A 109270-nucleotide genomic window follows, 5' to 3' on the forward strand; every position below is an offset into this window, starting at 1 on the left:
GCGGGGCTTTGGTGAACATCAAATTTGGGTATGACAGAAATTCAAAACTGTAGGAGCAAGCTTGCTCGCGATGACGGTGTGTCAGTCAGTATCCACATCGACTGTTCTACCGCTATCGCGAGCAGGCTCGCTCCTACAGTGGGGTTACATCCGCGCCAATGCCTGAGCCAGATCAGCCCGCAGATCGTCCACATCCTCAACCCCCACTGACAACCGCACCAACCCGTCGCCAATCCCCAGTTCGGCGCGGGTGGCGGGTGGAATGGTGGCGTGGGTCATGATCGCCGGGTGTTCGATCAGGCTTTCGACGCCGCCCAGGCTTTCGGCCAAAGCGAAGATCTGCACGCTCTCGAGGAAGCGCTTGGCCCCGGCCAGGTCGCTGTTGAGGTCGAGGGAGATCATCCCGCCGAAACCGCGCATTTGCCGTTGCGCCAGTTCGTGTTGCGGGTGCGAGGGCAGGCCGGGGTAGTAGACCCGTGAGACTTGCGGCTGACGCTCCAGCCATTGCGCCAGCTCCTGCGCGTTGCTGCAGTGACGCTCCATGCGCAAGGCCAGGGTTTTCACCCCGCGCAGGGTGAGGAACGCGTCGAACGGCCCGGCAATGGCGCCGACCGCGTTTTGCAGGAAACCCAGTCGCTCGGCCAGTGCGGCGTTTTGCCCGACCACCGCAATGCCGCCGATCACGTCGGAGTGGCCGTTGAGGTATTTGGTGGTCGAGTGCAGCACGATGTCAAAGCCCAGCTCCAGCGGGCGCTGGATCCACGGGCTGGCGAAGGTGTTATCGGCCACGCAGATGATGCCGCGGTCGCGGCAGGTGCGGGCGATGGCGGCGAGATCGGTGAGGCGCAGCAGCGGATTGCTCGGGGTCTCGACCATGACCATCCGCGTATCGTCCTGCAACGCTGCTTCAAACGCGCCGAGGTCAGTCAGGTCGACGAAGCTGAAGCGATGCCCCGCACTGCGCTGGCGCACCTTGTCGAACAGGCGGAAAGTCCCGCCATACAGGTCGTTGCCGGACACGACATGTGAGCCGGCATCGAGCAGTTCAAGCACCGTGGAAATGGTCGCCAGCCCCGAAGCAAAGGCAAACGCCTGCGTGCCGCCTTCAAGGTCCGCCACACAACGCTCCAGTGCCCAACGCGTCGGGTTGTGCGAGCGTCCATAGTCGAGGCCCTTGTGCACGCCAGGGCTCTGCTGCAAATACGTGGAGTTGGCATAGATCGGCGGCATCAGCGCCCCGGTCGACGGGTCCGGCGCTTGCCCGGCATGGATCACCCGGGTGGCGAAGCCCTGTGCCGGGGCGTTTTTATCCTGTTGACTCATGGCAGGGATCTCCGCAAATGGTTGAGCATGTCGGTTCGGGTGATCAGGCCGTGGAAGCCCGAAGCGTCCTTGATGATCGCCACCAGCCCGCGGCCGAGTTCGGCCTCCAGTTCCGCCAATGTGGCGTCGGGCGCCAGGGTTTGCAGTTTGTCGGTCATGGCGCTGGAGACGGTTTTGCGGAAATGCGCGGCGTCTTCGTGAACGCCCAACAGAATGTCGGACTCGTCGATCACGCCAACCAGTTGCTGCCCGTTCACCAGCACCGGCAATTGCGACACATCGGCCAGGCGCATGCGCTGGAACGCGGTCAACAGCGTGTCATCGGGGCCGACGCTGATCACCCGGCCGTCCTCGAAGCGCCTCGCGACCACGTCGCGCAAGTCGCCGTAGTGCTTGCGTTGCAACAGGCCCTGATCGTTCATCCACTGGTCGTTGTAGACCTTCGACAGGTAACGCGTACCGGTGTCGCACACGAAACTGACCACCCGTTTCGGTTCGGTCTGTTCGCGGCAATAACGCAGCGCCGCCGCCAGCAAGGTACCGGTCGACGAGCCGCCGAGAATCCCTTCGGCACGCAGCAGTTGGCGGGCGTGATCGAAGCTTTCTTCGTCGCTGATCGAATAGGCGTGACGCACGCTGGACAGGTCGGCAATCGACGGGATGAAGTCTTCGCCAATGCCCTCAACCGCCCACGAACCGGGGGTGCCAAGGGTGCCGCTGCGGCTGTATTCGGCCATCACCGAACCGATCGGGTCGGCCAGCACCATTTCCAGGTCCGGTTGCACGCGTTTGAAGAAACGGGTCAGCCCCGTGAGGGTACCTGCCGAGCCAACGCCGACGACGATGGCGTCCACATCATGCTGGGTTTGCGCCCAGATCTCCGGCGCGGTGCTGCATTCGTGGGCCAGCGGGTTGGCGGGGTTGTTGAACTGATCGGCGAAGAACGCATCGGGAATTTCCGCCGCCAGCCGCGCGGCGACGTCCTGGTAGTACTCGGGATGGCCCTTGCCGACATCGGAACGGGTGATGTGCACCTCGGCCCCCATGGCTTTGAGGTGCAAGACCTTCTCGGTGGACATTTTGTCCGGCACCACCAACACCACGCGGTAGCCCTTGGCGCGACCGACCAACGCCAGGCCCAGCCCGGTGTTGCCGGCAGTGGCTTCAACAATGGTGCCGCCGGGCTTGAGGCGGCCATCGAGTTCGGCGGCATCGATCATGGCCAGGCCGATACGGTCCTTGATCGAACCGCCGGGGTTCTGGGATTCGAGTTTGAGAAACAGCGTGCAGGGACCGGTATCGAAGCGGCTGACACGCACCAAAGGCGTGTTGCCGATCAGTTCAAGCACGGCGGGGCGAGAGTTGTCAGGCATGTCGTCACTTCCTTGCGCAAATTCGCACTGGGTGGACATCGGCCGGCGCTGTGCCATCAGGCGTCAATTGCCGGCATTGCGTCGCTAGGACCATAGGCCGGGATCAGCCCACCCGCAACCTTGCACAGCCGACCGGTCGCCTCGACGCTTTTTCCTCGCCAGCGACCACAAAAAACATAATTTCGCTAATCCCCGGCTCCGAACAGAATGCGACCAACACCCTCACACCGATAGCCGCAGCAGAAGAACAACAGTGATCAGAATCGAGGCGGCAGCCATGACCGACCTGAATCAAACCACCTTTCAGAAGTGCACAGCCATGACAGTAGACAAGACCGAAATTGATACGCTTGTAGTGGGTGCCGGCCAGGCCGGCGTGGCCGTGAGTGAACACCTGAGCAAACTCGGTGTGCCACACCTCGTTCTGGAGCGCAATCGTATTGCCGAAGCCTGGCGCACCGGTCGCTGGGATTCGCTGGTGGCCAACGGTCCGGCCTGGCACGACCGCTTCCCGGGGCTGGAATTCGAGGGTCTGGACCCGGATGCCTTCGCCGGGAAAGAGCAGGTGGCTGAGTACTTCGAAGCCTATGCCCGCCAGTTCAACGCGCCGATCCGCACCGGCGTGGACGTGAAGAAAGTCGAGCGCAACGCCGATCGTCCAGGCTTCACCGTTGAAACGTCCGATGGCGTGATCGAAGCCCGACATGTGGTGGTCGCCACCGGTCCGTTCCAGCGTCCTGCCATTCCGCCGATTGCTCCCGAAATCGCCGGCATCACCCAGATTCACTCCGCTCAGTACTACAATCCGCAGCAACTCGCCGAGGGCGCAGTGCTGGTGGTCGGCGCCGGTTCTTCAGGCGTGCAGATTGCCGATGAATTGCAACGATCCGGCAAGCAGGTCTACCTGTCGGTGGGCGCCCATGATCGTCCGCCGCGTGCCTACCGCAACCGCGATTTCTGCTGGTGGCTGGGCGTGCTGGGGGAGTGGGATGCCGAAGCCATGCAGCCCGGCAAAGAACACGTGACCATTGCCGTAAGCGGTGCCCGTGGCGGTCACACCGTGGACTTCCGCCGCCTGGCGCATCAGGGCATGACGCTGGTCGGCCTGACCCAGTCGTTCGACGGCGCTGTGGTGAGTTTCGAAGACAACCTCGCCGACAACATCCGTCGTGGCGATGAAAATTACCTCGCACTGCTCGACAAGGCTGACGCTTATATCCAGCGCAACGGTCTGGACCTGCCACTGGAACCCGAAGCCCGCGCCATGCTGGCGGATCCGGACTGCGTCACCAACCCGATCCTTGAACTGGATCTGCTCAAGGCCGGCGTCACCACGATCATCTGGGCCACCGGTTTTTCCACCGATTACAGCTGGCTGAAGGTCGATGCCTTCAAGGACAACGGCAAACCGCAGCACCAGCGTGGCGTGTCGGCCGAGCCGGGGGTGTATTTCGTCGGGTTGCCTTGGCAGTCCCGCCGCGGCTCCGCGTTCATCTGGGGCGTCTGGCACGACGCCAAGCACATCGCCGACCACATCGTTAAACAGCACACCTATCTCAACTATCGAGATGCGACCCAGCGAGAAGCCGAAGCCACCCGTGCACCTCTTCAGAAAGCCAGCCTCATGGGAGTCCGTTGATGCCTACTCATACCCGCATCCGCATGTTCAACACCAAAGACACCTACCCGAACCAGTCGCTGGACAACGATTTTTGCCAGGCCGTGCGCGCCGGCAACACGGTGTATGTGCGTGGTCAGGTTGGCACCGATTTCAACGGTCAGTTGGTCGGCCTCGGCGATCCGCGCGCCCAGGCCGAGCAGGCCATGCGCAACGTCAAGCAATTGCTGGAAGAGGCGGGCAGCGACCTGAGCCACATCGTCAAGACCACCACTTACCTGATCGACCCGCGCTACCGCGAACCGGTGTACCAGGAAGTCGGCAAGTGGCTCAAAGGCGTGTTCCCGATTTCCACCGGGCTGGTGGTCAGCGCCCTTGGCCAGCCGCAGTGGCTGATGGAAATCGACGTGATCGCTGTCATCCCTGAATAAGGAATTCGCCATGACTTTTTCCATCGTGGGTCGCTGCCCCGAGACCGGGCAGCTGGGCATTGCCATCAGTTCGTCGAGTATCGCCGTCGGTGCGCGTTGCCCGTGGTTGCGGGCCGGTGTCGGCGCGGTGTCGAGCCAGAACATCACGCTGCCGGCCCTCGGCCCGCAGATCCTCGATGAACTGGCCAACGGTTCGGCGCCGCATCAGGCGCTGGACCACTCGTTGACGCGTAACGGCTACAGCCAGTATCGGCAGGTGGCGGTGGTCGATGCCCAGGGTCGCACGGCGGTGTTCAGTGGCAACCATGCACTGGGCATCAACAACGCCGTGGCCGGTGATCAATGCGTGGCAGCCGGAAACTTGCTGGCCAACAGTGGGGTGATCGAAGCCATGGTCGCGGCGTTCGAAAGCAGCGAAGGGTGCCTCGCAACTCGCTTGATGAACGCCTTGCAGGCCGGGCAAGACGCTGGCGGTGAAGCGGGCGAGGTGCACTCGGCGGCCATGTCGGTGGTCGGTGACCTGACCTGGCCGATCGTCGATCTGCGGGTGGACTGGGCCGATGAAAACCCGATTGGCGAGCTGGGTAAACTGTGGACAGCCTACGAGCCACAACTTCAGGATTATCTGACCCGCGCCCTCAATCCGACCCTGGCCCCCTCCTATGGAGTGCCCGGCGATGAGTGAGTTGCGCAGCCGCGCCCTGCTCGAAACGTTGATCGGGTTTGCCACGGTCAGCCGTGATTCGAACCTGGCGCTGATCGAATTCGTGCGCGACTACCTGCACGAACTGGGCGTGGAGTGCGAACTGATCTACAACGACGAGCGGACCAAGGCCAATCTGTTGGCCACGGTTGGCCCGCGTGTGGCGGGCGGCATCGTGCTGTCGGGGCACACCGACGTGGTGCCGGTGGACGGTCAGGCGTGGACGGTCGAACCGTTCTGCCTGAGCGAGGCGGACGGCAAGCTGTACGGGCGTGGCACGGCGGACATGAAAGGTTATCTGGCCTGTGTTTTGGCGGCGGTGCCGGTGTTTCTTTCCAGCCCTTTGAAGCGCCCGGTACATCTGGCGTTTTCCTATGACGAAGAGGTCGGTTGCCTCGGCGTTCGCGGCTTGCTGGAGGTTTTACCCCGACGTATTCCGGCACCCGCGCTGTGCCTGATCGGCGAACCCACCGAGCTCAAACCGGTGCTAGGTCATAAAGGCAAACTGGCAATGCGTTGCCACGTCCACGGTGCGCCGTGCCATTCGGCCTACGCGCCTTATGGAGTGAACGCCATCGAGCAGGCTGCACGGCTGATCGGTCGGTTGGGTGAAATCGGCGCGACCCTGGCCCGGCCACAAATGCATGACCATCGCTACGATCCGGCGTTCTCGACCGTGCAGGTCGGGGTCATTCAGGGCGGCACGGCGCTGAACATCGTTCCCGCCGATTGCCGTTTCGATTTCGAGATCCGCGCCTTGCCGGACTTCGCCCCGCAAGTGGTCGTCGATGAACTGAAGGACTACGCCGAGCAGGCATTGCTTCCGGCCATGCAGGCTGTGGACTCCAATACCGGTATTCGCTTTGAAAAAATCTGCGCCTATCCCGGCCTGGCGACACCCGCCGACAGCGCGGCTGCCCGGCTGATTACCGAGCTGTGCGGCAGTGACGAATTCAGTACCGTGGCCTTTGGGACGGAAGGCGGGCTGTTCGATCAGGCCGGCATTCCTTCGGTGGTCTGCGGTCCCGGCAGCATGGACCAGGGGCACAAGCCTGATGAATTTGTCAGCGTCGAACAGATGGCGGCCTGTGACCGCCTGATGGATCGCCTGGCGGCGTATTTGAGTGAGCAAAACGACTGATAACAACTCTTCAACGCCTGGGCTGCGCCGCATAACCCCTGTAGGAGCGAGCCTGCTCGCGATGAGGCCATCAGCTCCAGCATCTTCGTGGGCAGGTCCACCGCCATCGCTAGCAGGCTAGCTCCCACAGTTGATCTCCGCATGCCATAAATCCCCTGTAGGAGCGGGCTTGCCCGCGATGAGGCCATCAGCTCCAGCATCTTCGCGGGCTGGTCCACCGCCATCGCTAGCAGGCTAGCTCCCACAGTTGATCTCCGCATGCCATAAATCCCCTGTAGGAGCGGGCTTGCCCGCGATGAGGCCATCAGCTCCAAGATCCTCGTGGACTGATACACCGCCATCGCGAGCAAGCTCGCTCCTACAGTTGATCGTCGGATGCCGTAAATCCCCTGTAGGAGCGGGCTTGCCCGCGATGAGGCCATCAGATCCAACATCTTCGCGGGCAGGTCCACCGCCATCGCTAGCAGGCTAGCCCCACAGTTGATCTCCGCATGCCGTAGATCCCCTGTAGGAGCGGGCTTGCCCGCGATGAGGCCATCAGCTCCAACATCTTCGTGGACTGATACACCGCCATCGCGAGCAAGCTCGCTCCTACAGTTGATCGTCGGATGCCATAAATCCCCTGTAGGAGCGGGCTTGCCCGCGATGAGTCCATCAGCTCCAGCATCTTCGTGGGCAGGTCCACCGCCATCGCTAGCAGGCTAGCTCCCACAGTTGATCTCCGCATGCCGTAGATCCCCTGTAGGAGCGGGCTTGCCCGCGATGAGGCCGTCAGCTCCAGCATCTTCGCGGGCTGATACGCCGCCATCGCGGGCAGGCCCATTCCCACCCAGCGGTTTCGGTGCCGGATCCATCAATCGGATTGAATTGTGGCAAGTCAGGATGGCCGTTTGTCGGGCGTATGGTTATGCTCAACGCGTTTTCCATTTGCCAATGATTAACAACCACAGTGAAACCATGAGCCAATCCGAGACGCGTGCGACTGTTCTAGCGCTGTATCCAGAAGACTCCCGCGAGGCGGCGGCATTGCTCAAGCAGGCAGTGCCGCTGATGGTTCGTCACAATATTCCGCCCAACCCGGTGCATTACGCGCTTTGGTACACCTACAGCAAAGGCCAGGAGCCGGAGCTCAATCGCCATCTGGACCGGGTGGTCAACGATTTCGACTATTTCCCGCCGGAGTCTGCCACCAAGCTGTTTCGTGAATACATCATCCGCGACGAACTGGCGGACGCCCGCTCCGGGCAACAGGAAGCGATCAATCTGGTCGACGACATGGAGCGTGATGTATCCCGAAGCGTAAAGGGCAGCCGTCACTTTCAGGCCAGCCTTGACCAATACCTGCAAATGCTTGAAGAGCCAGCCAGCGAGCGCTTGCCGAGCATCCTGATCCAGTTGCAACAGAGCACTCGACTCATGCAGGGCCAGCAAGAGCACTTCCTCACGCAATTGCAGTCTGCGCAGCATGAAATCAAAACCCTGCGCGACAAGCTCGAACGTGCGCAACTGGCGGCGACGCTGGATGGCCTGACCGAACTGTTCAACCGCACCACGTTCAACCGCAAGCTGGAGCAGGCATTCAGCAACGCGCCGAAGGGCGTTGCGCTGGTCATACTGGATATCGACCACTTCAAGCAGTTCAACGATCAGTACGGCCATCCGCTGGGCGACCGTGTTCTGCAGCATGTCGCCCAGGTGCTGCGCGATTCACTGCCAGCCGAGGCGATTGCGGCGCGGTACGGTGGCGAGGAGTTCTGCGTGGTGCTCAAGGACTGTCCGGATCAGGACAGCGCGGCGGCTTTCGCCGAGCGGTTGCGCTTGAAGATCCAGTCGCTGCGGGTCAAGGCCCGAGGCACCGACACCGTGCTGGACACCATCACCGCGTCATTCGGCGTGGCCCACGCTCAACCCGGCGACACCCCGGAAAGCCTGCTGACCCGCGCCGATGATGCGCTGTACCAGGCCAAGCGCAACGGGCGCAATCAAGTACGCCACTAGCCTGACTGACCCGTTACCCGAGAATGAAATACACCTTGCGCACAGGCGTGAGGTTTTCCCACATGCCATTGAAACCACTGGCAACCACAAACGAATCGCCTGCTGTGAAGGTGCGGCTGACACCCTCGGTGTCGGTCAGGCGCACCGTGCCTTCGAGAATATGGCAGAGCTCGTCGTAATCGCACTGACAACGCTCCAGATGCGGCCCGGCCTCCCAGATACCGGCGACCGCGTTTTTATCAGGTCGAACAAAATGCCGCCAACTGCTGCTGCGATAAGGCGCATCGACCACGGCCGGGTCGTTGATCTCGGTTTCACGGGGCGCAAGGTCAGGGTTGGCGAAGTCGATGACGTGCCGGGGCAGGGCTGTGGACATGGTGGTCTCCGGATCAGGAATCGAAGCCGATGCCAAAGGCATCGAAAGTCTTGAGCAGCAAGTTGCGATGACCGTCACGGTCCTCCCGCGCCAGTGAGCGCTGGGCCAGCTTCACACCGACATAACGCAACGGTTCGGGCGGAAAGCGGAACGGCGCCTTGGACGTCATCAGCAGTTCGGTTCGTTCGGTGCGCTCTCCAGCCAACAGGTCGAGCATGTTCAGCGCGGCGAAGCGGCTGGCTGACACGCCTTGCCCGGTGAAGCCCAAGGCATAGGCGACGCGACCCTGGTGCTCGCAACCGGTGAACATCGTGGTGCGCGCCGAGGTGTCGATGATTCCGCCCCAGGCATGGCTGAAACGTACATCGCGCAGCGCCGCAAAGGTCTGCTGAAACTGTTCGGCCAGGCGCTGGAAACTTTGCGGGCGTTGGGTCAGCGCTTCGTTGCGGCGCCCGCCGAAATGGTAGATGGCGTCGTAGCCGGCCCAGAGAATGCGGTTGTCGGCGGTCTTGCGCAGGTAGTGAAACTGATTGCCGGAGTCGGCGATGCCGTAGCGTCCGGTCCAGCCGATGGTTTGTAACTGCGCATCGCTCAGCGGTTCGCTGACCAGGCTGTAGTCGTAGACCGGGATGACGGTCGAGGCCAAATGACCAAGCAGCGGCGGGGCGATGTTGGTGGCGAGGGCGATCTGCCCGGCCATCACGTCTCCATGGACGGTACGCAGACGCAGGCTGTCGTTGTTGGCGTCCAGTTGCAGCACCGGGCTGTTTTCGAACAATTGAATGCCTTGCTCAAGGCAAACGCGGCGCAATTCGGTAGCCATTTTTGCCGGGTTGAGCAGGGCGTAGTTGGGTTCGAACAGGCCGGCCGCATAGGCCGGGGAGTCGAGCTTCTGCGCCAGATCGCGGCCCTCAAGCCACTGGCAGTCAATGCCGAAACGGGCGTAGTTGCGTTGCATCGAGCGCAGCCCGTCGACCTGCCACGGCTGGGTGGCGACGTTGAGTTTGCCTTCGCGTTCGAACTCGACATTCATGCCGAAGCGTTGCAGGTCGGCAGCCAGTTCGTCGAGGTTCTGCCGGCCCAGGCGGATCAACTGCTGTGCTTCATCCGGCCAACGCTTGAGCGCGTTGGACACGCCATGGGAAATGCTCGGCGCGCAAAAACCACCGTTGCGCCCGCTGGCCTCACCGCCGCAGCGTCGTGCTTCGATGATCGCAATGCTCAGCCCGGGGTTGCGTTGACGCGCCAGCAGGGCGGTCCACAATCCAGTGAATCCACCGCCGACCACCACCAGATCGAAGGACACGGACCCACTGACGGAGGGCGCTAGGGGCGGTGGCGTGACGGTGTCCTGCCAAAAGGGATGGGGCAAGACGTGGTCGAGGGAATCGAGACGCGGTGGGGCATTCATGCTGAAACTCCGGCGAAGTGTCGGGCAGCGACGATTGCGTTCGGTTGCCCGACGGATTTTTTGTTGTTTTGGCTAGAGGTCAAGAATGGCGCGCGCGGCAATGTCTGTGCCGCGGGTCGCCTGCATGCGCTCGCTGAACGATGCGAGGCGTTGTTTCATCGCTTGATCGGCCAGCAGCTGTTCGAGGGCGGCGGGCAGGGCGGCCAGGGGATCGGCAAAGCGTGGCAGGTAGCGACCAACGCCGACCTCTTCAGCGCGGGCGGCGTTGTCGTGGCCGTCCCAGCAATACGGAATGATCAGCGACGGCAAACCGAAGTACAGCGCTTCGCAGAAACTGTTGTTGCCGCCGTGATGGATGAACACATCGCATTCCTTGAGCACCGCCGGCTGGGCAAACCAACTGTCGAGGTACACGTTGTCCGGGACGATGGTGTACATGTCGCGGTAGGCGCCGACGTTGACCAGAAAGCGGTACGGCAAGGTTGAGACGGTGCTGATCAGGCGCTTCATCATCTCGGTATCGGCGGCGCCCAGGCTGCCGAAGCTGAGGTAGATCAGCGGCGCGTCGTTGTGCCGTGGAAAATCCGGGACGATGTAAGGCGCTTCCCGTCGCACGCAACCATCGAGATACACGTATCGCTGCGGATCGAGCGGCTGCTGGCGGTCATGGCGAACCGGTGTCGGTGACAGCAGCAGGTTCAGCCATGGTGAGTCGGTGAGGAACTGCCCCGCAGGACAGGGCGCCGTATTGTTGCTCAGGAGAAATTGCGAAAAGCGTTCGTGGGCCGGCGCGACAGCCTTCAGGTATTGCTCGGTGTAGCGCTCACAAGCCGCGGTTTCACGGGTCAGGCAGCCGGACAGGTACGGCGGAACGTTGGCATCCGGCAGCTCGGTTTCGGCGCAGGACACCACGCGCACCCACGGGCAACCCGCGTTGGCGATGGCCGGGAACATCACCACGTTGTCGAGCACGATGACGTCCGGCTTGAGTCGGCTGAGCAACTGCTGCAAGGGCTTTTCCGCTTCGATGGCGGTGTCGATGATCGCTTCCCAGGCCGGCGCGACATAGCTGTCGATCTGCGCCAATGGGGTCTGGTCGAAGTAGGGAATGCTGCGCTCGATGAAGCGCTCCCAATAGTGCTGGTGTTCCGCCGCCGACAACGGGCTCACTTGCGGAATCGGGTATTCGTCGAAACCGTATTCAGCGAACAGTCCCTGAAAATGCTCATGGCAGATGAACACCGGTTTGGCGCCCAACTCTCGCAGCGACTGAGCGATACCAATGCAGTTCAGGGCCGCGCCGAAACTGGCTTCCGGAAACAGGGCGATCAGTTTTTGTTTATGCATGAGGCACTGTCCATGGCGGGTCAGACCCGCCGCTCCTGAAGATGTTTTTGATGCTGTCTTATTTTCAAAAAAAAATCATCATGTTTTTAAGTGGCGCTTAACGGCGCCCCAACAGATGACTTTGCGGGATGCCACGGTTGGCGGTTTGCGGGCGTTGCGCGGCACTCAAGCGAAGGTGCAGGCGCAACAGGTCGGCGGCGATCTCCATCTGCCCGCGCTCGATCTGCGCGATGATTTGCAGGTGTTCGCGCAGGGCTTCTTGCAGGCGGTGCACGCTGACCGACGGCAGCAGATTCGGCAGGCGCCGCAGGCTTTGATGCTGGAGCAGGGCGTCGCTGATGAAGCGGTTGCCGCAGCTCTGGGCCAGCAGTTCATGGAAGCTGATGTCCAGCTCGCGAAACTGCTGGATGTCGAAGTTTTCCACGGGGCTGGCGAGCAGGCTTTGCGTGGCGTTGCGCAACAGGCTCAGGCGTTGCGGGTCGGCGTTGAAGCTCGGGCTGAGCAGCGCTTCGGGCTCGAGAATCAGGCGGAATTTCAGGCTTTCTTCGAGGGCGGCCAGGCTGTTCAGCGACGGGCGAAACAGCCAGGACTGACCGGGGCCGCGCTCGATGGCCTGGCTTTCGCTGAGTTGCTGCAGGGTTTTCTGCGCCGCTGGCCGGCCGATGTCATAGCGGCGCATCAGTTCGCTGATGCTGATGCTGTCACCCAGGCGCCCGGCCATGCGGTCGCGCAGTACCGACGCCGCCAGCTCTTCTTCCGCGGCTTGCGGCAGGGCTGCGTTGAATGCCTGACCGGTCGGGGATGCCAGTAATCGGTAGCCCTTGCCGGCTTCATGGCTGAGCAGATTTTCTTCCAGCAGCACTTTCAGGGCGCCGCGGATCAGCGTGCGTGAAACCTGAAACGTGCGGGCCAGCGCCTGTTCGGCCACCGGGTCGCCGGCCACCAGGCCGCTTTCCTGGGTGTGATCGAGGATGCGGCGAGCCAGTTCCAGATGATTGGTGCGCGGTTTTTTTTCGGCTGTTGTGCTCAAGCGTCTTTTCTCGTTGTGATCCGCTGTCGGGCTCAGGTGCTCATCTTATGCCATGCGCCGGACAATCGTCAGTCCGGAAAAAAGCGTTGACAAGTTTCTATGCTGGTCCTAATTTCGTAAAAAAAACACAAGCAATCGTTTTCCGTTTTGCCGTACTGCCTTCGAACACAACAAAATAAACAATCGTCGGGTGAGTATTTATGAGCAAGCTGAATGATCTTCTGTGCGCCGGATTGGCCGTTTCCCTGGCGATCGCTTCACAGGCTGCAAGTGCGAAAGACATGGTGATTTCCATCTGGGACGGCTACATGGCCCCGGATGCGCTGGAGAAGTTCAAGGCGGCCAGTGGTGTTGACGTCGACAAGGCGTTGCACGCCACCAACGAAGAAATCATGGGCAAGCTCATGGCGTCCGGTGGTGAAGGTTACGACGTGGTGTTCGTGTCCTCGCCCTTCGCTGAAGTCCTGCACAAACAAGGGCTGCTGGCGGACATCGATCCGGTCAAAGTGCCCAATCTGAAAAACCTCTATCCCGAAGCGACCCAGCTGGAATACGACGCCGGTAATCATTTCTCCGTGCCTTACACCTGGGGCACGACCGGTATTTGCTATCGCTCCGACAAGGTGACGCCGGCGCCGCAAAGCTGGAACGAGCTGCTCAACCCCAGCGATGCGCTCAAGGGCAAGGTCACGATGCTGGCCACCGACCGCTGGATGCTTGGCGCCGGTTTCCTCGCCAAGGGCTGGTCGGTCAACGACAGTGACCCCGCGCAGATCGCCGCTGTGCGTGATCAACTGATCGCCACCAAGAAACGCATCCTCGCGTTCGACGACACCACGTTCTACTCCAAACTCGCGTCCGGCGAATCGCTGATGGCCCACGCCTGGGACGGCTGGTGCAACTACGGCACCCAGGCCAACGCGGCGATCAAGTTCGTGGTGCCCAAGGAAGGTTCCGACCTGTGGGTGGACACCATGGTGGTGCTCAAAAGCTCGAGGCACCAGGAAGAAGCCTTCAAGTTCGTCAACTTCATGCTCGCCAAGGAAAACCACGCCTGGGTCGCTGAAAACATCCTCTACAAAGTTCCCAACCAGGCTGCAATGGCCGGGTTGTCCGCTGACTTGCTCAAGCAATATCCCAATCTGACCATGACGCCGAGCGAGCTGGTGAAGATGGAGCAATTGCGCGATCTGGGCGGCGCTACGCAAAAAGCCTACACCCGCGCCGTGACCGAAATCATGGCGGCACAGAACTAACGCCGCATCGATCCGAGGCCTGCCCGCCAGGCCTCGCCACGTTCGCAAGCCGCCTCTGTCCTGAGGCGGGAGGATAGGGTTAATGAGTGCTTTGCATGCTGACAGGCGTCTGTCGGCCTGGCTTCTTGCGCCCGGCTTCGGCTGGCTGCTGATGTTTCTGGTGGTGCCGTGTTTGCTGGTGCTGGTCTACAGCTTCGTGGAACGCGGCGCGTATGGCGGCATTGACTGGTTGTTTACCTGGGAAAACTACCAGCGCGCATTCGACCCTCTGTACCTGGGCATTCTGCTCAAATCGGCCAAGATCGCCGGGCTGGCGACGCTGTTTGCGGTGCTCATCGGCTATCCGGCGGCCTATGCGATTGCCCGTGCGCCACGGCGGCGTCAGGCGGTGTATCTGTTTCTGGTGATGCTGCCGTTCTGGAGTAACTACCTGATCCGCACTTACGCCTGGATCGTGTTGCTCAACCGCGAAGGCCTGATCAATCGCCTGCTGCAACTGTTCGGCTACAGCGGCGAACCCATCAGCCTGCTGTACACCGAATCGGCGGTGGTACTCGGGTTGGTCTACAACTACATCCCCTTTGTGATCCTGGCGATTTTCTCCTCGTTGTCGCGCATCAACAACGAACTCTGGGACGCCTCCAGAGACCTCGGCGCCTCGGGCTGGATGACGTTCCGGCGGATCATCCTGCCGCTGAGCGTGCCCGGCATCGCCGCGGGCTCAGTGTTTGTCTTTGTGCTGAGCATCGGCAACTTCATCACCGCCGACCTGTTGGGTGGCAAGCAGGTGCAGATGGTCGGCAACCTGATCTATTCGCAGTTCCTCACGGCGCGGGACTGGCCGTTCGGTGCGGCGCTGAGCTTCTTCCTGATCGCGATCATGCTGGTCCTGTTGTTCATCCAGGCCCTGGTGGCACGCCGCGCAGAAGGGGCACGCTCATGAGTCAGCCACGTTCGGTCAGCGGCGCCGTATTGAGTTCGCACCTGGGGCTGGTCTATGCCTTCCTTTATGTACCGATCCTGGTGCTGATCCTGTTGTCGTTCAACAAGTCCGGATTGCCGACCGCCTGGGGCGGCGTGTCATTTAAGTGGTACGCGGCACTGGCGCATAACACGGCGATTCTGTCGGCGGCGCTCAATACCTTGATCGTCGCACTGTCGGCGACGTTCATTGCCTGCGTGCTCGGCACGTTCCTGGCGCTGGGTATCGAGTTGCGCCGCAAGGACAACCACAAGGGGCAAGTGGTCGACACCTTGCTGATGGCGCCGATGATCATTCCCGACATCGTGCTGGCGATTGCGCTGCTGAGCTTCTTCAACCTGCTCAAGGTTGGGTTGGGCTTGCACTCGATCATCATCAGCCACGCGGTGTTCAATATTGCCTTCGTCTGCGCCGTGGTGCGCACGCGGCTCAAGCACTTCGACTATTCGATCCTCGAAGCCTCGATTGACCTCGGCGCGAGCTGGTTCACCACGTTCCGTCGGGTGCTGTTGCCGGTGATTTTCCCCGGCGTGCTGGCCGGTGGATTGCTCTCGTTCACCCTGTCGGTGGACGAATTCATCATCGCCTTTTTCAACTCCGGCTCCGGCCAGGCGTCGACGACTTTGCCGATGCAGATCTACGCCATGATCCGCTTCGGCGTCACCCCGGAAATCAACGCTCTGGCGACGCTGGTGATGCTGGTCAGCATCACCGCGCTGCTGGCTTCGCAGCGTCTCAACAAGGCTCCTCGCACCCATGAATAATTCTTCCGCGGTACTGATCCTGGACAAGGTCAGCAAGTCTTATGGCAACGGTCTGGCGGTCGACGAGGTGTCGCTGAGCATCCGCGAGAACGAGTTCTTCGCGCTGCTTGGCCCGTCTGGCTGCGGCAAGACCACGCTGTTGCGCATGCTCGCCGGTTTCGAGACCCCCAGCGGTGGCTGCATTTATCTGGATGGCAACGACATCTCGCCGCTGCCGCCGAACAAGCGTCCGCTGAACCTGATGTTCCAGTCCTATGCGCTGTTTCCCAACATGACCGTGCGCAAGAACATCGCCTACGGTCTGGAAATGGAACGTCTGCCCGAGCTGGAAATCCGTCGCCGGGTCGATGAAGTGCTGAGCACCGCGCAACTGGGCGAGTTGGCCGAGCGCAAGCCCGATCAGCTTTCCGGTGGTCAACGCCAGCGAGTGGCGCTGGCACGGGCACTGGTCAAACGTCCGCGTGTGTTGTTGCTCGACGAGCCCTTGGGCGCACTCGACAAAAAGCTGCGGGAAAAGATGCAGCTGGAACTCAAGCGCCTGCAACACGAGAGCGGCATCACCTTCATCATCGTCACCCACGACCAGGAAGAAGCGCTGGTGATGTCCGACCGCATGGCCGTGCTCGACGGCGGCAAGGTGTGCCAGTGCGGCAGCCCGACCGAGCTTTACGAAAACCCCAACAGCCGTTTCGTGGCCAACTTCATCGGCGTCAGCAACCTGCTCGAAGGTGTGCGCTCGGGCCCGCATTCGGTGCGGGTGAACGGCCAGGAACTGAGTGTTGAAACCGACGCACCGATGGTCAACGGCCAGGCCGTCGCCGTGGTGGTACGGTCGGAACGCTTGCAAGTGCTGATGGAGCAGGGCGGTGACTGCGCCAATCAGGTCAGCGGCAAGATCGTCGAAGTCGCCTACCACGGCCTCGATACCAACCTGCACGTGCAGACGCCGCTCAGCGACAAACCGCTGATCGTGCGCGTGCCGTCCTCTCAGTTTGAGTTCGCCCATTTTGCAATCGACACCACCATCCGGCTGGGCTGGCAGGCCCGGCATGCCCGCGTATTGACGCGCTGAACAACAAAAAGACCCGGCAGGAGCAGCACTCGATGAAACAGAAAGTGATCGCATTCTTTCCCGAAGCCGCCTACGGCCCGGCGCTCAATTCAGTCGGTATCGCCCAGGCGTGTGAAGCGCTGGGGCACAAAGCGGTGTTTCTCACCGACCCGGGCATGAGTGGCGTGTACGCCGGTTATGGTTTTGAAGAACACATGGTCAACATGTCGGCACCGATGCCGGCCGAAGAAATGGCCCGCTATTGGGTGGACTTCATCAACGGCCACATTCCGAACTTCCGCAAGTCGCCGTTGGATCAGATCGACAACTACGTCAAGGAATGCTGGGCCGCCATTGTCGAAACGGCGAAGTGGGCGCAAAAGGATCTGCCGGCGGTGCTGGACAAGGTCAAGCCCGACCTGATCTGCGTCGACAACGTGATCCTGTTCCCGGCGATCAAGCAATACGGCAAGCCGTGGGTGCGGATCATTTCCTGCTCGGAAAACGAAATCGAAGACCCGGATATCCCGCCGCACCTGTCGGGCATGAGCATCGACGACAAGGCGGGCCACGCGCAATTTCGCCAGCGCTTTGAACAGGTGATCGGTCCGATTCACGAGGACTTCAACCAGTTCCTGCAAGCCCATGGAGAGGCGCCGTATCCGCTGGGTACATTCTTCGAAGCTTCGCCGTTCATGAACCTGTTGTTGTACCCGGATGCGGTGAAGTTCGACCGTCGCCATCCATTGCCGGCCGAACGTTTCCACTACCTGCAAGGTTGCGTGCGTCACGACACGCCGTATGAGATTCCGCCGTTCCGTGCGCATAACGACAAGCCGTTGCTGTATGCGAGTTTCGGCAGCCTCGGCTCCGGCGATGTCGAGTTGCTCAAACGCCTGATCGAGGCGGTGGGCAAGCTGCCTTATCGGGCGCTGTTCAACGTCGGCGAACACCTCGACGAATACCCGGACCTGCCGGACAACGTGCAGATTTCCAACTGGTTCCCGCAACCGTCGGTGATTGCCCAGGTCGATGCGGTGATCCACCACGGCGGCAACAACAGCTTCACCGAGTGCCTGTTCTTCGGCAAACCGGCGATTGTCATGTCCTACGTGTGGGACGGTCACGACAACGCCATGCGCGCCGAAGAAAGCGGTCACGGCTTCAAGCTCGACCGCTATGAGTGGAGCGAAGAACAGCTCGCACAAAAACTCCACGCCTGCCTCAACGATGAGGCCATGCGCCAACGTTTGCAGCGCACCAGCGCGCAGATGCAATCCCGCAAAGGGCCGCAAGACGCGGCCGCGATTCTCGACAAGGTGCTCAACGATGCCTGATTCATCCACCACGGCGGGTATCACGCCGTACCTCGAAGCCGTCAGCAGCCGCACCGATCTGGTGGACTGGGGCGTGCAGAGCGACGCCGTCGAAGGTGTCTCGCATTCCAGCGGCCGATTGCTGTTCAAAGGCCCGAACAACAGCCCGGAAACCGGGTTGTGGGTGTGCACGCCGGGGCGCTGGCGGTTGTCGATTCCCCGGGATGAGCTGTGCCATTTCCTCGCGGGGCACGCCATTTACCGCAACGACAACGGCGAAGTGATCGAAGTGCGCCCCAACACCCTGGTGCTGTTCCCGGCGGGTTGGACCGGCGAGTGCGAAGTCCGGGAAACCCTGCGCAATGTGTACATGCTTGCCTGAACTTTGTAGGAGCCGGCTTGCTGGCGATAGCGGTACGCCGGGCGACATCGGTGTCGACTGTCCCGACGCAATCGCCAGCAAGCCGGCTCCTACACAGAATGTGGCCATCACAAAAATCACGCTCTTAGTAGGAGCTGGCTTGCCAGCGAAGAGGCCCACAGGATTGATGAAAAACTCAAGGCCGCCTTCGCCAGCAAGCCGGCTCCTACAGGTTAGATACTGACTATTTACTGGAGAAAATGAATGACTACCCCGTTTCTGTACGACCCGCTGAGCATCACCGACGTCAAGGATTGGGGCGTGATCCCGACCATGCTCGAAGGCGAATCCCGTGTTTCCGGCGTGGTGCTGCACAAAGGCCCGGAAGGCCAGTCCGAGTGCGGCATCTGGATCTGCACCCCGGGCAAGTGGTTTTGCCATGTCACCAGCGACGAGTTCTGCCACTTCCTCGAGGGTCGCTGCACGTACGTTCACGAGTCCGGCGAAGTGATCGAGATCAAACCGGACACCGCCGCGTTCTTTCGCAAGGACTGGAAAGGTGTGTGCACCGTCCACGAGACCATCAAAAAGGTCTACATGATCCGGTGACCGCCATGACAGATGCACTGGCGTCATTGCCAACCCGTGAAGACCAGCGCGCGGCCTTCCTGACACGCGCCGGTTACGCCGGGACAGCGCTGATCGCGCTGCCGGCGGATGCTTCGACCCGGCGCTACTTTCGCCTGGACGGCGCCGGGCTGTTGTTGATGGATTCGCCGCCCCACAGCGAACCCATCGGCCCGTTTGTACGGGTCGCCCGGCAGTTGCAGGGGCTGGGCCTGTCCGCGCCGGCCTTGCTGGAAGTGGACGAAGCGGCGGGGCTGGCCCTGATCGAGGATTTCGGTCACGACACCTACACCCGGCTGCTGGCGGCCGGCTACTCGGAGTCGGGGTTGTATCACCTTGCAGTCGATACGTTGGTGACGCTGCATCGCGCGCCATCAGCCGCTGAACTGGCCCCTTACGACGAACAGCGACTGGCAGACGAATACGCACTGTTTATCGATTGGTACGTGCCGCTGTTGATCGGCAAAGAAGCGGCGCACAAGCTGCGCGATGAGTATCTGGCGCTGTTCGCGGACGCCTGTCGCGACGTCGCAAAACGCCGCGAAGCTTTGGTGCTGCGGGACTTCCATGTCGACAACCTGATGCTGTTGCAAGGCCGTGAAGGTGTCGCGGCCTGCGGCTTGCTGGATTTTCAGGACGCGTTGGTCGGGGCGGCGGCCTATGACCTGATGTCGCTGCTCGAAGACGCCCGGCGCGATGTGCCTGAAGCGTTGCGAGAGAAACTGATCACTCTTTACCTGTTGCGGCGCCCGGAGCTGGATGCGTTGCGTTTTCTCGCCGATTACCGGTGCCTGGCGGCCCAGCGTCACGCCAAGGTGCTGGGGATATTCGTGCGCCTGGCGGGCCGCGACGGCAAGCACGGATACCTGGCGCACCTGCCGCGCACTCTGGGCCTGTTTGTCCGCGCCCTTGAAGCCCAAGCCTTTGCGCCGCTGCGCCAGTGGCTCGACCGGCATGTTTCGGGCTGGCGCGATGAACTGCCCGCCGAGACGCTGGCGATGTTGCGCCAAACCCCTTATCGATTGGTTCAAGGATCCTCCCATGGCCACGTTCAACACTGACACCGCTTTGCGTTTCATCAACTCCGAATTCCTGCCGCTCACGGCTGGCCGCGTACGTGAAGTGCTCGACCCCGCGACCTTGCAGCCGGTGGGGCAGGTCGGTCTGTGTGGCGAAACGGACGTACAAGCCGCCATCGATGCCGCCACCGCTGCGCAAAAACAGTGGCGCGTGGTCGATGCCAAAAGCCGCGCCGCACGCCTGCATCAACTGGCCAACGCCATCGAACAGAGCGTGGCCTGCAACCGCGAAGTCGCACGCCTGATGACCCTCGAAATGGGCAAGCCGTTTCCCGAGGCCATGGGCGAGCTGGCGAACTGCGCGCCGATCTTTCGCTACTACGCGGAAATGGCCCGGGACGATGCCGGTAAGGTGGCCGGCACTACGCAAATCGGTTCTTTCCAGCATGTGCGTTACGAGCCGTATGGCGTCAGCGTGCACATCATGCCGTTCAACTTTCCGATCCTGCTGATGTGCTGGACGGTCGCCGCGTCGCTGGCGGCGGGCAACGCCTGCATCATCAAACCGGCGGAAGCCACGACCCTGTGCACCCTCAAATTCATGGAGCATTTCACGGCGCTGTTGCCGGGGCTGGTGTCCTGCGTGCCGGGCGATGCTGCAACCGCGCAGCTGCTGGTGCAGTCGGAACAGACCCATGCGGTAGCGTTCACCGGCAGCGTGGCGGCGGGCAAGGCCGTTGCCGTGGCGTGTGCCGAACGGATGAAACCCTGTGTGATCGAGGCCGGTGGCAGTGATCCGCTGATCATTTCCAAGCATGCGCCCCTGGAAGTTGCAGCGGCCGGCGCGGTGACCGCAGCGTTTCATCTCAGTGGGCAGATTTGCACCTCGGCCGAACGTTTTTATGTGGTCGACGAGATTCATGACGAGTTTGTCGCCAGGTTCGCCGAGCGCACCCGTGCCTTGCGCATCGGCCACGGCCTGGAGCGTTCGGAAATCGGGCCGATGGTCAGCGAGGCGGCGCGCAACAAAGTCATGCGCCTGGTCGATGACGCCGTGGCCAAGGGCGCAACCGTGGTCTGCGGCGGGCGAATTCCGCCACAGCACACGGTGGGCTGGTTCTACGAGCCGACCATCCTCACCGGCGTGACCGGCGACATGGCGATCCTGCAGGAAGAGTGCTTCGGCCCGGTGGCGGCGATCTGCCGTGTGAGCGACTTCGACGAAGCCGTGCGGCTGGCCAATGATTCGCCGTTCGGCCTTGGCGCGTCGCTGTTCTCCACCGACCTGGCCGAAGCCATGGAGGCCGCCGAGCGGCTGGAGGCGGGCATGGTCTGGGTCAACAACCCGCTGATCGACAACGATGCGCTGCCGTTCGGTGGCTGGAAAATGTCGGGCCTTGGGCGTGAACTGGGGCGTCAGGGGCTTGAGGCATTCCGCCGTTCGAAGATGGTCATCATCGATCACCAGCCCAAGATTCAGGACTGGTGGTACCCGTACGCCGACGACGTGTTCTATCGCGATCCGGTCTGAAACCGGCGCCTTCAAGAAGGCCGCTTCCCCAGTTTGTAGGAAGCGGCCTCGTCAAGCGTCGCCGGGAGGCCTTCAGTAAACATCCCGCAAGTAACGTTTCTGCTCGCTCAACCGGCGCCAGTAATCACTGGCGTTTTCGGCGCTGAGACCACCATGGTTTTGTGCAACCTCGCGCAAGGCCCGATCGACATCTTTGGCCATCTGGCTGGCGTCGCCACAGACGTACAGTTGCGCACCCTCCTGCAACCAGCGCCACAGGTCTGCACCTTGTTCGCGAATCCGGTCCTGCACGTAGATCTTCTGTGACTGGTCGCGGGAAAACGCCAGGCTCAGTTGCGTCAGCGTGCCGTCGCGCTGCATGCCTTGCAGTTCGTCGCGGTAGTAGAAGTCGGTGGCGGCATGCTGTTCGCCGAAGAACAGCCAGTTCTTGCCCTGGTCGCCCCGGGCGCGGCGCTCCTGCAGGAAGGCGCGAAACGGCGCCACACCGGTGCCCGGGCCAATCATGATCATCGGCACGTCGCCATCGACCGGTGCGCGGAAGTGCTTCGACGGCTGGACGAACACCGGCACGTTGCCGCTCTGGGCGCGGTCGGCGAGAAAGGTCGAAGACACGCCTTTGCGTTTGCCATAGCGCACGGCCGCCACCGTGAGGTGGATTTCCCGAGGGTGCGCCTTGGGGCTTGAAGCGATGGAGTACAGGCGCGGTTGTAGGCGTTTCAACGTCCCCAGCAACTCGCTCGCCGAGCAATTCACCGGAAACTCCTGCAACACGTCCGCCAGTTGCCGACCCCACAGCCAGTCCTTTAATTCGGCTTTGCGCTCACTGCCCAGCAGTTGTTTCAATCTGGGGTTGGTGCTGCGCTCGGCGATGAACGCCAGGGTTTCGCTGTTCGGGCGTGCGATTTCGAAATGCTCGGTCAGGGCTTGATGCAGCGGCACTTCGCCGCGTTGATCGATGCTCACGGCGGTTTCGCCGCGCAACCGGGTCAGATCGAGCAGTTCGCTGACCAGCTCAGGGCAGTTGCGCGGGTGAACGCCCAAGGCGTCTCCGGCCTCGTAACGCAGGTCCGAATCCGCCAGGTCGAGGGCGAACATGCGGGTTTCCTTGTTCGGGCTCTGGCTGTTGAGGTGCAGGTTGGTCAGCAGGCGTGAAGCGTAAGGCCTGGACTTTGCCGATGTTTCGACGGGATCGCTGCCGGTACTTGGCGACGGTTCTACTGTGGCTCTCGGCTTCAGGGTTTTGCGCAGGTCGGCGAGCCAGGCGTCTGCTTGCTCCTCGAATTCGGTATCGCAATCCACCCGCTCCAGCAGACGCGTAGCCCCCAGTTCTTGCAAGCGTTGATCAAGTTTTTTGCCGTGCTGGCAGAACTGATCGTAGTTGGGGTCGCCCAAGGCGAGCACGGCAAAGCGCAGTGACTCCAGGCGCGTCTCGGCGGTGTTGAGGGTGTGCCAGAAGCCTTCGCCGTTGTCTGGCGGATCGCCGTCGCCGAAGGTGCTGCTGATCAGTGCCAGCGTCTGGGTATTGGCGAGTTTGCTGGCGGGAAAGTCCGCCATCGCGCTCAGCTCCACGCTGACACCGTCGTCCCGCAGACGCGCGGCAAAACGCTCGGCCAGCGCTTCGGCATTGCCGGTTTGCGAGGCCCATAACAGGGTCACGGCCGGCTGATCGGTGACTGTCGCCGGGGCATGGCTGTCAGGCTCAACTCGACTGAACAGCCCGCCGAGAACGCCGTCCAGCCAGAGTCGCGTATCCGCAGCCAAAGGCGCGTTGGACGGCATGACCGGCACGCCGCTCACTTGACGACCGGCCGGGGATTGCAGGCCGCTGATAAAACCGGCGAGGTAGGTGCGTTCACGATCATTGAGTTGAGGAGACGGCAGGCTGCTGATGCCCACGAGGTCAGCGAAGGCCGAGAGGCTCGACATGGCAATTTCCTCTGTCAAAGCGGGGAGTGGGGTGACCGTGACCGTGGCCGGCGCCGGGGTATCGAGGAACCGGTGCTCGATCAGTTCGACCCGTTGCAGGGCGACGGCGCAGAACTTGAGTTCAGGCTGCTGCGAAAGGGCGTCGACGGCGTCGTTGGTGACGGCGTTGATTGCCAAGTGCTCGCCGAACACATCGCTCCAGTGAAACGGCGCAAAGCAATTGCCCTGGCGCACCCGGTCGGTCACCACGGCGGGCAACACGGCGCGGCCGCGCACTGAACGCACTTCGACCGGGTCCTTGTCCTTGAGGCCCAACTGACGCGCATCCTCAGGGTGAATTTCAATGAATGGCCCCGGATTGAGTTTGTTCAGCGTCTCGACTTTGCCGGTCTTGGTCAGGGTGTGCCATTGGTGCTGCAAGCGGCCGGTGTTGAGCACGAAAGGAAAGGACTCATCGGGCATTTCGGCGGGCGCCAGGTGCGGACGCGGCAGGAAAATGCCCTTGCCGTGGCGGGTCGGAAATGTGATGGCGGGCGCGCTGAGATCTGCATCCTTGTCGATGTAGCGAATCGGATTGCGATCGGCGTCGGACTCGGACGCGCAAGGCCATTGCAGCGGTTTCTCGCGCAGACGCGGGTAGCTGGCGCCGCGAATGTCATAGCCGGTGGCCGGGTTCCAGGCACGTTTGATTTCTTCAAACACTTCGCTGGCGTCGGCATAAGTGAAGGCTTCGGCGAAGCCCATCGCGCACGCCACTCGGGCGATGATTTGCCAGTCGGGCAGCGTTTCGCCGGGTGGTTCCACGGCTTTTTGCATCAGTGTCAGGTTGCGCTCGGAGTTGATCATCACGCCTTCGGCTTCGGCCCAGAGTGCGCCCGGCAGCAGGATGTCGGCGTAGCGGTTGGTCTCGGTATCGAGAAAGGCATCCTGCGTGATGACCAGTTCAGCCGCCTGTAATCCTTCAATGACGCTCTGGCGATTGGGCGCAGACGCCACCGGGTTGGTGCAGATGATCCAGCAAGCCTTGATCTGGCCGGCGCGCATTTGCTCGAACATCGCCACGGTGCCTGCGCCGGTAGTCGTTGGGAGGCTGCCGTGCGGGATGCGCCACAGGTCTTCGATGAATACGCGGTCAGCCTCGACCAGCGTCGAACGCTGTCCCGGCAGGCCCGGCCCCATGTAGCCCATTTCGCGTCCGCCCATGGCGTTCGGTTGCCCGGTCAGGGAAAACGGTCCGCTGCCTGGTCGGCAGATGGCGCCAGTGGCCAGGTGCAGGTTGCACAGCGCGTTGGTGTTCCAGGTGCCGTGGGTGCTTTGGTTCAGGCCCATGGTCCAGCAACTCATCCATTCAGCGGCCTCGCCAATCCACTGCGCGGCCTGGCGAATGTCCGCCTCAGGAAGGCCGGTGATCTCGGCAACCTTGTCTGCTGGGTAGTCCTCCAGAAACCCGGGCATGGCCTCCCAACCTTGGGTGAAGGAGGCGATGAAGGCCGGGTCGGTGTGGCCGTTTTTCACCAGCAGGTGCAGCAAACCGTTGAGCAACGCGAGGTCGGTGCCGGGTTTGATCGGCAGGAACAGGTCGGCCTTGAGCGCGGTGGCGCTGCGCCGTGGATCGACCACGATCAGCTTCGCCCCGGCCTTGACCCGGTCCATCATGCGCAGGAACAGAATCGGGTGACAGTCGGCCATGTTCGCGCCGATCACGAAGAACAGGTCCGCGTGATCGAAGTCGTCATAAGAGCCGGGCGGCCCGTCGGCGCCGAGGGACAGTTTGTAGCCGCTGCTGGCGCTGGCCATGCACAGGCGGGAATTGGATTCGATGTGAGGGGTGCGGACAAAACCCTTGGCCAGTTTGTTGACCAGGTACTGGGCCTCCAGCGACATCTGCCCGGAGACATAGAAGGATAGGGCATCGGGACCGTGGGTATCCAGAATGTGGCGCAGTCTGGCGGCTGTCTCGTTGATGGCGTTGTCCATCGTCACGCGCACCGGGTCGCGATCGCGCTCCTGGCGCAGGTAGGCATTCTCCATGCGCCCCGACTCGGCAATTGCCTGCCCGCTGGTGGTGCCTTTGGTGCACAGACGGCCGGCATTGGCCGGATGGGTCTTGTCGCCAGTCACCTTGATCACGCGGTTGTCTTCGACCTGCATGACGATGCCGCAGCCCACACCGCAATAGGGACACACGCTGCGTACGGATTTACTTGCCATCTTCGCCCCTTGGATCTTTTGCCAGCACTTGCCGAACCCGGAAACAAAAAAGGCGCCATGTGACCCTCCGTTAAAACGGGGGTTACACGGCGCCTTTGTCGTATGTGGGCAATCAGCGTTGACTGCCTATTGGTGAGGTTCTAGCAAGTCACGCGCCAGAATGCTCGATTGCTGCGTTATCTCTGCGGAACAGCGCATTCGGGGCTGCGGATGAAGGGGCGGGAGCCTGCGAATCTGCACTTTTTTAAAGCGCCGGCTGCTCGCGTCGCACCAGTCGGAAGCGAAGCCGTGAGTGTTGATCCGGGCGGGTTTGTGCGGCTGGATGAACGCAAACCGTTGGTGCCAATGGGGTTACAGGGCTTTTGCTGTCGACTGGCACAGTTGCTGCAAACGTCATCATCAAGTCCATGGGTTATTCCGTGGAAAGCTCTCTCGGTCAACGACGATCGACTGGCCGCACAGGTCGAGGGCAACATCGGTGGATCAGGCACAGCCGTCTGATTTCAACACCATAAAAGAACAGGCAAAGACGCCTGGAACCGCAAGGTTTCAGGCGTTTTTTTTTGCTTTTTGAACCGTGATGGATTGGCCGGGTGCTTCTTATGAATTCCAATGTTGCCACTTTGAACAAACTGCAAACGCTGGTCGTGATCGGCAATGGCATGGTCGGACATCATTGCGTCGAGCAACTGATCGAGCGCGGTGCCCTTGACCATTATCGGCTGCACGTTTTCAGCGAAGAGCCGATGCGCGCCTATGACCGTGTGCACCTTTCCGAGTACTTCACCGGTCGCGATGCCGAGTCGTTGGCACTGGGCGAGGCTTCGTTGTACCAGATGCCGGGCGTCACGCTGCACCTGGGTGTGCCGGTGCTGGAGATCGACCGCGAACGTCACGAAGTCATCACCGCCCAAGGCAGTGTCGCTTACGACAAACTGGTGCTGGCCACCGGGTCCTATCCGTTTGTACCGCCGATTGAAGGCGCCGAGGGCGACTCGCGGCTGGTGTATCGCACCCTCGAAGACCTCGACGGGATTCGTGCGGCGGCGGCCAATGCCCGGCGCGGCGTGGTGGTCGGCGGCGGGTTGCTTGGCCTGGAAGCGGCCAACGCGCTGAAAAGCCTGGGGTTGGAAGCTCACGTGGTGGAATTCGCCCCGCGTTTGATGCCGGTGCAACTGGACGAATACGGCGGTCGTGCGCTCAAGGCGCAAATCGAACGACTCGGCGTTGGCGTGCATCTGGCACGCGGCACGCAGTCGATCAGCGCGGGTGAGCAATATCGCTACCGGATGAATTTCGGCAATGACGAATTTCTTGAAGCCGACCTGATCGTGTTCTCCGCCGGGATCCGTGCGCAGGATGCGCTGGGCCGTCAATGTGCACTGGAAATCGGCCCGCGTGGCGGTGTGGTGATCGACGATAACTGCGTGAGCAGCGACCCCGACATCTACGCCATCGGCGAATGCGCTTCGTGGAACGGCAGCCTGTTCGGTCTGGTCGCGCCGGGTTATCAAATGGCCCGCAGCGTTGCGACCCGTTTGTGCCAGCAGGACGCCGAGCCGTTCACCGGCGCCGACATGTCGACCAAGCTGAAACTGCTCGGTGTTGATGTCGGTTCCATCGGCGACGCCCACGGCAATACACCGGGCGCCCGCAGCTATCAGTTCATCGATGAAGCCACGGCGAGCTACCGGCGCCTGGTGGTCGACGAGTCGGGCAAACGCGTGCTCGGCGCCGTGTTGGTCGGCGACAACAGTTACTACGACACCTTGCTGCAATACATGCAGAACGGCATCGCCTTGCCGGCGGAACCGGCCAGCCTGATCCTGCCGTCGTCGACCGGTGCCCCGACCCTGGGCCCGGGCGCACTGCCGGAATCGGCCACCGTATGCTCGTGCCACAACGTCACCAAGGGCGCGATCTGCTCGGCCATCGACGGTGGTTGCAGCGACCTTGGCTTGCTCAAGACGCAGACCAAGGCCTGTACCGGTTGCGGTGGTTGTGCCGGATTGCTCAAGCAAGTGTTCGAACACGAGCTGATTGCCCGTGGTGTCAGCGTCGATAAAAGCCTGTGCGAACACTTCGCCTACACCCGTCAGGAACTCTATGCGCTGGTGCGTGTGGAAGGGGTGATCACCTTCGAAGAACTGCTGGCCAAACACGGTCGCGGCCACACCGGTTGTGATGTGTGCAAACCGGCAGTGGGCTCGATTCTCGCCTCGTGCTGGAACCAGCCGATCATGGACACCTCGCTGGTGCCGTTGCAGGACACCAACGATACGTTCATGGCCAACATGCAGAAAAACGGCACCTACTCGGTCGTGCCGCGGATTCCGGGGGGCGAGATCACTGCCGACAAACTGATCGCCATCGGTGTGGTGGCGAAAAAGTACGACCTCTACACCAAGATCACCGGCGGCCAGCGCATCGACCTGTTCGGCGCGCAACTGCATCAGTTGCCGGAGATCTGGGGCGAGTTGATTGAGGCGGGTTTCGAAACCGGCCACGCCTACGGCAAATCGACCCGCACCGTGAAGTCTTGCGTGGGCAGCACCTGGTGCCGTTACGGCGTGCAGGACAGTGTGCAAATGGCCCTGACCATTGAGGACCGCTACAAGGGTTTGCGCTCGCCGCACAAGCTCAAGTTCGCCGTGTCCGGTTGCACCCGCGAGTGCGCCGAGGCGCAGAGCAAGGACGTGGGCGTGATAGCCACCGAGAAGGGCTGGAACCTCTACATCGCCGGTAACGGCGGCATGCGCCCGCGTCATGCCGAGCTGTTCGCCACCGACCTTGATGATGAAACCCTGATCCGCTACATCGACCGCTTCCTGATGTTCTACATCCGCACCGCCGACAAATTGCAGCGCACCTCGGTCTGGCGCGAAAGCCTGGAAGGGGGCCTGGACTACCTCAAGGACGTGATCATTCACGACAGCCTCGGGCTCGGTGCCGAACTCGAATCGCAGATGCAGCTGGTGGTCGATCGCTATGAATGCGAGTGGGCCAACGCCCTCAAGGACCCGGAAAAACTCAAGCGCTTCCGCACCTTCGTCAACGACAAGCGCCCGGACCCGGACATCCACTTTGTCCAGGAGCGCGGTCAGCGTCGTCCGATCATGGCCGCTGAACTCAACCTTATCCCTGTCACCGAGGAGATTGCCTGATGAGCCCATTCAATACCCAGCGCGCCGAGTCCCTGCAGTCCGGGGCCTGGCAATCCGTCTGCAATGAGCAAGACCTGGTGAACAACTCCGGCGTCGTGGTGTGGCATGACGGCGCGCAAGTGGCGCTGTTCTATCTGCCCACGGTCGAAGGCCAGACGCTCTACGCCATCGACAATCACGACCCGAAATCGGGGGCGAATGTGATTGGTCGTGGCCTGGTCGGCAGTATCAAGGGGGATTTGGTGGTTGCCGCGCCGATCTACAAACAGCACTTTCGCCTGGAAGACGGTTGCTGCCTGGAAGACCCGCAACAGCAGCTGCGCGTCTGGCCCGTGCGTTTGAATGAGGGTGTCGTGGAGATTGGCGTAGCCTGACGACCGGGTCGTCAAGCTACGCCATGTCCCCTTGAATCAATGGAACGGGAAGATGTAGTTCATCCACGCTGCCATGCGCAACAGGATCTTGCGCATCATGGCGATATGGTGAAAATGCTGGCTGTAGACGGCGGCCTGTCCGTAAGCGCCACCTGGCATCTGTTGAGCGTACTGGGCGTAATCGGGGTCGGTGATTTCAATGATCACCGGCACGCGGCCCGCGGGTGGTGAACCGGTGAAGCCGATGAGCGTGCCCGAAGGCTGGACCTGGCCTTCAGCGATCACGGAAATGACACTTTTGACCCTGCCTTCGAACACCTTGCCGGGAATGCCGTCGAACGCGACTTCGGCTTCGTCGCCTTCGGTCAGGCGCAGCAGGCTGTTCTGGCGCATCCACGCCGAGAAGTAATGCCCCTCGTCAGGAATGAACACCATGGAAGGGCGCAGCGGCAATCGGGTCGCCATCATGCCCGGACGCAGCGAAACGTGAGTGACAAAACCTTTGCTCGGTGCACGGACCGTGGTGTTCTCGAGTTCGTACTGCGCGTTGTCCAGCTGTGCCTTCAGGTCATCGCTTCGAGCGACGACGGTATCCAGTTCGCGTTGAGTGGCGAAGTTACGCTTGATCAGTTCGCTGATCCGGGCACGGTCGGCCTGCGCGGCAATCAGTTGCGCCTTGAGGGATTTCACCCGGTATTCAAACGGCGCAGGGTCCAGGCGAAACAGAATATCGCCTTTTTCCAGCGACTCGTTGGTCTTGACCGGCACGTCGATCACCTGGCCACTGACCACGGGAATCACTGGGACCGACACGAAATATGAACGGGCCACCTCGGAGTAGGGGTGGTTGTAGTTCATCGTGAAAATCAGCGCGCCGATAATCACGATCCCGCCCAGTACCGCCGTGGGGACCGTCCACTTGTTCAAGGGAATGCGGAAGATTTTGAAGATTGCAACGCAGAGGGCTGCATACGTCAGGATAAGTAAGAGATCCATGGCTTAGATGCCCTCGCCTTTATTGTCCGTCGGCAATGCGGAGTGCGTCGTGCCCGTCGCCGCTTCGAGGCGCTGGACGCGACCTTGCAGTTCCGCGACTTGTTGTTCGAGGTGAATCACATGACTTTTCGGTGTTCCGCCGTCGCCGAAGCCCCAGCCCCGATCTTCCCTGTAAGCCATCGCCCATATCCATAAAAATGGCCACAATGCGTGCAGGGTGAACAAGCTGACCCAGCCAGTGGCATGGATCGCGTCTTGATGGGGGTGGTTGCGGTGTACGGAAATTTCATAAGGAATGTCGTGAAGGACGATGATTCCGTAGAACAGAACAAGCCCGACAAAAATCAACAGACCCAGTGCAAAGTAATCAAGCATGAATTGGCCCCCTTTGAATCAGCAGATGTGCTCGGCTGAGTGTAGCCGCTCAAACTACACTTGAGCGGGCCGGGACGATACACGCCACTCATGGGCCCTGCAACGGCTAAAAACTGCGAGTAAATGGTTGGAAACAAACCTTCAAGGCGAAGACGCATGCAAAGTCAATCAGAACAAAAAAGGGCACGGGTACTCGATCCCGTGGAGCGCATTACCGAAGTGATTTTCGGCCTGTTGATGGCCATGACTTTTACGGGAACCATCAGCGTGGCAACCGCAGATCAATCGGCAGAACGCACGATGATGATCGCCGCGCTCGGTTGCAATCTGGCCTGGGGGTTGGCGGATGCGGTGATGTATCTGCTGCGGACATTGGTCGAGCGCACGCGCAGGATCAATTTGTACGTCAGCTTGCGTAACGGTGCGGATTCGGCGGACGGTCAGGCACTGGTTGCACAAGTGCTGCCGCTTCATCTCGCGGCGGCGGCCGGCACGGAAGGCCTGGAATTGTTGCGCAGCCGCCTGCTTGAACAGCCTTCGCTGCCCGAGCAGGCGAGCCTCGGCTGGGATGATTTCAAAGGCGCACTTGGGGTTTTTCTGTTGGTCGCCGGCTCGACGTTTCCGCTGGTGGTGCCGTTCATCCTGCTTGACCAGACAGCCCTTGCCATACGCCTGTCCAACCTGATCGGGCTGTTGGTGCTGTTCATCGCCGGCTGGATGCTCGCCAAGTATGCCGGTGCAAAACCATGGCAGGGCGGTGCGGTGATGGCGGTGACGGGCGGGGTGCTGATCGTCGCGATCATTGCGCTTGGCGGGTGAAGACTGAGATCAGGATATACACTGAAGACTCATTCTCATTTACAATGCGCCACCATTTTCGCTGGGCAGCCGGGTATGGATGTTCTCGCCGCGTTACATCACTACCTGGTTGAGCCGGTCACCGAGCAGTTTTTTGGGCTCTTTGATGTGAACGGTCGCCTGTGCCTGGCGTTTCTACTGTCGTCTTACAGTGTCGCCTGGTGTCTGTTCCGCTTCAGGAGCGCACGCGGGCTGACCGACGCGCGCTCATTCTGGCAGTTCATCGGCGGCGGCCGGGTCTATCTGCACCGGTCGGCCCTGCTGGACTATCGCTACTACTTCGTCCTCGCCGTCCTCAAGGTTGCCCTGGTGCTGCCCATCGTCGGCCTGGTCGATCCGTACGTCCTGCGTTCTGCGGACTACAGCGCATTTTTCACCCGGTTGTGGGGGGCGCGTACGCAAGTGGGGGACAATCTCACGTTGTCCCTGCTGTTTGGGCTTGGCGTGTTTCTGGTGAAGGATTTCAGCCATTACTGGGGCCATCGTGCCTTTCATTCCCGCTATCTGTGGGCGTTCCATAAAGTCCATCATTCGGCGCCTGTGCTGGTGCCGGCCACCGCCAGCCGAACGCATTTTCTCGAAGAAGTGGTAGAAAAACTCAGCGATACGATTTGCATTGGCGCCTACGCCGGACTGTTCTGGTACGCCTGTGGTGGGGAGATCAGCCGCTATACGCTGTTTGGCGTGACCTACATGGTTTTCATCTTTAATGGACTGGGGGCTAACCTGCGCCACAGCCACGTCTGGTTTTCGTTTGGTCCGTTGATCGAGCGCGTGGTGAGCAGCCCTGCGCAACATCAGATCCACCACAGCAATGCGCTCCGGCACTTCAACAAGAACTTCGGCATCAACCTGTCACTCTGGGACTGGATGTTCGGCACGCTCTATGTCACGCAATCGAAGCCGGAGACGCTTCAATTCGGTACGGGTGACCAGGATGTCGAGCGTTACCTGACGCTTCGCGGCTTGATCCTCACGCCGTTTATCGATATCGCCCACCAAATCCTTTCGCGCAAAAGGTCTGCCGTCGCAATAATCGACATCGAGCGCAGCCAGCGCTGATCCGTATTTTTCCGCGCAATCTGCATCTGTAACGGGTGCAGTCATCGGCCCACAATAAATCCCATTCACGGTATGGGAGGTTGTATGGCGAAGATGACGATTTTTCTGGGCGGTTTTCTGATATTGACCATTTTGATTGGTGCGCTGGCGACGATTCCTCCGGCGTGAGAAACGGATTGGCTGCCAGTTGCCGTGGTAAAACCGCTCAGGTCTCCCTTCATCTTGTACGCACCTGGTGGATAGTCGTGATTTAGACTAAACCGGAGTATCCAGGTGCGGGAGTGACAAGCGTGGCGGGATTACGATGGACTCGATGATCACGGCAGCAGCGCTGGCGTTGGCGGCGGGTGACCCGCTCGGCGCGCTGGACCGCGTTGCTTTGCGCAATGACGCTCCGGCGCTGGCCTTGCGCGGTATTGCCATGGCGCAACTGGGTGATCTGGAGCGGGCCAGGGCACTGGTGAAAAGTGCGCACCGGGCCTTCGCCCCGAAGGAGGTGTTGTCCCGCGCGCGGTGCGTGGTGGCAGAGGCCGAAATCGCCTTGGCTTCGCGGGAACTCGGCTGGCCGGTCAAGGCGCTTGAGGCAGCGCGGGTGACGCTGGAGGCCCACGGTGACCGGGTCAACGCGGCGCATGCGCGGTATCTGCAAATCCGTCGTTTGTTGCTGATCGGCCGGCTCGACGAAGCAAAGCAAACACTCAATGAACTCGACCCCGGCCCATTACCGCCGGCCTTGCGTGCGATCCATGAACTGGTCGTCGCGGGGATCGCCATTCGGCGGCTGCAATCGAACGCGGCAAAGGAAGCGCTGACCCGGGCCCGACACGCGGCCGAACAGGCGAATATCCCGGCGCTGATGGCCGAGATCGAACACGCGGCACGCCTGCTCGACACCCCGGCGGCGCGCCTGATTGTTCGAGGCGAAGCGCGGCCGGTGTTGCTGGAGGAGGTCGAGGTCGTGCTCGGTTCGACGGCATTGGTGGTGGATGCGTGCCGATATAGCGTGCGCGGCTGTGGCATGTCGGTCTCCCTCGCCACGCGTCCGGTGCTGTTCATCCTTGCCCGGACATTGGCTGAAGCGTGGCCCGGCGATGTTTCAAGAGAGACACTTATCGCGCGGGCGTTCCGTTTGAAACTCTCCGACGAATCCCATCGCGCACGGCTACGGGTGGAAATCGGCAGGCTGCGCAAAGCGCTCAAGCCGCTGGCAGAAGTGACCGCCACCCCACGAGGATTTGTCCTGCAATCACAGGCATGCCCGGAGGTGATGGTGCTGGCCCAACCCGTCGAGGAAAAGTTTGCGGCGGTGCTTGCCAGCCTTGCCAGCGGTGAGCCGTGGTCGAGTTCCGCGCTGGCGTTGGCCCTGGATGCCAGCCAGCGCACAGTGCAACGGGCACTGGAAGCATTGGCGCAACAAGGCAAGGTGCAATCGCTGGGGCGTGGTCGAGCGCGGCGCTGGATGACGCCGCCTGTGCCCGGTTTCGCGACGACCTTGTTACTCCCGGTTTCGCTGCCAGGTGGCTAGGATCGACGCCACAACCCCTTGTTGAGGAATGCCAGGATGAAACACGCAACTGCTGAAATCATTCGTGAATACGGCCCGTTTGCCGAAGTCGACCATGTGTGCGGCGTCACGTGGGATGGCGAGAAGGTCTGGTTTGCCTGCAATAGCAAAATCAATGCGCTGGACCCGGACAGTGGCAAGGTGCTGCGCTCGATTGACGTTGCCGCCCATGCCGGCACTGCCTTTGATGGCGAGCACCTGTTCCAGATCGACGAAGATCGCATCCACAAAATCGATCCCCGGACCGGACATATCCTTTCGACCATTCCCGCCCCCGGTGGTGGCAGCGATTCGGGACTGACCTGGGCCGAAGGCTCGCTGTGGGTGGGGCAGTATCAGGAACGCAAGATTCACCAGATCGACCCCGGAAACGGCAAGATCCTGCGCACCATTGAATCCAACCGCTTTGTCACCGGTGTCACCTTCGTCGAGGGGGCTCTGTGGCACGGCACATGGGAAGGCGACGAGAGCGAACTGCGCCGCGTCGACGCGAAAACCGGCGAGGTCCTGGAAAGCCTCAAGATGCCGGAAGGAGTCGGGGTTTCCGGGTTGGAATTCGATGGTGGCGAGCGGTTTTTCTGCGGTGGCGGCGGCAGCGGAAAGGTGAGGGTGGTACGCCGGCCTGCGTGAATCACAGGCACCAAACTTTTTGTAGGAGCAAGCTTGCTCGCGATTGCAATGCCACGGCCAACATCAATGTTGGCTGAACTGACGCTATCCCGAGCAGGCTCGCTCCCACAGGGGGGGGCGCATAGTATTTTTCCGTCCTGCCACGTTTTCTCTAGAACATAATCGGTCTAAAACCGGCCTTGGCAATCCGGCTGATTTTGCTAATCTGAATCCTGTAGGTGAAGACGCAGACTGATGCGCAAAAGGATAGCAAGGAAACGTGGGGCGCGTTCCGAAGGGTACACGGTTAGAAAGATCTCCGCGCTGGGATCCAGCCCTTATGCCGTGTGAAGCAGAAGAGCATCTTTACAGTTTCATCACTCTTTTGTAGGAGTCCTGATAAACCTTGTAAGCCGGAGACCAGCACCGGCCACCTACTTTCTTTCATTATCAAAGCCCGCGACATGCGGGCTTTTTCATGCGTGCGATTCAGTCGGATCAGGGCGCGCCGAACAGCATGGTCCAGTAGACGCCTTTGTCGCTGCGCGAGTCTGCGGCGTAAGCGGCACCGACCTGAGTGAACATCGGGTTCATCAGGTTGGCGCAGTGCCCTGGGCTGGCGAGCCAACCGGCCATCGCCTTGCTCGGTGAACCCTGGCCGGCAGCGATGTTTTCACCGATCTGCCGGCCACGGTAACCGGCAGCCCTGGCCCGGTCTGCGGGCATGTCACCATCGGGGTCCTGATGCGCGAAATAGTTATCGTAGGCCATGGCCTTGCTGTGACCTTGGGCGGCGGCACCCAGAGCGGGGTTCCAGCTCAAGGGCCGGGCAGCGGCGAAGCGCTGACGACCGCAAAGGCGCGGTTTTGCACGCGCCGCATTGACCTGCGCGAGCAACGCCTTGCCGGCGCTTCGCGCATCGCCGGTTTGTCCCTCGAGCACGGGCTTGGCAAGCACCACTTGCCATTCACGCCCGGAACGGGTGACGCCGATGTCGGCGTATTGGCTGTCGAGCAGCGCTGCGCAGTGCTCGTCTTGAAGCAGGTCGAATGCGTCCTCGGCATCCTGTGCACCCACCACGCGAATGGAACGCACCGTCACCGCTTGATAGCCGGAAGCCTTCAATCGGTCGCGCAATCCGCCGCCATAACCGATGGGCAATGCCAGGTTTGGCTTGAGTGACAGGGGCGACAAGCGTTGCGCCGGGCGTCGGTCGCAGCGCTGGGGGTGAGCGCGATAGTCGTTGATGGCGTCCACCAGCTGCCTTTGCCCATTGGCATGGGCGGGGCTGGCAAGAACGGGGAGCAAGGCAGACAGGCACAGTGAAGTAAAGCGCAAGGCAACGACAGTTTGGCGCATGGTGCGGACAACTCGAAAGAGATGACAACGATGGGAGTGGGGGAAAACGCTGATATGACTGGCGTCTTGGGACAAGGTTCACGGCGGGCGTGAGCCTGTTTGGTGCCGGAACCCAATGTCCGACGAAGGGTAGGCGTGCGCTCCAACCGTCCAGCGGGGGCAAGCCCCCTCGCCACAAACACTAATGCGCCGTTTCCAACCCTTCACCCAACGCCTTGAAATATTCGGGACTGTCGCTGATCGAGTTGTGCCCCGCGCCTGGAATCGCCTGCAGCGACGCCACACCGGGGAGGAAATGGCGATAGAGCCGCTGGGTGCTGGCGCCGGGAATCACTTCGTCATGTTCGGCGGCAATCAGCTTCGTCGGCACGGCGATGTGCGCGGCATAGCGCCAGGATTCGAATCTGTCCTTCAACAGCCAATGCACCGGCAACCAGCGGAACTGGCGGACTGCGAGTTCTTCCAGGCTGTTGTACGGCGTGACCAGTACCAGTTTCGTCGCCGGGCGGGCGCTGGCCAGGCGCACGGCGACCCCCGAACCCAGGCTGCGCCCAACCACCGTGATCTGCGGGTGGTCGGCGTAAACCTTGTCGAACAAGGCCATGGCATCGCGGGCGATGGCTTCTTCGGAGGGAGAACCGCTGCTGCCGCCAAAGCCTCGGTAATGCATGAAATACAAGGCATGGTCCGGGAAGGCTTCGGCGTACCCCGGCAGGCTGCGTGAGACGTCCTCGGCATTGCCACCGAAATAGATCAGCGCTTTCGGGCCATGATGCGCACGCACCGACACAAGCACCTGCGCGTCGTCGACCGGTAGCGTCAGCAGCGTTGCTGACGATTCAGCGGCCCGGGGTTGCGGGTAGTAGATCAGCGAGCGCTGAAAGACAAACAACAGAAGGCAGAGCGCCAGATACAGCGCGGCAAGGATGACGAGGAGCAACACCAGTTTTCGAGACATTCGGCTAACGTTAGTGGGTGGCATTGACGGCTCCGGGGTGCTGTCAAAGTGTAGCTGGCGGTAAAGGAGGGCACCGATGCCCGCGTGGCTCAATGCGTTGGCGGCCCTGAAGTATGACGAACAGGGAAGAATCGTCGGCGGCAGCTACGCTGATGTGGCAAGCATTACGGAATGTCAGGCGCAACAAGTCGAAACCTGGTCGACTGGTGAAGGGCATTTTATGAGCCATTCTGAGGGTTACACCCGTAGAAGACTTCTCACGCTGGCTGCCGGTGCTTCGGCGGTCTTCACGTTCGGTCCGGTCGGTGCACAATCGGCGCCGCCGACGGGAACAGGAGGCAAGACCATGCAGACCCGCGTCATTCCTTCCAGCAATGAGTCATTGCCGATCGTCGGCCTGGGCACCTATCGCGGTTTTGATGTGGCGCCCTCGGACCCCGCCTACAAAAACCTGGCCGTCGTGCTCAATGCGTTGTTCGAGAAGGGCGGCAAGGTCATCGACAGCTCACCGATGTACGGTCGCGCCGAACAGACCACCGGTGAGCTGTTGTCGATCCATGAGCCACGCTCGCCGGCGTTTCTGGCGACCAAGGTGTGGACCCGTGGTCGCGAGGAAGGCATTGCGCAGATGGAGCAGTCCTTCAGCCTGTTGCAGACCGACCGTATCGACCTCATGCAGATCCATAACCTGCTGGACTGGCAAATCCATCTGCCGACGTTGCGCCACTGGAAGGAAGCGGGGCGCATCCGTTATATCGGTATCACGCATTACACCGCTTCGGCCTATGAAGAAGTGGAAGCGGTGCTCAAGGCCGAGCCGCTGGACTTCTTGCAGATCAACTATGCGCTGGATGACCGTGGCGTCGAAAAACGCATCCTGCCGCTGTGTCGCGACCGAGGCGTGGCGGTGATTTGCAATCGCCCGTTTGGGGGTGGCGGCTTGATTGATCGGCTTCAGGGCAAACCACTGCCAGGTTGGGCCGCGCAGGTCGGGGTCAAGAGTTGGCCGCAACTGGCGCTCAAATTCCTGTTGTCCCATTCTGCGGTGACTTGTGTCATTCCCGGTACCGGCAACCCGCGCTACATGGCGGAAAACGCTGGCGCCGGCTTCGGCCCGATGCTCACCGACGCCCAGCGTCAGCAGCTGATTGCGTTGGTGAGCTAGTCGCCAACGGGCCGTGAAAGCTCTCCTATACTGTTCCGCGTCCACGTCTTTGCATCGCAAATGCGGTGCCGATGGCGTCCCTGTCCATCACTGCAAGGAGATCGAACATGGCAATTCGAATTGGCGACGAAGCACCGGATTTCACCGCTGACACCACCGAGGGCAGCATCAACTTTCATCAATGGATCGGCGACGGCTGGGCGATTCTGTTTTCCCATCCCAAGGATTTCACCCCGGTTTGTACGACTGAGCTGGGTTACCTGGCCAAACTCAAACCGGAGTTCGACAAGCGCAACACCAAGGTTGTCGGGCTGAGCATCGACCCGGTCAGCGACCATAACCGCTGGGTAGGTGATATCGCCGAGACCCAGGGCACGGCAGTCAACTATCCACTCATCGGCGACGAAAACCTGGTGGTGGCCAAGCTCTACGACATGATCCATCCCAACGCCAGCGGCGGCTCGCGCACGGCGGTGGACAACGCCACGGTGCGTTCGGTGTTCATTGTCGGCCCGGACAAGAAGGTCAAGGCGATGCTGATCTACCCCATGAGTGCCGGGCGCAATTTCGATGAAGTGCTGCGGTTGCTCGACTCCCTGCAACTGAATGCCAAGCACACTGTGGCGACGCCGGTGAACTGGCGGCCGGGTGAAGATGTGATCATTCCGACGTCAGTGTCTGACGAGGATGCGAAGAAGAAGTATCCGGACGGGTTCAAGACCCTGAAACCGTATTTGCGGACTGTGGCTCAGCCTAAATAGTTTTCGGCAATGTAACCGCCATCGCCAGCAAGCCGGCTCCTACAGGTTTTGTGAACACCTGTAGGAGCCGGCTTGCTGGCGATGAGGCCGGCCGGTCCTGCCGACCTGAAACTTCGATTCAAACCAGATACTTTTTAAACCATCCTACCGTCCGCTCCCACGCCAGTTTCGCCGCCGCCTCGTCATAACGCGGTGTGGAATCATTGTGAAACCCATGATTGCAGCCAGGGTAGATGAACGCCTCATACGTCTTGCCCCCGGCCTTCAACGCCTTCTCATAGGCCGGCCAACCTTCGTTGATGCGTGTATCCAGCTCGCCGTAGTGCAGCATCACCGGGGCCTTGATCCGGGGCACTTCTTCGGCGGTCGGCTGGCGACCGTAGAACGATACGGCAGCGCCCAGTTCCGGGTAGGCCACCGCAGCTGCGTTGGCAACGCCACCGCCGTAGCAGAACCCGGTGATGCCGACTTTCCCTGTGGTGGCCGGGTGTTTCATCATCCACTCGACGGCGGCGAAAAAGTCGTTCATGAGTTTTTCCGGGTCGACCGTCGCTTGAAGTTCACGACCTTTATCGTCGTTGCCGGGATAGCCGCCGACCGAACTCAGGCCATCCGGGGCGAGGGCGATGAACCCCGCCTTGGCCACACGCCGGGCGACGTCTTCGATGTACGGGTTGAGCCCGCGGTTTTCATGCACGACCACCACCGCCGGAACCTTGCCGGTGGCCTTGGCCGGGCGCACCAGATAAGCCCGCACCTCGCCATGACCCTTGGGCGAAGGGTAGGTGACGTATTCGGCAATGATGTCCGGGTCGGTGAACGCGATTTGCTCGGCCAGTGCATAGTTGGGGCTCAACGCCGCGAGCAGGGCGCTGGCGGTCAATCCGCCGAGGGTGAACAACGCCGCACGATCGAGAAACTCCCGGCGATTGATCTTGCCGTGGGCGTAGTAGTCGTACAGCTCCAGCAGTTCGGGGGCGAAGTCTTTGGCGGTGAGGCGGGTCATGGTTGGCGTTCCTCTCGGCTGGGTGAACACAAACCCTGTAGGAGCGAGCTTGCTCGCGATAGCGGTGTGTCAGACAAAGTATTATTGCCTGTGCCGCCGCCATCGCGGGCAAGCCCGCTCCTACAGGGATCAACGGTGGTGTCAGAGCTTCATTTCAGGCACTGCGCCCCGGCCGTCGCCACCTGCGCATCCTGCTCGGCCTTGACGCCGGACACGCCGACCGCGCCAATCACCTGGCCGTCGAAAACGATCGGCACGCCGCCCTCCAGCGAAGTCAGCAACGGGGCTGACAGGAATGCGTGGCGTCCACCATTGACCATGTCCTCATAAAACTTGGATTCGCGTCGGCCCAACGCCGAGGTGCGCGCCTTTTCGGTGGCGATGTAGGCGCTGCCCGGGGCGCAGCCGTCGAGGCGTTCGAGGGCGAGCGGGTGACCGCCGTCATCGACGACCACGATGGTCACCGCCCATTGATTGCTTTGCGCTTCGGTACGGGCGGCGGCGAGGATCTGGCTGACTTCGGTCTGGCTGAGGACGGCTTTACGGTTCATGGACATCTCCAGGATTCGGTTAAGGCAGGGCGGCTTCGACCAGTTCGATCCAGTGCCGGACCGGGGTTCGGCCAGCGCCGTCGAGGTGCGACTGGCAGCCGATATTGGCCGTGACGATGACCTCGGGGTGGCCGCTTTCCAGGGCGTTGAGCTTGTTGTCGCGCAGTTGCCGGGACAGCGCCGGCTGGGTCAGCGAATAGGTGCCCGCCGAGCCGCAGCACAGGTGGCCGTCGGGAACGCTGGTCAGGTTGAAACCCAGTTGCATCAGCAAGGCCTCCACCGCGCCACCGAGTTTCTGCCCGTGCTGCAAGGTGCAAGGGCAGTGGAACGCCAAACGCTGCGAAGCGTGGATGCCGAGCTGCTCCAGCGGCTCGTTGCGCAGCACTTCCACCAGGTCCAGGGCCAGTGCGCTGACCTTTTTCGCCTTGTCGGCATAGGCCGGGTCGCTGGCGAGCAGATGCCCGTAATCCTTGATGAACGCGCCACAACCGCTGGCGGTTTGCACAATCGCCTCGGCGCCTTTTTCGATACTCGGCCACCAGGCGTCGATGTTGCGCCGGGCACGGTCGAGACCGGCGGCCTGGGCGTCGAGGTGATAATCCACAGCGCCACAACAACCGGCCTCGCGGCTGCTGATGACGCTGATCCCCAATCGATCCAGCACCCGCGCCGCCGCCGCATTGGTATTGGGCGACAGACTGGGCTGTACGCAACCTTCGAGCATCAGCACCTGACGATCGCGATGGGTGCGGGGACGCGGCTTGGCAGGCGTTGCATGGCGCGGCAATTTGCTTTGCAGGGCATCGGGCAGCAGCGCCCGGAATACCTGACCACTGTTGACCAGGCCCTTGAACAACTCCGGATGAGGAACGGTCCGGCGCAAACCCTCACGCAACAGGCGTTGACCGAGCGGGCGCGGCACTGCCGCATCGACCACCGCCCGGCCGATGTCCAGCAGGTTGTGGTAATCCACGCCCGAAGGGCAGGTGGTTTCGCAGTTGCGGCACGACAGGCAGCGGTCAAGATGCTGCTGAGTCTTTTGCGTGACCTCGTTGCCTTCCAGCACTTGCTTGATCAGGTAAATCCGCCCCCGTGGCCCGTCCAGTTCATCGCCGAGCAATTGATAGGTCGGACACGTGGCATTGCAGAATCCGCAGTGCACGCAGGTGCGCAGAATGCTTTCGGCTTCTGCGGCACGGGGCAGCTCGCGGGCGCGTTCACTCAATGTCGTCTGCATGGTTCAAAGCTCCGCGTACAGGCGTCCGGGGTTGAATATGCCCTGGGGGTCGAGTTGTTGCTTCAGGCTGCGGTGGTAGCGCATCAGCGCCCGGGGCAGCGGCTGGAACGGCGTGTCGGTCAGGCCATGGCTGAAGCAGGTGACATGGCCGCCGACTTCCTCGACGACTTTGCGAATGAACGTCGCTTCGGCATCGGATTTCAACCAGCGCTGGGCGCCGCCCCAGTCGATCAACTGGCGGCCGGGCAACGACAAACGCGGTGTGTTGTTTGGCACGGACAGACGCCAAAGCGGCTGATCCTCATCGAAGAAACTCAGGCGATGTTCGTTGAGATCGTCCCAATACATGCCGTCCAGCCGCTCACCGCCCAAACGCTCATGGGCTGCCGCCACCGACCCTTCGCCACCTTCAAGGCGCAAGTGCAAGCGTTCGCCATCATGGCAGGCCGCGCTGATCGGCAACGGTTGCTGGCCCCATTCAGCCAACTGGCGCAGGGCGTGTTCGCTGTCCATGTCCAGGCTGATACTCAAGGTCTGCCGAGGTTTTGGCAGCACCTTCAAAGAGACTTCGGTGATCACCCCCAGGCAGCCGAAACTGCCGGCCATGAGGCGGGACAGGTCGTAGCCGGCGACGTTTTTCATCACCTCGCCGCCAAAGCGCAACAGCTTGCCCTGACCGGTGATGACCCGCGTGCCGAGGACGAAGTCGCGCACTGAGCCGGACCACGGCCGCCGTGGTCCCGACAGTCCGCAGGCAATCATGCCGCCGACGGTCGCGCGTTCACCGAAGGACGGTGGTTCGCAGGGCAGCATCTGTTGGGCGGCGTCCAGCACCTCAGCCAGTTCCGACAACAGCGTGCCGCAGCGGGCGGTGATCACCAGTTCGGTCGGGTCGTAGCTGACAATGCCCCGGTGCGAACGCGTGTCGAGGATTTCTCCCGCCAGGGTGCGCCCCAGGAAAGCCTTGCTGTCGGAACCCTGGATGCGTAAGGGCGTGGCGTTGTCCAACGCCTGATTGACCTGCTTGAGCAACAGGGCGCTGTCATCGAAATCGTCCGGGCTGCGCATCAGAAACGCTCCAGCTCAGGGAAGGGCAATTGACCGCCGTGCACGTGCAGGGCACCAAACTCGGCGCATCGGTGCAGGGTCGGAATGTTCTTGCCGGGGTTGAGCAGGCCGCCCGGATCAAACGCGGCTTTGACCGCATGGAACACCGTCAACTCGTCGCTGTTGAACTGCGCGCACATCTGATTGATCTTCTCGCGCCCCACGCCATGCTCACCGGTGATGCTACCGCCGACCTTCACGCACAACTCCAGAATTTTGCCGCCGAGGGTTTCGGCACGCTCCAGTTCGCCCGGTTGGTTGGCGTCGAACAGAATCAAGGGGTGCATGTTGCCGTCGCCGGCATGGAACACGTTGGCCACGCGCAGGCCATATTCGTTCGACAGTTCGGCGATGGCATGCAGAACGCCTGGCAGTTCGCGGCGGGGGATGGTGCCGTCCATGCAGTAATAGTCCGGCGAGAGACGGCCGACGGCCGGGAAGGCATTTTTGCGCCCGGCCCAGAACCGCACGCGTTCGGCTTCATCTTTGGCCTGGCGCAACTCGGTCGCGCCGGCCTGAAGCAGCACCTCGCGCACTCGGTCGCAGTCATCCGCGACGTCGGCCTCAACACCGTCGAGTTCACACAGCAAAATGGCTTCGGCGTCGACCGGATAACCGGCGTGGATGAAATCTTCGGCGGCACGAATGGCCAGGTTGTCCATCATTTCCAGGCCACCGGGAATGATCCCGGCAGCAATGATATCGCCGACGGCGCGCCCGGCCTTTTCCACGGAGTCGAACGCCGCCAGCAGCACTTTGGCGGTCTGCGGTTTGGGCAAAAGTTTGACCGTGACTTCGGTGATCACCCCGAGCATGCCCTCGGAGCCAGTGAACAATGCAAGCAGGTCAAACCCCGGCGAATCCAGGGCATTGGAGCCCAGGCTCAGGTGTTCGCCCTCGACGGTAAGAATGTCGACTTTCAATACGTTGTGCACGGTCAGGCCGTACTTCAGGCAATGCACGCCACCGGCGTTTTCCGCGACGTTGCCGCCGATGGAACAAGCGATCTGCGAAGAAGGGTCCGGCGCGTAATACAAGCCGAACGGCGCCGCGGCCTGGGAAATCGCCAGGTTGCGTACACCCGGCTGAACCCGCGCCGTGCGGGCGGCGGGATCGATGCGCAGGATGTTGTTGAAGCGCGCCATCACCAGCAACACGCCTTTTTCCAGTGGCAATGCGCCGCCCGACAGACCTGTGCCGGCGCCCCGAGCAACCACCGGCACACGCATTTCATGACAGATACGCAGCACGCCCTGAACCTGGGCAATGTCCTGTGGCAGCACCACCAGCATGGGCGTGGTGCGGTAAGCGGACAGTCCGTCGCATTCGTACGGCTTGAGCTCTTCCTTCTGATGCAGGACTTCAAGGTCGGGCCACTGCGTGCGCAGGGCCTGTAACAGCAGGTTTTTGTCGACGTTCGGCAGTGCGCCGTCAACGCGTTCATCGTAGAGAATGTTCATCGGTTCACGACACTCGCAGGATGCCACTGACGTTAATGATTGGCCCGGAACGGTCCACTGTCCATGGGTTGTTTGTCCGCAGGATCGGTCTGTCTGCTCAATCTGTTTTGCAACAGAACTCCAACGCCCGGGCGGTAAGCCCGAGCGTGGAAAGAGGTGTGCACGGGAACCGCTTAATGACCGCCCACCACCATGTGGCTGAACGGCGCGACGTAGGCCTGCAATGTCACCAGCCCACCGACCAGAATCGCCAGCACGATGGAATGGAAGAACACGTAGCGCAGGATTTCCCCTTCATGGCCGTACCAGCGGGTGGCGGTGGAGGCGACCACGATCGACTGGGCGTCGACCATTTTGCCCATGACCCCGCCGGAACTGTTGGCGGCGGCCATCAACACCGGGCTGATCCCCAGTTGCTCCGAGGTCACCCGCTGCAAGCCGCCGAACAGCACGTTTGAAGCGGTGTCCGAACCGGTCAGGGCCACGCCGAGCCAGCCGAGCAGGGTGCCGAACATGGGGTAGAAAATGCCCGTCGCGGCGAACGCCAGGCCCATCGTCGCATCAAGCCCCGAATAGCGGGTGAGGAACCCGAGGGCCAGCATCGCCACAATGGTGATCAGCGAAAAACGCACCACCCAGAGCGTTCGCAGGTATTGGTGAATCAGTTGCGGGATGGAGTAGCCCATCAGCAACCCGCCAACAATCGCCGCCAGCAGGATGCCGCTGCCGGTCGCGGTGAACCAGGTGAACTTGTAGATCGCTTCCTCGGTTTTCGCTGTCGGCACCACGGGTGGGACTTTTTCGATTTGCTGGTGAATGGTGGTGAACGTCAGGATCGGCGCAAAGACCGGATTGGCCTCGCGCATCGGCTTGCCCTGCGGGTCGAGCTTGGCGGCGCTGGTTTGCGGATCAATGGCCGGACGGGTGTCGAAGGTGTTCTTGAAGCCTTGGGTGCCCCAGATGAACACGAAAATCGTGAGGATGATCCACGGCATCCAGGCACGCATCACCGCCGGTTTTACATCACTGGCGAAGGCTGCACTGGGTACAGGCTTTTCATCGTGCTCCACATCGATTTTCGAGTCGTCGTGTCGCCCGGTCAGCGCGGCGGAAGTGTGTACCGTGGCGGGTTTCCAGACTTTCAGGAAACCCGTCAGACAGGCCATGGAAATCAGCGCGGCAATCACGTCCACCAGCATCGGCCCGTGATAGTTGGACACGAGGAACTGCGGAATCGCAAAGCTGACGCCCGCCACCAGGATCGCGGGCCAGATCTCCAGCATCTTGCGCCAACCGGCAAAGGCCCAGATCAGCCAGAACGGCACCAGCACCGAGAAGAACGGCAACTGCCGACCAACCATCATCGACAGCTCCATTTCATCCAGCCCGGTGACCTTGGCCAACGTGATGATCGGTGTACCCAGGGCGCCGAATGCCACTGGCGCGGTGTTGGCGATCAGCGCCAGGCCGGAGGCAGCCAACGGCGAGAAGCCCAGGCCGATCAATATCGCGCCGGTCACTGCCACTGGCGTGCCGAAACCCGCCGCTCCTTCAAAAAAGGCGCCGAAGCAGAAGGCGATCAGCAGCAATTGCAGGCGGCGGTCGTCAGTGATGCGTGCCAGGGAATCCTGCAGCACCTTGAACGAACCGTTCTCGGTGGTCAGCCGGTGCAGGAAAATGATGTTCAACACAATCCAGCCAATCGGCAGCAAGCCATTGGCCGCACCGTACAGTGCCGCCGACCCGGCCATGTTGGCCGGCATGCCGAAGGCGAAAATCGCAATCAGCAAGGCTGACCCCAGGGCAAGCAACGCCGCCAGGTGAGCCTTGACGTGGAAAAACGCCAGCGATGCCAGCATCACCACCACCGGGACGGCGGCCATGAGGGTTGAAAGCACCGGGCTGTTGAACGGATCGTAGATTTGCTGCCAAACCATGTTCCACCTCTGCTTTTTATTGTTGGACGTGCAGACCCCCCAGGGGGCGGTGGCTTGAAGTATAGGTGGCATTGCGCGGCTGTCAGGCAAGGCCTCTGGTCTCGCCAATCGGCGCTTTGCAACAGGCTGAACTAGCATGGCCAGAAGGGTTCTGAATTCAGCCTGAGGAGGAATGCAGCCATGACCGAGCGCCATCTGGAACACAAGGAAACGCTGTCGAACGGATGCAGCATCAAAGTCAAAGCCGAGATACTGAAAGACGGTTCGCTGGGAATGTTCATCGGCGTTTATCGGCCGGATGGCACCGCCATCGACGAGAACCACGATCCCAAGCCGCACATGCTGGACATGGAGGCGGCAATGGATTGGGGCATCGATATCGCGAAGGGCATCGGCAATAGCCAGCGAACGCTGTAAGCGCAGTCACACGTGTTTTTCTGCCGTGCAGCCTGAAGAATGAATCGTTCTCGAGTTGTGCGGCGATGCCGAATACAGTTTGGGCCTCGAACAGTTGCTCAAAAGTATTGATCGGCAAGGATAGGCAGCCTCCAGAGCGACGACTTTGCTGAATGGGTGAGGCGCGGCACCTATACTCAGATGAAGGCCTTTTGAGCGTCGGGCATGTCGTTCGGCGCAGACTTTAGAGAACCGCGATCTTGAACCTGCGTTCGCTGATCGTTGTCGTGCTACTGGTGTTGGCGGGATGCGCCACGCCGGAGCGCGCGCAGGTGCAAGTGGCGCCGGTCTTCGTCTCCCCCAGCACCTGGCAACAGGTGGACCGAGAGATCGTCGAGGGCTCGAAGTCAGCGACCGAGCAGACCAAGATCTACGCCCACGGCGCCATGGATTACTGGCGCACGCGGGTCTATCAACTGACTGAAGAGAACTTCATTCCCTGGTTCAGCAGTTACTGGACCCAGGAATGGATCTCGATGAAAGTCAGTTGGTACACCCTCAGCGCCCAGGGCGAGCAGGATGCGTCGGCCAAGCGGTTGGCGGCCTATCTGCTGGAGGCGTATCAGGAAAAAGTCCTGGCCCCGGTGGCGGTCGAGATTGATCCCGATGCGATTCTTGGCAATGCAGCGGCGTTCTACGTGGACATTCTCAAGGAAGAATTGCAGAAGATTTCCAAGCGCCACGGCGTGCCGATGGCCCAATTGAATGGCCGAATCCAGAAAATCCCCGCCATTGCCCTCGGGCCGCCACCGGCGCGCAACGCCTCGCTGTACCAGGTGATGCGCGCCGAACCCTTGAACACGCTGCCGGCTTATGCGGCGCTGATCGATAAGATCCACAAGGCCGGAGGGAACAAGGGTGTCGATTCGACCGATACCGCCATGGCCCCCGTCGCCAAGCGCGCCAGCCAGCAGATAGAGGCGGAAATGGCCCCGCGGGGAGCCGCCAGTGCGGTGGCCGCCGCGGCCGGGAAACTTGCCGGTGGCTTGATCACCGTCGGCGTGGCGGGCATTCGCGCAATCATACGGGCCAACGACCGGCCCGACAGCGAGGCGCTGATCCGTAGCAGCCTGGGCAACACCTTCGACAAGGCCTGGAGAAAGCTGCTGCAGAACCCGACCAGCGGCGTGATGGCCGGGACACTGTACCTGGCGGCGCAAATCGAAGGCAGCCTGGGGGATAGCGTGCAACCGTCGGTCGGGTTGAGTGCCGGCACTGTCGATTGGAGCCCGACGCCAGCGACTACCCAACAGAACACCCCATGACCGAAGGAGAACACTCATGTCTTACGTTGATGGATTTATCGCTGCAGTACCCACCGCCCAGCGCGAGCAATACCTGAAACACGCCGAAATCGCCGCTGCCATCTTCAAGGAAAACGGCGCCCTGAGCGTGGTCGAATGCTGGGGCGACGATGTGCCACAAGGCAAAGTGACGTCGTACCCGATGGCGGTCAAACTCAAGGAAGACGAAACCGTCGCCATGGGCTGGATCATCTGGCCGGACAAGGCGACCCGCAATGCCGGCATGGACAAAATGATGCAGGATTCGCGCATGCAGCCGGACGTCAATCCCATGCCGTTTGATGGTCAACGCATGGTGTACGGCGGGTTTGAAATACTCCTAAAAGCCTGACGCGAGCCACAGGGTCACTCCGCTGCCGGGGTGATCCTGCAACTTTTGCGCTGACGGATTTCGTCGTCCGTCGGCCGTTCGCGAATGAACTCGAAACGTGGCTCGCCTTCGCTGTAATGCACCAGCCAGCCCCATTCCAGCTTGAGCTCATCCTGGCCGGGCGCGGGCGGCGAGGCCCACCATGGCTCTGTGCTGATGATCTGTCGCATGGCCCCCTCCGCGTGATTCGCTTGCTAGAACTATAACGCGCATGCGGCGAGGTGCCAGAAACCCGCTGGCCGGTTGTAAACTCAAGCCATTCCCGCAAGAGATGCCCGGCATGAATGACGAATCCCGCGAGCCGTTCAAGCGGCTGTTCTTTGCCCTCGATTGCCCACCGACGCAGCGCAAGGCCATTGCTCGATGGCGCAGCGCCCTGCAACTGAGGAGCGGGCGGCCGGTGCCGGCGGAAAACTTTCACCTGACGTTGAAGTTTCTCGGTTCGATCGTCGCGGCGCAGGTGGCCGATATTTGCGAGGCGGCGGCGTCGGTGCGCACGTCGGCCGAGTGCTTGACCGTGACGCTTGATCGACTGGATGCCTGGCGCAGGGCAGGGGTGCTGGTATTGGCGCCGGAGCAAGCGCCCCCGGCGTTGTTGCGTCTGGTGTATGACCTGGAACAGGCCTTGTTGCCGTTTGCCCTGGAGGATGCGCCTCGTGAGTTTCGCCCGCACCTGACCTTGGCCCGTGACTTTCGCGCGCCGGTACCCGAGTCCGCCACGGCACCGGAATTTTTCCTGCGTGCCGATCGGTTCACACTGTTCGAATCGCACAAGGGCCGCTATCGGGCGCTGGCCGAATGGCCGCTGGGGACGGCGTAATCCAACACAAAAAAAGGCGCCCGAGGGCGCCGAAATTCACCTAAACCGAGGGAGCCAGGTGAGTGATGCAGCGGTGGTAAGGCGCTGCATGAAAGTCCTCTGGCAGGAAGCGGTGGTTATTTACCCAGCTTCACCTTGGTCCAACCCCGGGTCATGACCCGCTGCACGCCAATCGGCATGTCCGGAATCGCATACAAGGTCGCCATCACTTCCTGGGACGGATACGAACCCGGCTCGTTGCGAATCGCTTCATCCACCAACGGCGTCGCCGCCAGGTTGGCGTTGCTGTAGCCGATGTTGTTGGTGATCTCGGCGATGATGTCCGGGCGCATCAGGAAGTCCATGAACAGGTAAGCCTCCTCGACATTCGCTGCATCACGCGGGATGGCGACCATGTCGTAGAAACTGCCGGCCCCTTCTTTCGGGATGCTGTACTCGATCTTCACCTTGTCGCCGGCTTCCTGGGCGCGGGCCTTGGCCTGCAACACGTCGCCGGAGTAACCGACGGCCACGCAGATGTTGCCGTTGGCCAGGTCAGAGATGTACTTCGACGAATGGAAGTAGGCCACCGACGGGCGGATCTTCATGAACAGCGCTTCGGCTTCGGCGATGTGCGCCTTGTTCTGATCGTTCGCCGGGTAACCCAGGTAGTGCAGGGCGGCCGGGATCATTTCGGTGGGCGAATCGAGGAAGCTGATGCCGCAGGCTTTCAGTTTTTCCGCGTTTTCCGGTTTGAACAGCAAGTCCCAGGAGTTGGTCGGGGCGTTGGCACCGAGCACTTCCTTGACCTTTTCCGGGTTGAACCCGATGCCGATCGAGCCCCACATGTACGGAAAGGCGTGGGCGTTATCCGGGTCGCTGGCAGAGGCGTTTTTCAGCAGGACCGGATTGAGGTTCTTCCAGTTCGGCAGCTTTGATTTGTCCAGTTCCTGATAAACACCGGCCTTGACCTGCTTGGCCAGGAAACTGTTGGACGGCACGACGATGTCGTAGCCGGATTTGCCCGCCAGCAGGCGTGCTTCAAGGGTTTCGTTACTGTCGAACACATCGTAGGTCACGCGGATACCGGTCTCGTCTTCGAACTTCTTGACGGTGTCCGGGGCAATGTAATCCGACCAGTTGTAGACGCGCAGAACCTTGTCATTGGCCTGGGCGCCGGTGGCAATCACGCCCAATAAGGACAGTGTCAGCAGAGTCCTGCCAAACATTTTCATCGGTACAACTCCATTTCTTTTTATACAAAACACAATGCAGTATCACAGCGAATCTGTGGCGAGGGAGCTTGCTCCCGCTGGACTGCGCAGCAGTCCCATCTAATGGGGTCGCTTCGCGACCCAGCGGGAGCAAGCTCCCTCGCCACAAAGAGCAAATCACGGAGCTTTAGGCGATAGCTTCCAGCATTTTCTTTTCAGGTTGCTGCCACGATTCGCTGGCCGTCTGGTCCATCGCTTCCTGGATCGCGCGTTTACGGCTGGCTTCGGCACGGCGGCTGAAGTACCAGACCATGAAGGTCACGATCGAAACCGCCAACAGGATCAGGCTGGCCACGGCGTTGATCTCGGGTTTCACACCCAGCCGCACCGCCGAGAACACTTCCATCGGCAGGGTCGTGGAACCCGGACCCGACACGAAGCTCGCCAGCACCAGGTCATCCAGCGACAGGGCGAAGGACATCATGCCGCCGGCCGCCAGTGACGGCGCGATCATCGGAATGGTGATCAGGAAAAACACCTTGAACGGCTTCGCACCGAGGTCCATGGCCGCTTCTTCGATGGACAGGTCCAGCTCGCGAAGGCGGGCGGAGACGACCACCGCCACATAGGCGGCACAAAACGTGGTGTGGGCGATCCAGATCGTGACGATGCCACGCTCCATCGGCCAGCCGATCAACTGCGCCATGGCCACGAACAGCAGCAACAGCGACAGACCGGTGATCACTTCAGGCATCACCAACGGCGCGGTGACCAGACCACCGAACAGCGTGCGCCCCTTGAAACGCGTTACGCGTGTCAGCACAAACGCGGCCAAAGTACCCAGCGCGACCGCTGCAATCGCTGTGTAGCAGGCGATTTCCAGCGAGCGCAAAACCGAGCCCATCAACTGGCTGTTGTCGAGCAAGCCGGCGTACCACTTGATCGACCAGCCGCCCCACACCGTCACCAGCTTGGAGGCGTTGAACGAGTAGATCACCAGAATCAGCATCGGCAGGTAGATAAACGACAGGCCGAAAATCAGCATGAACTTTGAAAATCCGAAGCGTTTCATCCCCGTGCCTCCATCTCTTTGGCCTGGCTGCGGTTAAACAGCAGAATCGGCACAATCAGGATCAACAGCATCACCACCGCCAGGGCAGACGCCACCGGCCAGTCGCGGTTATTGAAGAACTCTTGCCACAGCACTCGGCCGATCATCAGGGTTTCCGGGCCACCCAGCAGTTCCGGAATCACGAACTCGCCGACCACCGGAATGAACACCAGCATGCAACCGGCGATGATGCCGTTCTTGGCCAGCGGCACGGTGATTTTCCAGAAGCTGTTGAAGGTGCTCGAACCCAGGTCCGACGCGGCTTCCAGCAGGCTCTGGTCGTGTTTGACCAGGTTGGCGTAGAGCGGCAGGATCATGAACGGCAGATACGCATACACCACGCCGATATACACGGCGGTATTGGTGTTGAGGATCTCGATCGGGTGCGAGGTCAGCCCGGTCCACATCAGGAAACCGTTGAGCAAACCGTTGTTGCTGAGGATGCCCATCCACGCGTAAACGCGGATCAGGATCGCGGTCCAGGTCGGCATCATGATCAGCAGCATCAAGACGTTTTGCGCTTCCTTGCTCGCCTTGGTAATGGCGTAGGCCATCGGGAAGCCGATCACCAGGCACATCAGCGTGCTGTAGAGCGCGACCTTCAACGAACCGAGATAAGCGGAGAGGTACAGCTCATCTTCGCCCAGCAAGGTGTAGTTGCCGATGTTCAGCAGCAGGTTGAATTTCTGCTCGGCGTAGGTGTAGATCTCAGAGTAGGGCGGAATGGCCAGCGCGGCTTCCGAGAAGCTGATCTTCATTACCAGGAAGAACGGCAGCAGGAAGAACAGGCACAGCCACAGGAACGGAATGCCGATGACCAGTTTTCGCCCACTGGGCACCAGGCGCAGGAATTGCTGATTGAAGGTTCTCATGCGCGCAGTACCACGCCGCTGTCGTCTTCCCACCACACGTAGACCTGATCGTCCCAGGTCGGACGGGCGCCACGGCGTTCGGCGTTGGCCATGAACGACTGCACGACTTTGCCGCCCGGCAGCTCGACGTAGAACACCGAATGTCCGCCGAGGTAGGCGATGTCATGCACTTTGCCGCTGGACCAGTTGTAACGGGTATCAGGCTTGGTGGTGCTGACCAGCAGTTTTTCCGGGCGGATCGCGTAGGTGATCGACTTGTCCTGCACCGAGGTACTGACGCCGTGACCGACGTAGATCTTCTGCTCCAGGTCGGGGCTGTGGATGATCGCGTGACCTTCCAGGTCTTCGATCACGGTGCCGTCGAAGGCGTTCACGTTGCCGATGAATTCGCAGACCATGCGGCTGACCGGCGCCTCATAAATGTCCACCGGGCTGCCGATCTGGGCGATCCAGCCCAGGTGCATGATCGCAATGCGCTCGGCCATGGTCATGGCCTCTTCCTGGTCGTGGGTCACCATCACGCAGGTCACGCCGACGCGTTCGATGATTTCCACCAGTTCCAGCTGCATTTGTGAACGCAGCTTTTTATCCAGTGCACCCATCGGTTCGTCGAGCAACAGCAGCTTCGGGCGCTTGGCCAGGGAACGGGCCAGGGCCACGCGCTGACGCTGACCGCCAGACAGTTGATGGGGTTTGCGTTTGGCGTATTGGGTCATGTGCACCAGGCGCAGCATCTCTTCAACGCGGGCGTCGATTTCACTGGCGGGCAAACGGTCCTGCTTGAGGCCGAAGGCGATGTTCTGTGCCACCGTCATGTGCGGGAACAGGGCGTAGGACTGGAACATCATGTTGATCGGCCGCTCGTACGGCGGCATGTCGGTGATGTCGACACCGTCGAGCAGAATCCGGCCTTCAGTCGGGCGCTCGAAACCGGCGAGCATGCGCAGCAGAGTCGATTTACCCGAACCGGAGCCGCCGAGCAGGGCGAAGATTTCGCCCTGATGGATCTCCAGGGACACATCGTCCACTGCGATGGTCTCGTCGAATTTCTTGGTGACGCGATCGACTTTCACCAACACCTTTTTCGGTGCCTGGTGACCTTCAAGAGCCTTCCTGTAGATGCTGGAGGCGTTTGCCATGTGAAACTCCCAACAGGTTTCAGTCGCCGGGCCAACGCGGCCCTGCTTAATAGTGGATTGCAAACCCTGCCGGTCGCGGTCCCTTGTAGGAGCTGGCTTGCCAGCGATGGCGGCCTGACAGTCAACACTGATGTCGACTGTCCGGGCCTCATCGCTGGCAAGCCAGCTCCTACAGGGTGACGCACCCACCGGGTTAATTCGGCGCCGCCATCCTGGCTGCCTGGTAGTACTTGTTGTTATCGCAGTGTGTTGCTGACGCGAGCGAGGCACGCAAAAGCGCCTGCCCGCTCGCGCTGGGCAGTTAATCGTTTAGTTTGGGTTTAGGCCGTCAGCTCGAGTGGCGCAGCGCCGCCCGTTGTCGGCACGCATCACCGAACGCCTGGAAAATCCTCAAATAAGGAGGGTTGTCCAGCACCTGCCATTCCGGGTGCCATTGCACGCCGAGGGCAAACGCTTTGCTGTGTTCGGCGGAGATCGCCTCGATCAAGCCATCGGGGGCGACGGCTTCGGCGCGCAGGCCGGGAGCGAGTCGGTCGATGCCCTGACTGTGAATCGAATTGACCTGGAACACCGTCGGCAGATCCAGCGCTTCGAACACGCCACCGGGCTGCACGTTCACCGCATGGGCGGGAGCGTATTGCACGGCCAGGTCCGGATGGTTGGCTTCGCGATGATCGAGCATGCCAGGAAGCTCATGGACCTTCTGATGCAGGCTGCCACCAAACGCCACGTTCATTTCCTGGAAACCACGGCAGATGCCGAGGACCGGAATGCCGGCAGCGATGGCTGCGCGGATCAGGGGCAGGGTGGTGCGGTCCCGTTGTGGATCATGTTCCGTGCCGGGGGCGCTGGCCGGGCCTTGATAGTGGAAAGGTTCCACGTTCGATGGCGAGCCGGTCAGCAACAGACCGTCGAGCTGCGGCAGCAGGTCCTCGATGTCGATCAGGTCGCCCAAGGAAGGAATAACGACAGGCAGCCCCAGCGCCGCAACGCTGACAGCGCGCACGTACTTGTCGCCGCTGATGTGGTAGGGGTGCAGGCCAATCTGTTTGACGCAGGCTGTAACGCCGATCAATGGCTTGAATGCCATTTTTATCACCTCGAAGTTTCACACTTGAACGAGCTTTTCCGGAGCTTAGCCTTGTTGATTTTAATTAACAACTCTCATGTAAAAAATTCTAAACGTCTCCCGTCCGATATTCAGGATCTACGGGCGTTTGGTAGATGATTTGGCACTTGCGCGCCTCTGAATGGCCAGAAAATAAACGCTTTAAGGCCAAGTGTTCGCTATTGACTTCACTTTGCCTTTCGGATTGACTGGACTCGTGAAAGGGCGGTGAACATAATAATTAACAGTAAAAAATAGGTGCATCATGTCGGTCCCTCTGCGTACCGTTCAACTCAACGAAGCAAACGCATTCCTTAAGAAATATCCTGAGGTTTTGTACGTCGACCTTCTGATTGCGGATATGAACGGTGTGGTGCGCGGTAAGCGCATCGAACGCACCAGTCTTCATAAGGTTTACGAGAAAGGCATCAACCTGCCGGCGTCTCTGTTTGCTCTGGACATCAATGGTTCCACGGTGGAAAGCACCGGCCTGGGTCTGGACATCGGCGATGCCGACCGGATCTGCTACCCGATCCCCGGCACCTTGAGCATCGAGCCATGGCAAAAGCGCCCAACCGCGCAACTGCTGATGACCATGCACGAAATCGAAGGTCAGCCATTCTTCGCCGACCCGCGGGAAGTACTGGCCAATATCGTGCGCAAGTTCGACGACCTTGGCCTGACCATCTGCGCCGCGTTCGAGCTGGAGTTCTACCTGATCGACCAGGACAACGTGAACGGTCGTCCGCAATCGCCGCGTTCGCCGGTTTCCGGCAAGCGTCCGATGTCGACCCAGGTGTACCTGATCGACGACCTCGACGAATACGTCGACTGCCTGCAAGACATCCTCGAAGGCGCGAAAGAGCAGGGCATTCCTGCTGACGCCATCGTCAAGGAAAGCGCCCCGGCGCAATTCGAAGTCAACCTGCACCACGTGGCCGACCCGATCAAGGCCTGCGACTACGCCGTCCTGCTCAAGCGTCTGGTGAAGAACATCGCCTACGACCACGAGATGGACACCACCTTCATGGCCAAGCCGTATCCGGGCCAGGCAGGTAACGGTCTGCACGTGCACATTTCGATTCTCGACAAAGAAGGCAACAACATCTTTGCCAGCGAGGATCCCGAGCAGAACGCCGCGCTGCGACACGCGATCGGCGGTGTGCTCGAGACCCTGCCGGCGCAGATGGCGTTCCTCTGCCCGAACGTCAACTCGTACCGTCGTTTCGGCGCACAGTTCTACGTGCCGAACTCGCCGAGCTGGGGCATCGACAACCGCACCGTGGCCGTGCGTGTACCGACCGGTTCACCGGACTCGGTGCGCATCGAACACCGAGTGGCCGGCGCCGATGCCAACCCGTACCTGTTGATGGCATCGGTTTTGGCCGGTGTGCACCACGGCCTGACCAACAAGATCGAGCCGGGCGCTCCGGTCGAAGGCAACAGCTACGAGCAGAACGAACAGAGCCTGCCGAACAACCTGCGCGATGCACTGCGCGAGCTGGACGACAGCGAAGTCATGGCCAAATACATCGACCCGATGTACATCGACGTGTTCGTGGCGTGCAAGGAAAGCGAGTTGGCCGAGTTCGAGAACTCCATCTCGGACCTTGAGTACAACTGGTACTTGCACACCGTCTGACGGCGTTGGCGGTGTACACAAATCTCGTGTGCGCCGCCAACCCTGTAGGAGCTGGCTTGCCAGCGATGGCGTCGTCACAGTCAACATTGATGACGTCTGATCCACCGCAATCGCTGGCAAGCCAGCTCCTACAGGGATCGCATTTCATTTTTTGATTGGGCGGGCGTCCGTCCGACGATCACCTATTCCCCTGCGTCGAGTCACAACCATGACAAACACTCGCAGCGATTGGGAGCAACGCTTCCAGTCCCTCAATATTGAAGGTCGCGCATTCATCGACGGCCAGTACTGCGCAGCCGCCGATGGCGCGACGTTCGAATGCATCAGCCCGGTGGACGGTCGTTTCCTGGCGAATGTCGCCAGCACCGACGAAGCCGACGCCAATGCCGCTGTCGCTGTCGCGCGCCGCACCTTCGAGTCCGGCGTGTGGGCCAACCTGGCCCCGGCCGAGCGCAAGCGCATCCTGATCCGTTTCGCCGACCTGATCCTGGCGAACCGGGAAGAACTGGCCCTGCTCGAAACCCTCGACATGGGCAAGCCGATCAGCGACTCCATGAGCATCGACATTCCGGCGACTGCCAACGCGATCCGCTGGACCGCCGAAGCCATCGACAAGATCTACGACGAAGTCGCCGCGACACCTCAGGACCAATTGGGCCTGGTGACCCGCGAAGCGGTCGGCGTGGTTGCGGCCATCGTGCCGTGGAACTTCCCGTTGATCATGGCCAGCTGGAAATTCGCCCCGGCCCTGGCAATGGGCAACTCGTTCATCCTCAAGCCTTCTGAAAAATCCCCGTTGACCGCGATCCGCATCGCGCAGCTGGCATTGGATGCCGGTATCCCGAAAGGCGTGTTCAACGTTTTGCCGGGCTACGGTCACACCGTCGGCAAGGCGCTGGCGTTGCACATGGACGTCGACGTGCTGGCCTTCACCGGCTCCACGGCGATTGCCAAACAACTGATGATCTACGCCGGCCAGAGCAACATGAAACGCGTCTGGGCGGAAGCGGGGGGCAAGAGCCCGAACGTGGTGTTCGCCGACGCACCGGATCTGCGCGCAGCCGCGCAGGCAGCGGCCAGCGGCATCGCCTTCAACCAGGGCGAAGTCTGCACCGCCGGTTCACGCCTGCTGATTGAACGTTCGATCCGCGAGCAGTTCATTCCGTTGTTGGTCGAAGCGCTGCAAGCGTGGAAACCGGGGCACGCGCTCGATCCTGCAACCACCGTCGGCGCGGTCGTCGACCAGCGTCAACTGGACAACGTGCTGCGCTACATCGGCATCGGCAAAGCGCAAGGCGCCGAACTGATAGCGGGCGGCAGTCGTACCCTCGAAGACACCGGTGGCCAGTACGTGGAGCCGACGATTTTCGACGGCGTGACCAACGCCATGACCATCGCCCAGGAAGAAATCTTCGGTCCGGTTTTGTCGGTGATCACCTTCGACACGGCGGAAGAAGCCCTGGCGATTGCCAACGACAGCATCTTCGGCCTGGCCGCCGGTGTGTGGACCAGCAACCTGAGCAAGGCCCACACCTTCGCCCGTGGCCTGCGTGCCGGCAGCGTCTGGGTCAACCAGTACGACGGCGGCGACATGACCGCGCCGTTCGGCGGGTTCAAGCAGTCGGGTAACGGTCGGGACAAATCGCTGCACGCGTTCGACAAATACACCGAACTCAAAGCGACCTGGATCAAGCTCTGATAACAATAAAGCGACGGTCACCGGCTCTGTCGGCGACCCTCGGAGAAATGTATGAAACAAACGCATGTAAACAGCTACTACGCCGCCACCCGCAACTTCACCGGTGATTTCCCTGTGCTGGAAGGGGTGGTGGATTGCGATGTCTGTGTGATCGGCGCCGGCTACACCGGCCTGTCTTCAGCCCTGTTCCTCGCTGAAGCGGGCTACAGCGTGACCGTGCTCGAAGCCGCCAAGGTCGGTTTCGGCGCCAGCGGTCGCAACGGCGGTCAACTGGTCAACTCCTATAGCCGCGACGTCGACGTGATCGAAGAGCGCTACGGCGACAAGACCGCCGAAATCCTCGGCAGCATGATTTTCGAAGGCGCCGACATCATCCGTCAGCGCATACAGCACTACGACATCCAGTGCGATTACCGTCCCGGCGGCATCTTCGCGGCGATGAACAAGAAACAACTCAATGGCCTGGCCGAGCAGAAGAAGAGTTGGGAGCGCTACGGCAACAAGAGCCTGCAGATGCTCGACGCGGCCGACATCAAGCGCGAAGTCGGTTCCGAAGCCTACGTCGGCGGCCTGCTGGACATGCAGGGCGGCCACATTCACCCGCTGAACCTGGCTTTGGGTGAGGCTTCGGCGATCATCGGCCTGGGCGGCAAGATCTACGAGCAATCGGCAGCGGTGGAAATCACCTACGGCGAGCCGATCACCGTGCGCACCGCCAAAGGCGTGGTGAAGGCCAAGTACCTGCTGATCGCCGGTAACGCCTACCTGCCGCAGGGCCTGGACAACCGCGTGACCAGCAAGAGCATGCCGTGCGGTTCGCAGATCGTCGTCACCGAGCCGTTGTCGGAGCAGCAAGCGCGCAGCCTGATCAAGAACAACTACTGCGTCGAAGACTGCAACTACCTGCTCGATTACTACCGCCTGACAGCGGACAACCGTCTGCTGTACGGCGGTGGCGTGGTCTACGGCGCCCGTGAACCGGACGACATCGAACAACTGATCCGCCCGAAAATCCTCAAGACCTTCCCGCAATTGAAGGACGTGAAGATTGACTACCGCTGGACCGGCAACTTCCTGCTGACCATGTCGCGTATGCCGCAATTCGGCCGTATCGAGAAAAACGCCTACTACATGCAGGGCTACAGCGGCCACGGCGTCACCTGTTCGCACCTGGCCGGCAAACTGATCTCGGAAATGATCCGTGGCGACGCCGAACGTTTCGACGCGTTCGCTTCGCTGCCGCACATGCCGATGATCGGCGGGCGTACCTTCTCGGCACCGCTGACCGCTCTGGGCGCTGTGTACTACTCGCTGCGCGACCGTTTCGGCATCTAAGCTTTGCCTCGCCGGCGGCTTCTGTGCAACAGGAACCGCTGGTTTTTTATGCTTTCCCTGTGGGAGCCAGCCTGCTGGCGATGAGGTCATATCTGCCAAAAAAGATGTCGCCTGACACACCGCTTTCGCCAGCGGGCTGGCTCCCACAGGTTGTGCGACTTCATGGCAAATGGCTATTTTTTCGGCCATTTATCGAACCTGCTGAGCATTACTAGCAAACGTGATTTAATAGCCGCCTTTCACGTTTCCGGGACCGGAAAACGGCGTAATCCGCGCCTGCTCTCCACCCCTCCTACCGGTTGGCGCATAAGGCTGTCATGGATACGGGCTCACGACTCAAATTAGTACGCGAAAGCTACAAACTGTCCCAGCGCGAGCTGGCACGGCGTAGCGGCGTCACCAATGCCACCATCTCCCTGATCGAACAGAATCGGGTCAGTCCTTCCGTCAGCTCCCTGAAGAAATTGCTGGAGGGCATCCCCATGTCCCTGGCCGACTTCTTCACCTTCGATCAGCCGCCCCGCGAACACCAATACATCTTCCGCGCCAGCGAACAACCGGACCTCGGCCGCCATGGCCTGCGCCTGCTGCTGATCGGCGCGTCCGTCCCCAGCCGCCAAATGCGTCTGCTGCGTGAGCAATACGCCCCGGGCGCCAGCTCCGGGGAAGAACCGATCGTGCATGCCGAAGGCGAGGAGTGCGGCCTCGTTACGCGCGGCACCGTGGAATTGACCGTCGATGGCCAGGTCAGCGTGCTCAACGCCGGCGACGGCTATTACTTCCCGACGACCTTGCCGCACCGGTTTCGCAACATCGGCCAGGATGAGGCGGAAATCATCAGCGCGAACACGCCGGCGAACTTCTGATCAATGTAGATCAGTCTTGTACCCCATGATTTTTGTGTAGGAGCGAGCATGCTCGCGATGGACCGCGCAGCCGTCCCATTGGGGCCGCCTCGCAATTCAGCGGGAGCAAGCCCCTCGCCACAGATTCGGTGTTGCGCTTCCTGGATGGTCACGCGCCACCGGCGAAGCCCATGTCGCGAAGGTCGCAATCATGCGGGTCATGGCGGGGTCTCCAGACGGGGTCGTGTGAGCGCAGACGTTCACTTTATGGAACCTACATCATCAGCAGCGTCTAAATTTTAGGGAACTCTCCCTCGATGAAGGAACGACTCATGTCTAAATCTCGCTCATTGATTGCAGCGGTTACCTGCCTGGCGCTGGTCTGCGGGTCAGCCACTGCGTTGGCCGAGCCCGGCAAGGGGCAGGGCAATGGCAACCAGAGCAGTCATGGAAACAAACACAAGAACTCCGGTGGAGACGACTGGAGCCACGGCCCGAGCGTCAATCGCGACAGCGTGTTCGGGATCATTAGCGTGAATCGCGACTACTGGAGCCCAGGCCCTGCCTTGCCACCGGGCATCCAGAAAAACCTCGCCCGCGGCAAGCCGTTGCCGCCCGGTATTGCCAAGAAACTGGACGGTCGGTTGATCGGCAGCCTGCCTCACTATGATGGTTATGAATGGCAGCAAGTCGGCACGGACCTGATTCTGGTCGCGCTGGCCACCGGGCTGATTTATGAAATTCTCGATGGTGCGTTTCATTAGCGTTTGAGCGGCGGATTTGCTTTGCCGTAGTACGGTGCCCGTCCGTCGAAACACTTGAACTGCAAGGGTGATATCGCGTCATACATCAGGCGATATCAAGCCATTAAGGAAGCGATCATGCTTTTAAAAAACAAGAGTCTCGTTGCAGTTATGTCGTGCGCCCTGATGTTGGCAGCTGCCCCGTTGCTGCCTGATGGCGTGTCCTTCATGGGTTCTGCCTACGCCAAAGACGGAGGTGGCGGTGGCGGTGGCGGTGGTAATGGCGGTGGCGGTGGAAACGGCGGCGGTAATGGCGGCGGTAATGGTGCCGGAAACGGTGGCGGCCATGGCGGCGGCAACGGTGGTGGTGCAGGTCACTCCGGCGGCTCTGCCAGCAACGGCCACGGTAAAGGTTTGGCCAGCGACCACGCCGGCAAGGCTGTCCGCGACCATGGCGAAAGCGGAAATCACTACGGCAGTGAGCGCAACGGCGATCGCGGCCATGGCTCGACGACCTCGGCTGTCGCCCATTCCAAAGATACGCGCGGCTTGAGCAAAGCCACGGCTATTTCGGCCACGACCCCGGGTGATCACAACACCAAAGGGTTGACCAAGGCTGGCTCGCTGGACCATTGAGTCAACGCCTGAACTGACCGGACTCCACAAAAAAACCGCATTCGTGCGGTTTTTTTTTGCGCTCCAGAAAATACGCCGTTCATCGCCTCGCAAACCGGCTACATTAGTAATTTGCTGAGCCCTGTAGCTCGCACGTTTGCCGACCTGTTCAACCTCGGTTGTCACTCCCCGCTGCTTGAGTTTCCTGAGACCGAGTTGATTGCCTGCTGGCACACACGATTCGCCGATGAAGCCTTGCAATGGTTACGTGTGCAGTTAAGGGATAGTGCGGCCAACCAAGTTCACTCATTATCCGCATCACGATTTACGACGGAGTTACTCATGGATCAGCAAGGCAGCCATCCGCACGAACGAATTCCTGCGATTCAACGCCGGAGTACCGTGCGCGACCTGCTGATTCCCGAGTGGCTCAGCAACTATCGGTCCGACTGGTTCAGGGGTGACATCATCGCCGGGCTCACCGCCGCGGCGGTGGTGATTCCCAAGGCACTGGCGTACGCCACCATCGCCGGCCTTCCGGTGCAGGTCGGCCTGTACACCGCGCTGGTGCCGATGGTGATTTATGCGCTGCTCGGCAGCTCGCGCCCACTCAGCGTCAGCACCACCACGACGTTGGCCATCCTGGCCGGCTCGGCACTCGGCCAGATCAGCCCCGACGGCGATGCCGCGACGTTGCTCGCGGCGTCCGCTACGCTGGCGCTGATGGTGGGGGCAATCCTGATTGTGGCAGGGATCCTGCGGCTGGGCTTTGTCGCCAACTTCATTTCCGAACCGGTACTGGTGGGGTTCAAGGCCGGCATTGGTGTGGTCATCGTGCTGGACCAGATCCCCAAACTGCTGGGCACCCACATCGACAAGGCCGGGTTTGTGCACAACCTGGTGGCGACCTTTCAAAGCCTCGGACACGCCTCGCTGCCGACCGTGGCGGTGGGCGTGTCCATGGTGCTGTTGCTGATCGGCATGAAGCGTTTTACACCGAAATTACCGGCACCGTTGATTGCCGTGGCGATCGGCATTGTTGCGATGAGCCTGTTGAACCTTGAGCGATTCGGCGTTTCGGCCGTCGGCGCGGTGCCGATTGGCCTGCCGGGTTTGACGATGCCCATCTGGTCGATGGCGGAAGCCCTCTGGCCCTCGGCGTTGGGCATCGCGCTGATGAGTTTTACCGAGACCATTGCTGCAGGACGCGCCTTCGCCCGCAATTACGAGCCAACGCCTCAACCGAACCGTGAGCTGGTTGCCACCGGCGTCGCCAACATCGGCGGTGCCTTTCTCGGCGCTATGGTTGCCGGTGGCGGCACGACCCAAACTGCCGTGAATCGCCTGGCCGGCGCACGCTCGCAACTGGCCGCACTGGTGACCGCGGCGTTGTCGCTGGGCACGTGCCTGTTACTGGCGCCGTTCATTGGCCAGATGCCCAACGCCACGCTCGCTGCGGTGGTGATTGTGTATTCGGTGGGGCTGATCGAACCGGCAGAGTTTCGCGAGATCCTGTCGGTTCGCCGTACCGAATTTGTCTGGGCCGTGGTGGCGATGCTCGGGGTGATGTTGCTGGGCACGCTGCAAGGCATTGTCGTGGCGATTGTCGTCTCGCTGGTGGCGTTGGCCTATCAAGTGTCCGATCCGCCCGTGCATCGCCTGGGGCGCAAACCCGGTACCAACGTCTATCGTCCGCAGTCCGAAGAGACTGCCGAAGACGAACAGTTTGACGGGTTGCTGTTGCTGCGCCCGGAAGGTCGCGTGTTCTTCGCCAATGCCGAGCGTATCGGCGAGAAGATGCGCCCGCTGATCAATGACGCTAACCCCGACGTGGTGATTCTCGACCTGCGCAGTGTGTTCGACCTGGAATACACCGCCTTGAAGATGCTGACCCTGGCGGAGCAGCAAATGCGCGAAAAAGGTATTTCACTCTGGATGGTGGGCATGAGCCCGTCGGTGTGGGACATGGTTATCAAGGCCCCGTTGGGTCGTACGCTGGGCGAGTCGCATATGTTCTTGAACCTGGAGCAGGCGGTCGATCATTACCAGCGCAGTCGACAGTGAATGAGCGTTCGCAAGCGCTCCCCGGACGTATTTTGACGAAATGAACGAGGTATCGGCGATGGCGAAGAAGAAGGCTGAAGCGAAGACCAAGCCTGTTGAAACTGACAAGCTCAAGAACAAGGATTATCTCGAGGAGCTGGCCCGGCTGCATGTCGAACTGGTCAAGCTGCAAGAGTGGGTCAAGCACAAGGGCCTGAAGGTTTGCATCATCTTCGAAGGGCGTGACGGGGCAGGCAAGGGCGGTACGATCAAGGCCCTCACCGAGCGGGTCAGCCCACGGGTTTTCCGGGTCGTGGCCTTGCCGGCGCCGACGGAACGGGAAAAAAGCCAGATGTATTTGCAGCGTTACCTGCCGCATTTACCGGCGGCCGGTGAGGTGGTGATTTTCGACCGCAGTTGGTACAACCGTGCCGGTGTGGAACGGGTCATGGGGTTCTGCACGGAAGAGCAGGTCAGGAACTTCCTCGACAAAGTGGCACCGCAAGTCGAGCATGCGCTGGTCGAGTCGGGGATCATCCTGCTCAAGTACTGGCTCGAAGTCAGCTCTGAGGAGCAGACCCGCCGGCTCACGGCGCGTATCACCGATGGCCGCAAGATCTGGAAACTGTCACCGATGGACATCAAGTCCTATAGCCGCTGGTACGAGTATTCCCGCGCACGTGACGACATGTTCGAGGCGACCGATACCGAATACGCCCCATGGCGGGTTGCCAACTCGAACGACAAGCGTCGGGCGCGACTCAATATCATCAATGATGTGTTGAACAGCATCCCTTACGAGGATGTGCCACGTGAGAAAGTGAAGCTACCAAAACGGCAGGGGCCGGGCGACTACCGCGAGCCGGACTATCCGTACAAGTTCATTGCTGAAAAATACTGACGGTTGTAAATGACAGGAGCCAGGCAATAGCCTGGCTCCTGTGTCACCGCATCAGGCCTTGATTACATAGCCGTAAGCCCGAGTGCGGCCTCCTTCCTGCTTCAAGTACACGCCTTGCAACTCTGGCGTGAAGCCTGGCAAGGCGTTGATGCCTTCTTCCAGCGCCAGGAAATACTTCAGCACCGCACCACCCCAGATTTCGCCGGGCACCACGCACAGCACGCCAGGCGGATAAGGCAGTGCGCCCTCGGCGGCGATCCGGCCGTCTGCATCCGCCAATGCCACCAGTTCGACGTTGCCACGGATGTACTCGTTCTGCGCTTGCTGCGGGTTCATCGCTTTTTTCGGGAAGTGTTCCTTGCGGAACATCGCCTTCTGCAGATGCTGGACGTCGCGCTCGCGGTACAGGTCGTGCATTTCCTGGCAGAGCTGGCGGATGGTGTAGTTGCGGTAGCGTTCCTCGTTCAACCCATAGATCGTCGGCAACACCCGGCTCATCGGTGCGTCATCACTGATGAACCGCTCGAAACGGGCGATCTGCGCGGCGAGGTGGGTCATTTTCGCCCAGTCTTCCGCCGGGGTCAGCAGGAACAGAATCGAGTTCAGGTCGCATTTTTCCGGAACGATGCCGTTCTCGCGCAAGAAATTGGCGAGGATGCCGGCATGGATACCGAAGTCGGTGTAGCTGCCATCGACCGGGTCGATCCCCGGCGTGGTGAACAGCAACTTGCACGGGTCAATGAAGTACTGCTTCTCGGCGTACCCGCTAAAGGCATGCCAGCGATCCTTCGGATGGAACTCGAAGAAGCGCAGGTCATTGGCGATCTCATCCGTTGGATAGTCTTCCCATGCCCGCCCTTCAATCGTGTCGGGCACGAATGGGCGCACCATGGTGCAGGCTTCCAGAATCAGTTTGCGGGCATCGATGCCGAACTTCACGCAGTCCTCCCACAGCCGCAGGCCACTGCGGCCGGCGTGGATACGCGCGTTGACATCCAGCGAGGCGAACAACGGGTAGAACGGGCTCGTCGAGGCCTGGGCCATGAACGAGTTGTTCAGCCGGTGATGGTTGCAGTAGCGGTCCTGGCCCTTGATGTGCCGGTCTTTCTTGTGCACCTGGGACGCCTGGGAGAAACCGGCCTGCTGTTTGTGCACCGATTGGGTGACGAAGATGCCGGGATCGTTTTCATCCAGTTCCAGCAGCAGGGGCGAGCAGTCTTTCATCATCGGAATGAACTGCTCGTAACCGACCCACGCCGAGTCAAACAGGATGTAGTCGCACAACTTGCCGATGCGGTCGACGACCTGCCGGGCGTTGTAGATGGTGCCGTCGTAGGTGCCGAGCTGAATGATCGCCAGGCGGAACGGCCGTGGCAGCTGAGCCTTGTCCGGCGCGACCTCGGCAATCAGTTCACGCAGGTAGTCTTCTTCAAAGCAATGCGAGTCGATCCCGCCGATGAAGCCGTAAGGATTGCGTGCGGTTTCCAGGTACACCGGCGTCGCCCCGGACTGGATCAGCGCGCCTTGGTGATTGGACTTGTGGTTGTTGCGGTCGAACAGCACCAGATCGCCCGGGGTGAGCAGGGCGTTGGTCACCACTTTGTTAGAGGCCGAGGTGCCATTGAGCACAAAATAGGTCTTGTCGGCGTTGAACACTTTCGCCGCATGTTTTTGTGCCAGCAATGCCGGGCCTTCGTGGATCAGCAGGTCGCCCAGCTTGACGTCGGCGTTGCACATGTCGGCGCGAAACAGCGTTTCGCCAAAGAAGTCGAAAAACTGCCGCCCCGCCGGGTGTTTGCGGAAGAATTGCCCGCCCTGGTGGCCCGGGCAGGCGAATGTGGCGTTGGCCGATTCGGTGTACTTTTTCAGCGAGTCGAAGAAGGGTGGCAGCAGGGTTGCTTCATAGGCGCGGGCGGCAGTTTCCAGTTGGTTGCCATGGTATTCGACGTTGGCGCGGGTCCGGTCGAAAATGCCATTGACCTGCAACAGTACGTCTTGCAGGTGTTTGTAGACCTGCCGGGGTTGGGTTTCAACACCGGGGGAGGCAACCAGGAAAATCGGAATATCGAAACCGGTACGTTGGATCGCGTCCAGGGCGCCGGCCAATACATCGGCAACAGAGACCACCGCAACCGCGACGTTGGTGAAGTCGGTGTTGCCGAGCAGGACCACTTCCCGGGCATTCTTGAAACATTCCTGCGCGCCTTCGCTGGCGGCAATCTTCAGGGCTTTCATCGTGGCGTCTCCTGGCGGGCACTCAATTGTCCGCAGCTTTTATAGAGATCAATCTTCGAGGGAGCCTTCCAGTTCCCCTGATCGAAAATCGTGTCACCACTGGTTATAGAGCATTTTCCTGATCTGTCAGGCTTTTACTCTCGTCTGGCGCGGATTGCCGACAGACGCTTGATTCAAATCAACGAAGCCGTGCCGATCAGGCGTGCCCTAGCGCAATGGCAAAAGACACCACGATCATGCAGGCGAAAGCGAAATTGAGATTCATGAGGGTTCCATCCGTCCAATGGGCAATGGCGCCATTTTGAACAGATCGGGAGCAAATAAAAAATTCGGTGTAGTGATTTGAATGATCGAGGGCATTGATACTTGGTGATGTATTTGTGGTGGGGCGGCTGGCCCCATCGCGGGCAAGCCCCTTCCCTCAGGGGATATCGGCCAGACCAAATTTTGTGGTCGACCGGAATCCCTGTAGGAGCAAGCTTGCTCGCGATGAGGCCAGCACAGACAACATCAATGCTGAATATGCAGCAATTGACTCAGCGCAACCGCTCAAGCATCTGGTAGTACCACATGCCCGCCGCCAACATCGGGTTGCCCAGCAGATCACCCATCGGCACACGGATGTGCTGACACGCGGCGAACGTATCGTAATGCTCCATTTGCCCGGTGATCGCCCGGCCCATGATTTCACCCATGATGTGGGTGGTGGCGATGCCATGGCCGGAGTAGCCCTGGCAATACCAGACGTTGTCCGAAAGCTTGCCCAGTTGCGGGATGCGATTGATCACGATGCCCATCGCGCAGCTCCACTGGTAATCGATAGCCACGCCTTTGAGCGCCGGAAACGTCTGTTCGATGCACGGGCGCAACTCGGCGGCGATGTCGCGTGAATCCTTGCCGCTGTAGTTGGCGCCACCGCCGAACAGCAGGCGACCGTCGGCGGTCAGGCGATAGTAGTCGAGCACGAAACGGCAGTCGTACACGGCAAGGTCTTCGGGGTTGATCTGCTTCGCCAGATCGCCCAGCGGCGCGGTGGTGACGATGCCGCCCATGGCCGGGAAAATCTTGCCCTTGAGCTTGCTCGGTTCGAGCTTGTGGTACACGTCGCCAGCCAGCAGCACTTGATTGGCATCGATGCGGCCATGGGCGGTGCGCACGCCCGGCGTGTCGCCATGGATGATTTCCAGCACTTCGCTGTTTTCGAAGATCAATGCGCCCAGGCTTTCGGCCGCCCGCGCTTCACCGATGCACAGGTTGAGCGGGTGCAAATGCATGTTGCGAGTGTTCTTGATCGCGCCGTGATAGAGATCGCTTTGCAGCAGATCGCGTACCTGGCTGCGGTCGAGCAGGCTGACCTCGTCGCCCATGCCACGACGCACCGCTTCGTCGTAATCCTTGCGCAAGCCGTCCATGTGACTGGGCTTGTACGCGGCATGCAAGTGACCGTGCTTGAGGTCGCAGGCGATGCCGTATTTCTCGACCCGCTGCTGGATGATCTGGTGCCCGCGCCAGCGCAGGTGCCAGATGAAATCGTCGACGTCTTCGCCGATGGTGCGGCGCATCTGTTTGCGCATCGCTTCATCGCCCGAGAGGCTGCCGGTGACCTGGCCGCCATTGCGCCCGGTGGCGCCCCAGCCGATTTTATTACTTTCGACAATGGCGACTTTCAGGCCTTTTTCCGCCAGTTCGACAGCGGTGGCGACGCCGGTGAAGCCGCCACCGATGATCACCACATCGACGCGATGCTGACCTTGCAGGGTCGGGTAATCGGTGTCCTGGTTAAGGGTGGCGGTGTAGTAGGAATTGCAGCGTTGTTGGGTCATGTCAGTGTCCAGGGGAAATTGGGAGAACATTGCCAGTCAAGTGAACGCAGCCCTTTGTGGGAGCGAGCCTGCTCGCGATAGCGATCGCCCAGTCAACAATGATGTTGAATGTGGTGGCCTCATCGCGAGCAGGCTCGCTCCCACAGGGATTGAATTGGACCGATTGACGGAGAAGGGCTTACGCTTCAGTCAAATACCAGCGCCAGTCCTGCTCACCCACTTCAGCCATGAACTGCCGGTACTCGGCACGTTTGACCGCCAGATACACCCCCAGAAACTCCTGACCCAATGCATCCCGTGCCCACACCGAATTTTCCAGCGCCGTCAGCGACGTCAGCCAATCGGTCGGCAGCAATTGCGTGGCTTGCGCATAGCCGTTGCCTTCCACCGGATCGCCCGGATCGATATTTTCGCTGAAGCCCCGATGGATCCCCGCCAGAATGGCCGCCGCCGCCAGATACGGGTTGGCGTCGGCGCCGCAGATGCGGTGTTCGATGTGGCGGCTGTTGGCCGGGCCACCCGGCACGCGCAGGCTGACGGTGCGGTTGTCGACGCCCCAGGTCGGTGCCAGCGGTGCGTAGCTGTTGGCCTGGAAACGCCGGTACGAGTTGGCGTTAGGGCAGAACAGCAGCAAGGAATCGAGCAACGACGCCAGCATGCCGCCGATGGCGGTGCGCAACAGCGGTGTACCGGCCGGGTCTTCGGACGCAAACAGATTGCGACCCTCGGCATCGGCGATGCTGACGTGCATGTGCATGCCGGTGCCCGCCAAGTGATCGAACGGCTTGGCCATGAACGTTGCCTGCATGCCGTGCTTGTGGGCGATGGCTTTCACCAGACGCTTGTAGCGCACCGCTTGGTCCATCGCTTCGAGGGCATCGCCATGTTCCAGGGTGATTTCCACCTGGCCCGGTGCGTACTCGGAAATCGCCGTGCGTGCCGGAATGCCGTGGAGCTTGCATACCGCATACAGGTCGGCGAGGAACGGTTCGATCTGCTCCAGTTCGCGCAGGCCATACACCTGCGTGTGTCGCGGTCGACCACCGTCCGCGTCCAGCGCCGGTTGTGGGCGTCCATTGTGGTCGCGCTTGGCGTCCAGCAAGTAGAACTCCAGTTCGCAGGCCATCACCGGGTAGTAACCCTCGGCTTTCAGACGGTCGATCACATTGATCAGCAGGTGACGCGGGTCGGCGATGCTCGCCGGCATGCCTTCTTCAGGGTGCATGCTGACCTGCACGGCGGCGGTCGGAATCTGCCGCCACGGCAAGCGCACCAGGCTGCCTTCGAGCGGGTAAGCGCGGCAATCGATATCGCCCACGTCCCAGACCAGCCCGGAGTTTTCGACGTCCTCACCCTGCAAGGTCAAACCGAGGATGGTGCTGGGCAGCGGACGGCCGCTTTCGTAGACCGCCAGCAGTTCTTCACGGTGCAACAGCTTGCCGCGTGGCACACCGTTGGCGTCAAGAATGAACAGCTCGATCATGTCGATATCGGGGTTGTCGGCCAGAAAGCGTTTGGCGTCTTCAAGGGCTGCGAATTTCATTGTTCGTCACTCACGTTGGCGTCCTGCGGACGCACGGATTCGGGCCTCGGCACGACGACGGATGCAAAGATCCGGGGCATGCAGGCAAAGGATTAGCGAGGGAGGGGGCTCGACGCGTTGGGGACGCGCTTAGACGAGCAGGGTGCTATCCGGCGGACGTGCGGAGTGACGAAGTTTGGAACGGCTCAAGGCCATGGGCAGGTTGACAATGCGGTTCATAGCGAGTGTTTCCAGCATTGGAAATCGTCGGCGGCAAGTGTGACAAGCCATCCGGTCGTGGCTGGATACTAGGGGGGAAAGCGGCGCGTGTAAACGTCTCATTCATTGCATCAGGTGCACACCCAGCCCGATCACCCCACAACCGATCAACACTTCGATCACGCCGCGCTTGAACCGCAGCAACGCAACGGCCGCGGCTATTGCTATCAGCGCCGAAGGCCAGTCGAGGTTTCCACTGAAACCGTTCGGCCACAGCACGTGATAAGCAAAAAAACACGCGAGATTAAGAATCACCCCGACCACCGCGGCGGTGATCGCTGTCAGCGGAGCGGTGAACTTGAGTTCGTTGTGCGTCGACTCCACCAGCGGGCCACCGGCGAGAATGAACAGGAACGAGGGCAGGAAGGTGAACCAGGTCACCAATGTGGCCGCGAGCGCACCGGCGATAAACGCCTGGTCCGGGCCGAATACCTCAAGCACATACCCGCCGATGAAACCGACAAACGCCACCACCATGATCAGCGGCCCGGGGGTGGTTTCGCCGAGCGCCAGGCCGTCGATCATCTGCGTCGGCGTCAGCCATCCATAGTGGCCGACCGCGCCCTGGTACACATACGGCAGCACCGCGTAGGCGCCGCCGAAGGTCAGTAGTGCCGCTTTGGTGAAGAACCAGCCCATTTGCGTCAACGTGCCTTCCCAGCCAAATAGGGCGGTGAGTGTGGCCATGGGCAGTGTCCACAAAATCGCACCGACAACGGCCAGGCGTGCCAGTTTCAAACCACTGAACCGGGCGTGTTCAGGCGGTGGGGTGTCGTCGTCGATCAACGCCGGGCCGAAGGTTTTTTGCGCAGCGCTGTGTCCGCCGGTCCTGAACTTTTCAGGGGCCAGTCGCCCGCCGAAATAGCCGATCACCGCAGCCGCCAACACGATCAGCGGAAACGGCACATTGAGCACGAAGATGGCCACGAAGGACGCCGCAGCGATGCCCCACAGCCAATTGTTTTTTAGCGCCCGCGAGCCGATCCGGTGAGCCGCCTGCACCACAATTGCCGTCACCGCCGGCTTGATCCCATAAAACAGACCGGCCACTACCGGCACGTCACCGAAGGCGACGTACACCCAGGACAGGGCGATCAGAATGAACAGCGACGGCAACACAAACAGCACACCAGCAATCACACCGCCCCAGGTTCGGTGCATCAGCCAGCCGATGTAAGTCGCCAGCTGTTGCGCCTCGGGGCCGGGCAGCAACATGCAATAGTTGAGCGCGTGCAGAAAGCGTCGCTCGGAGATCCAGCGCCGCCGTTCGACCAACTCCTGGTGCATGATCGAAATCTGCCCGGCCGGCCCGCCGAAACTGATGAAGCCCAGCTTGAGCCAGAACAGAAACGCTTCACGCAGGCTGATGGCTTGGGGTGTCGACAGATCCTGTTCCGAGGTCGGCTTCAAACGTTTTTCCCTTAGAAGCGCGGTGGTTGAACCACCGCTCATATTCATCAAACGGCGCAGACTGAAAGCAACGGGAAACGGCGCGCAATCACTGTTGATGAGCGGGTCATCGACGATGGTCCATGAAGCATGCCGTCACCGCCGTCACTGCGCCCCAAACATCACCGTCCAGTAAATCCCGCCGTCGCTTTTCGGATCGGTCGCATACGCCGCACCCAACTCGCGAAACTGCGGATTCATCAGGTTGGCGCAATGACCGGCGCTGGCCAACCAGCCATCGACCACCTTGCGCACGCTGTCTTGCCCGGCAGCGATGTTTTCGCCGATTTGCTGAAAGTCATAGCCCGCCAGTTCTGCGCGATCGCCCGGTGTGCGGCCGTCGCGATCCCTGTGGTCAAAGTAGTTGTTGTTGGCCATGGACCGCGAGTGGGTCTCGGCGGCCGCCGCCAGTGTGGCGTTCCAGGTCAGCGGTGTGGTGGCCGCAAAGGATTGCGTGCCGCACTGGGTGGGGCGGGAGCGGGCTGTGTTGAGTTCGGCCAGCAGTTTCTGGCCTTCGGTTTGCCAGTCGCCCAGGCGTCCGCTCAACAGAGGGCGCGCCAGGGTAATGCGCCATTCACGGTCCTGGCGGCTGATGCCGACATCGACGAATTGCGGGTCCAGCACGATCTGGCAAAAACTTTCCTGGATGGCTTTCATGGCCGACGGCGCATCACGCGGCCCGGTCAGGCTGATCGCCTGCACGTTCTTCATCGGATAACCGGCCGAGGCCATGGCCTGCTGCAGATTGCCGACGCTGGTGGCGGACAGCACCAGGCGTGGATCGGCGGACAGTGGCGGCAATTCCGACGAGGCCTGGCCGGCACAGCGCTGCGGTTGGCTGCGGTACTGGTTGATCGCTTCAATCAACTGCGACTCGTCGCTGGCCACCGCTGAGGCGGCGAACACCAGGCCCAGTGACAAACCGGCAAAACGCAGCGCGGATGAAATCAAACGCATGGGAATCCCCTTTGAACTGACTGCGCCCATGATGCGCGAAGTTACCCTCTTCAGGGCAACGGATTTTCCAAGTGTAGTGGGGTCAGGTGCAATCATTTCACTACTACACTGAAGCGACATCGCCCACAGGGTTGCGCCCATCCATGCGCCGTCACTGGATCGCCGCTTGCCTTGCCATCACACTGCTCGCCAGTCCTGTACTTGCCAAACCAAAAATTGCCAGTTCTCCTGGTGGTGCGATGGGCGCTCCGACTCGGTACAGGAAGAGGTGCCTTACGCGATGGCCAAGGAAATCGCGCGCAAGGCGCTGAACAAGCAACTGCCGGATCGCACAAAAGGCGCGCTGTACTTTCATGACCGCACGGTGAAGCCGGATTGGGCCAGGAAATACACCAACACCGCGAACATCGGTTTGTTCAAGTTTTACAAGCCAAAGGGCGGGGATGCGAAGTAGTACTGTTCGACGGACTCGTTGACCCGGCTCATGGCATACCTCCGGGTCAAGTGTCAGGGGCGTTGGCCTTCAGGTGCCGCGGCCCACACTTGACCTGTTTACTTCAAATACCACCCCCACGGCTGGTCGCTGATGTACTCGGTCACCTGCTTGACCTCCAGGTAGTTGTGCAGCCCCCATTGCCCCAGTTCCCGGCCGATGCCGCTGTGTTTCATGCCGCCCCAAGGCGCTTCGACGAAGGTCGGTTGCGAGCAGTTGACCCAGACGATCCCGGCGCGCAGCTGGTTGGCGACGCGTGCAGTGCGCTGCAAATCCGCGCTCATCACTGCGCCGGCGAGGCCGAAGCGGCTGGCGTTGGCCATTTGCACCGCTTGTTCTTCGGTCTTGAAGCGCTTGATGCACAGCACCGGCCCGAACACTTCTTCACGCCACAAAATGCTGCTGTGGCCGGGTTCGTCGAAGATGGCCGGTTCGATGAAGTAACCCTCGGACAGATGCGCCGGTCGCCGCCCACCCGTGAGCAAACGGGCGCCACTGGCCAAGCCCTGATCGATGAAACCGAGCACCTTGTCGTACTGGCCCTGGCTCACCAGCGGACCCAGCAGCACACCGGGCTGCATGCCAGGACCAATGCTGATCTTGCGGGTTTCCTCAACCAACCGTTCGATCAGGCGCGGGGCGATGGATTCTTGAACCAGCAAGCGTGACGTGGCGCTGCACACCTGGCCCTGGTTCCAGAAAATCCCGAACAGAATCCATTCCACGGCGGCGTCGACATCGGCGTCATCGAACACAATGAAGGCCGACTTTCCGCCCAATTCCAGGCTGATGTTCTTGATGTCCCGCGCCGCCGCCGACATGATTTTCGCCCCGGTGGGCACGCTGCCGGTAAAGGCCAGTTTGTCCACGCCGGGGTGTTCGGTGAGCGGGCTGCCGGCTTCGGCGCCGAGGCCGGTGACGACGTTCAGCACCCCGGCGGGCAAGCCGATACGGTCGGCGGCGGCGGCCAGTTCCAGCGCAGTCAGCGGTGTCAGCTCCGACGGTTTCAACACCACGGTGGTACCGGCGGCCAATGCCGGCGCGACCTTCCAGGCGGCCATCAGCAGCGGGTAATTCCAGGGAATGATTTGCCCGGCGACGCCAATCGGTTCATGGCGGATGCGGCAGCGAAAACGCGCGTCCGGCAGGGCCAGCGGCTGGTCCTGTTGTTGGTCCAGGTCACGGGCCAAACCGGCGTAATAACGAAAGCAACCAATCGCATCGCCAATGTCCCACTGCGCTTCGGGCAAGGGCTTGCCGTTGTCACGCACTTCCAGTTCCGCCAGCGCCTGCTGGCCGCTTTCCAATTCATCGGCCAACGCTTCCAGCCACTGTGCGCGCTCGGCGCCGCGGGTCTGGCCCCAGCCATTGTCGAAGGCACGACGGGCCGCACGCACGGCATGGTCGACGTCTTCTTCAGTGCCTGCCGCGACCCGGTGGAACACCTGCTCGGTGGCCGGATCGATCACGTCCAGATAACCGCCCAGATCCGGGCTGACCCATTCGCCGTTGATGTAGAGCTGATCACGCATGGTTCGACTCCTGAACGCCGGTGCGGCGGTTTTGCAGATGGCGGGAAGTAAACAGCAGGGCCAGCGACACGCAGATGATCACCGTCGAAATGGCGTTGATCTCTGGCGTCACGCCACGGCGGATGGAAGAAAAGATGTAGATCGGCAACGTCGTTTCGGAACCGGCGACGAAAAACGCGATGATGAAATCGTCGAAGCTGAAGGTGAAGGCCAGCAGGAACCCGGCCATGATCGCCGGACTGATCTGCGGCAGCGTCACCCGCCAGAAGGTGTCCATCGGCGGAGCGTAGAGGTCCGCCGAGGCTTCGAGCAAGGCCTTGTCCAGCGAGTCGACGCGACTGCGCACGATCACCATCACCAGCGCCATGGTGAACAACGAATGCGCGGCGATCACCGTAAAGAACCCCATGTTCAGCTTCGGCACCGTCGGCAACCAACTCGCCAGCAACGGGTTGATCAGGTCGAACAGGCTGATGAAGGCGATCAACGTCGAGATGCCGATGACGATGCCGGGCACGATGATCGCGCAATAGGTCAACGCATCGAACAGCAGGCGCACTTTGGGGCCACAGCGCTGCAAGCCGAACACCGCCAGGGTGCCGAACAGCGTGGCGATCACCGCCGAGCTAAAGGCAATCAGCGCGCTGTTACCCAGGGCTTCCATGATGAACGGGTTGCCGAATGCGGTGCCGAACCATTGCACCGAGCAGCACTGGAACGCCAAACCACTGCGCCCGGCGTTGAAGCTGAACAGCACGATCAAGGCAATCGGCGCGTAGAGGAACAGGTACAGCGAGGTTGAATAGCTGCGCAGCCACATGTCACAGGCCTCCATCGGCAGGGCGGCCGCCGTAGCGCGCCACCAGTTTCAAGTACACGCCGATGATCAGCAGCATCATCGCCACCAACGTCATGGCCAGCGCACTGCCGAACGGCCAGTTGCGCGATTGCAGGAACAGGTCGACCAGCGCGTTGCCGACAAAGAACACCTTGCCGCCGCCGAGAATGGCCGGGATCAGGAACTCGCCCATTAACAGGATGAACACCAGCATCACCCCGGTGATGATCCCCGGCGCAGACAACGGCAAAGTGATGCGGCGAAAGCTTTCGAAGGCACTGGCGCCCAGGTCCGCCGAGGCTTCGAGCAGGCGCTTGTCGAGTTTTTCCAGGCTGACGTAAATCGGGAACACCATCAGCGGCAGGTAGCCATAGACGATGCCGATCAGCACCGCCCACGGCGTGTTGATCAACCGCACATCTTCAAGGCCCAAACTGGCCAGCAGCGCCGGAATGCCCTTGCCGCTGAGGATGAAAATCCAGGCGTAGGTGCGGATCAGGAAACTGGTCCAGAACGGCACAATCACCAACGTTAGCAACAGCGAGCGGTTCCTCGTGACCTTGACCGCCAGAAAATACGCCAGCGGATACGCCGCCACCAGGCACACCAGCGTGCCCAGTGGCGCCAGCATCAGCGTGTTGCTGAACGCCGCGCCGCGCGAGCCGAGGTTCAGGTAGTTGGCCAACGTGAAGCCACCGGCGTAACCGCCCACGGCACTGCGCTCGCCGAAACTGAAGACCAGAATGATCACCAGCGGCATCAACAACAGCAGCAGGAACCACAGGGTCGAAGGCAAGAGCATCAGCAGCGTGATGCGCCGGCCGAGGCTGCGCCGTTGGCGTACCTCGACCGACAGGGCGAGGCCCGGCTGCACCGTTTGCGGGTGGGCGGCGGCATTCATGGGTGACTCCTCATTGGCCATGGCTAGACGATCAGGCGGACTTGAAGCGCGCCATCAGTTCGGCACGCGCCGGGCTGGTCAGCGTCGCGGCGGCACCGAACTCCAACGGGCTCAGGGCCTCGGCGGCCGGGTACATGATCGGATCGTCGAGCATCGCCACAGGCAGCAGCGCATCGACACGCTTATCGCCGCTCGGGTAACCGTGGCTCAGCACTTCCAGCTTGTTGTGCTGCGGGTCGAGCAGGTAATTGATGAAGGCGTAGGCGGCGTCCTTGTGCTCCGAACTTTTCGGAATCGCGAAAAAGTCGCTCCACAACTCGCCACCTTCCTTGCCCAGTTCGAACTGCATTTGCGCGTTGTCGCGGTGCAGTTGCGAGGCATCGCCGGTCCACGACATCGCCAGCCAGGCATCGCCGCTGCGCATCGACGGCTGAATGTCGGAGTTGATCGCGAACAGGTGCGGCTTGACGTCGATCAGCAGTTTTTCCGCGTCGGCCAGTTCTTTAGGGTCCAGGGAGTTGAAGCTGTAGCCGAAGCTTTTCAGCGCGTTGCCGATGGCGGTCAACTGGTAATCGTGAACGATCGTGCGACCACTGGCCGGGCCTCGGGCGGCGGCCCAGAACTCCTTCCAGCTGGTGGGGCCGTTTTTCAGTTTGCCGGTGTCGTAGAGCATGCCGGTGGTGCCCCAGTTCTTCGGCACCGCGTAGACCTTGCCGTCTACGGTGCCCTGGGCCATGAATTTCTGCTGGAACGCCGAAGCGTCGAAATTGGGAATGCGCGACAGGTCCAGCGGCTCGATCAGCCCCAGGCCGACGTAGGTGCTGATGGTGTAGTTGGTCGGCACCAGCACGTCCCAGCCACTGCCACCGGCCTGCAATTTGGCGAGCATTTCTTCGTTGGAGCCGAACACACTCATCGACACCCGGGCGCCGGTGGTCTTGCTGAACGCGTCGAGGTTTTCCTGACTGTGGTAGTTCGGCCAGGTCGCCAGCGCCAGGCGATCCCCCAGTTTGCCTTGCTCGGCGGCCTCGGCGGTGGAAGTCAGCAGGCCGGGCATGTTGGTGGCGACCACGGCGGCGGCGATACCCAGGCCGGTGCGGCCAAGGAACTCGCGGCGGCTGATCGAGCCGTTCTGCCAGCTGCGCAGGGTTTTTATAAAAGTCTTCTGGTCCATAGCACGCTCCACATCCGGTTGATGAAACGAATCGATGATTTACAACGCCATGGCCAGGCCATTGGCGTGATCCCAGCCGACGCGCACTGCCGCGCCGTGTTCGAATGCATTGGCGCCGTGATCCTGCTGGCGCGGTACCCGCACGCAGACCACGCCGAAGGCCTGGGTGCGTACGCGGTATTCGGTGGAGTTGCCCAGGTAGATGCGGTCCTCGACGGACCCTTGCAGCTTCACTTCCCGGGTCATTTCGGCGTTGGCGCTGGCGATGCTGATCAACTCCGGGCGCACGGCGATGCAACCCGCGGCATTAGCGCTCAGGCCTTTGCCGGTGGGCGTCAGTGGGCTGGTCAGTTCCAGCCCTTGCTCGGTGCGCAGGACGACGGAGTTGCCGTTTAGCTGGCGCACGGTGCCGTCGAACAGGTTGGATTCGCCGATAAAGTCAGCCACGTAGCGACTGGCCGGGGCTTCGTAGAGTTGTTCCGGCGTGGCGGTCTGGATGATCGAGCCGTTGTGCATCACGCTAATACTGTCGCTCATCGACAGGGCTTCTTCCTGGTCGTGGGTAACCAGCACGAAGGTGATGCCGACCTCGCGTTGCAGGCGCAGCAGTTCCGATTGCATCTCCTTGCGCAGCTTGCGATCCAGCGCGGCCAGCGGCTCGTCGAGCAGCAACACGGTCGGCTTGTTGACCAAAGCGCGGGCGAGGGCGACACGCTGTTGCTGGCCGCCGGACAGTTCACTCGGCTTACGCTGGCCAAAGCCACTGAGGCGCACCATCTCCAACGCTTCATCAGCCATGCGCAGTTGCTGTTTTTTGTCCGGACGTGGATTGCGATAACGCAGGCCGTAGGCAATGTTTTGTGCCACGGTCAGATGCGGAAACAGCGCGTAATGCTGGAACACCATATTCACCGGTCGCTCGAACGCCGGCACACCGGCCACGCTTTTACCGGCCAAACGGACTTCGCCGCTGGTGGGTTGTTCGAAACCGGCAATCATGCGCAGGGTAGTGGTCTTGCCACAGCCCGAACCACCCAGGAAGGAATGAAACGAACCACGCCGCACCGCAAAATCCAGACCGCTGACGGCCTGTACCTCGCCATAGCGTTTGACCACATTGCAGAATTCGATATCGCTTGGCGGGGTGTCGTTCACGGTCAGGCTCCCTTGCAGTGATCAATCAGTGCGTCGGGGACCAAATTAGCAATCGGGGTTTTGCGGTGTATATATCCCTTGGGGGATAGGAAGAGCACTTGGCTATTTGAGCAACCGAGTGTCCAGCCCAAAGCGCTCCTGCGAAACAAGCTTGAAATGATTCGCGGCCAGATCACAACTCACCAGCAGGTTCCACGAACGGCGTGTAACCGCAGACGGAATGAGCCAGTTTGGGTTTGGCACATCTTCGGGTTGAACAACTTTTATGAAATTCGAATCCATTACTTCGAAACATGTCTGCACATGAGGGACGCTATCCAGCGTACCGAAGCCGGTGTGGGTGGCCACTTCCAGAATGGCAGTCGCCGGGTCGGCCGAAGCGTAAATTACCCGGCGGCCGGGAGGATTCCATCGGCCCCCGGATTGTTGTGCGCCTATGCCACTGCTCCATGTGTCCTTGAAGACTTCACGGTCAAGGCGCCAAGCGTGCCAAGTCCCATCCCAGGGCAAAGGATTCATTGATAAACCCCGTGTTCAATCCGGGTCAAATAGTCGTCTACCACCTGGAAGCCCAGTGGGTTGTCGATCAATTCCAGTGGCGTATGCCCCTCCAGGTACTTGCACGGTTTCTGCAGCCAGTTCTCAGCCAACTGTAGATTGCCAAACACATTGGTGGCGTGCTCCAGCGATTGAGCATATTGATAGGCGATTGTGCTTTGTTGCTGGTTCAGTCGCACCGGTTCTGTCTCCTTTGCCAAGCGTTGTACTGTCCTGACGGACTTCCCTGTGATGCGCTCGACAAGGCCGTGCCCCATGTACAGTTCCGAAGCAGAAAGCATCTCCCTCACGTCGCTCAGATCGAAGCCTTCTTGCGTGTATTTGATGATCAACATGCGCGTGTCACCCTTCACCAGCACTAGGCTAGCCAATCGTTCCTACCTGCCTGGAACAGCTACATTAACCTTCGAACTTCCGACGGCAAACCCTAAAAACATGTCGGAAATTTCCCGTGCTTTCATCGCTTTTTAAACGCCAAAAGGGCAGTCCAGTCGGGTGTATAAGCGTTGGCGTTTATTTGCCGTCAGCGTTACTTCATGAAAGCTACAGCGCCTTGCGTCATTGCCTACAGGTACGCCAGAATCCGCCGGCTTGTGCGCCTGGTGCCCGGGTTTTATCGTTTGCTCGCCGCTGTAAAAAAACAGCGATCGGGTTTGGTAGACCCGTAGCATTGGCGCATAGCGTCACCTTTAATCGTCCTTTTTTGGACGGAATTTTATGGTGGCCATGCGCAGGGCTCCTCCGGGGGCGCCGGTTCCAATGCCCGGTCTACCAACCTTCGTATGGTCGCCACCCTTCGTTTGGTAGCGAGGTGGTGATGGCTCCTTTTCGATAGCATTGGAGTTTCATCTATGTTCAAACCAACACCGAATCCCGCGGACGCAGATCCGACATCGCAATCCGAAAACCCCGATCAAAAGCAATACGACGAGGACGTCAAGCGCGCCCTGGAGTTCTACTTCAATCCTGCCGCCCACGCCGCGTTCATCAAAGCCACACCCAGACGACTCGACGATATGTTCATCGTCAACCCGCAAGTCGATATGGAAACCCTGCTCGGTCATGCTTGCGAGTCACTGGCATCGGCCAATGTCATGGCCATGGATCTGGCGGATCATCTGGAGGGGACCAGTCGCAACTCACTGCTGGGCATTGCCCAGGTCATCATGCTCGGCGAACTGGCGGTGAACCGGGCGCTGGATCAACTCGAACCAACGAACTAATCGCTATCCCCTGTAGGAGCTGCCGCAGGCTGCGATCTTTTGACCTTGATCTTAGGCGTTCGAGGGCAAAACAAAATCAAAAGATCGCAGCCTGCGGTGAGGTGTTGTGCGTTTTTTCAGGCTTGCAACGGCTCCTCCGTCAACTCCCGAATAAACAACCCCAGCAACTCCGACTGGCTGCCAATCCCCAGCTTGGCGTAGATGTTCTTGCGGTGGATTTTCACCGTGCCGGGGCTGATGTTCAATTGTTCGGCCACCGAAGCGCTGGAGTGACCGCGCAACAACAGCTGAACGATTTCCTGCTCACGTCCGGTAAGGATGTGCGCGCCAAAATGGTCGAAGGCTTCGCGGATCTTGAAGTCCAGGTCCTGTGCAGGTCGCGGTTGCTGGGCCTGACGCAAGCGCCAGGCTTCATTGATGACCTGCTCGACCACCGCTTGTGCGCACTCGACCAACTGCATTTCGTCCCGGCTGAACGCACAGCTGGCGCTCGATCGCATCAACGACAAAACCGCTGTGGCACCCTCGCCGAGGTCGACGAAAAACGCCACTTCCTCGGCCAGACCCGTCTGCTGGTAATAGGTCAGGAAGTATTCGCCGAGGTAGAAGTGGTCGGGCGCGAACTGACGCAGACGCCACAGCCCTGGCGCCTGGCCGCGGGTGCAGGCCAGGTAGAACGGATCGAGCAGATAAGGGCCGCACTGATAGTCATCGACATACACCGCACGCTTGTCCGCCGAGAAGGTATCGAACAACGCCAGTGGCCGGTGATTGCCTTCGTAGACAAACAACACGAAATGATCGACCGGGCAGATTTGCCGTAACCAGTGGCTCAATCCCGCCAGCCGCGCATGCCCGGCAGGCAGGTCGAGCAAGTGGGCGACACCGGTGGTCCAGAGTTTGAGTTCCTTGGGGCGCATGGCAACTACAGGCAGAAGAGGATGGCCAATGGATGCACAAAGTACGCCATGGTGGTGTTGCCCGTGCGCAGTGGGGCGGGTGGCGGTGCGTCGTGGAAAAGACGCACCGCAACAGGGCCGGGTGTTACCGAGTGCTACAGATCGGGTATCAAAACTGATCGGGTGCAGACCATTCACGCACCCGACGGGCGTTGTGCAGTAGACGGCAACAGAATCGTCAGTATCCCCAGCAACGGCAGGAAAGAACACAGGGTGTAGACATATTCGATGCCATGACTATCCGCCAGATACCCGAGCAGCGCCGCACCGATCCCGCCGAAACCGAACATCAAACCGAAAAACACCCCGGCGATCATGCCGACGTTGCCCGGTACCAGTTCCTGGGCAAAGACCACGATGGCCGAGAACGCCGAGGCGAGGATGAAGCCGATGATCATGCTCAGCACGCCGGTCCAGAACAGGTCGACGTAGGGCAGGGCGAGGGTGAAGGGCGCGGCGCCGAGGATCGAGAACCAGATCACTCGCTTGCGGCCGATCCGGTCGCCAATCGGGCCGCCAAAGAAAGTCCCCGCTGCAACGGCACCGAGAAACAGGAACAGGTACAGCTGTGAACTGGCCACCGAGAGGTCGAATTTCTCGATCAGGTAGAAGGTGAAGTAGCTGGTGAAGCTGGCCATGTAGAAGTATTTGGAAAACACCAGCAGCGCCAGCACCACCAAGGCGAAGGTGACCCGGCGTTTTGACAGGCCGTGGGTGGCCTGGCTACCTTGCTTGAGCTTGAACAGGTTGAGGTGGTTGCGATACCAGCGACTGAGTCCGTATTGCACGAAGATGGCGAACACCGCGAACAGGCCGAACCAGGCAACGTTGCCCTGGCCGTAGGGAATGATGATCGCCGCGGCCAGCAGCGGACCGAAAGCACTGCCGGCGTTGCCACCGACCTGGAACGTCGATTGCGCCAAACCGTAGCGACCGCCGGAAGCCAATCGCGCAACCCGTGAAGTCTCCGGGTGAAAGGTCGACGAGCCAACGCCGACCAGTGCCGAAGCGACCAGAATCGCCGGGAAGCTGCCGACCATCGACAACATCAGAATACCGATCAACGTGCAGACCATCCCCGCGGGCAATAGCCACGGTTTTGGGTGGCGGTCGGTGTGGAAACCGATCCACGGTTGCAGCAGCGAAGCGGTGAGCTGGAAGGTCAGGGTAATCAGCCCGACCTGGGTGAACGTCAGGCCGTAGTTGGCCTTGAGCATCGGGTAGATCGATGGCAGCACGGCCTGGATCAAGTCGTTGATCAGGTGCGCCAACGCGCAAGCGCCGACAACGCGCATGACCAAGGGACTCGCTTGTGCAGCCACCGAGGCGTTGGGCGAGGGTGAACTAAGGGTGGTGGTCGACATGGGTGATCTTCCAGATAAGTCGCGAGCAGCGCAGCCAATTTCAGGGTTCGGCGTTATCCTAGGGGCCTTGAAATCGCCCGTCTCGCGCAACTCGGGCGTCGACCATCGCAAAAAGGGCGTCATGAAGCCACTGGATAAATTTCTCGCGGATATCGACCAGGGTGACTGGGACGTTCGCAGCAGCGCGACCGATTACCCGGAAAACTGGTTTATCCCGCCGCACTCCCACGAGAAGCATCAACTGATCTACGCCATCGAAGGCGTGATGGTGGTGCACTCCGCAAGCAGCCAATGGACCGTGCCGCCGAGCCGGGGCATCTGGATGCCGTGTGGGCAGATGCACTCGATTCGCTGTGTCGGGCCATTGAAAATGCGCAGTGTCTTTGTGCGCCCGGAAGCGGGGTTGAATCTGCCCGAAGAAGCCCGGGCCGTGAGTGTTTCTGCACTGCTGAGCGAGCTGATCAAGGTCTCGGTGGATTTCGACTTCAGCGGCGAACCGGACGCACGAGAGGCCCGCGTGCTACGCCTGATCCTAGATGAACTGACGATCTTGCCGACCTTGCCACTGAACCTGCCGCAGCCAACCGACCCACGTATCAACCAGATCTGTACCGCGTTGCAGCGTGATCCTGGAGATGGTTCGACCCTGGCCGACTGGAGCGCCCGCCTGAGCCTCGACGAAAAAACCATCCAGCGTCGCTTCCGCAAGGAAACCGGTATGACCTTCGGCCAGTGGCGCCAGCAATCGCGGTTGCTGTTGGCTCTGGAACGCATCGCCGTCGGGGAGAAGATCATCGACATCGCCGGGGAGCTGGGCTACGACAGCCCGAGTGCGTTCACGACCATGTTCAAGAAACAATTCGGCAAGACGCCGAGTGATTTTTTCAAGTGATGGCGACCGTCCGTGGGACGGCCGCTTGGCGCCGGGATCGGGTCAGGATCCTTGCGGCGTTTCACCCCGCATCAGACGGGCATTGATGTCTTCGATCACTGCCGGCAGATCGACGATGGTGTCGATCAAATAGTGTGGGCGGGAGCCTTCGAACATCTTGACGATACGTGCCCGCTCGCTGTCGAGCCGGTCAGAAGGCAGGGCCTTGAATTGATCGTAGGTCAAGCCCAGCGCATTGCCGGAGCAGGTCAGCGCGACCGTCCACATCCCGGCGGCCCGGCCTTCTAGAATGCCAGGCCAGGTGTCGTCGACCTTCACGCACGCGGCCACATCGCTGATCCCCAAGGCAATTACGTTGGCCAAGGCCTGGGCCGGGTAGGGGCGGCCGTTCGGCACTTCGTCGGTGGCGACGACGTGGTCGGCGACGTAGCCGTTATGCCGCGCCAGCTCCACCACTTTCTCCATGACAACGGCCGGGTAACCGGAGCAGGAACCGATCTTCAGGCCTTTGTCGCGCAACGCGTCGATGGCGTTCAGGGCACCAGGAATCAGTGCCGAGTGCAGGGCAATTTTCTCGATCTGCAGCGGCATGAATCGTTCATACAGTGCGGTGACATCGTCATCGGTTGGCAGGCGATCAAAGGCTGCGCGGTAGCGTTCGGCAATTTGCGGCTGATTGCACAGGGTACGGATGTGATCCCACTTGCCCATGCCCATCGGCCCCCGCGCTTCTTCAAGGGAAACCGCGACGCCGAACTCGGCAAACGCTTCGACGAAAATCTGCGTCGGGGCAAAGGAGCCGAAATCGACGACGGTGCCGGCCCAGTCCAGGACCACGGCTTGCAGTTGGGTCGGTTGTTGGTAATTCATGGTGATTCTCCATTTTTTGTTGTGGGCAGGCCGTCCCTCTCGAGATCGAGAAGTAGGCCTATGGATTGCTCAAGGGTGAGGCGAAATCAGGTGGCCGGTGTGGGGCTTGCGTCGAACAGCTCCGCAATCATTGGCCGGTTTCGGCGGATACCCAGACAGCACAAGTGGTAGTCGATGGAAAACGGGTGATTGACGAAGGTGATGGGCCGGGTACCCGGTGTTTCGGTGTACTCGACAGCCGAAACGAAACCGATCCCGATGCCTTTGGCGATGGCATGCACAATGGCTTCGCGGCTGTTCAACTGCATGACGCAGTTCAGGGCGACGCCCAGTTGCTTGCAGCTTTCTTCTACCAATTGGCGGGTGCGAGAACTTTTTTCCCGCATGACCCATTTCTCTTCGCTGATCTGCTCGACGTGCACTTCCTTCTGCCGGGCCCAGGGATGGTCCTCGCGCACCACGGCAATGATCGGGTAGCGCCGGTAAAGCTGCGTGTCGAAGCGTTGGTCGAATTCGGACAACGCCAGGATCGCCACATCGATATCGAAGTTGAACAGGCGATCCAGGGTCTCCTTTTCAGGGGAGAACGAGGTTTCCAGTTCGATGTCCGGATGCCGCTGCATCAGCTCGTAGGTCAGGTTCATCGCAATCGGCGGCGAGACGGCGCCGAGGCGCAGCATGCCGGTCTTGCGTTGCTTGAAACTTTGCAGCAATTGCACGGCTTCATCCTCCTGGCCGAACAGGCCCTGGGTGATCGCATAGAGCTGGTGTCCGGCGGCACTCATTTCGATAAAGCGGCCGCGGCGGTGGAACAGTTCCACGGAAAACTTCTTCTCCAGGGCATTGACCTGCTCACTGACCGTGGGCTGGCCGACGCTCAAATACTCGGCGGCGAGGGTGAAGCTGCCGGTCTTCGCCACGGCATGAAATGAACGTAGCCACTTGTGGTACTGGTACATAGACGATCCTGTTCCTGAGCCGCTGCCATTGATTCAATCTGTCCGGCCGGGCAATCAACGCCTGATAAACAGCGCCACCGACGCGCTGCAAAGACAGGCCGCGGTGACCACGATGAAGATCAGCGACGTGTTGCCGGTACTGTCGAGCATACTGCCGATCAGCGGTTCCGCCAGGCCGGCGAACAGATAGGACGAGAAGTTCATCACACCGGTCGCCGTACCTGCGCGTTTGGCACCCACCAGGTCCGGGCATAGCGCCCAGAAGCTGGAGGCGGGGCCGTACACGAAGAAGCCGCAGAGAAACAACGCCACCAGGCCGGTCGCGCTGTGCGGCGCCAGGGTCCACATCCACAAGCTGGTCGCTGCACCGAGGAACATGTAAAGCATGATCGCCAGATAGCGTCTGGCGCCGAACAGTTTGTCCGAGATCCAGCCATTGCTCAGTGCGCCGATGGCCATGCCGACGGGAAGGGCCACGGTGATCCACTTCGGATCGATCATGCTGTCGCCGGTCTTCCAGTTGGCGCCCAGAAAGTGCACCGGCACCCAGACGATCAAACCATAGCGGGCAGCGTTCTGAAACCCGAGGGACACGGCAGCAATGATCAGGCGGAAGTTCTTCAGGACGGCTTTGTAGCGTTGCGCCGACGTTTCGACTTCACCGTGGGCCACCTCGTGATTCTTGTCCTCGGCATTGGCCACGCCCGTGTCGGCAAGCGGTTCGAAACCCAGGTCCTGCGGACGCTCCCGAGCCACGAAGTAGAAGATGATGCCGCCGGCGAGCATGAGTAGCACGGGCAAGCGGAAGATCCAGCGCCATTCCAGGTGCATCACTTCCAGCACGACGATGGAGGTCACGTAAGACAGGACAGAGGCACACCCGGCCGCGAACACATAAAAGCCGTACACCTTGCCGCGTTCACCTGCGCTCCACCAGTTGGAGATCAGTCGACTGCCCGGCGCCCAGCCCAATGCCTGGAAGTAGCCGTTGATGCCCCAAGGCAAAATCAACGCGGCAAAGTTGCTGGCGAAACTCGTCACCCAGTTGGCGCCGCAGGACAGCACTGCGCCCACGGTCATGATGCGTCGGCCACCGAATTTGTCGGCGAGGTTGCCGTTGATGGCCTGGCCAATCGCGTAGGCCCAAAGCATGGCGGCCGATACCCAGCCAAGGTGCTCTTTGGTAAAACCGAACTCGGCCTGGATACCCGGAATGGCGAAACCGAACGTTTGCCGCCCGGTGTAGAAAAACAGATAGCAAAACATCGCTGCCAGCAACATGCGCCACTGGGCGACACGGAACGACGCGGTGTGTACGGCAAGACCTGGCAAGGTTTGGGCACGATTCATGATCTTTTCCTTATTCTTGTTCGGTCCCTCCGTGTGGTAACGGAGGGTGCACTCTTTTTCAGGTGCGGCAGGAAATCGTCGCGGCTCGTAACGCCGCTGGCAGTGTAGTGATTTATGAGCGGTGAAACCTAGGCCGCGCGTGAACCGATGAAGTTCTTGCCGCGGGCACCCTGCAGGGCGAAATCGATCATGGCTTCGGCTTCGTCGGCCGTTACGCCGTAGTCGGCGAACTCGGTTTTGACATCGAGGCTGTGCAGGAAGGCGCGCAACCGGGACTGGGCCTGGTCCAGGTCCGGTCCGAAAACCCGTTGCAGGGTTTTGTCACGCGTTGCGTCGTGGCCCCAGGCAAGGCCCAAAACCAGCGGCAGGGTGAAGGAACACGCAATGCCGTGGGGCAAGCCGTAGCGCAAGGTCATCTCATAGGAAATGGAATGGGCCAGTGCAGTCTTGGTGTTGGAGAACGCCAGCCCGGCCTTGAGTGCCGCCAGGGCCATTCTTGAGCGCAGTTCCTGATTGGACAGGTCCTGCCGCAGCAACGGCAGGCATTCTAGGATGTCTTCGATGGCCGAGATGGCGAAGGTGTCGGAAATCGGGTTGGCGTTAATGTTCCAGATCGATTCCAGCGCATGGGACAGGGCGTCCAGGCCCGTGGAGACGGTGACGCCGCCCGGAACCGTGAGCATCAATTGCGGATCGATGATGGCGACACTTGGCCAGGTGCAGTCCAGGTGCAGCGAGTACTTCTTGTGATTGGCCGCGTCCCAGATCGTCGCCCAGGGCGTGACCTCACTGCCCGTGCCCGCGGTGGTCGGGGCGGCGATCAGCTGTTTACTGCGAACCGGAACGAAGGGTTTGCCGCTTGCCAGCAATGCCAGCAGCTCATCGAAACGACCTGACTCGGTGCCGACAATCAGCGCCTTCGCCGTGTCGATGGCGCTGCCGCCACCGACGGCAATCACGGCGTGGCACTCGCCGGCTTCTTTCCAGAAACGTTCATAGGTCTCACGCAGTTGCGCGACATCGGGATTGGGCTGGACGTCTTCGATCACATAGACCAGTCGGTCGCCCAGAAGCGCTTGAAGGCGATCCACCAGCCCCAGGCCTCGGGCTTCGGGAAAGGTCACAACGGCAACGCTCTGGTTCTCAGTGATGGCGGCAAGCTCTTGCAGGCTGCCCCAGCCGAAACGGGTATCCACTGGATTGTGAAATCGGGCGGTCATGGCGGGTCCTTTGTTTTTGTTGTTGGAAGTGACGCCATGCTCGCGGTCTGCGCACTGCTGCACAAATCGATAATTCGCAGGTTTGAATCGGCTGAGCCGATAACAGCGGGTATGAAGGAAGGCGCTCTCGATCGTTGTAAAGAAACTACCTAGCGCCCTGCGGCAATCACCATGACCGATGGTGGTTGCCTCAATATTTTGCCTGTGGGGTCTGGCATACGCTGTGCGCCAAGGGAGGCCCGCACGGGCTGACAATCGCCGGAGCGTGGTATGCGTTTTTTTGAACTGATCACTTTGACCGTGCGGGTGCGCACGGTGGCCGATGCACTGGTGCGCATCGAAACTGCGTTGGCGAAGCCAGAAGTCGGTGGGGCGTTGATGGGCTGCTGGGCGTCGGAGATCGGCCAGTTGAACCAGATCACCGTACTGCGCGGCTATGAAGACGAAAGCCTGCGGCAGGCCGAGCGTGAGCGCTTCCTGTTGGGCGGCGAAGTGTTCGGTGTCGGCGAGCTCATCACCGATCTGCGCATCGAGAATTACACGCTGTTTCCTTTCCTCAAACCCTTGCACGCCGGGCAGCATGGCCCGTTCTACGAAATGCGTGTCTATGACCTGATCAGCAGCGGCCTCAAGCCCACGCTCGACGGTTGGAGCAAAGCCATCGAAGCGCGCACCGCCGAACAGTACTCACCGGTGTATGCGGCGTTTTACGCCACTGATGGTTCGCTGCCACGTTATCTGCACATCTGGCCGTGGGCCACGCTGGAAGAGCGCCTGCAAGTACGGACCCAAGCCGTTGCCGACGGCGTCTGGCCGCCGGAAAACTCCGGTCCGCAATTGCAGGACATGTGTTCGACGATCTATCTGCCGGCGAAATTTTCACCGTTGCAATGATCGGTCAGCTGGCGTCCCGGCCGTGAGCGGCGGCCGCCAGTTGTTCGGTGTCTACGCGCACAAATGTCGAATCACCAATGGCGGTCAGCACTTCACCGGCGTAGACCTCGCAGACGACACGGGTTTTGCGTCCGACCTCGCCTTCGACTTTGGCGCGCAGGGTCAGCGGCAAACCCATGGGTGTCGGTTTGATGAACTTGATGCCCAGGTTGCCGGTGACGCAATTGATCCGCGGCAGGCTGGCGGCATCCCGCTGTTCGGCGCGGTAGTGGTACGCCATCGCCGTCCAGTTGGAGTGGCAGTCGACCAGCATCGCGATCAGGCCGCCGTACACCAGGTCCGGCCAGCCGCAATATCGGGCGTCCGGTACGTGCTCGGCCATGACGTGCACGCCGTCTTCGTGCCAAAAGCTCTTGATGTGCAGCCCGTGCGGATTGTCGGGGCCGCAGCCATAACAAACGCCATCGGGTGCGGCGGTGTCTTGCAGGGAGGTGTCGTGCCGGGACATACCTTGATCATCCTTTGAAATGTGAACCATCACTTGATGGTTCTACAGTTTCCCTCAAAAACGATCCAGTCTGTAGGGCTCAGTCGCGGGTAATCCTGTAGAGGCTGCGACACTCCCGGGCAGGGCCAGTTGTGCGATGAGTTCGGCCGTTACTGCGGCCTGCGTCAGCCCCAGATGTTGATGACCGAAAGCAAGCAGGACCTTGCCGTCGCACACCCGGTCGATGATCGGCAGCGAATCCGGCAGCGAAGGGCGGAACCCCATCCACGGCGTTGCGGCTTCGGCATTCAACTCACGACGGAACAAGCCTTTGCTCAAGCGGTGCAATTGCCAGGCGCGCTCCATGCTCGGTGGCTGATCAAGGCCAGCGAACTCGACCGTCCCCGCCAGCCTCAAGCCTTCGGACATGGGCGTCATGATGAATTTGCGCTCCAGCGAGGTGACGGCAAACGGCAACCGTTCGAGCTCAAGGGGCAACATCAGGTGATAACCGCGCTCGGTGTCCAGCGGGACTTTTTTGCCGGTCAGCGCAGCGGTGAGTTTCGCCGAGTGAGCACCGCAGGCGATCAGGACTTGTCGGCTGGAGACTCGGCCTTGATCGGTGATCAACGAAACGCCGTGTTCAGTGAGCTGTCCGCCATCGACCCGTTGCTTGAGGAACTGCACGCCGCTAGCCTTGGCCGCATTGACCAGTTCGCCAACCACCCGAAACGGGTCGAGGAAATGTCCGGTGCGCGGGAAGAACAATCCGCCCCTAATGCCTTCGCTCAGTTGCGGGGCCGCTTCGCGCACGGCGTTGGCCTGCCAGAAATCGACGGGCACCTGTTGCTGGCGCATGCGTGCCAGCACTGCTTCGATAGCAGGTTGTGAATCGGGCCGTTCGAACACCAGCAGCGAGCCGTCTTCTTTCAGCAGATCAGGGCGGGCGATTCCGCTCAGCAACCGTTGCCAGGCGTCCAGGCTGCTTTCATTCAAAGCGCGGATACCGGCCACGGTGCGCTGGAACGGCGCCGGGCGCAGGTTCAGCAACAGACGCATGAACCAGGGCAGGGCGCGGGGCATGTATTTCCAGTCCAGGCGCAGCGGGCCCATCGGGTCCATGAGCATGGCGGGCAGGCGCTTGAGGATCGACAGGTCGGCGATGGGAAACACCTGCTCGGTGGCCAGGTGCCCGGCGTTGCCAAATGAAGCGCCGCGACCGGGTTCCTGCTGGTCGATGACCACCACTCGATGGCCTTGGCGGGCGAGCTGCAAGGCGCAGGCAACGCCGATGATCCCGGCGCCGACCACGGCAATGTCATGGGCAAAGTGGGGCGAGGAAAGATTCGACATGGCTAGGCTTCTCTCTGGCCGTCGAGTAGGCGCCGCAGTTGCAGCGGATTACCCTGCTGGAGCGCGGCGGGGAGCAAGGCGTCCGGGAAATCCTGATAGCACACCGGGCGCAGGAACCGCAGGATTGCCGCGGTGCCGACCGAGGTGGTACGTGGGTCGGACGTCGCCGGGAACGGCCCGCCATGGACCATGGCATCGCACACTTCGACGCCGGTTGGCCAGCCGTTGACCAGCAAGCGGCCCGCCTTGCGTTCCAGCACCGGCAGCAAGGCCCGAGCGCTGTCCAGATCGGCGTCATCCAGTTGCAGCGTGGCGGTCAACTGGCCTTCGAGGTGCTCGATGACCTGACGCATTTCATTGTCATCGGCGCATTGCACGATCAGCGAAGCGGCGCCGAACATTTCAGCCTGCAACGCGGGGTCCGCGAGAAAATCCTGTGCTCGGCTGACGAACAAATGGGCCTGGCATTGGTTGGGTGTTTCACCCGCCAAACCGACGGCCGCTGCCTGGGCATGCGCATGCTCGACCAGCGAGCCGACGCCGGCCTCGTAGGCACTGAAAATCCCGGGCGTGAGCATGGTTTGCGCGGGGCTGCGACGCACAATGTCGGCTGCTGCGCTGATGAAACGATCGAGGGCAGCGCCTTGGCGGGCGATCACCAGACCAGGGTTGGTGCAGAACTGACCGGCGCCCTGGGTCAGCGATGCGACGAAGCCTTGAGCCAATGCCTCACCGCGAGCTTGCAGGGCGGCCGGGAACAGCAACACCGGATTGATCGAACTCATTTCCGCGTACACCGGGATCGGTTCCGGACGTGCCTGCGCCGCTTGGCACAAGGCGATGCCGCCACTGCGTGAACCCGTAAATCCAACGGCCTTGATGCGCGGGTCAGTGACCAGGGCGATGCCGACTTCGCGACCGGAGCCGAACAGCAGCGAAAACACACCCTCGGGCAGCGCGCACTGTTTCACCGCACGCGCCACCGCACGGCCGACCAGTTCGCTGGTCCCCGGATGAGCGCTGTGCGCCTTGACCACCACCGGGCAACCGGTGGCCAATGCCGAAGCGGTGTCGCCACCGGCGACGGAGAAGGCCAGTGGAAAATTGCTCGCACCGAACACCGCCACCGGGCCCACGGGGATCTGTCGTTGGCGCAGGTCCGGACGGGGCAGGGGTTGACGTTCCGGCAGCGCGTTGTCGACGCGTACATCCAGCCATTCGCCGGCGCGCACGGTGCGGGCAAACAGGCGCAGTTGCTGACAGGTGCGGCCCCGTTCGCCCTGGATGCGCGGACGCGGCAGGCCGGTCTCAGCCACAGCGCGGTCGATCAGTTCATCGCCGAGGGCTTCGATCTCGCTGGCGATGGTTTCGAGGAATTCAGCGCGTGCGTCCAGCGAGGTTGCGCGATAGCCGTCGAAGGCGGCCGATGCCAGGGCACACGCCTGTTCGACGTGCTCGCGGCCACCTCCGAGGTAGGCCGGTTCGAGTGGCAAGCCAGTGGCGGGATTAATGGCCCGGATCGCTTCGCGATGCCCGGTAACGGCTTGCTGGCCGATCAGCAGGTTGCCTGTCAGAGTCATGGTGGTTCCTGAAAAAAATAGGTGGGGACGAAAACAAAAGCGGCGCGACCCGGCGCGCCGCCGTGCAAGCCGGGTGAACGTCAGGCGACGTTCTGCTCGGCCGACCAGTGCTCGTACCACTGGCGGAACAGCGCGTACTGGTTCTCGGCGTAACGACGCTGGGCATCGCTGAGCACATCGGTTTCGTTGAAGTGCAGCGCGTATCCCTTGTCGCCGTTGAGCACCATCAGGTGCTTGTAATAAAGCACCAGGTCGCAACCCTCGTCGAAGGACGACAGCACCGCCAGTGCCGATTCCAGCTCGCGGGCCTGACGACGGGCCTTGGCGTCGCCTTTGGCAGCTTGCTTGCTCAATGCCACCAGTTGCAGCACTTCGCGTGGCAGGGCGTTGCCGATGCCGGTGATGGCGCCGGTGGCGTTGCAGTTGACGAAGCCGTGCACCACTTGGGTGTCGACACCGACCATCAGGGTGACGGCGTCATCCTTGGAGGTGATGTGTTCGGCGGCGTAGCGCAGGTCGGCAGCACCGCCGAATTCCTTGAAACCGATCAGGTTCGGGTACTCGCGACGCAGTTCGAAGAACAGGTCGGCACGGGTGGCGAAGCCGTAGTAAGGGCTGTTGTAGATCACGGCGGGCAAGCCCGGTGCGGCTTTCAGAATCGCGGCGAAGTGAGCTTTTTGCGCGGTGGCCGAAGCGCCACGGGACAGCACACGAGGAATGACCATCAGGCCATGGGCGCCGACCTTGGCCGCATGCGCCGCATGGGACACCGCTTCGCGGCTGTTGACCGCACCGGTACCGACGATGGTCGGAATGCCGGCAGCCACCAGACGGGCTACGCCTTCCTGACGCTCGGTTTCGGTGAGCAGCGGCCAGTCACCCATGGAACCGCAATACACGACGGCGCTCATGCCGATGTCGATCAGCTCGCGACCCTTGGTCACCAGTGCGTCGAAGTCCGGCTTGCGGTCGGCGGTGCACGGGGTCATCAGTGCCGGAATGCAGCCAGTAAAAATGTTGTCGCTCATTGTTGTAACTCCTTGAAGCGTTCATACAGATTGATTGAGGAAAGACGCGTAGGGCTCAGATGCCCCACGCAAAGGGATCCTGTTCGTCGATCAGCAACATGGCGTCGGCGGTCATGTAGGCGCGGCCCGTGATGGACGGGATGATGCGTTCGCCGTCCCATTCATAGCTGCCGACGAACTGGCTGCCGGTGATGCTGGCCTGGACCCAGCGCTCACCGACGGCGAGTTTTCCGTCGGCCGCCAGGCAGGCCAGTTTGGCGCTGGTGCCGGTGCCGCAGGGTGAGCGGTCGTAGGCCTTGCCCGGGCACATGACGAAGTTGCGGCTGTCGGCCTGGTCGTCCTCGGCGAACAATTCGACGTGGTCGATCAGCGCGCCGTCTTCGCCGTGGATGCCTTGGGCTTCGAGGGCCTTGAGCATCGCCCAGGTGTACTCGGTCAGGGCGTCGACGTTGTCCATCTGCAACGTTTTGCCGTGGTCGGACACCAGGAAAAACCAGTTGCCGCCCCAGGCGATATCGCCATGGACACGACCATGGCCGGGCACCTCGACCGGCACCTGTTGGCGGTAGCGGTAAGCGGGCACGTTGCGCAGGGTGACGTTGCCGTCCTCATGCAACGTCGCGTTGACCGGGCCGACCGGGGTGTCGATCTTGTGCACGCCGGGCTGGATATGCCCCAGGTAATGCAGCGAGTTGACCAGGCCGATGGTGCCGTGGCCGCACATGCCGAGGTAGCCGGCGTTGTTGAAGAAAATCACGCCGCAGGTGGCATCCGGCGACACCGGTTCGCAGTACAGCGCACCCACCAGCACATCGTTGCCACGAGGTTCCAGCAGGCAGGCGCGACGCCATGGATCATGCTGCTCGCGCAGGGCATCGCGCTTCTCGGCCATGGTCCGGCCGGGCAACTGGGGCAGGCCCGACATCACCAGGCGAGTCGGTTCGCCGCCGGTGTGGGAATCAATGACATGTACTTTTTTCATAAACCTTTCCATTCAGAGGAACACGCAGGCATTGCTGGCCTGAATTTCAGCGAGAGGTCTGGGCGGACACGCCGATTGGACGCTGGCCAGTGGTCGTGCCGGGGTGAACAGAATCGGCTTCGCTTTCAGCGTCCTCTTCTTCCAGGCGAACCAGATGCGCCGGCACGCCGGTGGCCGCGCCCCAGTAGTAAATGCCCATCGCACAGGCCGCCACGACCACGGTGTCGAAAGGATGGGTGAGTACGCCCATGCCGCCGAAACTGCCGAGCCAGGACAGCACGATGGTCACGGCGTAGAAGCCGATCAGCCATGCCGAAGAACGCACTTGCTGGGCCAGGCTCAGGTGTTGCGTCGGCACATAGCGACCGCACAGCAGGTAGATCACGAACATCAGGATTTGCAGGCCGAGCAGCCAGGACACGGTGTTCCAGCCCGACCAGTAGACGATCAGCGCGGCAATGATGAACGACACCGGGCCGAGGACGCCCATGCGCTTGACCTTGAATGGTCGCGGCATGTCCGGCGCATTGCGGCGCAGGGCGGCAACGGAGACCGGCGCCACGGCGTAGCTCAACACCAGCGCGGCGGAGACCACGTTGATCAGGGCTTCCCACGAAGGGAAGGGCAGGGTCCAGAACACAGACAGGGCAAAGGTCAGCCACAGCGCCGGACGCGGGATGCCGGACTTTTCGTCGATGCGGGTGAAGATCTTGAAGAAGGTCCCGGTTTGCGCCCAGCCGTAGATCACACGTGGGGTGGCGTTCATGTAGATGTTGCCGCAACCGCTCGGGGAGATCACCGCGTCGGCCACCACCAGATAAGCCAACCAACCCACACCCAACGCCAGGGCGATATCGCGGTAGGGCAGGGCCAGTTCTTTGGCGACGCCGGCCCAGCCATTGGCGAGCATTTCGGTGGGCACGCCGCCGAGGAAGGCCACTTGTAGCAGCACATAAATCGCGGTGGAGAGCAGTACGGAGAGGATCAGTGCAATCGGGATGGTGCGTTGCGGATTCTTCACTTCGCTGGCCACCGAGATGATCGGCGTCAGCCCCAGGTAAGCGAAGATAATGCCGCCGGCGGACACCGCCATTTCGACACCGGACAGCCCGAACGGCATGAAGCCCTGGGACTGGAAGTTCTCCGGTTTGAAAAAGGTGAACAGCACGCCGATCACCAGCAACGGCACGATGAACTTGAACAGGCTGATCAGGTTGTTGGCCTTGGCGAAGGTTTTCACGCTGTAGTAGTTGAGCATGAAGAACAGGCACAACAGGCCAAACTGCACCAGCCAGCCAAGCGCCGTTGGATTGCTGGAGCCGGCCTGCGTCAATGCGGGAAACCATGCAGCAGCGTACTGACGCGCAGCGACCACTTCGATGGCCACCAGGCTGGAAAACGCGATCAGCGTGATGAAGCCCATCAGGTAACCCAGCAGCGGGCCGTGGGAATAAACCGGGTAGCGAATCACACCGCCGGCACGGGGCAGCGCCGCGCCTAATTCACAATAAACGATGCCCAACAGCAGAACGGCAAACCCGCCCAGCAACCAGGAAAATATCCCCGCCGGCCCCGCAATCGCGGAGACGTGACTGGCTGCGAACAGCCAACCGGAGCCGAAAATCGCCCCCAGTCCGATAAACGTGAGGTCTATCAACGACAGTTGTTTTTTGAACTTGCCTTGGCCTGACATGGCATCGCCTTCTTGTGAGTTATTGGATAGGCAGGTGTGCACTTCAAGTCGCCCCGGTCGGTTTTGCCGAGGAGGGCGGTGGCCATAGATTGAACGTGGCGGCGAACTCGCGATTGATGTTTTTCTTGGGTGTCGATGACGAAATCAGCACAATGGGCACTGTCTGATTTTTGCGAAGGGCGGGTTCATGACTCAGGATGCGTTTGCAATGCTGTGCCAGGGCGACGACTCGAATCGCCCCGAATCCATCGAGCAATTGCTGGCCGGCGTTGCGCTGTTGCTGCCCATGCTGGATGTCATTCCCAATGCTGCGATCTTCATCAAGGATGTTCAGGCGCGCTATGTCATGGCCAATCGCACGCTGGTGCAACGCTGCGGCTTGAAGCAGTTGAAACCGCTCTTGGGGAAAACCAGCGCCGAAGTGTTTCCGGCGCAATTGGGCCCCGGTTATACCGAGCAGGACCGACGGGTTCTGGAGCAGGGTTTTGTCCTGGAGGATCAACTGGAGCTGCACTTGTACGGCAGTCGAGAACCGGGTTGGTGCCTGACTCACAAGCGGCCGCTGTATAACCGCCGCAATGAAATCATCGGCCTGGCCGGGATCTCGGTCGACCTGCAATCGGCGAGCGATACGCACCCGGCGTATCAGCGCCTGGCGGCGGTCGATGAGCACATTCGCGCGCACTTCAATCGACGCGTGACGCTTGGCGAACTGACGCGCATCGCCGGTATTTCAGTGGCGCAACTGGAGCGCTACTGCAAGCGCGTGTTCCACCTGACACCGCGGCAGATGATCCAGAAAGTGCGCCTGGAACATGCTTATCGTCTGCTGCACACCGAGATGCCGATCACCGACGTTGCCTTGCAATGCGGCTACACCGACCACAGTGCGTTCACTCGGCAGTTCAAGGCCTCGACCGGATTCACGCCGCGTCAGTACCGGCAGGCGACCGGTCTGGAGCAGTCGTCGAGCCTGGATTAGCGATGCGTCGGGATTGGCCTGTAAACTGGCTGCGTCAAAGGCATTCGCCTTACCCTTTCAAGCAAGAGAGTTCCCATGGCAAACCACGACCTGACCTTTACGCCCGATCCTGATGCGGATTCGATTTCCTCCGACGTCGTCGGTTTCGGCGGCGTGCTGGTCTCCACGCAGATTCCGACCCGCGCCGACGGCAGCCTGGAACTGGGCGACATCACCCTGCAAAGCGAATGCACCCTGCAAGCGCTGAAAGTGGCACTGGAACGTGCCGGCAGCTCCATGGACCGCGTGATGCACCTGACCATCTACCTCACCGACATGGCCGACCGCGCCGCGTTCAACGAAGTCTACAAGCGCTATTTCGCCAAGCCATGGCCGGTCCGCGCTGCTGTGGGCGTAGCGTCCCTGGCGGTCGAAGGCATGCGCGTGGAAGTGACCGCGATGGCCGCCAAGGCCTGACCTCCACCAGACATACACAAAACCCTGTAGGAGCGGGCTTGCCCGCGATGACGGCGTGTCAGTCGACATCCATTTTGAATGGTCTACCGCTTTCGCGAGCAAGCTTGCTCCTACAGGGGCATGTTGGTCATGGGCTGAATGTGTGGTCCACGCCGATCAACTGTAGGAGCGGGCTTGCCCGCGATGACGGCGTGTCAGTCGACATCCATTTTGAATGGTCTACCGCTTTCGCGAGCAAGCTTGCTCCTACAGGGGCATGGTGGTCATGGGCTGGATGTGTGGTCCACGCCGATCAACTGTAGGAGCGGGCTTGCCCGCGATGACGGCGTGTCAGCCAACACCCATTTTGAATGGTCTACCGCTATCGCGAGCAAGCTTGCTCCTACGGGGGCATGTTGGTCATGGGCTGAATGTGTGGTCCACGTCGATCAAATGTAGGAGCGGGCTTGCCCGCGATGGCGGAGTGTCAGTCGACATTCATTTTGAATGGTCTATCGCTATCGCGAGCAAGCTTGCTCCTACGGGGAATGTTGGTCATGGGCTGAATGTGTGGTCCACGTCGATCAAATGTAGGAGCGGGCTTGCCCGCGATGACGGCGTGTCAATCGACATACATTTTGAATGGTCTACCGCTATCGCGAGCAAGCTCGCTCCTACAGGGATTCAGGTCGTCAGGTCTACACAAAACGCCACCCGGCAGCACACGGGTGCCCCTCAAGCGTTTCACCGCTACAATGCACGCCTCGACCGTGACAGCCTGACTAAAAAAATATTATGTCCCTGCCCAAACATCATCTGGAATTGCTCAGCCCCGCCCGTGACGTGGCCATCGCCCGTGAGGCGATCCTGCATGGCGCTGATGCGATCTACATCGGCGGCCCGAGCTTCGGCGCCCGCCACAATGCCTGCAACGAAGTCAGCGAAATCGCCGAATTGGTGGAATTCGCCCGTCGCTATCACGCGCGGGTGTTCACCACCATCAACACCATCCTGCACGACAACGAACTGGAGCCGGCCCGCAAGCTGATCCACCAGTTGTACGATGCCGGTGTCGATGCGCTGATCGTCCAGGACCTGGGCGTGATGGAGCTGGACATTCCACCCATCGAGCTGCACGCCAGCACCCAGACCGACATCCGCACCCTGGAACGGGCAAAGTTCCTCGATCAGGCCGGCTTCTCCCAACTGGTGCTGGCCCGTGAGCTGAACCTGCAAGAGATCCGTGCGATTGCCAACGAGACCGACGCGGCCATCGAGTTCTTCATCCACGGTGCGTTGTGCGTGGCGTTTTCCGGGCAGTGCAACATTTCCCACGCCCACACCGGTCGCAGCGCCAACCGCGGCGATTGCTCCCAGGCGTGCCGTTTGCCTTACACCCTCAAGGACGAAAAGGGCGGTGTGATCGCTTACGAAAAACACCTGCTGTCGATGAAGGACAACAACCAGAGCGCCAACATCCGCGCCCTGGTTGAGGCCGGCGTGCGTTCGTTCAAGATCGAAGGGCGCTACAAGGACATGGGCTATGTGAAAAACATCACGGCCTATTACCGCCAGCGCCTCGACGCCGTACTCGAAGACCGCCCGGACCTGGCCCGTGCCTCCAGCGGCCGCACCGCGCACTTCTTCCTGCCCGACCCGGAAAAAACCTTCCACCGTGGCAGCACCGATTACTTCGTCACGGATCGCAAGATCGACATCGGCGCCTTCGACTCGCCGACCTTCACCGGTTTGCCGGTGGGTGTGGTCGAGAAAGTCGCCAAGCGTGACATGCAGGTCGTCACGCACGAACCGCTGTCCAACGGCGACGGCCTCAATGTGCTGGTCAAGCGTGAAGTCGTGGGTTTCCGCGCCAACATCGCCGAGCCGAAAGGCGAATTCGAGGAGGACGGCGAGAAGCGTTATCGCTATCGCGTCGAGCCAAACGAGATGCCGGAGGGGATGTACAAACTGCGCCCCAACCATCCGCTGAATCGCAACCTCGATCACAACTGGCAACAGGCGCTGCAAAAGACCTCAGCCGAGCGTCGCGTGGCCCTGCGTTGGGTCGCTAGCCTGCGTGAAGAGCAGCTGGAACTCACCGCGACCAGCGAAGAGGGCATCAGCGCCAGCGTCACCCTGAAAGGGCCGTTCGGTGCCGCCAACAAGCCGGAGCAGGCACTGGAGCAATTGCAGGACCTGCTCGGTCAGTTGGGCACTACGCAGTACCACGCCATCGACATCAAGCTGGATGCGCCACAGGCGTACTTCATTCCGAACTCGCAGCTCAAAGCCTTGCGCCGTGAAGTGATTGAAGCCTTGACCGAAGCGCGCATCGCCGCTCACCCGCGCGGTGGTCGCAAGGCCGAGACCACACCGCCACCGGTGTACCCGGAATCGCACCTGTCGTTCCTGGCGAACGTCTACAACCAGAAGGCCCGCGACTTCTATCATCGCCACGGCGTGAAGCTGATCGATGCGGCCTACGAGGCCCACGAGGAAACCGGCGAGGTGCCGGTGATGATCACCAAGCACTGCCTGCGATTCTCCTTCAACCTGTGCCCGAAACAGGCCAAGGGCGTGACTGGCGTGCGTACCAAGGTCGCGCCGATGCAGTTGATCCACGGCGACGAAGTATTGACGCTGAAGTTCGACTGCAAGCCTTGCGAAATGCACATCATCGGCAAAATGAAAGGCCACATCTTCAACCTGCCGCAACCGGGCAGCGTGGTCGGTCACATCAGCCCTGAAGACCTGCTCAAGACCATCCCGCGCGCGCCGCATTGACGGACGGGTGGAGCGCGGCCCTGATGCCGCGCTCCACTGTCGAAAAAATCGAGACTAGTTACAGGCTTCAGCGACGGCCTTTTCGGCGCGTTTAAACTCCTGGCTGACGTCCGTAGTGATTTTCTGCTCTTTCATTTTCTGGCCGAGAAATGGTTGCTCACCGCGGGACTCGACTTCTGCATCTTCGGCAACGATCTGGGCTTTGATCGCGGTGGCATGTTCGTCGATGACAGCATCGACCTCAGCCTGGTTTTTTGCGGTGTCGAGGGCTTTGACCAGTTTGCCTGCTTCCGCTTTTTCGGCTTCGGCATAGGCCTCGACCGTCAATCCAGCGGCCATTGCCCGAGCTTGGGTTTCCAGGGCCTTCATGTGCTGCTGAGCGGTGTTGCACAGGGTTTCCTGCCGTTTGCTTTCGACTAGGCTCCAGATGTTGACGCCATAAATTGCGGCACCCGTGACAATGAGGATGACCGCGGCACTGATCAATTTGCCTTTCACATTCCATACCCAAGCGTGTCAAGGGAAGTCCTGTTTTGCATCCATAGCCCGACTCCATTCGAATTAGAAAAGCGTAGCAGACGAAAATTTTCTTCCGGTGAAACGTTTCGCTCAGCGCGCTGCCGTTCGGGTTGAATTGCGGGCTGTAGAAGCGCCTGCGTCAGGGTTTTTACCGTCGCCAAGTGCTTCAATGGGTAGTAAGCATCTGTTTTAAAAAACAATTTGTACTAAAAGGGCTTCCCAGACGGCGAGAAAGTTGATAAATTTCCGCCCGCTCTTGCAGCAACCCTTACAGGGTTCGCAGCGCAGGAGCTTCACAAGAGAGCGCCACGCTCTCGTCGCAACACCTACAGGGGCGTCGCCAAGCGGTAAGGCAGCAGGTTTTGATCCTGCCATGCGTTGGTTCGAATCCAGCCGCCCCTGCCATTTTCCTTACACTCATCCCGTCAGTCGGCCGTCAACGCGCCAGCTTGGGATGATTGTGTCTTTGAGAAACGCCAATGCCTGTTCGGCGTGGGCTCTCCTTTCAGTTGTCTATCCTCCTCTGTCACCCTTGTACTTGATCCTGGAATTCATCTGCAGTAAACAGGGCACATTCCGCGCATTATGCAGACATGCAGATCAGTTTTTTCGGCTTGGTGTCTGGGCATCAAAGGCGTTTAATCAAATGTGGACCCCCATGATCAAGCGAGATATCCGTTGGTAGAGCGCCGTCAGTTCAGTGGTGGCATGAAGGGTAAGAATCTTCGCTACCTCAATGATCATGAGGGCCAACCGGTCCTTCGGGCCCGCGCAGGGTTTTTGTTGCTGGAGCATTTTTCGTTGCCTGCGTTTACCCAGGCGCTCGATACGATTGTCACTGCAAACCTGTTAAGGCCTGCATTGTTCTCAACGAAAACCTTCGGGCTGACGGAAGGGGAAGTGATCAGTGATCTGGGGCTGGTCATTCGACCCGATGCAAGTCTCAATCATGCCGCGATCCAGGACCTGGACTTGCTGGTTGTCTGTGGCGGGTACCGTACGGCACTCAAAGCGGACGATGCATTGATCAATCTGTTGCGCGAAGCGTCTGATCAGGGCGTTACGCTGGCTGGTGTGTGGAATGGCGCCTGGTTCCTCGGACGAGCCGGTTTGCTGGATGGATATCGCTGCGCGATTCACCCTGAACATCGTCCCGCACTGGCGGAAATTGCCAGGCTGGCTCAAGTCACCAGTGAAGCCTATGTGGTTGATCGCGACCGCCTGACCGCATCCAGTCCCAATGGTGCGTTCTACATGGCCCTCGAGTGGATAAAGGGCTTGCACGACAAGGCACTGACCGACGGCATTGAAGACATTCTTGCATTTGAAGCTTCGCGTTACCGGCGCATCAAGCCAACGCTGAACGTGTCGGTCAGCGGTCCTCTCAGGGAAATGGTCAACTTGATGGATGCCAACCTGGAGGAGCCGCTGGAAATGGAGGTGCTCTGCCTGTACGCGGGCCGATCCCGTCGACAGATCGAACGTCTGTTCAAAGAGCAGCTTGGCACCACCCCGCAACGCTATTACATGGACTTGCGGATAACTGAAGCACGTCGACTCCTTCAGCACACCACGTTGACCATCGTCGAAGTCTCGGTAGCCTGTGGTTTCGTTTCGCCCAGCCACTTCAGCAAATGCTACAACGCGTATTTCGGTTATCGGCCATCAAAGGAAATCAGGCTGGTCAAATAACTGTCATGCAATCACCGATGGCTAGCGAAACCGCTGCGCAATGCCATCGGCAAACGGATAGATAGAAAACCAGGGTCTGGCCTCGTCGATCACTCGCTGGAACGAAGGTCGGGTGATCAGCCGCTCGAAATACGCATTCAAGTGCGGGTAGTCATCGGCAAACGGCACCAGCGTATCGGCATAGAACAATGCCGGGCAGGCGGCGCAGTCGGCCATGCTGAACTCGTCTCCGGTGGCCCACATTCTGGACGCCAATTGACGGTCGAGCATGCCGTACGCGGTCGTCAGTGCGGCGCGTTCCCGGGTCAGGTCGCCGTTTGTCGAGCGCAGGCGATCGAGGACGATCTGGTTCATCGGCCCCTGGACGTCGAGGTCGAAAAAACGATCCCACAAACGAATCTCCCACGCAGCCTCCCAATCGTCGGGAATCAGGCGATGTCGGCGTGCATGAAAGTGGTCCAGATACTCGATGATGATGCTCGATTCCGCCACGTCGCGCTGACGTGCGTGATCGCGGATCACCGGAAACTTGACCAGTGGCCACAGGGCTTGAAGCTCTGCCCGGTCGGCCTCGTTGCCCAGGTCGATGATCTTTTTTTCAAACTCGATGTCGTGTTCGTAGAGTGCGATCAGCACTTTGTGGCAGTACGACGAGAGCGGATGGAAGTAGAGAGTCAGCGGCATCTTTCGGTCCCTCGGCCAAGTGCAAACCCGTGCATTATCCGCCTGCACTCGCCGATGTGCGAGGTGCTCCATCGTGGTGCTGTTTGGAGGTGAAAGGGTTGGGAATTGCTTGACCTGACAATCATTAAAATATCTTTTAAATCAATGTGATCGTAACTCGTTCGGTGATCAGTCCGAACGTGGCACGCACATTGCTCCATTCCTCTGGCACCGGTTCTGGTGCGATTGATCCGGGACGACCCGGAGGCCTAGCGGCTCTGCGATATCTGGACGACCAGGTGACATTTTGACTAATCATCAGGAGGTTACTTATGGCGCCCACGCCTCGAACTACCCCTCATTCAGCGTTCGAACACCTGCCCCTCGTGGACATTGGCGGACTGTTTTCCGACTGCGCAGCCGATCGCATCCAAGCCGCCGCAGCGTTGGGGAACGCCGCGCAGCAGGCAGGTTTCCTCTATGTGACCGGGCACGGTATCGATCCGCAGATCATCAATCGTCTCAAGCAACGGAGCGTTGAATACTTCGCCCAGCCGGTCGAGCGCAAGATGCAGGATTACATCGGGCTTTCGAGCAATCACTGCGGGTATGTCCCGGAGGGCGAGGAGCAGTTTGTCGAGGGCAGCATCGATCACAAGGAGGCCTTCGACGTTGGCTTCGACTATGTCCTGCCAGAGGGGCAGCGCCCCATGCTGGGGGCCAATCGCTGGCCAGTGTTGCCGGGTTTCAAGCAGGACATCAAGGCTTACTACGACGCGGTGTTCAGTCTTAGCCTTGCGCTGTTTCGGGGCTTTGCGCTGGCCTTGGGTTTACCGGAAAACGCCATCAGCCAGTGGGTCAATCATCCGCCCAGTCAACTTCGATTGATCCACTATCCGTATTCAAAGGATGCACCGCAGGATCGTCCGGGCATTGGCGCGCACACCGACTACGAATGCTTCACCATCCTGCTGCCGACTGCGCCGGGGCTTGAAGTGTTGAACGGAGCAGGGCAGTGGATCGACGTGCCGCTGGTCGAAGGTGCATTTGTGATCAATATCGGCGACATGATGGAGGTGCTGAGCAATGGCACCTACGTCGCCACGGCCCATCGGGTGCGCAAGGTCAGTGAAGAGCGTTATTCCTTCCCGATGTTCTGCGCTTGCGACTATGACACGGTCATCGAACCTATCGCGCAACTGCTCGAACCGGCAACGCCGAGCCGCTATGGGCCGGTGGTTTGCGGTGAGCATCTGTATGCACAAACCCTGCAAACCTTTCGCTATCTCAAGCAACGCATGGCGCGGGGCGAGCTGAGTTTGCCCAGTGGCGCCAAAGGCTTGTCGTCATTCGGCTACGCCCCCATCTGCGAGGAGGTTTGACATGCACCTTCACGACCTTGTCGAGCAATTTGCACAACAATCACCCCACGGTGTTCCTGACTGGATGCTCGGTTTCTACAAGCGCCGGGCGATCAGTTATGCCGACGGCCTGACCGACGTGCAGACCCACGTGTGCTGGTTCCAGAGTCGCAATTTCACCATCGATCTGCGCCTGCCGCTCGAGCACCAGCAGGTCGCGGCCAAGCCCTTGTCGGCGTACAACGCGCAAGAGCTGCAAGTGCTCGCCAATTACGAAGGCTGGGAAGCCTTGTGTTCCTGGGAAGGCGAGACCCTGAGCTGGCACACGGACACGTCTTTGCAGGTGCACAATCGCTGGCCGGAGCCTGGACTGCTCAAGCGCATCGGTGACTGCATGATCGAGTTCTCACCCAGTGACGCCTACGTCGAAGACTGGCGCTTGCAATCATCGGCACCGGGGGCATTGATCGGCTTGCGACTGCTGCACGAAAAGGAACTGGACAGCGGCCGCGTGCACCACCGTGGTGGTGGGCTGATCGTGTGCGGCGATCATGCGGCGCTGGTGCTTGGGCGTGCCGAGGTGCTTGAGTGCGGCCCCCTCGATCTGCGTGATGCGGTTGCGCGCCATGCCGATGATCTGCCATGGCTCAGCCAGGCCTTCAACTTCGAGACTTCAGTTGCCTGTGGTTCCCTCGCAGAGGGCTACAACGTGACCCTATCGACCTGCGCTGCACGCATCGGTCAGCCGCTGATCTCGCAGGAAGGCTTCGAGATTCACCCTGACGGTCAGCACGTTTTCCAGTTGCTTCAGGTCGACGGTGTTGTCCGCGAGCGCTTGTTTGTCATCGACACGCTGGAGCCGCAGGTCAGCTATTCACCCGCCACCGGCTTCACCGACCGTGCCGCGCAATGGTACGAGCGCGAATCCCCGACATTGAGCCGCTACACCCGGCCGCTCGTTTGAACCCAATGCGTCACCCCATTCATAACCCGTGAGGTTTCCATGAAGGCATTCTCGTGCGTGTTCTACCGTTTTGCATTCGTGTTGCTGGCGTTGTCCTGTGTGGCTTTCGGTGCTTCTGCGGCCGAGAAAAAACAGTCGTTCAAGGTGGCCTGGTCGATCTATTCCGGGTGGATGCCGTGGGGCTACGCCAGCGAACACGGGATCATCGAAAAATGGGCGAAAAAGTACGGCATCCAGATTGAACTGGTGCAACTCAACGACTACATCGAGTCGATCAACCAGTACGCCGCGGGGGCATTCGATGCCTGCGGCATGACCAACATGGATGCCTTGACCATCCCGAGCGCCAATGGCGTGGACACCACGGGGCTGATTCTGGGCGATTACTCCAACGGCAACGACGCCATCGTCCTGAAGAACGGCAAGAGCTTTGCCGACATCAAGGGCCAGCAGGTCAATCTGGTGGAGTTGTCGGTGTCCGACTACCTGATGTCCAGGGCTTTGGACATCCATGGGCTGAGCCAACGCGATATCAAGATCATGAACACCTCCGATGCTGATGCGGTGGCTTCGTTCTCCACGTCCGGGGTGACGGCGGCAGCATTGTGGAATCCGCAATTGAGCATGGTGATGAAGCAGTCACCGACGGCGGTTCAGGTCTTCACCTCCAAAGAAATACCGGGGGAGATCATTGACATGATGGCGGTGAACACCGAGACGCTGGCGGCCAATCCGGAACTGGGCAAGGCGTTGGTCGGTGCGTGGTTCGAGACCTTGCAATTGATGAGCGGCGACGACGGGCAGGCCATCGCCGCACGTACTTCGATGGCCGAGCGCTCGGGTACCGACCTTAAAGGCTACGAGGAACAACTCACGCAAACCATGTTGTTTTATACGCCGGGCACCGCGTTCGAGTTCGCCAACTCCGACGCCATCCGCCATACCATGGACAAGGTGCGCACCTTCTCCTTTGCCAAAGGCTTGCTGGGCCAGGCCGCCACCAGCGCCGATGCGGTGGGCATGCAGTTTGCCGACGGCTCTACCCTTGGTGATAAGAACAACATCAAGCTGCGCTTCGATAGCCGCTTCGTGAACATGGCGGTGGCCAACCAGCTCTGAGCGAAGGCGACCAAGGGGGTGCAGATCAGTTCGGCCCACATCGACAGCTCCCAGTTCAGTGTTGCCGAGACGTGGTTGAACGGAAACGGGAAGCGCTCCTGAATGTCGGCGAACCAGTTCTGGCCGTTGAGCTTCTCCAGGCCCGACTCGAAGAATTCCCAGGCGAGGAACACCCGCAAGGCCAGCGGCGCAATCCAGTCGCCGGCACGGTCCAGGTTCAGGTGCAGGCCTTTGACGGCCGAGGAGATTGAGGTGTTCATGGGCGATGGTCCCCTTGAGTGAGTTGAACGTTTGGATCGGCGTGGCCAATCGACAGACGAATTCAATCAACGGGGTGTATCTGCGATGTGTCGTCGGTGCGGGGTTGTACACACTGTGATACTTCAAACACCGCTTATCCCTTGTAGGAGCAAGCTCGCTCGCGATGACAATGGACCAGATACTTCAATGTGGCTGACCTACCGCTATCGCGAGCAAGCTTGCTCCACACAAAAGCGCAACCACAAAGGGCCGTGACGCTCTCGCGCAATTGCTATACATTTTCCGGCCGCCCTCAGCATGGTGATACCGCTTCATGTCTCTTGCGCTCGAACGTCTAGTCGCTGGCACGCCGATCCCTTTCGCCGGTAACCGTGTCACGGTTGTCAGCCCCGAACTGGCAGAACGCTTCCAGCCCGGTGATCACCTGCTGGTGGAGCAGGTCAGCGGTGAACTGTTGCTGATTCCGGTGGTGGACCAGCGAGCAGCAGCGGTCGCGATCGAACGTGCTGAAGCGGCATTCACGGCAATGTCCGCCGTTTCTGATCAGGCGATCAGCGCATTTTTCGATTTGTTTGCCCAGCGCCTGGAAACCCCTGAGTGCTGGGCCTTGATCGAGGCCGCGAACCTGGCCGACATCGAGCGGGCCAAGGCGCGCGGTCGTTCGACCACACGCCTCTTGGCCGATGAGCGCATGCGTCGCGACATGATTGCCGGGCTGCGCGCCTGGCGCGATGCTTCGGCCATGCGCGGCAAAGTGGTCAGTTGCGTCGAGCACGACGGCTGGAAGGTCGAGCAAGTGGTTTCGCCGCTGGGCATCGTCGCGTTTGTCTTCGAAGGTCGACCGAACGTTTTCGCCGACGCCGCCGGCGTATTGCGCACCGGCAACACTGCCGTTTTGCGCATTGGCAGCGATGCGTTGGGCACTGCTCAGGCAATCGTCAGTCACGCACTGAATCCAGCGTTGGCCGACGCCGGTTTGCCCAATGGCGCGGTGTCGTTGGTGGAAAGCGTCAATCATGCCGCCGGTTGGGCGATGTTCGCCGACCGGCGCCTGTCGCTGGCCGTGGCCCGTGGTTCGGGCCGCGCAGTCAGTCAGTTGGGCAGCATCGCGCAGCAGGCAGGCACCGCTGTCAGCCTGCACGGCACCGGTGGCGCCTGGCTGGTCGCCCATGCAGATGCGGATGCCCAGCGCTTCGCCAGCGTGGTGCGCAACTCCCTGGACCGCAAAGTCTGCAACACCCTGAACGTGTGCCTGATTCACCGTGATCGTGCTGCAGAGCTGGTCCCGCTGTTTCTCGATGCCCTGCAACAGGCAGGCAAGGCGCGGGGGCAGGGCTGCAAGTTGCACATCGTCGAGGGCAGCGAGGCGTACTTGCCGAGCGACTGGCAAGCGGCAACGGTGCAGGTGTATCGCGCCGAAGGCTACCAGACCGAAGCATTGGCCGAACCGCTGCCCGAAGATCAACTGGGGCGCGAGTGGGAATGGGAAGAAACCCCGGAAGTCAGCCTGAAAATCGTCGATGACCTGGACAGCGCCATCGTCTTGTTCAACCGCTACAGCCCGCAATTCACGGTGTCGCTCATCAGCGAAAGTGCCGAGGCTCAGGACCGTTTCTACAACGCGGTCAACGCGCCTTTTGTCGGCAACGGCATCACCCGCTGGGTTGACGGTCAGTACGCGCTGAACAAACCGGAACTGGGTCTTTCGAACTGGGAAAGCGGACGACTGTTTGCCCGCAGCGCGATTCTCTCGGGCGATGGCGTGTTCACCATCCGTAGCCGCATGACCCAGGTCGACCTGGGCGTCAAACGCTGAAGCCTTCCTTCCAGCGACCGCCATCACGGCGGTCGCTGCGGTCTTGATCAAGCAGCCTCAAACGCTCTGCCATACACGGCGCAAGTCGTCGGGTGCTCGGCCAGGGCCACGAAGCCACCCCCGGGATGCGGACTGTATGACGGCACGATGTTGCCGGCGTTGCGGATCACGAACAGCTCACCGGGTTCTTGCTGGGTCAGCAGCTCCGGCACGACGCGGCTGTCGGAACAGGTGATGAACCGGGTGCCGGGGTGCTGCGTGGGGAGCTGGCTTGCCAGCGATGAGGTCCACGAGATTGATGCAAAATTCAAGGCCGCCTTCGCCAGCAAGCCGGCTCCTACAGGGACGGTGACGATCACAAAATCTTGCT

General features: G+C 60.8%; 95 protein-coding genes, 1 tRNA gene and 3 pseudogenes. 48 read left to right on the forward strand and 51 right to left on the reverse strand.

The window, feature by feature from the left end:
* Positions 1 to 144: 144 nt before the first annotated feature.
* The gene (locus tag QYH43_RS22625) at positions 145 to 1323 is read right to left on the reverse strand and encodes a PLP-dependent aspartate aminotransferase family protein (protein WP_301158163.1); all 1179 of its coding nucleotides are present in this window, start codon (positions 1321 to 1323) and stop codon (positions 145 to 147) included.
* Positions 1320 to 2696: a pyridoxal-phosphate dependent enzyme gene (locus QYH43_RS22630; protein WP_301158164.1), complete on the reverse strand. Its 1377-nt coding sequence runs from the start codon at positions 2694 to 2696 to the stop codon at positions 1320 to 1322. Before QYH43_RS22630 ends, QYH43_RS22625 begins: the two co-directional genes overlap by 4 nt.
* A 277-nt stretch (positions 2697 to 2973) precedes the next feature.
* On the opposite strand from QYH43_RS22630, the gene QYH43_RS22635 reads away from it, so the two are divergent.
* From QYH43_RS22635 to QYH43_RS22655, 5 genes are all read left to right on the forward strand, one after another.
* Entirely contained in the window at positions 2974 to 4335 is a 1362-nt protein-coding gene (locus QYH43_RS22635) for an NAD(P)/FAD-dependent oxidoreductase (protein WP_301158165.1), read from the forward strand.
* A complete protein-coding gene (locus QYH43_RS22640; RefSeq protein WP_301158166.1) occupies positions 4335 to 4745 on the forward strand; it encodes a RidA family protein in 411 nt (136 codons plus the stop codon). Before QYH43_RS22635 ends, QYH43_RS22640 begins: the two co-directional genes overlap by 1 nt.
* Positions 4746 to 4755: 10 nt before the next feature.
* The gene (locus QYH43_RS22645) at positions 4756 to 5430 is read left to right on the forward strand and encodes a DUF1028 domain-containing protein (protein WP_301158167.1); all 675 of its coding nucleotides are present in this window, start codon (positions 4756 to 4758) and stop codon (positions 5428 to 5430) included.
* Positions 5423 to 6589 (forward strand): acetylornithine deacetylase, encoded by a 1167-nt coding sequence (gene argE, locus QYH43_RS22650; RefSeq protein WP_301158168.1) that lies wholly within the window; start codon positions 5423 to 5425, stop codon positions 6587 to 6589. Before QYH43_RS22645 ends, argE begins: the two co-directional genes overlap by 8 nt.
* A gap of 957 nt (positions 6590 to 7546) precedes the next feature.
* Entirely contained in the window at positions 7547 to 8587 is a 1041-nt protein-coding gene (locus QYH43_RS22655) for a GGDEF domain-containing protein (protein WP_256583056.1), read from the forward strand.
* Positions 8588 to 8600: 13 nt separating this feature from the next.
* On the opposite strand, the gene QYH43_RS22660 is transcribed toward QYH43_RS22655, so the two are convergent.
* The 4 genes from QYH43_RS22660 to QYH43_RS22675 all read right to left on the reverse strand — a co-directional run bounded on the left by QYH43_RS22660 (position 8601) and on the right by QYH43_RS22675 (position 12751).
* Positions 8601 to 8963, reverse strand: a complete 363-nt coding sequence (locus QYH43_RS22660) for a cupin domain-containing protein (protein WP_301158169.1) — start codon at positions 8961 to 8963, stop codon at positions 8601 to 8603.
* Between the two features lie 13 nt (positions 8964 to 8976).
* Positions 8977 to 10374: an FAD-binding oxidoreductase gene (locus tag QYH43_RS22665; protein WP_301158170.1), complete on the reverse strand. Its 1398-nt coding sequence runs from the start codon at positions 10372 to 10374 to the stop codon at positions 8977 to 8979.
* A 72-nt stretch (positions 10375 to 10446) separates the two neighbouring features.
* Entirely contained in the window at positions 10447 to 11721 is a 1275-nt protein-coding gene (locus QYH43_RS22670; RefSeq protein WP_301158171.1) for a glycosyltransferase, read from the reverse strand.
* Positions 11722 to 11818: 97 nt separating this feature from the next.
* A complete protein-coding gene (locus QYH43_RS22675) occupies positions 11819 to 12751 on the reverse strand; it encodes a GntR family transcriptional regulator (protein ID WP_095058465.1) in 933 nt (310 codons plus the stop codon).
* Between the two features lie 200 nt (positions 12752 to 12951).
* Here QYH43_RS22675 and QYH43_RS22680 point away from each other — a divergent pair, with 200 nt between their 5' ends.
* From QYH43_RS22680 to QYH43_RS22720, 9 genes are all read left to right on the forward strand, one after another.
* On the forward strand, positions 12952 to 14007 hold the full coding sequence (locus QYH43_RS22680; protein WP_301158172.1) for a spermidine/putrescine ABC transporter substrate-binding protein: 1056 nt from the start codon (positions 12952 to 12954) through the stop codon (positions 14005 to 14007).
* An 82-nt stretch (positions 14008 to 14089) separates the two neighbouring features.
* Complete coding sequence (locus QYH43_RS22685) at positions 14090 to 14950, forward strand: ABC transporter permease (RefSeq protein WP_095058467.1); 861 nt, start codon at positions 14090 to 14092, stop codon at positions 14948 to 14950.
* Positions 14947 to 15753: an ABC transporter permease gene (locus tag QYH43_RS22690; protein ID WP_095058468.1), complete on the forward strand. Its 807-nt coding sequence runs from the start codon at positions 14947 to 14949 to the stop codon at positions 15751 to 15753. Before QYH43_RS22685 ends, QYH43_RS22690 begins: the two co-directional genes overlap by 4 nt.
* Positions 15746 to 16825, forward strand: a complete 1080-nt coding sequence (locus QYH43_RS22695; protein WP_301158173.1) for an ABC transporter ATP-binding protein — start codon at positions 15746 to 15748, stop codon at positions 16823 to 16825. Before QYH43_RS22690 ends, QYH43_RS22695 begins: the two co-directional genes overlap by 8 nt.
* Before the next feature lie 32 nt (positions 16826 to 16857).
* Positions 16858 to 18141: a glycosyltransferase gene (locus tag QYH43_RS22700; protein WP_301158174.1), complete on the forward strand. Its 1284-nt coding sequence runs from the start codon at positions 16858 to 16860 to the stop codon at positions 18139 to 18141.
* Positions 18134 to 18502 (forward strand): cupin domain-containing protein, encoded by a 369-nt coding sequence (locus QYH43_RS22705; RefSeq protein ID WP_095058471.1) that lies wholly within the window; start codon positions 18134 to 18136, stop codon positions 18500 to 18502. Before QYH43_RS22700 ends, QYH43_RS22705 begins: the two co-directional genes overlap by 8 nt.
* Positions 18503 to 18745: 243 nt before the next feature.
* Positions 18746 to 19090: a cupin domain-containing protein gene (locus tag QYH43_RS22710; protein WP_095058472.1), complete on the forward strand. Its 345-nt coding sequence runs from the start codon at positions 18746 to 18748 to the stop codon at positions 19088 to 19090.
* Between the two features lie 5 nt (positions 19091 to 19095).
* On the forward strand, positions 19096 to 20169 hold the full coding sequence (locus QYH43_RS22715; protein WP_301158175.1) for a phosphotransferase: 1074 nt from the start codon (positions 19096 to 19098) through the stop codon (positions 20167 to 20169).
* On the forward strand, positions 20150 to 21658 hold the full coding sequence (locus tag QYH43_RS22720) for an aldehyde dehydrogenase (protein WP_095058473.1): 1509 nt from the start codon (positions 20150 to 20152) through the stop codon (positions 21656 to 21658). The genes QYH43_RS22715 and QYH43_RS22720 overlap by 20 nt, the downstream gene beginning before the upstream one ends.
* A gap of 72 nt (positions 21659 to 21730) precedes the next feature.
* Here the strand turns inward: QYH43_RS22720 and QYH43_RS22725 are convergent, their stop codons facing one another.
* Complete coding sequence (locus tag QYH43_RS22725; RefSeq protein WP_301158176.1) at positions 21731 to 25795, reverse strand: bifunctional nitrate reductase/sulfite reductase flavoprotein subunit alpha; 4065 nt, start codon at positions 25793 to 25795, stop codon at positions 21731 to 21733.
* 288 nt (positions 25796 to 26083) lie between these two features.
* On the opposite strand from QYH43_RS22725, the gene QYH43_RS22730 reads away from it, so the two are divergent.
* The 3 genes from QYH43_RS22730 to nirD all read left to right on the forward strand — a co-directional run bounded on the left by QYH43_RS22730 (position 26084) and on the right by nirD (position 29333).
* A complete protein-coding gene (locus QYH43_RS22730; protein ID WP_143498338.1) occupies positions 26084 to 26296 on the forward strand; it encodes a hypothetical protein in 213 nt (70 codons plus the stop codon).
* A 101-nt stretch (positions 26297 to 26397) separates the two neighbouring features.
* Complete coding sequence (nirB, locus tag QYH43_RS22735) at positions 26398 to 28959, forward strand: nitrite reductase large subunit NirB (RefSeq protein WP_095151540.1); 2562 nt, start codon at positions 26398 to 26400, stop codon at positions 28957 to 28959.
* Positions 28959 to 29333, forward strand: a complete 375-nt coding sequence (gene nirD, locus QYH43_RS22740; protein ID WP_301158177.1) for a nitrite reductase small subunit NirD — start codon at positions 28959 to 28961, stop codon at positions 29331 to 29333. The genes nirB and nirD overlap by 1 nt, the downstream gene beginning before the upstream one ends.
* A gap of 36 nt (positions 29334 to 29369) precedes the next feature.
* Here the strand turns inward: nirD and QYH43_RS22745 are convergent, their stop codons facing one another.
* Positions 29370 to 30329, reverse strand: coding sequence for an HlyD family secretion protein (locus QYH43_RS22745; protein ID WP_301158178.1), 960 nt, complete (start codon positions 30327 to 30329; stop codon positions 29370 to 29372).
* A gap of 3 nt (positions 30330 to 30332) precedes the next feature.
* Positions 30333 to 30704, reverse strand: a complete 372-nt coding sequence (locus QYH43_RS22750; protein ID WP_095058478.1) for a DUF3302 domain-containing protein — start codon at positions 30702 to 30704, stop codon at positions 30333 to 30335.
* A 156-nt stretch (positions 30705 to 30860) separates the two neighbouring features.
* On the opposite strand from QYH43_RS22750, the gene QYH43_RS22755 reads away from it, so the two are divergent.
* The 4 genes from QYH43_RS22755 to QYH43_RS22770 all read left to right on the forward strand — a co-directional run bounded on the left by QYH43_RS22755 (position 30861) and on the right by QYH43_RS22770 (position 34818).
* A complete protein-coding gene (locus QYH43_RS22755) occupies positions 30861 to 31523 on the forward strand; it encodes a hypothetical protein (RefSeq protein ID WP_301158179.1) in 663 nt (220 codons plus the stop codon).
* Positions 31524 to 31598: 75 nt separating this feature from the next.
* Positions 31599 to 32624: a sterol desaturase family protein gene (locus QYH43_RS22760; protein WP_301158180.1), complete on the forward strand. Its 1026-nt coding sequence runs from the start codon at positions 31599 to 31601 to the stop codon at positions 32622 to 32624.
* Between the two features lie 304 nt (positions 32625 to 32928).
* Positions 32929 to 34149, forward strand: coding sequence for a helix-turn-helix domain-containing protein (locus QYH43_RS22765; protein ID WP_301158181.1), 1221 nt, complete (start codon positions 32929 to 32931; stop codon positions 34147 to 34149).
* A 36-nt stretch (positions 34150 to 34185) separates the two neighbouring features.
* A complete protein-coding gene (locus tag QYH43_RS22770) occupies positions 34186 to 34818 on the forward strand; it encodes a PQQ-binding-like beta-propeller repeat protein (RefSeq protein WP_301158182.1) in 633 nt (210 codons plus the stop codon).
* A 477-nt stretch (positions 34819 to 35295) separates the two neighbouring features.
* Here QYH43_RS22770 and QYH43_RS22775 read toward each other — a convergent pair whose 3' ends face one another.
* On the reverse strand, positions 35296 to 36156 hold the full coding sequence (locus tag QYH43_RS22775; RefSeq protein ID WP_095151535.1) for a CAP domain-containing protein: 861 nt from the start codon (positions 36154 to 36156) through the stop codon (positions 35296 to 35298).
* A 181-nt stretch (positions 36157 to 36337) separates the two neighbouring features.
* Positions 36338 to 37138, reverse strand: coding sequence for an alpha/beta hydrolase (locus tag QYH43_RS22780; protein ID WP_301158183.1), 801 nt, complete (start codon positions 37136 to 37138; stop codon positions 36338 to 36340).
* Between the two features lie 196 nt (positions 37139 to 37334).
* Between QYH43_RS22780 and QYH43_RS22785 the strand changes: the two genes are divergently transcribed.
* Together QYH43_RS22785 and QYH43_RS22790 are read left to right on the forward strand one after the other, a co-directional pair.
* Positions 37335 to 38279, forward strand: coding sequence for an aldo/keto reductase (locus tag QYH43_RS22785; RefSeq protein ID WP_301158195.1), 945 nt, complete (start codon positions 37335 to 37337; stop codon positions 38277 to 38279).
* A 107-nt stretch (positions 38280 to 38386) separates the two neighbouring features.
* Entirely contained in the window at positions 38387 to 39040 is a 654-nt protein-coding gene (locus tag QYH43_RS22790; RefSeq protein ID WP_301158184.1) for a peroxiredoxin, read from the forward strand.
* A 118-nt stretch (positions 39041 to 39158) separates the two neighbouring features.
* Here the strand turns inward: QYH43_RS22790 and yghX are convergent, their stop codons facing one another.
* From yghX to QYH43_RS22820, 6 genes are all read right to left on the reverse strand, one after another.
* Positions 39159 to 40046, reverse strand: a complete 888-nt coding sequence (gene yghX / locus QYH43_RS22795; RefSeq protein ID WP_301158185.1) for a YghX family hydrolase — start codon at positions 40044 to 40046, stop codon at positions 39159 to 39161.
* Positions 40047 to 40195: 149 nt separating this feature from the next.
* A complete protein-coding gene (locus tag QYH43_RS22800; protein WP_301158186.1) occupies positions 40196 to 40597 on the reverse strand; it encodes a heme-binding protein in 402 nt (133 codons plus the stop codon).
* 19 nt (positions 40598 to 40616) lie between these two features.
* Entirely contained in the window at positions 40617 to 41834 is a 1218-nt protein-coding gene (glcF, locus tag QYH43_RS22805; RefSeq protein ID WP_301158187.1) for a glycolate oxidase subunit GlcF, read from the reverse strand.
* A 3-nt stretch (positions 41835 to 41837) separates the two neighbouring features.
* Positions 41838 to 42902 carry a glycolate oxidase subunit GlcE gene (gene glcE / locus QYH43_RS22810; RefSeq protein ID WP_095058489.1) on the reverse strand — a complete coding sequence of 355 codons (1065 nt, stop codon included), beginning with the start codon at positions 42900 to 42902 and terminating at the stop codon, positions 41838 to 41840.
* On the reverse strand, positions 42902 to 44401 hold the full coding sequence (gene glcD, locus QYH43_RS22815; protein WP_301158188.1) for a glycolate oxidase subunit GlcD: 1500 nt from the start codon (positions 44399 to 44401) through the stop codon (positions 42902 to 42904). Before glcD ends, glcE begins: the two co-directional genes overlap by 1 nt.
* 173 nt (positions 44402 to 44574) lie before the next feature.
* Positions 44575 to 46338, reverse strand: coding sequence for an L-lactate permease (locus QYH43_RS22820; RefSeq protein ID WP_095058491.1), 1764 nt, complete (start codon positions 46336 to 46338; stop codon positions 44575 to 44577).
* Between the two features lie 180 nt (positions 46339 to 46518).
* Between QYH43_RS22820 and QYH43_RS22825 the strand changes: the two genes are divergently transcribed.
* The 3 genes from QYH43_RS22825 (at position 46519) to QYH43_RS22835 (ending at position 48429) form a co-directional block, all read left to right on the forward strand.
* Positions 46519 to 46755 (forward strand): hypothetical protein, encoded by a 237-nt coding sequence (locus QYH43_RS22825; protein ID WP_046818795.1) that lies wholly within the window; start codon positions 46519 to 46521, stop codon positions 46753 to 46755.
* Between the two features lie 239 nt (positions 46756 to 46994).
* Positions 46995 to 48059 (forward strand): hypothetical protein, encoded by a 1065-nt coding sequence (locus QYH43_RS22830; protein WP_301158189.1) that lies wholly within the window; start codon positions 46995 to 46997, stop codon positions 48057 to 48059.
* A gap of 16 nt (positions 48060 to 48075) precedes the next feature.
* On the forward strand, positions 48076 to 48429 hold the full coding sequence (locus tag QYH43_RS22835) for a DUF1428 domain-containing protein (RefSeq protein WP_095151525.1): 354 nt from the start codon (positions 48076 to 48078) through the stop codon (positions 48427 to 48429).
* Positions 48430 to 48443: 14 nt separating this feature from the next.
* Here QYH43_RS22835 and QYH43_RS22840 read toward each other — a convergent pair whose 3' ends face one another.
* On the reverse strand, positions 48444 to 48638 hold the full coding sequence (locus tag QYH43_RS22840; protein WP_095058494.1) for a hypothetical protein: 195 nt from the start codon (positions 48636 to 48638) through the stop codon (positions 48444 to 48446).
* Positions 48639 to 48748: 110 nt separating this feature from the next.
* Between QYH43_RS22840 and thpR the strand changes: the two genes are divergently transcribed.
* Positions 48749 to 49288 carry an RNA 2',3'-cyclic phosphodiesterase gene (gene thpR / locus QYH43_RS22845; RefSeq protein ID WP_095058495.1) on the forward strand — a complete coding sequence of 180 codons (540 nt, stop codon included), beginning with the start codon at positions 48749 to 48751 and terminating at the stop codon, positions 49286 to 49288.
* Positions 49289 to 49404: 116 nt separating this feature from the next.
* On the opposite strand, the gene QYH43_RS22850 is transcribed toward thpR, so the two are convergent.
* The 5 genes from QYH43_RS22850 to QYH43_RS22870 all read right to left on the reverse strand — a co-directional run bounded on the left by QYH43_RS22850 (position 49405) and on the right by QYH43_RS22870 (position 54693).
* Entirely contained in the window at positions 49405 to 50502 is a 1098-nt protein-coding gene (locus tag QYH43_RS22850; protein WP_095058496.1) for a polyamine ABC transporter substrate-binding protein, read from the reverse strand.
* A 166-nt stretch (positions 50503 to 50668) separates the two neighbouring features.
* The gene (locus tag QYH43_RS22855; RefSeq protein ID WP_095058497.1) at positions 50669 to 51553 is read right to left on the reverse strand and encodes an ABC transporter permease subunit; all 885 of its coding nucleotides are present in this window, start codon (positions 51551 to 51553) and stop codon (positions 50669 to 50671) included.
* Positions 51550 to 52431, reverse strand: a complete 882-nt coding sequence (locus QYH43_RS22860) for an ABC transporter permease subunit (RefSeq protein ID WP_177408817.1) — start codon at positions 52429 to 52431, stop codon at positions 51550 to 51552. The genes QYH43_RS22855 and QYH43_RS22860 overlap by 4 nt, the downstream gene beginning before the upstream one ends.
* Positions 52432 to 52460: 29 nt before the next feature.
* Complete coding sequence (gene potA / locus QYH43_RS22865) at positions 52461 to 53603, reverse strand: polyamine ABC transporter ATP-binding protein (RefSeq protein WP_095058499.1); 1143 nt, start codon at positions 53601 to 53603, stop codon at positions 52461 to 52463.
* Between the two features lie 328 nt (positions 53604 to 53931).
* Complete coding sequence (locus QYH43_RS22870) at positions 53932 to 54693, reverse strand: gamma-glutamyl-gamma-aminobutyrate hydrolase family protein (RefSeq protein WP_095058500.1); 762 nt, start codon at positions 54691 to 54693, stop codon at positions 53932 to 53934.
* A 283-nt stretch (positions 54694 to 54976) separates the two neighbouring features.
* On the opposite strand from QYH43_RS22870, the gene QYH43_RS22875 reads away from it, so the two are divergent.
* The 8 genes from QYH43_RS22875 to ppk2 all read left to right on the forward strand — a co-directional run bounded on the left by QYH43_RS22875 (position 54977) and on the right by ppk2 (position 64534).
* Complete coding sequence (locus tag QYH43_RS22875; protein ID WP_095058501.1) at positions 54977 to 56353, forward strand: glutamine synthetase family protein; 1377 nt, start codon at positions 54977 to 54979, stop codon at positions 56351 to 56353.
* A 208-nt stretch (positions 56354 to 56561) separates the two neighbouring features.
* Positions 56562 to 58052, forward strand: coding sequence for an aldehyde dehydrogenase (locus tag QYH43_RS22880; protein WP_095058502.1), 1491 nt, complete (start codon positions 56562 to 56564; stop codon positions 58050 to 58052).
* A gap of 51 nt (positions 58053 to 58103) precedes the next feature.
* The gene (locus QYH43_RS22885) at positions 58104 to 59387 is read left to right on the forward strand and encodes an FAD-binding oxidoreductase (RefSeq protein WP_095058503.1); all 1284 of its coding nucleotides are present in this window, start codon (positions 58104 to 58106) and stop codon (positions 59385 to 59387) included.
* A gap of 317 nt (positions 59388 to 59704) precedes the next feature.
* Positions 59705 to 60253, forward strand: a complete 549-nt coding sequence (locus QYH43_RS22890) for a cupin domain-containing protein (RefSeq protein WP_095058504.1) — start codon at positions 59705 to 59707, stop codon at positions 60251 to 60253.
* A gap of 311 nt (positions 60254 to 60564) precedes the next feature.
* The gene (locus QYH43_RS22895) at positions 60565 to 60996 is read left to right on the forward strand and encodes an anti-virulence regulator CigR family protein (RefSeq protein WP_095058505.1); all 432 of its coding nucleotides are present in this window, start codon (positions 60565 to 60567) and stop codon (positions 60994 to 60996) included.
* A gap of 117 nt (positions 60997 to 61113) precedes the next feature.
* Positions 61114 to 61611: a hypothetical protein gene (locus QYH43_RS22900; protein WP_301158190.1), complete on the forward strand. Its 498-nt coding sequence runs from the start codon at positions 61114 to 61116 to the stop codon at positions 61609 to 61611.
* A 321-nt stretch (positions 61612 to 61932) separates the two neighbouring features.
* The gene (locus QYH43_RS22905; protein WP_301158191.1) at positions 61933 to 63654 is read left to right on the forward strand and encodes a SulP family inorganic anion transporter; all 1722 of its coding nucleotides are present in this window, start codon (positions 61933 to 61935) and stop codon (positions 63652 to 63654) included.
* Between the two features lie 58 nt (positions 63655 to 63712).
* Positions 63713 to 64534, forward strand: a complete 822-nt coding sequence (gene ppk2, locus QYH43_RS22910) for a polyphosphate kinase 2 (protein ID WP_095058508.1) — start codon at positions 63713 to 63715, stop codon at positions 64532 to 64534.
* Between the two features lie 51 nt (positions 64535 to 64585).
* Here the strand turns inward: ppk2 and speF are convergent, their stop codons facing one another.
* The 5 genes from speF to QYH43_RS22935 all read right to left on the reverse strand — a co-directional run bounded on the left by speF (position 64586) and on the right by QYH43_RS22935 (position 72799).
* The gene (speF, locus tag QYH43_RS22915; protein WP_095058509.1) at positions 64586 to 66769 is read right to left on the reverse strand and encodes an ornithine decarboxylase SpeF; all 2184 of its coding nucleotides are present in this window, start codon (positions 66767 to 66769) and stop codon (positions 64586 to 64588) included.
* Positions 66770 to 67305: 536 nt separating this feature from the next.
* The gene (locus tag QYH43_RS22920) at positions 67306 to 68592 is read right to left on the reverse strand and encodes an FAD-binding oxidoreductase (protein ID WP_095058510.1); all 1287 of its coding nucleotides are present in this window, start codon (positions 68590 to 68592) and stop codon (positions 67306 to 67308) included.
* A 178-nt stretch (positions 68593 to 68770) separates the two neighbouring features.
* On the reverse strand, positions 68771 to 70135 hold the full coding sequence (locus QYH43_RS22925; RefSeq protein WP_095058511.1) for a glutamine synthetase family protein: 1365 nt from the start codon (positions 70133 to 70135) through the stop codon (positions 68771 to 68773).
* Positions 70136 to 70456: 321 nt separating this feature from the next.
* Positions 70457 to 71803, reverse strand: coding sequence for a chromate efflux transporter (chrA, locus tag QYH43_RS22930; RefSeq protein ID WP_095058512.1), 1347 nt, complete (start codon positions 71801 to 71803; stop codon positions 70457 to 70459).
* A 144-nt stretch (positions 71804 to 71947) separates the two neighbouring features.
* Positions 71948 to 72799 carry a CAP domain-containing protein gene (locus QYH43_RS22935; RefSeq protein ID WP_095058513.1) on the reverse strand — a complete coding sequence of 284 codons (852 nt, stop codon included), beginning with the start codon at positions 72797 to 72799 and terminating at the stop codon, positions 71948 to 71950.
* A gap of 205 nt (positions 72800 to 73004) precedes the next feature.
* Here QYH43_RS22935 and QYH43_RS22940 point away from each other — a divergent pair.
* Positions 73005 to 73253: pseudogene (locus QYH43_RS22940) on the forward strand (cell wall hydrolase); the annotation flags it as partial.
* Positions 73254 to 73351: 98 nt separating this feature from the next.
* Here the strand turns inward: QYH43_RS22940 and QYH43_RS22945 are convergent.
* From QYH43_RS22945 to QYH43_RS22975, 7 genes are all read right to left on the reverse strand, one after another.
* Positions 73352 to 74824: an aldehyde dehydrogenase family protein gene (locus QYH43_RS22945; protein ID WP_095058514.1), complete on the reverse strand. Its 1473-nt coding sequence runs from the start codon at positions 74822 to 74824 to the stop codon at positions 73352 to 73354.
* Entirely contained in the window at positions 74817 to 75644 is an 828-nt protein-coding gene (locus QYH43_RS22950) for an ABC transporter permease (RefSeq protein WP_095058515.1), read from the reverse strand. The genes QYH43_RS22945 and QYH43_RS22950 overlap by 8 nt, the downstream gene beginning before the upstream one ends.
* Before the next feature lies 1 nt (position 75645).
* Entirely contained in the window at positions 75646 to 76563 is a 918-nt protein-coding gene (locus tag QYH43_RS22955; protein ID WP_060541937.1) for an ABC transporter permease, read from the reverse strand.
* Positions 76564 to 76594: 31 nt separating this feature from the next.
* Positions 76595 to 77737: a PotD/PotF family extracellular solute-binding protein gene (locus tag QYH43_RS22960; protein WP_095058516.1), complete on the reverse strand. Its 1143-nt coding sequence runs from the start codon at positions 77735 to 77737 to the stop codon at positions 76595 to 76597.
* 39 nt (positions 77738 to 77776) lie between these two features.
* On the reverse strand, positions 77777 to 78892 hold the full coding sequence (locus QYH43_RS22965) for an ABC transporter ATP-binding protein (RefSeq protein WP_095058517.1): 1116 nt from the start codon (positions 78890 to 78892) through the stop codon (positions 77777 to 77779).
* A 102-nt stretch (positions 78893 to 78994) separates the two neighbouring features.
* The gene (locus tag QYH43_RS22970; protein WP_095058518.1) at positions 78995 to 79411 is read right to left on the reverse strand and encodes an RES family NAD+ phosphorylase; all 417 of its coding nucleotides are present in this window, start codon (positions 79409 to 79411) and stop codon (positions 78995 to 78997) included.
* Complete coding sequence (locus QYH43_RS22975) at positions 79408 to 79785, reverse strand: antitoxin Xre/MbcA/ParS toxin-binding domain-containing protein (protein ID WP_095058571.1); 378 nt, start codon at positions 79783 to 79785, stop codon at positions 79408 to 79410. The genes QYH43_RS22970 and QYH43_RS22975 overlap by 4 nt, the downstream gene beginning before the upstream one ends.
* A 516-nt stretch (positions 79786 to 80301) precedes the next feature.
* On the opposite strand from QYH43_RS22975, the gene QYH43_RS22980 reads away from it, so the two are divergent.
* Positions 80302 to 80673, forward strand: a complete 372-nt coding sequence (locus QYH43_RS22980) for a DUF6124 family protein (protein WP_095058519.1) — start codon at positions 80302 to 80304, stop codon at positions 80671 to 80673.
* 116 nt (positions 80674 to 80789) lie between these two features.
* On the opposite strand, the gene QYH43_RS22985 is transcribed toward QYH43_RS22980, so the two are convergent.
* Both QYH43_RS22985 and QYH43_RS22990 read right to left on the reverse strand, forming a co-directional pair.
* Positions 80790 to 81593, reverse strand: coding sequence for a response regulator transcription factor (locus QYH43_RS22985; RefSeq protein WP_095058520.1), 804 nt, complete (start codon positions 81591 to 81593; stop codon positions 80790 to 80792).
* 173 nt (positions 81594 to 81766) lie between these two features.
* Positions 81767 to 82996, reverse strand: a complete 1230-nt coding sequence (locus tag QYH43_RS22990; RefSeq protein ID WP_095058521.1) for an MFS transporter — start codon at positions 82994 to 82996, stop codon at positions 81767 to 81769.
* A 121-nt stretch (positions 82997 to 83117) separates the two neighbouring features.
* On the opposite strand from QYH43_RS22990, the gene QYH43_RS22995 reads away from it, so the two are divergent.
* Positions 83118 to 83888 carry a helix-turn-helix domain-containing protein gene (locus tag QYH43_RS22995; RefSeq protein WP_256580342.1) on the forward strand — a complete coding sequence of 257 codons (771 nt, stop codon included), beginning with the start codon at positions 83118 to 83120 and terminating at the stop codon, positions 83886 to 83888.
* A gap of 42 nt (positions 83889 to 83930) precedes the next feature.
* Here QYH43_RS22995 and phnX read toward each other — a convergent pair whose 3' ends face one another.
* The 4 genes from phnX to psrA all read right to left on the reverse strand — a co-directional run bounded on the left by phnX (position 83931) and on the right by psrA (position 88287).
* Complete coding sequence (phnX, locus tag QYH43_RS23000; protein WP_095058523.1) at positions 83931 to 84758, reverse strand: phosphonoacetaldehyde hydrolase; 828 nt, start codon at positions 84756 to 84758, stop codon at positions 83931 to 83933.
* An 86-nt stretch (positions 84759 to 84844) separates the two neighbouring features.
* Positions 84845 to 85717, reverse strand: coding sequence for a LysR substrate-binding domain-containing protein (locus QYH43_RS23005; RefSeq protein ID WP_053160973.1), 873 nt, complete (start codon positions 85715 to 85717; stop codon positions 84845 to 84847).
* A 54-nt stretch (positions 85718 to 85771) separates the two neighbouring features.
* The gene (locus tag QYH43_RS23010; RefSeq protein WP_301158192.1) at positions 85772 to 87067 is read right to left on the reverse strand and encodes an MFS transporter; all 1296 of its coding nucleotides are present in this window, start codon (positions 87065 to 87067) and stop codon (positions 85772 to 85774) included.
* 128 nt (positions 87068 to 87195) lie between these two features.
* A complete protein-coding gene (gene psrA, locus QYH43_RS23015; protein ID WP_095058525.1) occupies positions 87196 to 88287 on the reverse strand; it encodes an iron-containing alcohol dehydrogenase PsrA in 1092 nt (363 codons plus the stop codon).
* 270 nt (positions 88288 to 88557) lie between these two features.
* On the opposite strand from psrA, the gene QYH43_RS23020 reads away from it, so the two are divergent.
* Positions 88558 to 89181: an NIPSNAP family protein gene (locus tag QYH43_RS23020; protein WP_095058526.1), complete on the forward strand. Its 624-nt coding sequence runs from the start codon at positions 88558 to 88560 to the stop codon at positions 89179 to 89181.
* A 4-nt stretch (positions 89182 to 89185) separates the two neighbouring features.
* On the opposite strand, the gene QYH43_RS23025 is transcribed toward QYH43_RS23020, so the two are convergent.
* The 6 genes from QYH43_RS23025 to QYH43_RS23050 all read right to left on the reverse strand — a co-directional run bounded on the left by QYH43_RS23025 (position 89186) and on the right by QYH43_RS23050 (position 96304).
* On the reverse strand, positions 89186 to 89689 hold the full coding sequence (locus QYH43_RS23025; protein WP_095058527.1) for a PaaI family thioesterase: 504 nt from the start codon (positions 89687 to 89689) through the stop codon (positions 89186 to 89188).
* A 54-nt stretch (positions 89690 to 89743) separates the two neighbouring features.
* Entirely contained in the window at positions 89744 to 91021 is a 1278-nt protein-coding gene (locus QYH43_RS23030; RefSeq protein ID WP_095058528.1) for an FAD-binding oxidoreductase, read from the reverse strand.
* A gap of 2 nt (positions 91022 to 91023) precedes the next feature.
* Positions 91024 to 92601: an aldehyde dehydrogenase (NADP(+)) gene (locus QYH43_RS23035; RefSeq protein ID WP_095058529.1), complete on the reverse strand. Its 1578-nt coding sequence runs from the start codon at positions 92599 to 92601 to the stop codon at positions 91024 to 91026.
* Positions 92602 to 92681: 80 nt separating this feature from the next.
* Positions 92682 to 93629: a dihydrodipicolinate synthase family protein gene (locus tag QYH43_RS23040; RefSeq protein WP_095058530.1), complete on the reverse strand. Its 948-nt coding sequence runs from the start codon at positions 93627 to 93629 to the stop codon at positions 92682 to 92684.
* A gap of 55 nt (positions 93630 to 93684) precedes the next feature.
* Positions 93685 to 94611 carry a 4-hydroxyproline epimerase gene (locus QYH43_RS23045; RefSeq protein WP_095058531.1) on the reverse strand — a complete coding sequence of 309 codons (927 nt, stop codon included), beginning with the start codon at positions 94609 to 94611 and terminating at the stop codon, positions 93685 to 93687.
* A 46-nt stretch (positions 94612 to 94657) separates the two neighbouring features.
* Positions 94658 to 96304, reverse strand: coding sequence for an APC family permease (locus QYH43_RS23050; RefSeq protein ID WP_095058532.1), 1647 nt, complete (start codon positions 96302 to 96304; stop codon positions 94658 to 94660).
* A 187-nt stretch (positions 96305 to 96491) separates the two neighbouring features.
* On the opposite strand from QYH43_RS23050, the gene QYH43_RS23055 reads away from it, so the two are divergent.
* From QYH43_RS23055 to QYH43_RS23065, 3 genes are all read left to right on the forward strand, one after another.
* Positions 96492 to 97286 carry an AraC family transcriptional regulator gene (locus tag QYH43_RS23055; protein WP_095058533.1) on the forward strand — a complete coding sequence of 265 codons (795 nt, stop codon included), beginning with the start codon at positions 96492 to 96494 and terminating at the stop codon, positions 97284 to 97286.
* A 75-nt stretch (positions 97287 to 97361) separates the two neighbouring features.
* On the forward strand, positions 97362 to 97742 hold the full coding sequence (locus QYH43_RS23060) for a RidA family protein (RefSeq protein WP_008021538.1): 381 nt from the start codon (positions 97362 to 97364) through the stop codon (positions 97740 to 97742).
* 774 nt (positions 97743 to 98516) lie between these two features.
* A complete protein-coding gene (locus tag QYH43_RS23065) occupies positions 98517 to 100505 on the forward strand; it encodes a U32 family peptidase (RefSeq protein WP_095058534.1) in 1989 nt (662 codons plus the stop codon).
* A gap of 54 nt (positions 100506 to 100559) precedes the next feature.
* Here the strand turns inward: QYH43_RS23065 and QYH43_RS23070 are convergent, their stop codons facing one another.
* A complete protein-coding gene (locus QYH43_RS23070; RefSeq protein ID WP_095058535.1) occupies positions 100560 to 101003 on the reverse strand; it encodes a hypothetical protein in 444 nt (147 codons plus the stop codon).
* A gap of 351 nt (positions 101004 to 101354) precedes the next feature.
* On the opposite strand from QYH43_RS23070, the gene QYH43_RS23075 reads away from it, so the two are divergent.
* A tRNA-Gln gene (locus QYH43_RS23075) sits at positions 101355 to 101429 on the forward strand.
* Between the two features lie 273 nt (positions 101430 to 101702).
* Positions 101703 to 102716 carry a GlxA family transcriptional regulator gene (locus QYH43_RS23080; protein ID WP_177408818.1) on the forward strand — a complete coding sequence of 338 codons (1014 nt, stop codon included), beginning with the start codon at positions 101703 to 101705 and terminating at the stop codon, positions 102714 to 102716.
* Between the two features lie 21 nt (positions 102717 to 102737).
* On the opposite strand, the gene QYH43_RS23085 is transcribed toward QYH43_RS23080, so the two are convergent.
* Positions 102738 to 103400, reverse strand: coding sequence for a glutathione S-transferase family protein (locus tag QYH43_RS23085; protein ID WP_095058536.1), 663 nt, complete (start codon positions 103398 to 103400; stop codon positions 102738 to 102740).
* Between the two features lie 311 nt (positions 103401 to 103711).
* Here QYH43_RS23085 and QYH43_RS23090 point away from each other — a divergent pair, with 311 nt between their 5' ends.
* Genes QYH43_RS23090 through QYH43_RS23100 form a run of 3 tightly spaced genes read left to right on the forward strand, consistent with a single transcriptional unit; the run spans position 103712 to position 106823 of the window.
* Complete coding sequence (locus tag QYH43_RS23090) at positions 103712 to 104761, forward strand: 2OG-Fe(II) oxygenase family protein (protein WP_095058537.1); 1050 nt, start codon at positions 103712 to 103714, stop codon at positions 104759 to 104761.
* Position 104762: 1 nt separating this feature from the next.
* A complete protein-coding gene (locus QYH43_RS23095) occupies positions 104763 to 105704 on the forward strand; it encodes a hypothetical protein (RefSeq protein ID WP_301158193.1) in 942 nt (313 codons plus the stop codon).
* Between the two features lie 39 nt (positions 105705 to 105743).
* Entirely contained in the window at positions 105744 to 106823 is a 1080-nt protein-coding gene (locus QYH43_RS23100; protein ID WP_095058539.1) for a putative urea ABC transporter substrate-binding protein, read from the forward strand.
* 17 nt (positions 106824 to 106840) lie between these two features.
* On the opposite strand, the pseudogene QYH43_RS23105 reads toward QYH43_RS23100, so the two are convergent.
* Positions 106841 to 107083, reverse strand: a pseudogene (locus QYH43_RS23105) (DoxX family protein); the annotation flags it as partial.
* A 314-nt stretch (positions 107084 to 107397) separates the two neighbouring features.
* Here QYH43_RS23105 and QYH43_RS23110 point away from each other — a divergent pair.
* Complete coding sequence (locus QYH43_RS23110) at positions 107398 to 108900, forward strand: aldehyde dehydrogenase family protein (protein ID WP_301158194.1); 1503 nt, start codon at positions 107398 to 107400, stop codon at positions 108898 to 108900.
* 116 nt (positions 108901 to 109016) lie between these two features.
* Here the strand turns inward: QYH43_RS23110 and QYH43_RS23115 are convergent.
* Positions 109017 to 109139 (reverse strand): annotated as a pseudogene (locus QYH43_RS23115) (carbonic anhydrase); the annotation flags it as partial.
* Positions 109140 to 109270: the final 131 nt, after the last annotated feature.

This window comes from Pseudomonas sp. C32 (assembly GCF_030417915.1).
Classification (GTDB): domain Bacteria; phylum Pseudomonadota; class Gammaproteobacteria; order Pseudomonadales; family Pseudomonadaceae; genus Aquipseudomonas.

Coding starts and splice junctions, on each gene's coding strand:
- QYH43_RS22755 (WP_301158179.1), top strand. CDS start 30,861: ATGCAAAGTCAATCAGAACAAAAAAGGGCACGGGTACTCGATCCCGTG.
- argE (WP_301158168.1), top strand. CDS start 5,423: ATGAGTGAGTTGCGCAGCCGCGCCCTGCTCGAAACGTTGATCGGGTTT.
- QYH43_RS22720 (WP_095058473.1), top strand. CDS start 20,150: ATGGCCACGTTCAACACTGACACCGCTTTGCGTTTCATCAACTCCGAA.
- QYH43_RS22975 (WP_095058571.1), bottom strand. CDS start 79,785: ATGTTGATCATCAAATACACGCAAGAAGGCTTCGATCTGAGCGACGTG.
- QYH43_RS22880 (WP_095058502.1), top strand. CDS start 56,562: ATGACAAACACTCGCAGCGATTGGGAGCAACGCTTCCAGTCCCTCAAT.
- QYH43_RS22905 (WP_301158191.1), top strand. CDS start 61,933: ATGGATCAGCAAGGCAGCCATCCGCACGAACGAATTCCTGCGATTCAA.
- QYH43_RS22640 (WP_301158166.1), top strand. CDS start 4,335: ATGCCTACTCATACCCGCATCCGCATGTTCAACACCAAAGACACCTAC.
- glcE (WP_095058489.1), bottom strand. CDS start 42,902: ATGCGCAGCCCGGACGATTTCGATGACAGCGCCCTGTTGCTCAAGCAG.
- QYH43_RS23025 (WP_095058527.1), bottom strand. CDS start 89,689: ATGTCCCGGCACGACACCTCCCTGCAAGACACCGCCGCACCCGATGGC.
- QYH43_RS23050 (WP_095058532.1), bottom strand. CDS start 96,304: ATGTCAGGCCAAGGCAAGTTCAAAAAACAACTGTCGTTGATAGACCTC.
- nirD (WP_301158177.1), top strand. CDS start 28,959: ATGAGCCCATTCAATACCCAGCGCGCCGAGTCCCTGCAGTCCGGGGCC.
- speF (WP_095058509.1), bottom strand. CDS start 66,769: ATGAAAGCCCTGAAGATTGCCGCCAGCGAAGGCGCGCAGGAATGTTTC.
- QYH43_RS22665 (WP_301158170.1), bottom strand. CDS start 10,374: ATGAATGCCCCACCGCGTCTCGATTCCCTCGACCACGTCTTGCCCCAT.
- QYH43_RS22980 (WP_095058519.1), top strand. CDS start 80,302: ATGTTCAAACCAACACCGAATCCCGCGGACGCAGATCCGACATCGCAA.
- psrA (WP_095058525.1), bottom strand. CDS start 88,287: ATGACCGCCCGATTTCACAATCCAGTGGATACCCGTTTCGGCTGGGGC.
- QYH43_RS22645 (WP_301158167.1), top strand. CDS start 4,756: ATGACTTTTTCCATCGTGGGTCGCTGCCCCGAGACCGGGCAGCTGGGC.
- QYH43_RS22825 (WP_046818795.1), top strand. CDS start 46,519: ATGACCGAGCGCCATCTGGAACACAAGGAAACGCTGTCGAACGGATGC.
- QYH43_RS22955 (WP_060541937.1), bottom strand. CDS start 76,563: ATGAATGCCGCCGCCCACCCGCAAACGGTGCAGCCGGGCCTCGCCCTG.
- nirB (WP_095151540.1), top strand. CDS start 26,398: ATGAATTCCAATGTTGCCACTTTGAACAAACTGCAAACGCTGGTCGTG.
- QYH43_RS22655 (WP_256583056.1), top strand. CDS start 7,547: ATGAGCCAATCCGAGACGCGTGCGACTGTTCTAGCGCTGTATCCAGAA.
- QYH43_RS22985 (WP_095058520.1), bottom strand. CDS start 81,593: ATGCGCCCCAAGGAACTCAAACTCTGGACCACCGGTGTCGCCCACTTG.
- QYH43_RS22635 (WP_301158165.1), top strand. CDS start 2,974: ATGACCGACCTGAATCAAACCACCTTTCAGAAGTGCACAGCCATGACA.
- QYH43_RS23035 (WP_095058529.1), bottom strand. CDS start 92,601: ATGACTCTGACAGGCAACCTGCTGATCGGCCAGCAAGCCGTTACCGGG.
- QYH43_RS22990 (WP_095058521.1), bottom strand. CDS start 82,996: ATGTCGACCACCACCCTTAGTTCACCCTCGCCCAACGCCTCGGTGGCT.
- QYH43_RS22775 (WP_095151535.1), bottom strand. CDS start 36,156: ATGCGCCAAACTGTCGTTGCCTTGCGCTTTACTTCACTGTGCCTGTCT.
- QYH43_RS22960 (WP_095058516.1), bottom strand. CDS start 77,737: ATGGACCAGAAGACTTTTATAAAAACCCTGCGCAGCTGGCAGAACGGC.
- ppk2 (WP_095058508.1), top strand. CDS start 63,713: ATGGCGAAGAAGAAGGCTGAAGCGAAGACCAAGCCTGTTGAAACTGAC.
- QYH43_RS22750 (WP_095058478.1), bottom strand. CDS start 30,704: ATGCTTGATTACTTTGCACTGGGTCTGTTGATTTTTGTCGGGCTTGTT.
- QYH43_RS23045 (WP_095058531.1), bottom strand. CDS start 94,611: ATGAAAAAAGTACATGTCATTGATTCCCACACCGGCGGCGAACCGACT.
- QYH43_RS22900 (WP_301158190.1), top strand. CDS start 61,114: ATGCTTTTAAAAAACAAGAGTCTCGTTGCAGTTATGTCGTGCGCCCTG.
- QYH43_RS22725 (WP_301158176.1), bottom strand. CDS start 25,795: ATGGCAAGTAAATCCGTACGCAGCGTGTGTCCCTATTGCGGTGTGGGC.
- QYH43_RS23100 (WP_095058539.1), top strand. CDS start 105,744: ATGAAGGCATTCTCGTGCGTGTTCTACCGTTTTGCATTCGTGTTGCTG.
- QYH43_RS22890 (WP_095058504.1), top strand. CDS start 59,705: ATGGATACGGGCTCACGACTCAAATTAGTACGCGAAAGCTACAAACTG.
- QYH43_RS22710 (WP_095058472.1), top strand. CDS start 18,746: ATGACTACCCCGTTTCTGTACGACCCGCTGAGCATCACCGACGTCAAG.
- QYH43_RS22885 (WP_095058503.1), top strand. CDS start 58,104: ATGAAACAAACGCATGTAAACAGCTACTACGCCGCCACCCGCAACTTC.
- QYH43_RS22925 (WP_095058511.1), bottom strand. CDS start 70,135: ATGAAATTCGCAGCCCTTGAAGACGCCAAACGCTTTCTGGCCGACAAC.
- glcD (WP_301158188.1), bottom strand. CDS start 44,401: ATGAACATTCTCTACGATGAACGCGTTGACGGCGCACTGCCGAACGTC.
- QYH43_RS22850 (WP_095058496.1), bottom strand. CDS start 50,502: ATGAAAATGTTTGGCAGGACTCTGCTGACACTGTCCTTATTGGGCGTG.
- QYH43_RS22680 (WP_301158172.1), top strand. CDS start 12,952: ATGAGCAAGCTGAATGATCTTCTGTGCGCCGGATTGGCCGTTTCCCTG.
- QYH43_RS23060 (WP_008021538.1), top strand. CDS start 97,362: ATGGCAAACCACGACCTGACCTTTACGCCCGATCCTGATGCGGATTCG.
- QYH43_RS22895 (WP_095058505.1), top strand. CDS start 60,565: ATGTCTAAATCTCGCTCATTGATTGCAGCGGTTACCTGCCTGGCGCTG.
- QYH43_RS23095 (WP_301158193.1), top strand. CDS start 104,763: ATGCACCTTCACGACCTTGTCGAGCAATTTGCACAACAATCACCCCAC.
- QYH43_RS22760 (WP_301158180.1), top strand. CDS start 31,599: ATGGATGTTCTCGCCGCGTTACATCACTACCTGGTTGAGCCGGTCACC.
- QYH43_RS23040 (WP_095058530.1), bottom strand. CDS start 93,629: ATGAGCGACAACATTTTTACTGGCTGCATTCCGGCACTGATGACCCCG.
- QYH43_RS22785 (WP_301158195.1), top strand. CDS start 37,335: ATGAGCCATTCTGAGGGTTACACCCGTAGAAGACTTCTCACGCTGGCT.
- QYH43_RS23085 (WP_095058536.1), bottom strand. CDS start 103,400: ATGCCGCTGACTCTCTACTTCCATCCGCTCTCGTCGTACTGCCACAAA.
- QYH43_RS22995 (WP_256580342.1), top strand. CDS start 83,118: ATGAAGCCACTGGATAAATTTCTCGCGGATATCGACCAGGGTGACTGG.
- QYH43_RS23020 (WP_095058526.1), top strand. CDS start 88,558: ATGCGTTTTTTTGAACTGATCACTTTGACCGTGCGGGTGCGCACGGTG.
- QYH43_RS22870 (WP_095058500.1), bottom strand. CDS start 54,693: ATGGCATTCAAGCCATTGATCGGCGTTACAGCCTGCGTCAAACAGATT.
- QYH43_RS22920 (WP_095058510.1), bottom strand. CDS start 68,592: ATGACCCAACAACGCTGCAATTCCTACTACACCGCCACCCTTAACCAG.
- QYH43_RS22770 (WP_301158182.1), top strand. CDS start 34,186: ATGAAACACGCAACTGCTGAAATCATTCGTGAATACGGCCCGTTTGCC.
- QYH43_RS22820 (WP_095058491.1), bottom strand. CDS start 46,338: ATGGTTTGGCAGCAAATCTACGATCCGTTCAACAGCCCGGTGCTTTCA.
- QYH43_RS23010 (WP_301158192.1), bottom strand. CDS start 87,067: ATGAATCGTGCCCAAACCTTGCCAGGTCTTGCCGTACACACCGCGTCG.
- QYH43_RS22700 (WP_301158174.1), top strand. CDS start 16,858: ATGAAACAGAAAGTGATCGCATTCTTTCCCGAAGCCGCCTACGGCCCG.
- yghX (WP_301158185.1), bottom strand. CDS start 40,046: ATGACCCGCCTCACCGCCAAAGACTTCGCCCCCGAACTGCTGGAGCTG.
- QYH43_RS22630 (WP_301158164.1), bottom strand. CDS start 2,696: ATGCCTGACAACTCTCGCCCCGCCGTGCTTGAACTGATCGGCAACACG.
- QYH43_RS22765 (WP_301158181.1), top strand. CDS start 32,929: ATGGACTCGATGATCACGGCAGCAGCGCTGGCGTTGGCGGCGGGTGAC.
- glcF (WP_301158187.1), bottom strand. CDS start 41,834: ATGCAGACGACATTGAGTGAACGCGCCCGCGAGCTGCCCCGTGCCGCA.
- QYH43_RS22715 (WP_301158175.1), top strand. CDS start 19,096: ATGACAGATGCACTGGCGTCATTGCCAACCCGTGAAGACCAGCGCGCG.
- QYH43_RS22625 (WP_301158163.1), bottom strand. CDS start 1,323: ATGAGTCAACAGGATAAAAACGCCCCGGCACAGGGCTTCGCCACCCGG.
- QYH43_RS23005 (WP_053160973.1), bottom strand. CDS start 85,717: ATGTACCAGTACCACAAGTGGCTACGTTCATTTCATGCCGTGGCGAAG.
- phnX (WP_095058523.1), bottom strand. CDS start 84,758: ATGAATTACCAACAACCGACCCAACTGCAAGCCGTGGTCCTGGACTGG.
- QYH43_RS22970 (WP_095058518.1), bottom strand. CDS start 79,411: ATGAATCCTTTGCCCTGGGATGGGACTTGGCACGCTTGGCGCCTTGAC.
- QYH43_RS22835 (WP_095151525.1), top strand. CDS start 48,076: ATGTCTTACGTTGATGGATTTATCGCTGCAGTACCCACCGCCCAGCGC.
- QYH43_RS22780 (WP_301158183.1), bottom strand. CDS start 37,138: ATGCCACCCACTAACGTTAGCCGAATGTCTCGAAAACTGGTGTTGCTC.
- QYH43_RS22670 (WP_301158171.1), bottom strand. CDS start 11,721: ATGCATAAACAAAAACTGATCGCCCTGTTTCCGGAAGCCAGTTTCGGC.
- QYH43_RS23055 (WP_095058533.1), top strand. CDS start 96,492: ATGACTCAGGATGCGTTTGCAATGCTGTGCCAGGGCGACGACTCGAAT.
- QYH43_RS22875 (WP_095058501.1), top strand. CDS start 54,977: ATGTCGGTCCCTCTGCGTACCGTTCAACTCAACGAAGCAAACGCATTC.
- QYH43_RS22950 (WP_095058515.1), bottom strand. CDS start 75,644: ATGTGGCTGCGCAGCTATTCAACCTCGCTGTACCTGTTCCTCTACGCG.
- QYH43_RS22855 (WP_095058497.1), bottom strand. CDS start 51,553: ATGAAACGCTTCGGATTTTCAAAGTTCATGCTGATTTTCGGCCTGTCG.
- QYH43_RS22790 (WP_301158184.1), top strand. CDS start 38,387: ATGGCAATTCGAATTGGCGACGAAGCACCGGATTTCACCGCTGACACC.
- QYH43_RS22660 (WP_301158169.1), bottom strand. CDS start 8,963: ATGTCCACAGCCCTGCCCCGGCACGTCATCGACTTCGCCAACCCTGAC.
- QYH43_RS22840 (WP_095058494.1), bottom strand. CDS start 48,638: ATGCGACAGATCATCAGCACAGAGCCATGGTGGGCCTCGCCGCCCGCG.
- QYH43_RS22685 (WP_095058467.1), top strand. CDS start 14,090: ATGAGTGCTTTGCATGCTGACAGGCGTCTGTCGGCCTGGCTTCTTGCG.
- QYH43_RS23090 (WP_095058537.1), top strand. CDS start 103,712: ATGGCGCCCACGCCTCGAACTACCCCTCATTCAGCGTTCGAACACCTG.
- QYH43_RS22705 (WP_095058471.1), top strand. CDS start 18,134: ATGCCTGATTCATCCACCACGGCGGGTATCACGCCGTACCTCGAAGCC.
- QYH43_RS22945 (WP_095058514.1), bottom strand. CDS start 74,824: ATGCGTGATCAGCTCTACATCAACGGCGAATGGGTCAGCCCGGATCTG.
- QYH43_RS22745 (WP_301158178.1), bottom strand. CDS start 30,329: ATGGATCTCTTACTTATCCTGACGTATGCAGCCCTCTGCGTTGCAATC.
- QYH43_RS22690 (WP_095058468.1), top strand. CDS start 14,947: ATGAGTCAGCCACGTTCGGTCAGCGGCGCCGTATTGAGTTCGCACCTG.
- thpR (WP_095058495.1), top strand. CDS start 48,749: ATGAATGACGAATCCCGCGAGCCGTTCAAGCGGCTGTTCTTTGCCCTC.
- QYH43_RS23030 (WP_095058528.1), bottom strand. CDS start 91,021: ATGTCGAATCTTTCCTCGCCCCACTTTGCCCATGACATTGCCGTGGTC.
- potA (WP_095058499.1), bottom strand. CDS start 53,603: ATGGCAAACGCCTCCAGCATCTACAGGAAGGCTCTTGAAGGTCACCAG.
- QYH43_RS22800 (WP_301158186.1), bottom strand. CDS start 40,597: ATGAACCGTAAAGCCGTCCTCAGCCAGACCGAAGTCAGCCAGATCCTC.
- QYH43_RS22935 (WP_095058513.1), bottom strand. CDS start 72,799: ATGCGTTTGATTTCATCCGCGCTGCGTTTTGCCGGTTTGTCACTGGGC.
- QYH43_RS23065 (WP_095058534.1), top strand. CDS start 98,517: ATGTCCCTGCCCAAACATCATCTGGAATTGCTCAGCCCCGCCCGTGAC.
- QYH43_RS22695 (WP_301158173.1), top strand. CDS start 15,746: ATGAATAATTCTTCCGCGGTACTGATCCTGGACAAGGTCAGCAAGTCT.
- QYH43_RS23110 (WP_301158194.1), top strand. CDS start 107,398: ATGTCTCTTGCGCTCGAACGTCTAGTCGCTGGCACGCCGATCCCTTTC.